General features: G+C 72.2%; 109 protein-coding genes (2 of these 109 cut by a window edge). 52 read left to right on the top strand and 57 right to left on the bottom strand.

From position 1 onward, the window contains the following. Positions 1-61: the start of an MFS transporter gene (locus QWU11_RS13595; RefSeq protein ID WP_290107032.1), read on the bottom strand. It extends 1,097 nt beyond the left edge of the window; 61 of the gene's 1,158 nt are visible here — the first part of the coding sequence; its start codon is at positions 59-61; its stop codon lies off the left edge, out of view. Positions 62-244: 183 nt separating this feature from the next. Between QWU11_RS13595 and QWU11_RS13600 the strand changes: the two genes are divergently transcribed. Continuing rightward, positions 245-955, top strand: a complete 711-nt coding sequence (locus QWU11_RS13600) for an AraC family transcriptional regulator (RefSeq protein ID WP_290107049.1) — start codon at positions 245-247, stop codon at positions 953-955. Here the strand turns inward: QWU11_RS13600 and QWU11_RS13605 are convergent. After that, positions 908-1,555, bottom strand: a complete 648-nt coding sequence (locus tag QWU11_RS13605; RefSeq protein ID WP_290107056.1) for a class I SAM-dependent methyltransferase — start codon at positions 1,553-1,555, stop codon at positions 908-910. The two genes, QWU11_RS13600 and QWU11_RS13605, sit on opposite strands and share 48 nt — an antisense overlap. Before the next feature lie 388 nt (positions 1,556-1,943). Here QWU11_RS13605 and QWU11_RS13610 point away from each other — a divergent pair, with 388 nt between their 5' ends. Further along, positions 1,944-2,279, top strand: a complete 336-nt coding sequence (locus QWU11_RS13610) for a hypothetical protein (protein WP_290107091.1) — start codon at positions 1,944-1,946, stop codon at positions 2,277-2,279. Positions 2,280-2,292: 13 nt separating this feature from the next. Further along, on the top strand, positions 2,293-3,216 hold the full coding sequence (locus tag QWU11_RS13615; protein ID WP_290107092.1) for a hypothetical protein: 924 nt from the start codon (positions 2,293-2,295) through the stop codon (positions 3,214-3,216). Between the two features lie 72 nt (positions 3,217-3,288). Here the strand turns inward: QWU11_RS13615 and QWU11_RS13620 are convergent, their stop codons facing one another. Both QWU11_RS13620 and QWU11_RS13625 read right to left on the bottom strand, forming a co-directional pair. Beyond that, positions 3,289-3,603: a hypothetical protein gene (locus tag QWU11_RS13620; protein WP_290107107.1), complete on the bottom strand. Its 315-nt coding sequence runs from the start codon at positions 3,601-3,603 to the stop codon at positions 3,289-3,291. 605 nt (positions 3,604-4,208) lie between these two features. Further along, a complete protein-coding gene (locus tag QWU11_RS13625; protein WP_290107114.1) occupies positions 4,209-4,700 on the bottom strand; it encodes a MarR family transcriptional regulator in 492 nt (163 codons plus the stop codon). A gap of 47 nt (positions 4,701-4,747) precedes the next feature. Here QWU11_RS13625 and QWU11_RS13630 point away from each other — a divergent pair, with 47 nt between their 5' ends. Further along, positions 4,748-5,506: an SDR family NAD(P)-dependent oxidoreductase gene (locus QWU11_RS13630; protein ID WP_290107121.1), complete on the top strand. Its 759-nt coding sequence runs from the start codon at positions 4,748-4,750 to the stop codon at positions 5,504-5,506. Next, a complete protein-coding gene (locus QWU11_RS13635; RefSeq protein WP_290107139.1) occupies positions 5,503-6,189 on the top strand; it encodes a hypothetical protein in 687 nt (228 codons plus the stop codon). The genes QWU11_RS13630 and QWU11_RS13635 overlap by 4 nt, the downstream gene beginning before the upstream one ends. Positions 6,190-6,199: 10 nt before the next feature. On the opposite strand, the gene QWU11_RS13640 is transcribed toward QWU11_RS13635, so the two are convergent. Then, on the bottom strand, positions 6,200-7,012 hold the full coding sequence (locus QWU11_RS13640; RefSeq protein ID WP_290107173.1) for an SAM-dependent methyltransferase: 813 nt from the start codon (positions 7,010-7,012) through the stop codon (positions 6,200-6,202). A gap of 299 nt (positions 7,013-7,311) precedes the next feature. Between QWU11_RS13640 and QWU11_RS13645 the strand changes: the two genes are divergently transcribed. Together QWU11_RS13645 and QWU11_RS13650 are read left to right on the top strand one after the other, a co-directional pair. After that, a complete protein-coding gene (locus tag QWU11_RS13645) occupies positions 7,312-8,253 on the top strand; it encodes a hypothetical protein (protein WP_290107182.1) in 942 nt (313 codons plus the stop codon). 113 nt (positions 8,254-8,366) lie between these two features. Continuing rightward, positions 8,367-8,903, top strand: a complete 537-nt coding sequence (locus tag QWU11_RS13650) for a DUF5134 domain-containing protein (RefSeq protein ID WP_290107195.1) — start codon at positions 8,367-8,369, stop codon at positions 8,901-8,903. 3 nt (positions 8,904-8,906) lie between these two features. On the opposite strand, the gene QWU11_RS13655 is transcribed toward QWU11_RS13650, so the two are convergent. The 3 genes from QWU11_RS13655 to QWU11_RS13665 are packed head-to-tail and all read right to left on the bottom strand — an operon-like array spanning position 8,907 to position 12,222. Further along, positions 8,907-10,202, bottom strand: coding sequence for a M20/M25/M40 family metallo-hydrolase (locus QWU11_RS13655; protein WP_290107199.1), 1,296 nt, complete (start codon positions 10,200-10,202; stop codon positions 8,907-8,909). Next, positions 10,199-11,053, bottom strand: coding sequence for a GNAT family N-acetyltransferase (locus QWU11_RS13660; RefSeq protein WP_290107205.1), 855 nt, complete (start codon positions 11,051-11,053; stop codon positions 10,199-10,201). Before QWU11_RS13660 ends, QWU11_RS13655 begins: the two co-directional genes overlap by 4 nt. Continuing rightward, on the bottom strand, positions 11,050-12,222 hold the full coding sequence (locus QWU11_RS13665; protein WP_290107213.1) for a M20/M25/M40 family metallo-hydrolase: 1,173 nt from the start codon (positions 12,220-12,222) through the stop codon (positions 11,050-11,052). The genes QWU11_RS13660 and QWU11_RS13665 overlap by 4 nt, the downstream gene beginning before the upstream one ends. 237 nt (positions 12,223-12,459) lie before the next feature. Here QWU11_RS13665 and QWU11_RS13670 point away from each other — a divergent pair, with 237 nt between their 5' ends. From QWU11_RS13670 to QWU11_RS13695, 6 genes are all read left to right on the top strand, one after another. Continuing rightward, complete coding sequence (locus QWU11_RS13670; protein ID WP_290107234.1) at positions 12,460-13,890, top strand: M17 family peptidase N-terminal domain-containing protein; 1,431 nt, start codon at positions 12,460-12,462, stop codon at positions 13,888-13,890. A 19-nt stretch (positions 13,891-13,909) separates the two neighbouring features. After that, positions 13,910-14,905, top strand: a complete 996-nt coding sequence (locus QWU11_RS13675) for an acyl dehydratase (protein WP_290107241.1) — start codon at positions 13,910-13,912, stop codon at positions 14,903-14,905. Positions 14,906-15,055: 150 nt separating this feature from the next. Continuing rightward, positions 15,056-16,657 carry an ABC transporter substrate-binding protein gene (locus QWU11_RS13680; RefSeq protein ID WP_290107251.1) on the top strand — a complete coding sequence of 534 codons (1,602 nt, stop codon included), beginning with the start codon at positions 15,056-15,058 and terminating at the stop codon, positions 16,655-16,657. Positions 16,658-16,663: 6 nt separating this feature from the next. Continuing rightward, entirely contained in the window at positions 16,664-17,677 is a 1,014-nt protein-coding gene (locus QWU11_RS13685; RefSeq protein WP_290107254.1) for an ABC transporter permease, read from the top strand. Continuing rightward, entirely contained in the window at positions 17,677-19,563 is a 1,887-nt protein-coding gene (locus tag QWU11_RS13690) for a dipeptide/oligopeptide/nickel ABC transporter permease/ATP-binding protein (protein WP_290107257.1), read from the top strand. The genes QWU11_RS13685 and QWU11_RS13690 overlap by 1 nt, the downstream gene beginning before the upstream one ends. Further along, positions 19,563-20,336 carry an ABC transporter ATP-binding protein gene (locus tag QWU11_RS13695; protein ID WP_290107268.1) on the top strand — a complete coding sequence of 258 codons (774 nt, stop codon included), beginning with the start codon at positions 19,563-19,565 and terminating at the stop codon, positions 20,334-20,336. Before QWU11_RS13690 ends, QWU11_RS13695 begins: the two co-directional genes overlap by 1 nt. A 211-nt stretch (positions 20,337-20,547) precedes the next feature. Here the strand turns inward: QWU11_RS13695 and QWU11_RS13700 are convergent, their stop codons facing one another. The 5 genes from QWU11_RS13700 to QWU11_RS13720 form a co-directional block, all read right to left on the bottom strand. Next, complete coding sequence (locus QWU11_RS13700) at positions 20,548-21,825, bottom strand: amidase (RefSeq protein WP_290107272.1); 1,278 nt, start codon at positions 21,823-21,825, stop codon at positions 20,548-20,550. Then, the gene (locus tag QWU11_RS13705) at positions 21,822-23,024 is read right to left on the bottom strand and encodes a CoA transferase (protein WP_290107278.1); all 1,203 of its coding nucleotides are present in this window, start codon (positions 23,022-23,024) and stop codon (positions 21,822-21,824) included. The genes QWU11_RS13700 and QWU11_RS13705 overlap by 4 nt, the downstream gene beginning before the upstream one ends. After that, positions 23,021-24,250: a methylaspartate ammonia-lyase gene (locus QWU11_RS13710; protein WP_290107288.1), complete on the bottom strand. Its 1,230-nt coding sequence runs from the start codon at positions 24,248-24,250 to the stop codon at positions 23,021-23,023. Before QWU11_RS13710 ends, QWU11_RS13705 begins: the two co-directional genes overlap by 4 nt. 1 nt (position 24,251) lies before the next feature. After that, positions 24,252-26,213, bottom strand: a complete 1,962-nt coding sequence (locus QWU11_RS13715) for a S9 family peptidase (protein ID WP_290107290.1) — start codon at positions 26,211-26,213, stop codon at positions 24,252-24,254. 135 nt (positions 26,214-26,348) lie between these two features. Then, positions 26,349-26,888 carry a TetR/AcrR family transcriptional regulator gene (locus QWU11_RS13720; protein ID WP_290107303.1) on the bottom strand — a complete coding sequence of 180 codons (540 nt, stop codon included), beginning with the start codon at positions 26,886-26,888 and terminating at the stop codon, positions 26,349-26,351. Positions 26,889-26,965: 77 nt separating this feature from the next. On the opposite strand from QWU11_RS13720, the gene QWU11_RS13725 reads away from it, so the two are divergent. Further along, a complete protein-coding gene (locus QWU11_RS13725) occupies positions 26,966-28,207 on the top strand; it encodes an FAD-dependent monooxygenase (protein ID WP_290107318.1) in 1,242 nt (413 codons plus the stop codon). Between the two features lie 12 nt (positions 28,208-28,219). Here the strand turns inward: QWU11_RS13725 and QWU11_RS13730 are convergent, their stop codons facing one another. Together QWU11_RS13730 and QWU11_RS13735 are read right to left on the bottom strand one after the other, a co-directional pair. Next, the gene (locus tag QWU11_RS13730) at positions 28,220-29,608 is read right to left on the bottom strand and encodes a metallopeptidase TldD-related protein (protein WP_290107329.1); all 1,389 of its coding nucleotides are present in this window, start codon (positions 29,606-29,608) and stop codon (positions 28,220-28,222) included. After that, positions 29,605-31,107, bottom strand: coding sequence for a TldD/PmbA family protein (locus tag QWU11_RS13735; protein WP_290107335.1), 1,503 nt, complete (start codon positions 31,105-31,107; stop codon positions 29,605-29,607). The genes QWU11_RS13730 and QWU11_RS13735 overlap by 4 nt, the downstream gene beginning before the upstream one ends. Positions 31,108-31,297: 190 nt before the next feature. Between QWU11_RS13735 and QWU11_RS13740 the strand changes: the two genes are divergently transcribed. The 3 genes from QWU11_RS13740 (at position 31,298) to QWU11_RS13750 (ending at position 35,883) form a co-directional block, all read left to right on the top strand. Further along, entirely contained in the window at positions 31,298-32,896 is a 1,599-nt protein-coding gene (locus QWU11_RS13740) for a serine hydrolase domain-containing protein (protein ID WP_290107339.1), read from the top strand. 5 nt (positions 32,897-32,901) lie between these two features. After that, positions 32,902-34,005 (top strand): o-succinylbenzoate synthase, encoded by a 1,104-nt coding sequence (gene menC, locus QWU11_RS13745; RefSeq protein ID WP_290108698.1) that lies wholly within the window; start codon positions 32,902-32,904, stop codon positions 34,003-34,005. 219 nt (positions 34,006-34,224) lie between these two features. Further along, complete coding sequence (locus QWU11_RS13750) at positions 34,225-35,883, top strand: helix-turn-helix domain-containing protein (RefSeq protein WP_290107345.1); 1,659 nt, start codon at positions 34,225-34,227, stop codon at positions 35,881-35,883. Positions 35,884-35,932: 49 nt separating this feature from the next. On the opposite strand, the gene QWU11_RS13755 is transcribed toward QWU11_RS13750, so the two are convergent. The 3 genes from QWU11_RS13755 to QWU11_RS13765 form a co-directional block, all read right to left on the bottom strand. Beyond that, the gene (locus QWU11_RS13755) at positions 35,933-37,060 is read right to left on the bottom strand and encodes a diaminopropionate ammonia-lyase (RefSeq protein ID WP_290107347.1); all 1,128 of its coding nucleotides are present in this window, start codon (positions 37,058-37,060) and stop codon (positions 35,933-35,935) included. A gap of 119 nt (positions 37,061-37,179) precedes the next feature. After that, complete coding sequence (locus QWU11_RS13760) at positions 37,180-38,559, bottom strand: GAF domain-containing protein (protein ID WP_290107352.1); 1,380 nt, start codon at positions 38,557-38,559, stop codon at positions 37,180-37,182. 154 nt (positions 38,560-38,713) lie between these two features. Then, entirely contained in the window at positions 38,714-39,727 is a 1,014-nt protein-coding gene (locus tag QWU11_RS13765) for a Gfo/Idh/MocA family oxidoreductase (protein WP_290107360.1), read from the bottom strand. A gap of 86 nt (positions 39,728-39,813) precedes the next feature. On the opposite strand from QWU11_RS13765, the gene QWU11_RS13770 reads away from it, so the two are divergent. From QWU11_RS13770 to QWU11_RS13780, 3 genes are read left to right on the top strand one after another with little or no spacing between them, the layout of a single operon-like run. Continuing rightward, on the top strand, positions 39,814-40,539 hold the full coding sequence (locus tag QWU11_RS13770) for an FCD domain-containing protein (RefSeq protein ID WP_290107364.1): 726 nt from the start codon (positions 39,814-39,816) through the stop codon (positions 40,537-40,539). Between the two features lies 1 nt (position 40,540). Continuing rightward, the gene (locus QWU11_RS13775; RefSeq protein ID WP_290107367.1) at positions 40,541-41,344 is read left to right on the top strand and encodes an SDR family oxidoreductase; all 804 of its coding nucleotides are present in this window, start codon (positions 40,541-40,543) and stop codon (positions 41,342-41,344) included. Further along, entirely contained in the window at positions 41,345-42,415 is a 1,071-nt protein-coding gene (locus QWU11_RS13780) for an alcohol dehydrogenase catalytic domain-containing protein (RefSeq protein ID WP_290107372.1), read from the top strand. It begins immediately after the preceding gene. On the opposite strand, the gene QWU11_RS13785 is transcribed toward QWU11_RS13780, so the two are convergent. Both QWU11_RS13785 and QWU11_RS13790 read right to left on the bottom strand, forming a co-directional pair. After that, complete coding sequence (locus QWU11_RS13785; protein WP_290107374.1) at positions 42,385-43,992, bottom strand: serine/threonine-protein kinase; 1,608 nt, start codon at positions 43,990-43,992, stop codon at positions 42,385-42,387. The two genes, QWU11_RS13780 and QWU11_RS13785, sit on opposite strands and share 31 nt — an antisense overlap. A gap of 83 nt (positions 43,993-44,075) precedes the next feature. Further along, entirely contained in the window at positions 44,076-44,675 is a 600-nt protein-coding gene (locus tag QWU11_RS13790; protein WP_290107376.1) for a TetR/AcrR family transcriptional regulator, read from the bottom strand. 74 nt (positions 44,676-44,749) lie between these two features. Between QWU11_RS13790 and QWU11_RS13795 the strand changes: the two genes are divergently transcribed. Both QWU11_RS13795 and QWU11_RS13800 read left to right on the top strand, forming a co-directional pair. Then, positions 44,750-45,601 (top strand): class I SAM-dependent methyltransferase, encoded by an 852-nt coding sequence (locus QWU11_RS13795; RefSeq protein WP_290107381.1) that lies wholly within the window; start codon positions 44,750-44,752, stop codon positions 45,599-45,601. Positions 45,602-45,913: 312 nt separating this feature from the next. After that, positions 45,914-47,020, top strand: coding sequence for an FAD-binding oxidoreductase (locus QWU11_RS13800; RefSeq protein WP_290107387.1), 1,107 nt, complete (start codon positions 45,914-45,916; stop codon positions 47,018-47,020). A gap of 244 nt (positions 47,021-47,264) precedes the next feature. Here the strand turns inward: QWU11_RS13800 and QWU11_RS13805 are convergent, their stop codons facing one another. From QWU11_RS13805 to QWU11_RS13825, 5 genes are all read right to left on the bottom strand, one after another. Continuing rightward, a complete protein-coding gene (locus QWU11_RS13805) occupies positions 47,265-48,500 on the bottom strand; it encodes a HAMP domain-containing sensor histidine kinase (protein ID WP_290107389.1) in 1,236 nt (411 codons plus the stop codon). Continuing rightward, on the bottom strand, positions 48,497-49,165 hold the full coding sequence (locus QWU11_RS13810; protein WP_290107393.1) for a response regulator transcription factor: 669 nt from the start codon (positions 49,163-49,165) through the stop codon (positions 48,497-48,499). Before QWU11_RS13810 ends, QWU11_RS13805 begins: the two co-directional genes overlap by 4 nt. Before the next feature lie 68 nt (positions 49,166-49,233). Next, positions 49,234-50,280, bottom strand: coding sequence for a DUF6282 family protein (locus QWU11_RS13815; RefSeq protein ID WP_290107395.1), 1,047 nt, complete (start codon positions 50,278-50,280; stop codon positions 49,234-49,236). Further along, entirely contained in the window at positions 50,273-51,616 is a 1,344-nt protein-coding gene (locus QWU11_RS13820; protein ID WP_290107399.1) for a cytochrome P450, read from the bottom strand. Before QWU11_RS13820 ends, QWU11_RS13815 begins: the two co-directional genes overlap by 8 nt. Positions 51,617-51,633: 17 nt before the next feature. Continuing rightward, on the bottom strand, positions 51,634-52,719 hold the full coding sequence (locus QWU11_RS13825; protein ID WP_290107403.1) for an alpha-hydroxy acid oxidase: 1,086 nt from the start codon (positions 52,717-52,719) through the stop codon (positions 51,634-51,636). Between the two features lie 380 nt (positions 52,720-53,099). Between QWU11_RS13825 and QWU11_RS13830 the strand changes: the two genes are divergently transcribed. The 4 genes from QWU11_RS13830 to QWU11_RS13845 all read left to right on the top strand — a co-directional run bounded on the left by QWU11_RS13830 (position 53,100) and on the right by QWU11_RS13845 (position 56,911). Then, positions 53,100-54,074, top strand: coding sequence for a glutamate ABC transporter substrate-binding protein (locus tag QWU11_RS13830; RefSeq protein ID WP_290107411.1), 975 nt, complete (start codon positions 53,100-53,102; stop codon positions 54,072-54,074). A gap of 8 nt (positions 54,075-54,082) precedes the next feature. Further along, positions 54,083-54,727, top strand: coding sequence for an amino acid ABC transporter permease (locus tag QWU11_RS13835; RefSeq protein ID WP_290107414.1), 645 nt, complete (start codon positions 54,083-54,085; stop codon positions 54,725-54,727). Then, complete coding sequence (locus tag QWU11_RS13840; RefSeq protein ID WP_290107423.1) at positions 54,724-55,602, top strand: amino acid ABC transporter permease; 879 nt, start codon at positions 54,724-54,726, stop codon at positions 55,600-55,602. Before QWU11_RS13835 ends, QWU11_RS13840 begins: the two co-directional genes overlap by 4 nt. A gap of 118 nt (positions 55,603-55,720) precedes the next feature. Beyond that, on the top strand, positions 55,721-56,911 hold the full coding sequence (locus tag QWU11_RS13845) for a hypothetical protein (protein WP_290107430.1): 1,191 nt from the start codon (positions 55,721-55,723) through the stop codon (positions 56,909-56,911). A gap of 425 nt (positions 56,912-57,336) precedes the next feature. Here the strand turns inward: QWU11_RS13845 and QWU11_RS13850 are convergent, their stop codons facing one another. Then, on the bottom strand, positions 57,337-58,233 hold the full coding sequence (locus QWU11_RS13850; protein WP_290107432.1) for a helix-turn-helix transcriptional regulator: 897 nt from the start codon (positions 58,231-58,233) through the stop codon (positions 57,337-57,339). A gap of 367 nt (positions 58,234-58,600) precedes the next feature. On the opposite strand from QWU11_RS13850, the gene QWU11_RS13855 reads away from it, so the two are divergent. Then, positions 58,601-59,335 (top strand): hypothetical protein, encoded by a 735-nt coding sequence (locus QWU11_RS13855; protein ID WP_290107434.1) that lies wholly within the window; start codon positions 58,601-58,603, stop codon positions 59,333-59,335. 275 nt (positions 59,336-59,610) lie between these two features. Then, positions 59,611-61,458: an arabinofuranosidase catalytic domain-containing protein gene (locus QWU11_RS13860; RefSeq protein WP_290107437.1), complete on the top strand. Its 1,848-nt coding sequence runs from the start codon at positions 59,611-59,613 to the stop codon at positions 61,456-61,458. 40 nt (positions 61,459-61,498) lie between these two features. Here the strand turns inward: QWU11_RS13860 and QWU11_RS13865 are convergent, their stop codons facing one another. The 7 genes from QWU11_RS13865 to QWU11_RS13895 all read right to left on the bottom strand — a co-directional run bounded on the left by QWU11_RS13865 (position 61,499) and on the right by QWU11_RS13895 (position 67,718). Further along, entirely contained in the window at positions 61,499-61,879 is a 381-nt protein-coding gene (locus QWU11_RS13865; protein ID WP_290107441.1) for a YciI family protein, read from the bottom strand. A gap of 13 nt (positions 61,880-61,892) precedes the next feature. After that, complete coding sequence (locus tag QWU11_RS13870; protein ID WP_290107444.1) at positions 61,893-62,273, bottom strand: VOC family protein; 381 nt, start codon at positions 62,271-62,273, stop codon at positions 61,893-61,895. A gap of 221 nt (positions 62,274-62,494) precedes the next feature. Beyond that, positions 62,495-63,769: a cytochrome P450 gene (locus tag QWU11_RS13875; RefSeq protein ID WP_290107451.1), complete on the bottom strand. Its 1,275-nt coding sequence runs from the start codon at positions 63,767-63,769 to the stop codon at positions 62,495-62,497. Position 63,770: 1 nt separating this feature from the next. Next, positions 63,771-63,971, bottom strand: coding sequence for a ferredoxin (locus tag QWU11_RS13880; RefSeq protein WP_290107457.1), 201 nt, complete (start codon positions 63,969-63,971; stop codon positions 63,771-63,773). Then, the gene (locus QWU11_RS13885) at positions 63,968-65,473 is read right to left on the bottom strand and encodes an NAD(P)/FAD-dependent oxidoreductase (protein WP_290107459.1); all 1,506 of its coding nucleotides are present in this window, start codon (positions 65,471-65,473) and stop codon (positions 63,968-63,970) included. The genes QWU11_RS13880 and QWU11_RS13885 overlap by 4 nt, the downstream gene beginning before the upstream one ends. Next, a complete protein-coding gene (locus QWU11_RS13890) occupies positions 65,470-66,396 on the bottom strand; it encodes an alpha/beta hydrolase (protein ID WP_290107469.1) in 927 nt (308 codons plus the stop codon). The genes QWU11_RS13885 and QWU11_RS13890 overlap by 4 nt, the downstream gene beginning before the upstream one ends. Further along, positions 66,393-67,718: a cytochrome P450 gene (locus QWU11_RS13895; RefSeq protein WP_290107471.1), complete on the bottom strand. Its 1,326-nt coding sequence runs from the start codon at positions 67,716-67,718 to the stop codon at positions 66,393-66,395. The genes QWU11_RS13890 and QWU11_RS13895 overlap by 4 nt, the downstream gene beginning before the upstream one ends. A gap of 99 nt (positions 67,719-67,817) precedes the next feature. On the opposite strand from QWU11_RS13895, the gene QWU11_RS13900 reads away from it, so the two are divergent. Next, the gene (locus QWU11_RS13900) at positions 67,818-68,432 is read left to right on the top strand and encodes a TetR/AcrR family transcriptional regulator (protein WP_290107478.1); all 615 of its coding nucleotides are present in this window, start codon (positions 67,818-67,820) and stop codon (positions 68,430-68,432) included. A gap of 481 nt (positions 68,433-68,913) precedes the next feature. On the opposite strand, the gene QWU11_RS13905 is transcribed toward QWU11_RS13900, so the two are convergent. The 6 genes from QWU11_RS13905 to QWU11_RS13930 form a co-directional block, all read right to left on the bottom strand. Next, a complete protein-coding gene (locus QWU11_RS13905; RefSeq protein WP_290107482.1) occupies positions 68,914-69,825 on the bottom strand; it encodes a toll/interleukin-1 receptor domain-containing protein in 912 nt (303 codons plus the stop codon). Positions 69,826-70,039: 214 nt separating this feature from the next. Then, a complete protein-coding gene (locus tag QWU11_RS13910) occupies positions 70,040-70,387 on the bottom strand; it encodes a hypothetical protein (RefSeq protein ID WP_290107489.1) in 348 nt (115 codons plus the stop codon). Beyond that, the gene (locus QWU11_RS13915; RefSeq protein ID WP_290107495.1) at positions 70,380-70,919 is read right to left on the bottom strand and encodes a SigE family RNA polymerase sigma factor; all 540 of its coding nucleotides are present in this window, start codon (positions 70,917-70,919) and stop codon (positions 70,380-70,382) included. The genes QWU11_RS13910 and QWU11_RS13915 overlap by 8 nt, the downstream gene beginning before the upstream one ends. A 429-nt stretch (positions 70,920-71,348) precedes the next feature. Further along, positions 71,349-71,711 carry a DUF1622 domain-containing protein gene (locus tag QWU11_RS13920; protein WP_290107497.1) on the bottom strand — a complete coding sequence of 121 codons (363 nt, stop codon included), beginning with the start codon at positions 71,709-71,711 and terminating at the stop codon, positions 71,349-71,351. Positions 71,712-71,775: 64 nt separating this feature from the next. Continuing rightward, entirely contained in the window at positions 71,776-72,876 is a 1,101-nt protein-coding gene (locus QWU11_RS13925; RefSeq protein ID WP_290107508.1) for a hypothetical protein, read from the bottom strand. A 2-nt stretch (positions 72,877-72,878) separates the two neighbouring features. Further along, the gene (locus tag QWU11_RS13930) at positions 72,879-74,015 is read right to left on the bottom strand and encodes a phosphotransferase family protein (RefSeq protein ID WP_290107515.1); all 1,137 of its coding nucleotides are present in this window, start codon (positions 74,013-74,015) and stop codon (positions 72,879-72,881) included. A 547-nt stretch (positions 74,016-74,562) separates the two neighbouring features. On the opposite strand from QWU11_RS13930, the gene QWU11_RS13935 reads away from it, so the two are divergent. From QWU11_RS13935 to QWU11_RS13945, 3 genes are all read left to right on the top strand, one after another. Continuing rightward, positions 74,563-75,051, top strand: a complete 489-nt coding sequence (locus tag QWU11_RS13935) for a hypothetical protein (RefSeq protein ID WP_290107519.1) — start codon at positions 74,563-74,565, stop codon at positions 75,049-75,051. Between the two features lie 765 nt (positions 75,052-75,816). Next, positions 75,817-77,256 carry a HEAT repeat domain-containing protein gene (locus QWU11_RS13940; RefSeq protein ID WP_290107523.1) on the top strand — a complete coding sequence of 480 codons (1,440 nt, stop codon included), beginning with the start codon at positions 75,817-75,819 and terminating at the stop codon, positions 77,254-77,256. Between the two features lie 61 nt (positions 77,257-77,317). Further along, complete coding sequence (locus tag QWU11_RS13945) at positions 77,318-78,145, top strand: DUF72 domain-containing protein (RefSeq protein ID WP_290107526.1); 828 nt, start codon at positions 77,318-77,320, stop codon at positions 78,143-78,145. A gap of 11 nt (positions 78,146-78,156) precedes the next feature. Here QWU11_RS13945 and QWU11_RS13950 read toward each other — a convergent pair whose 3' ends face one another. Then, complete coding sequence (locus QWU11_RS13950; RefSeq protein ID WP_290107533.1) at positions 78,157-78,879, bottom strand: type 1 glutamine amidotransferase; 723 nt, start codon at positions 78,877-78,879, stop codon at positions 78,157-78,159. Between the two features lie 496 nt (positions 78,880-79,375). Between QWU11_RS13950 and QWU11_RS13955 the strand changes: the two genes are divergently transcribed. Beyond that, a complete protein-coding gene (locus QWU11_RS13955) occupies positions 79,376-79,915 on the top strand; it encodes a hypothetical protein (protein WP_290107537.1) in 540 nt (179 codons plus the stop codon). Between the two features lie 89 nt (positions 79,916-80,004). On the opposite strand, the gene QWU11_RS13960 is transcribed toward QWU11_RS13955, so the two are convergent. Genes QWU11_RS13960 through QWU11_RS13970 form a run of 3 tightly spaced genes read right to left on the bottom strand, consistent with a single transcriptional unit; the run spans position 80,005 to position 83,008 of the window. Then, entirely contained in the window at positions 80,005-80,796 is a 792-nt protein-coding gene (locus QWU11_RS13960) for an SDR family oxidoreductase (protein WP_290107549.1), read from the bottom strand. Positions 80,797-80,819: 23 nt separating this feature from the next. After that, positions 80,820-82,211 (bottom strand): PLP-dependent aminotransferase family protein, encoded by a 1,392-nt coding sequence (locus tag QWU11_RS13965; RefSeq protein WP_290107557.1) that lies wholly within the window; start codon positions 82,209-82,211, stop codon positions 80,820-80,822. Between the two features lie 56 nt (positions 82,212-82,267). Then, on the bottom strand, positions 82,268-83,008 hold the full coding sequence (locus QWU11_RS13970; RefSeq protein WP_290107560.1) for a class I SAM-dependent methyltransferase: 741 nt from the start codon (positions 83,006-83,008) through the stop codon (positions 82,268-82,270). Between the two features lie 148 nt (positions 83,009-83,156). Between QWU11_RS13970 and QWU11_RS13975 the strand changes: the two genes are divergently transcribed. From QWU11_RS13975 to QWU11_RS13985, 3 genes are read left to right on the top strand one after another with little or no spacing between them, the layout of a single operon-like run. Continuing rightward, positions 83,157-84,398: a Tm-1-like ATP-binding domain-containing protein gene (locus QWU11_RS13975; RefSeq protein WP_290107563.1), complete on the top strand. Its 1,242-nt coding sequence runs from the start codon at positions 83,157-83,159 to the stop codon at positions 84,396-84,398. A 2-nt stretch (positions 84,399-84,400) separates the two neighbouring features. Further along, positions 84,401-85,222, top strand: coding sequence for a phosphoenolpyruvate hydrolase family protein (locus tag QWU11_RS13980; RefSeq protein ID WP_290107577.1), 822 nt, complete (start codon positions 84,401-84,403; stop codon positions 85,220-85,222). 27 nt (positions 85,223-85,249) lie between these two features. After that, positions 85,250-85,666: a cupin domain-containing protein gene (locus QWU11_RS13985; RefSeq protein ID WP_290107606.1), complete on the top strand. Its 417-nt coding sequence runs from the start codon at positions 85,250-85,252 to the stop codon at positions 85,664-85,666. 1 nt (position 85,667) lies between these two features. Here QWU11_RS13985 and QWU11_RS13990 read toward each other — a convergent pair whose 3' ends face one another. Continuing rightward, positions 85,668-86,390, bottom strand: a complete 723-nt coding sequence (locus tag QWU11_RS13990; protein ID WP_290107613.1) for a CHAP domain-containing protein — start codon at positions 86,388-86,390, stop codon at positions 85,668-85,670. Positions 86,391-86,480: 90 nt separating this feature from the next. Beyond that, positions 86,481-87,749, bottom strand: a complete 1,269-nt coding sequence (locus tag QWU11_RS13995) for an OFA family MFS transporter (RefSeq protein WP_290107619.1) — start codon at positions 87,747-87,749, stop codon at positions 86,481-86,483. Between the two features lie 367 nt (positions 87,750-88,116). Here QWU11_RS13995 and QWU11_RS14000 point away from each other — a divergent pair, with 367 nt between their 5' ends. Further along, positions 88,117-89,169, top strand: coding sequence for a hypothetical protein (locus QWU11_RS14000; RefSeq protein WP_290107623.1), 1,053 nt, complete (start codon positions 88,117-88,119; stop codon positions 89,167-89,169). 40 nt (positions 89,170-89,209) lie between these two features. Here the strand turns inward: QWU11_RS14000 and QWU11_RS14005 are convergent, their stop codons facing one another. Beyond that, positions 89,210-89,410 (bottom strand): hypothetical protein, encoded by a 201-nt coding sequence (locus QWU11_RS14005; protein WP_290107626.1) that lies wholly within the window; start codon positions 89,408-89,410, stop codon positions 89,210-89,212. A gap of 151 nt (positions 89,411-89,561) precedes the next feature. Here QWU11_RS14005 and QWU11_RS14010 point away from each other — a divergent pair, with 151 nt between their 5' ends. Then, positions 89,562-90,005, top strand: coding sequence for a nitroreductase family deazaflavin-dependent oxidoreductase (locus tag QWU11_RS14010; RefSeq protein WP_290107630.1), 444 nt, complete (start codon positions 89,562-89,564; stop codon positions 90,003-90,005). Positions 90,006-90,163: 158 nt separating this feature from the next. Then, positions 90,164-91,855 (top strand): DEAD/DEAH box helicase, encoded by a 1,692-nt coding sequence (locus tag QWU11_RS14015; protein WP_290107633.1) that lies wholly within the window; start codon positions 90,164-90,166, stop codon positions 91,853-91,855. Between the two features lie 161 nt (positions 91,856-92,016). On the opposite strand, the gene QWU11_RS14020 is transcribed toward QWU11_RS14015, so the two are convergent. Then, positions 92,017-93,645: an alpha-amylase family protein gene (locus tag QWU11_RS14020; RefSeq protein WP_290107635.1), complete on the bottom strand. Its 1,629-nt coding sequence runs from the start codon at positions 93,643-93,645 to the stop codon at positions 92,017-92,019. 25 nt (positions 93,646-93,670) lie between these two features. Then, positions 93,671-95,137, bottom strand: a complete 1,467-nt coding sequence (locus QWU11_RS14025; protein WP_290107656.1) for an MFS transporter — start codon at positions 95,135-95,137, stop codon at positions 93,671-93,673. Positions 95,138-95,312: 175 nt separating this feature from the next. Here QWU11_RS14025 and QWU11_RS14030 point away from each other — a divergent pair, with 175 nt between their 5' ends. The 3 genes from QWU11_RS14030 to QWU11_RS14040 all read left to right on the top strand — a co-directional run bounded on the left by QWU11_RS14030 (position 95,313) and on the right by QWU11_RS14040 (position 98,674). Further along, entirely contained in the window at positions 95,313-95,972 is a 660-nt protein-coding gene (locus tag QWU11_RS14030) for a TetR/AcrR family transcriptional regulator (RefSeq protein ID WP_290107660.1), read from the top strand. Positions 95,973-96,179: 207 nt separating this feature from the next. Then, on the top strand, positions 96,180-97,538 hold the full coding sequence (locus QWU11_RS14035; protein WP_290107665.1) for a hypothetical protein: 1,359 nt from the start codon (positions 96,180-96,182) through the stop codon (positions 97,536-97,538). Further along, the gene (locus tag QWU11_RS14040; protein WP_290107668.1) at positions 97,535-98,674 is read left to right on the top strand and encodes a hypothetical protein; all 1,140 of its coding nucleotides are present in this window, start codon (positions 97,535-97,537) and stop codon (positions 98,672-98,674) included. Before QWU11_RS14035 ends, QWU11_RS14040 begins: the two co-directional genes overlap by 4 nt. On the opposite strand, the gene QWU11_RS14045 is transcribed toward QWU11_RS14040, so the two are convergent. Continuing rightward, entirely contained in the window at positions 98,659-99,318 is a 660-nt protein-coding gene (locus QWU11_RS14045; protein ID WP_290107679.1) for a response regulator transcription factor, read from the bottom strand. The genes QWU11_RS14040 and QWU11_RS14045 overlap by 16 nt on opposite strands. Beyond that, positions 99,306-100,577, bottom strand: a complete 1,272-nt coding sequence (locus tag QWU11_RS14050; RefSeq protein WP_290107687.1) for a sensor histidine kinase — start codon at positions 100,575-100,577, stop codon at positions 99,306-99,308. Before QWU11_RS14050 ends, QWU11_RS14045 begins: the two co-directional genes overlap by 13 nt. Before the next feature lie 156 nt (positions 100,578-100,733). On the opposite strand from QWU11_RS14050, the gene QWU11_RS14055 reads away from it, so the two are divergent. The 3 genes from QWU11_RS14055 to QWU11_RS14065 are packed head-to-tail and all read left to right on the top strand — an operon-like array spanning position 100,734 to position 104,245. After that, a complete protein-coding gene (locus tag QWU11_RS14055; RefSeq protein ID WP_290107689.1) occupies positions 100,734-100,976 on the top strand; it encodes a hypothetical protein in 243 nt (80 codons plus the stop codon). Continuing rightward, a complete protein-coding gene (locus QWU11_RS14060) occupies positions 100,973-101,734 on the top strand; it encodes an ABC transporter ATP-binding protein (RefSeq protein WP_290107691.1) in 762 nt (253 codons plus the stop codon). The genes QWU11_RS14055 and QWU11_RS14060 overlap by 4 nt, the downstream gene beginning before the upstream one ends. Before the next feature lie 3 nt (positions 101,735-101,737). Further along, a complete protein-coding gene (locus QWU11_RS14065; protein WP_290107695.1) occupies positions 101,738-104,245 on the top strand; it encodes an ABC transporter permease in 2,508 nt (835 codons plus the stop codon). Here QWU11_RS14065 and QWU11_RS14070 read toward each other — a convergent pair. After that, positions 104,232-105,563: a PLP-dependent aminotransferase family protein gene (locus tag QWU11_RS14070; RefSeq protein ID WP_290107699.1), complete on the bottom strand. Its 1,332-nt coding sequence runs from the start codon at positions 105,561-105,563 to the stop codon at positions 104,232-104,234. The genes QWU11_RS14065 and QWU11_RS14070 overlap by 14 nt on opposite strands. Before the next feature lie 93 nt (positions 105,564-105,656). Here QWU11_RS14070 and QWU11_RS14075 point away from each other — a divergent pair, with 93 nt between their 5' ends. The 7 genes from QWU11_RS14075 to QWU11_RS14105 all read left to right on the top strand — a co-directional run bounded on the left by QWU11_RS14075 (position 105,657) and on the right by QWU11_RS14105 (position 110,546). Next, positions 105,657-106,451 (top strand): alpha/beta fold hydrolase, encoded by a 795-nt coding sequence (locus QWU11_RS14075; protein WP_290107702.1) that lies wholly within the window; start codon positions 105,657-105,659, stop codon positions 106,449-106,451. 21 nt (positions 106,452-106,472) lie between these two features. Then, positions 106,473-107,438: an XdhC family protein gene (locus QWU11_RS14080; RefSeq protein ID WP_290107707.1), complete on the top strand. Its 966-nt coding sequence runs from the start codon at positions 106,473-106,475 to the stop codon at positions 107,436-107,438. 103 nt (positions 107,439-107,541) lie between these two features. Continuing rightward, a complete protein-coding gene (locus QWU11_RS14085) occupies positions 107,542-107,808 on the top strand; it encodes a hypothetical protein (protein ID WP_290107710.1) in 267 nt (88 codons plus the stop codon). 1 nt (position 107,809) lies between these two features. Continuing rightward, complete coding sequence (locus QWU11_RS14090; RefSeq protein ID WP_290107712.1) at positions 107,810-108,685, top strand: MoxR family ATPase; 876 nt, start codon at positions 107,810-107,812, stop codon at positions 108,683-108,685. Continuing rightward, positions 108,678-109,811: a VWA domain-containing protein gene (locus QWU11_RS14095; RefSeq protein WP_290107714.1), complete on the top strand. Its 1,134-nt coding sequence runs from the start codon at positions 108,678-108,680 to the stop codon at positions 109,809-109,811. The genes QWU11_RS14090 and QWU11_RS14095 overlap by 8 nt, the downstream gene beginning before the upstream one ends. Before the next feature lie 10 nt (positions 109,812-109,821). Then, positions 109,822-110,109, top strand: coding sequence for a hypothetical protein (locus tag QWU11_RS14100; RefSeq protein WP_290107717.1), 288 nt, complete (start codon positions 109,822-109,824; stop codon positions 110,107-110,109). After that, positions 110,106-110,546 carry a hypothetical protein gene (locus QWU11_RS14105; protein WP_290107730.1) on the top strand — a complete coding sequence of 147 codons (441 nt, stop codon included), beginning with the start codon at positions 110,106-110,108 and terminating at the stop codon, positions 110,544-110,546. The genes QWU11_RS14100 and QWU11_RS14105 overlap by 4 nt, the downstream gene beginning before the upstream one ends. A gap of 4 nt (positions 110,547-110,550) precedes the next feature. Here QWU11_RS14105 and QWU11_RS14110 read toward each other — a convergent pair whose 3' ends face one another. The 6 genes in view from QWU11_RS14110 to QWU11_RS14135 are tightly spaced (at most 14 nt apart) and all read right to left on the bottom strand, a layout consistent with a single transcriptional unit that may run on beyond the window. Continuing rightward, complete coding sequence (locus QWU11_RS14110; RefSeq protein ID WP_290107733.1) at positions 110,551-110,910, bottom strand: hypothetical protein; 360 nt, start codon at positions 110,908-110,910, stop codon at positions 110,551-110,553. Further along, complete coding sequence (locus QWU11_RS14115; protein WP_290107739.1) at positions 110,907-111,203, bottom strand: hypothetical protein; 297 nt, start codon at positions 111,201-111,203, stop codon at positions 110,907-110,909. The genes QWU11_RS14110 and QWU11_RS14115 overlap by 4 nt, the downstream gene beginning before the upstream one ends. Positions 111,204-111,205: 2 nt before the next feature. Next, a complete protein-coding gene (locus tag QWU11_RS14120; protein WP_290107743.1) occupies positions 111,206-111,490 on the bottom strand; it encodes a hypothetical protein in 285 nt (94 codons plus the stop codon). A gap of 11 nt (positions 111,491-111,501) precedes the next feature. Continuing rightward, positions 111,502-111,729 (bottom strand): hypothetical protein, encoded by a 228-nt coding sequence (locus QWU11_RS14125; RefSeq protein WP_290107752.1) that lies wholly within the window; start codon positions 111,727-111,729, stop codon positions 111,502-111,504. A gap of 14 nt (positions 111,730-111,743) precedes the next feature. Beyond that, entirely contained in the window at positions 111,744-111,998 is a 255-nt protein-coding gene (locus tag QWU11_RS14130) for a hypothetical protein (RefSeq protein ID WP_290107754.1), read from the bottom strand. Between the two features lie 11 nt (positions 111,999-112,009). After that, positions 112,010-112,163: the end of an SRPBCC family protein gene (locus tag QWU11_RS14135; protein WP_290107755.1), read on the bottom strand. Its footprint extends 428 nt past the window's final position; only the last 154 of its 582 coding nucleotides appear in the window; the start codon falls outside the window, past its right edge; its stop codon occupies positions 112,010-112,012.

A 112,163-nucleotide genomic window follows, 5' to 3' on the forward strand; every position in this document is an offset into this window, starting at 1 on the left:
CGGCCTGCGCGCGTACACCCGGCACACCGAAGAGCGCCCGGTACGTCCCTTTCGGCGACACGGGTTGATCATCATCAGGCGGACCTGAGCCGTCAACGAAGAGTTCGCGGCCGCCGCGCAGGGTCAGGCGTTCACGCGCGGCAGGCGCAGGGCGGACCCGACCCGTATGAGAACGTCCTTACGACCGCGAGCCGCAACCCAATCGGCGAACCGCCGCGTAACGTGTCCCCCGTGGAAGGTGCCTGTGGAGTCGCGCTTCGTCATCGGTGAGGGCTACGCGCTCTACCAGGGGCCGTCGGGAGACGGTTCCTTCCACCGCCACGCCGCCTTTCAGGTCGCCATCGCGGTCCGCGGAGCGGTGACCGTCGTGGACGCGTCCGGTGTCTCGCATCGCGACGTGGCGCTGGTCGTGGCGCCGATGGCCCGGCACCGGCTGCTCGCGACGGACGCCCTGCGCACGTTCTTCGTCGATCCCCACTGCGCGTTCGCCGACCGGCTGCGCCGGTGCTGCGACGCCGGCGTCGTCGCCGCCCCCTCGCTGCGCGACCTCACCCAGGCCGACGTCCACCACGCCGCCGTACGGCCCTCGGACGCGCTCGACCTCCGGCTGATGGCGGCGATGGACGCCCTGGCCGACGGCCGCCCGGCCTCGATGCCGGAGATCGCCGCGAGCGTCGGCCTGTCGTCCCAGCGCCTGCGCGCGCTGGCACGGCACGGGCTCGGCATGCCGCTCCCCCGCTGGCGCATCTGGCACCGCCTCCGCCGCGCGGCGGAGGCGGTACAGGAGGGCCGGCCACTGGCCGAGGCGGCGATCGCGGGCGGCTTCGCCGACCAGGCCCACTTCACCCGCCAGATGCGCGAGATGGTGGGCCTGACCCCGGCGGCCGTACTCCCGATGCTGCGCCGGTCAGGCCCGGTGCCCGGTGTAGATCGAGATCGAACCGGTGACCGTTGACACGACGTCGGCCTCCCGTACGTCGTCGAACCCGGCCTCGGCGATCAGCTCGGGAAGGATGCCGTCGGCGTTGGGCTGGGTGTCCTCCTTGCCGTCCGCGACCTGCACGGTCCGGAAGGCCAGGCGCATCCGCCTCGTACGCTGCAGGCCGTAGTCGGCGACCGCCAGCCTCCCGCCGTCCCGCAGGACCGCGTACATCGAGGCGAGAATCGCCCGCTTCATGGCGACGGGACACTGGTGCAGCACGAGACTGGACACCGCGGTCGCCGCCGAGCCGACACCGACGATCTCCGGCAGCGCGTCCCCCATCCCGGCCCGCCAGTCCACCGCCGCGCCACCGTCCTTACGCCGCGCCCTGGCGAGCACGTCCGGATCGGGATCGACACCGATGACCCGTGCCCGCGACTCGACGCGGGCCAGCATCAGCGCCAGCGACCCGGTTCCACAGCCGACGTCGACGATCACGTCCCCGGCCCGGGGCGCGACGTACGCGACCAGCAGCGCACGCCAGAGCCGCTCCCGCGTGAGAGCGACGACGGGATCGTAGAGACGCGTGGGCGCGAAACGCCCTGCCGCGGGGGTGAAAGTTCGATCAGACATACCGGGCAGGCTCGAACGCGCCGCACAGTCCGGTCTTGAACGAATCGCTCACAGAACACTCCGCCCTCGCTCGGGGCGTGCGACGGCCGGCCTGGTACGCACTATCGAAGGTGCTACCTACGAGATATGGGAGCACGACCACGTTGCTGTTTCGGAATTTCCCTTGGACGACAACCTCTTTGAGCGTCGGTGCGTCATAGTAGACAGTACAGGTGACCTTGACCGGCTCCGCATTTCGGCCAGGGACGGGACTCCTTAACTGACGCCCGATACATGGGAGTGCTCGACATGATGGCAACGTATATCGCCCATCACGTGAAGGTGTTACGTATTGGCCATTCGCGGTCGATAAGCGCGAGCGCCCAGATATCAGTCGTACGGTCTACTCATGGACTTCTGGAAGGCGGCGCTCTGGGGGCTGGCTGGCGGCGTCTGCATGGAGGCACTCGACCTCTACCGTCAGATTCGCGACACTCCGGGATGGAACTGGCGAAAGCCGATACCGCAAGGCCTCCCCGCTTACGTAATATCGATACTGATTCGTGTCGCGATAGGGGGGATTCTTGCGGCCGCCGGCAGTGGACAGCTCACGGGCCCGCTGGCCGCCCTGGGGTTGGGGGTCAGCGCGCCAGCCGTACTCGAAAAGCTCGCCCGAAATGTCCCCCTAAAGGATTCCTCTCACCCATCATCCGACATCGAAGTCGGTTCCTCTTCCAGAGAATGACAGTCGAGGAGGCGTGCATGCCACGCTCGAGCTGGTGCACCCACCGATCCCAGAACGGAGATCGGTGATGCGTGCCGACAGCCGCACAGGACGTATCGTCGGAGCTTTAGGCCGCACCGACATCGCATCATCCCACCAGGCCACGCACGGATTGGCACGATACAGCACGGCCGGACGCATCATCGAGGCCATAGGCCGGGTCGACCTGGCATCCTCCAGGTCGGGCGAACGCGGAATAACGCACGATAGCCATCTTGGCCGCGTAGTCGAGGCATTAGGACGCCGCGACCGGTCGGATGCTTATCATCCAGGTACGGAGAGGCGCCCCGAGGACTCCCGGCACACGAGGACCTCTCAACTCGTGACGTTATACGCTCGAACCCAAACCAGTGCAATCACGAAGATAATCGCCAATACCGAAGACCTCAACCCGCTCGACTTTCCACGAGATCTCATCCGCTTTCGTGATCTCAAACATACTCGTGCGCTTGCGCTCGAGAACGACCTCGACCACGCGCTCACGCTCACTCACGAGCTCGGCAAGGCGCTTGAACGGGATATCGACCGATCGCTCGCACGTGCACGCGATCTCAATCGCCATCTTTCTCGCGCTCTGTCACAGGCGCGCACGATCGTACGCGCCCTCAAACGCAATCTGCGGCAGGCACGTGCGCTCGCGCGCGATCTGGAGACGGCGCGTGAACTTGCGGTAGATCTCAGCCGCATCCTGGCCGAGGTGACGGTTAACGTGTCCGGTGTCGACCTGACCGCCATGCGCTTGGACATCGGCGCGCTGGAAGGCGTGATCTGGAATCGAGAGACCCGCTGGCCCGCCGAAATCGAAGACCAGGTGGCAATGCAGTCTCGCGAGATCGCCGACGGGCTGTTTCAGGTGACCAGCGGTGATGCCAGGGTCGGCCAGCCGGCGGGCGTGTGAGCATGCACATCGGATCGGCGGGCCTCGGGAGTGGACTTGCGGACGGGGCCGCAGGTCCGGTTCTCGGGGCGGTCAGGCGCTGGGTGGGGTGACGCCGTTCTCGGCGGCCGGGACGCCTAGCTGCAGCAGGCCGCCGATCGTGGCCGGTTCGCTGGGCAGGCCGGCCAGCAGCGGGTTGATGGGGTTCAGCTTGAGCTGGATCGGGGTGATGGTCGTGGTCGTCGTCAGGTCGAACTTCTCCAGGTCGATCCATCGCACGATGTTCAGGACCGAGGCGGGGATGGCCTGGTTCTGCTTCTGGACCGGGACCCACAGTTGGCGGCTGTTCTGGAGGTTGACCTTGTGCGCCGGGACGCCGGAGAGCACCGGACCGAGCTGCGTCAGCACGAATGGGAAATTTACATTGATTCCCTGGATCTTGCAGCAGGCCAGGTCAACGTATTCGATGAAGTCGGCCAGCCTCCGCGAGGGGATCACTCCATTCTTCGCGACGGAAGTGCAGAGCTGCTGACGCGGGCCGAGGGTGACCCGTTCGTCCGGCAGGTTCGCGGGTACAGGGTTGAGGTGGCCGACGGAAAACGGCGCAGGTCATTTCCCGCTAATCGCAACTAGCGGGGAATTGTCCGTCCGATATGGATATTGGTCGTTTATCCCACGAGTTCGGGCAGCACGGCATGACCGAACAAGCGTGCCGGCCTAGGCGGGGTCAGGGAAAGATGACCTCGGTCGCGGAGACCACGCGAACCGACGTGACCGGGATTCCCTCGCGTCGGCAACGGTCCAGGACGTACGCCCGTAGCGAGGGGCTCAGGTCCTCAAGGTGGTTCCGGCTCTCGACGGGACCGTTCTTCGACGTACTCGTTCTTTTGGAAGTCAAGTCGATGATCGCCTTAATGGCAGAAGGGGCATCCGCACTGTCACCAGCAGAATCCGCGTGACCACGGTGTCCCATCCGAACCCGCGTCGTCCCACGTCAAACCCAAGAATACCCCCTAGTAGGAGCGCGGCCGCTCGGATCGGTGGCCCGGGTGCGCATCCGGCGTGAGCCCGTGGCTCTCCGCGACCTTGAGGAGGAGGTCGGCGAGCATACGCCGTTCGCTCGCGTTCAGCGCGTGCACCACGCCCTCCTCGTGGGCGGAGCCGATCTCGCGCATCCGTGTCATGACGTCGCGTCCGGCCCCGGTGAGCCGCAGTTCGTACGTGCGGCGGTCCTTCGTACTGCGCTCGCGTACGACGAGGCCCTTCTGCTCGAGTTCGTCGATCAGCGCGACCACCCGGCTGGGGCCGACGCCCAGCTTTCCCGCCAGGGTCTGCTGGCTCAGGCCTTCCTCGGCCGCGATCAGGCGCAGGATGCCGACGTCGCCGGGCTGGACGCCGAGACCGGTGAGCCGATCGGCGAACTGCGCCGCGGCAAGGGCTCCCACCTGGGACAACAGGAAACCGACGCGCCCCGAGGGCCCGCGATGCCCGGCGACATGATCCATCCAAGTATCCTAACAGCAGTGAATAATTCTGTGCTATGAATGATTTTATGGACAGAACGAAGTCACTCCAGGGCCGCGTCGCGCTCGTGACCGGGGCGTCCGGCTCGATCGGCGCGGAGGTGAGCCGCGCCCTCGCGGCGCGCGGGGCCGCCGTCGCGGTTCACGGCCGTACGGAGAGCGCCCTCGGCAAGGTCGTCGCCGACATCGGCGCGGCGGGTGGCACCGCGGTCGCCCACGTCGGTGACGTACGCGACGCCGGGCGGCTGGACGCGACGGTCGCCGAGATCGCGTCGACGCTGGGAACGATCGACGTGCTCGTCCCGCTCGCCGGCGGCGACGGCGTGCCCTCACCGACCGCCGAGCTCACCCCCGAACGCTGGCGGAGCGTGATCGAGACCGATCTGACCTCGGTCTTCCTGACCGTGCACGCGGTGCTGCCCGGGATGCTGGAGCGCGGCGGCGGCCGCATCGTGACCGTCGCCTCCAGCGCGGGCCGCCGGCCGTCGCAGGCGAACGCCGCGTACGCCGCCGCCAAGGCCGGTGTCGTCATGCTCACCGAGCACCTCGCGAAGGAGTACGCGACCTCCGGCATCAGGGTCAACTGCGTCGCGCCCGCCATCGTCGACACCGCCAAGCTCCGCGACCGGATGCCCGCCGCGCGGCTCGACGCCGTGGCGGCCCACGTGCCGCTCGGGCGCATCGGCCGGCCGGAGGACATCGCCGAGGCGGTCGCGTTCCTCGCCTCCGACGCCTCCTCCTGGATCACCGGCACCACACTCGACATCACCGGAGGCATGACGCTGTGACCACGACCGAAGGACCCCGGCTCCGGCAGGCCGGACCGCCACTGCCGCTCGTCGCGATCGCGACGGTGGCGCTCTTCCTCGCGTCCCTCGCCCTGCCGATCGCCATGGCCGGCGGGGACGTCTACCCCTCACCGTTCTCGAGCGCGGCGACGATCGTCGGCTACTTCCGCGGCAACCGGGTTCCCGTCCTGCTCGCCGCCCTGCTGCAGTTCGCCGCGTCGATACCACTCGCGATCTACGCGGCGACCGCGTCCGTACGGCTGAACCGGCTCGGCGTCCGCGCACCCGGCGCGGCCATCGGGCTGGTCGGCGGGGTGCTGGCCTCGGCGTCGATGGCGCTGTCCGCGCTGTTCAGCTGGACGCTCACCCGGCCGGAGATCCTCGGCCACACCGAGCTGATCCGGCTGGTGCACGACCTCGCCTTCATCGTCGGCGGCCCCGGTTTCGTCGTCCCGAGCGGGCTGCTCGTCGCCGGCATCGCCGTCCCGGGCCTCCTCGCGCGTCTGCTCCCGCGGTGGCTCGCCTGGGCCGGCCTCGTGATCGCGGCGATCGCCATGGTCGCCACGCTGGCGGTCGCGATCCCCGGCCTGGCGGTGCTGCTGCCGCTCGCGCGGTTCCCGTCGTTCGTGTGGATCATCGTCGCCGCGTACGTCCTGCCCGCCGGCGCGCGGGACGCGTCGTGAGCGGCCTGCCTCAGGGCTTGCGGCCGACGGCCGCGTACTGGTCGACCTCGGGGACGGCGCCGACGTCCACGTCGCCGGGACGCCAGTGGGTCGTCGTGACGACGCCCGGCTCCACCACGTCGAGCCCGTCGAAGAAGCTCTCGACCTCTTCGGGGCTGCGCGGGTTGAGCGTCGGCTTGCCGACCTGGTTCCACTGCCGCGCGCCCTCGTCCATGGTCGGGCTGTGCACCGCGTGGGCGACCGCGAGATGGCTGCCCGACGGGAGCGCGTCCATCAGCCGGCGTACGGTCTCCTGGGCCTCGCCCGTGTCTTCGACGTGGTGCAGGATCGCGATCAGCATGAGGGCGACCGGCCGGTCGAAGTCCAGCACCTCCGCCGCCTCCCGCAGGATCGTCTCCGGGTCCAGCAGGTCGGCCTCGAGGTAGTGGGTGATGCCGGGCGACGTGCTGGTGAGCAGGGCCTCGGCGTGGACGAGCACCAGCGGGTCGTTGTCGACGTAGACGATGCGCGACTCCGGCGCGATCCCCTGCGCGACCTCGTGGGTGTTGTTGAAGGTGGGCAGCCCCGTACCGATGTCGAGGAACTGCCGGACCTCGGCCTCGGCGGTCAGGTGGCGGACCGCGCGGACGAGGAACGCCCGTGACGCGCGGGCGAGTTCGAGTATCGGCGGATTGACCTTGGCGACACGCTCGGCGGCCTCGCGGTCGGAGGCGAAGTTGTCGGTGCCGCCGAGGAAGTAGTTCCAGACGCGGGCGGTGTGCGGCACGCCCGTGTCGAGTGCCCACTGCGGCTGTGGGTCATGAGCAGCTGGCTTTCCGGCCACGGGTGTCCTTCCGCTCGGCGACCGATCGAGATCTCCGAAGCGTAACCCCACCGCCTGCCGCGGCCGGTGGGACCAGCCCCCGGATGTCCTCTATCGGCCGCCGTACGGCACGGGAGTCCATCGACGCCCGAGCCGCAACCGCCGTACGGGCTGACCGGAACGCCGGTCCGGCCACGGCCGATTCGCCCGAACGCCGGGCGCGGCAGGGCCGGCGATGGGGATAATGACCCCCAGAGTGGGGAGCCGGAGTCCGGTCCTCGTTTCCGTGAGTTTCTCGAGTCGCTTCGGAGGCAGGGACGATGGTGGATCAGCGGGCGGACGGATACGCGGTCGACACCACCGCGGGGCTGCGCGCCTTCCGCGACGGGACCATGACGAACATGGCCGACGGGCTGCCGGACCTGGGACAGGTGATCGCGGCGGCCGGGCTGACGCCGGACGCCTTCCCCGCCGTGGTCGCCGGCGCCGGCCGCCGGCGTGGCCAGACCCTCGACTCGATGCTGCGGACCGTACGCGGCCTGACCGGCACCGCCGACGACCACATCGACGACCTGACCCGGACGGCCACCACCTATGACGGCGCGGAGAACGCCGCGCTGGCCACCGTCGCCGGCACGACCTCCTCGACGGGATCGGGCCGGCCGGCCGCCACTCGCAGCGCGCCGTCCACCGTCCAGGCCGGCGCGACGGCGCCGGGAGGCGCAGGCCCGGACGGCATCCTGGCCCTGTACCGGCGGCTGGAGACTCTGTGCGACGCCGTCGGGCTGGCGAGCTTCGTGCGGCCGGTCGGCGCCCTGCTCACCGCGAACGTCCGCGACCCCCGCACGTTCGGCGACGCGGCCGTCCGGCTCGACCAGGCCCACGCGTCGGCGGGCCGGCTCCACGCGGACGTCCCCGGAGGGCTCGACGTGCTCGCCGCCGACTGGACGGGACAGGCCCACGACGCGCACCAGGCGACGACGCTGAACACCTACCAGCCGCACCTGACCACGCTTCAGGACGACGCGCAGACCCTGGCCTACAAGGACTGGCAGAGCCAGGACGCGCAGCAGCGGTTCCACGACCGCGTGGTCGTCATCCTCGGCTGGGCGCTGCTGGCCCTCTCGGCACTGCTGATCGTGCTCGCGCTGGACGTCCTGTCCTCCGGAGGGGTCCGGTACGGCATCGTGATGCTGCTGGGCGCCGTCGTCGTGGCGGTCAAGGGCGCCGTCATGGCGTTGTACACCGACTGGCCGGAGTAGCGAGACGGGCACCGCGATTCGGACGGCACGGAAAGTGACCGCCCGGCGACCGATGGGTCCCGGGCGCGGCTGGGGTCTGTATATGTAAGACCACACGTCGACCGGAGTCCGCGGTGTCCCTTCCCTCTTACGCCTGCTGGTGCCTGACCGTGGCGTTCGCGTGCGCCGGCGGATGGTTCCTCTACCGGTGCGCGCGTTCCACGGCGGGTGCCGCCGAAAGGCTCTCGCTGTTCCTGCACGTCGTGATGGCCCTGGTGATGATCCCGATGGTCTGGGGCGCCCGCGTGCCCCACACGCCCCAGGTCGCGGTGCTGGCGGCGACCGTGGCCTGGTTCGCCGTCCTGGCCGTACGCGCGGGGCGGATGATGCCCGCGATCCAGCACGCGCACCACGCGCTGATGGCCGCCGTGATGATCTGGATGGTCGTCATGCCCGCACCCGCCGGCGGGCCGGTCTCCCACCACGCCGGGATGGCGCCGATGGGCGGCCCCGCACCGGCCGCCGTGACGCTCGCCGGCTACTTCTTCCTCGCCGCGGCGGTCTGGCTCGCCGAGGCCGGTACCGCGACCGGCCCCCGCCGCCTGCCCGCCGCGGCCGGCCACGCCGCGATGAGCCTCGGCACCGCCGTCCTCACCCTCGCCATGTCATAGACGTCAGACCGTCGTCAGGAAGTCCCGCAGAATGCGCAGTCCCGTCTCCAGCGCCGCGACGGGAACGCGTTCGTCGACGCCGTGCATGCCGGCGGGGAAGCGCCCGTCCGGGTCGTGGCCGAGCGGCGCGAAGCCGTAGCCCGCGATGCCCAGCCGGGCGAACGGTTTCGCGTCGGTGGCCCCGCTCATGCAGTACGGCACCACGACGGCGTCCGGGTCCGACCGCTCGATGGACCGCCGGATGGCCTCGTACCACGGGGAGTCGAGCGGGGCCGCGATGGCCGGGTTGTTGGACAGGAAGGTACGTTCCGCGCGGTCGCCGAGCAGTTCGTCGATGACCTTCAGCATCCGGTCCTCGGTTCCGGGGAGCGAGCGTACGTCGATCTCGGCGCGCGCGGTGCTGGGGACGACGTTGTACTTGTAGCCCGCGTCGAGCACGGTCGGGGTCGCGGAGCAGCGCAGGGTGCGGTCGGCGAAGATGCGGAGCGGGCCCAGCCGGTCGAGGACCTCCTCCATCCCGGTGCCGGAGATCCCCAGGGCGGTGGCGGTCCGGGAGATGAACGCCTGGACCACCGGAGTGGGTTCGACCGGCCAGCGGTACCTCGTGAGCCGGTCGAGCCCGCGTATGAGGTGAATCACCGGGTTGTCGTCGTTGGGCCGCGAGCCGTGCCCCGCCGTGCCCCGTACGGTGACCGACAGGTGCAGCGTCCCGCGCTCGGCGACCGCGACCGGATAGACCCGTACGTCCGAGCCGTCCGCCCGCCGGGCCGTCGTGGGGACGCCGCCCGCCTCCCCGATCGCGGCCTCGACGCCCGCGAACAGCGAGGGGTGCTCGGCGACCAGCCACTCCGCACCGTACTGGCCGTCCTCCTCCTCGTCGGCGACGAACGCGAAGACGATGTCGCGGCGCGGCCGGGTGCCCGACGCCGCCCAGCCGAGGAGCGTGGCGACCATCATGGCGACCATGTCCTTCATGTCGCTGGCCCCCCGGCCCCACACGTACCCGTCGGAGACCCGGCCCTCGAACGGCGGCACCGTCCAGTCGGCCGCGTCCGCGGGCACGACGTCCAGGTGCCCGTGAACGAGCAGGCCGGGCAGATCGGGGTCGGTGCCCGGCACCCGGACCACGACGTTGGCCCGGCCCGGCGCGGACTCCAGGACGACCGGGTCGTACGCGACCTCGCGCAGCAGGCCGGCGACGTACGCGGCCGCGGCGCGTTCGCCCTTGCCGCCCGCGCGCCCGTAGTTGCTGGTGTCGATGGCCACGAGCCGCGAGCAGATCTCCACGACGGGGATCATCGCCTGGCCGCTCCTCTCCCGGTGACGACGACATAACCCTGGTCACGCCGGAACTCCGCGATCCGCGCGCCGTCGGCCAGCGCCGATCCCAGGACGTCGCGGACGGCGAGCCGCCATTCGGCGGCCAGCCGCGGCCGTTCGGCGCGCAGCCGCTCGACGTCCGGCGGCACGGCCACGATCGCGGGAGCGCCGGCCGGCCAGCCATCGCGGCGCGGGCCGCCGTCGGGCCCGACGGCGAGCGCCGTGCCGGCCTCGCGCACCGGAGGGCCGGTGTTCCCGGCGAGCAGGTCCCAGGCGACGAGCAGGCGGTCGCTCGGGTCGCCCGCGTTGACCGCGTCGTGCATCTCGCCGTAGAAGTCCGGGAGGTACTCCATGACGCGCGCGCCGAGCTTGGCGATGTTGAAGTACGCGTTGCGGCGCACGAGGGGATCGAACGTCCAGGTGATCGTCGGAATGCCGCGGCGCAGCGCCCAGGCGCGCTGGTGCAGCTTGAGCGCGTGTCCGACGTTGCGCGCCTGGTGGCCGTCGACGACGCCGGCGATGTGGCTGTGCAGGCGCCTACGCTCGGGCGCCGCGAAGAACGCGACCGCCGCGCCCACGAGACGGCCCTCGTACGCGGCGGCGCTGACGTAGTTGCCGGTCTTGGCCAGCGCCTTCAGCATCTCGACGGTGAGCTGCGGCGTGGCCGCGTCACGGTGCCAGATGCCGGACAGCAGCCCGCTCACCGCCGTGAGCTCGCCGGTGGTCTCGATCTCACGTATCTCGACGCCGGACGACCGTGCCACCGCCAGCGCCTGGTCCTCGGCGTCGCGTACGGCCGTCGTGTCGTGTACCGCGGTCTGGGGCGTCATCGAGTGACCTCCGTGGGCGTACGGCGGAGGAGGCGGTCGAGCAGCACCGCGAGCAGGGCGAGGCGGCCGGGCAGTTCGTCGAGCAGGACGTGTTCGTGCGCGGCGTGCGCGCCGTCGCCGACGGCGCCGAGACCGTCCAGGGTCGGGACGCCGAGGGCCGCGGTGAGGTTGCCGTCGGAGCCTCCGCCGACCGCCGCTCCGCGCAGGGCGGGCAGGCCGAGCGTCCGCGCCGCGTCGGCCGCCAGCGCGAACAGGTCCGCCGAGGCGGATCGCTCCAGCGGCATCCGGTCGACGCCGCCCTCGGCCGTGACGCGCGCGCCGGGCAGGCGTGGCCGCAGGCCGTGGACCGCGCGGTCCACGCGTTCCAGCTCGGCGCGTGAGCGCGCGCGCACGTCCACGGTGAAGGAGGCCGCGTCCGGGACGGTGTTGATCGAGGTGCCGGCGGCCAGGAGGGACGCGGTCACGGTGGTGCCCTCGCCCTCGTCGGCGAGCGCGGTGCAGGCGAGGACCTGGTGGGCGAGTTCGACGCCGGCGTTGACGCCCTTCTCGGGTTCGAGTCCCGCGTGGGCGGCCCGGCCGGCGATCGTGATCGTGTGGCCCGCGCGGCCCTTGCGCTCGACCTTGAGCGCACCGCCGCCGGCCGCCGCCTCCAGGACCAGCACCGCGTCACAGCCGGCCGCCTCCTCCTCGATCAGCGCGCGCGAGGAGGGGGAGCCGAGCTCCTCGTCGCCCGTGACCAGCAGGCAGACGCCGGACGGGTCGGCGAGCGCCGCCAGCGCGTCGAAGGCCATGGCCAGGCCGGTCTTCATGTCGAGGCAGCCGGGTCCGCGCAGCGTCCCGTCCCCGGCCGAGAACGGGTGGACGGCCAGCGAGCCGACGGGCCAGACGGTGTCGTGGTGGCCGAGCACGAGCACGCGCGAGGGTCCCGGCCCGAACCTCCAGCGCAGGTGCGTACGGCCGTCGAGCATGAGGCGTTCGGGCGGGGCGCCCAGGTGCGCGGCGCCGACGGCCGCGACCGTGTCGGCCGACCGGGCCACCGCGGCCAGGTCGCTGGACGGCGACTCGACGGCGACCAGCCTCCCGACGTCGCCGATCAGCCGCGGCAGCCGGGCGGTGGCCGACTCCAGCAGCGCCGGGCCGTCCGCTCGCAGAAGAGTGTTCTCAGGCATCAGAGTCTCACGTCTCCACGGTGTGATCTCTCCCGAATTACGGGAGGAGGCGACCGCAGAGTCGCACGCGGCCGAACGCGGGTTCTTCGTCTGCCACGCCGAAATCGCGGTGGCGATGTGGGCCGCCCCGACAGACCCGCGGCCCGGCGCGGTTGCTAACGTGACGGCGTCCGCCAGGCCGCCTGAGCAGGGCGTGCGCACGGCCCGGTGCGGCGGTCACGCGAGGAGGCCACGAGGATGCGATGCACGACGACGACCCGGCCGCTGCTGGATCCGGCCTTCGACGCGGCCGTGGTCCCGGTCTTCGCCGGCGGCGAGCCGCCCGCCGCACTGCATTCTGAGCCCGGTCTGCCCGCGCCCGGCGTCGCGCGCCGGTTCGGTCTCACCGAGGCCGGCGACTCGTGCTGGGTGCCCGCCGCGGGCGAGGGACCCGACGTGCTGCTGGTGTGCGTCGGGAAGGACGCCGATGACGAAGGCGGCCTGCGCACGGCGGCGATGGTCGCGGGCCGTGCCGTACGCCGCCGCCGGGTCGCCTGCGCGCTCGCCTCGGCGCGCCCGTCGGACCCGCGGGCCGCGACCACGGTCGCCGAGAGCTGGCTGCTCGGGGCCTACACGTTCGACGCCTACCGCACGGCGGACGCGCCGCCCGCGTGCGAGGAGCTGTCGTTGTGGCACTGCGACGCGGCGGCGGTCGCGACCGGGGAGGTCATCGGGGCGGCCGCGAACCGGACGCGCGACCTCGTGAACACCCCGGCGGGCGACCTGGGGCCGCTCGACCTGGCCGCGCACTGCCAGGAGCTGGCCGCCGACCACGGCTTCACCGTACGGCTCGTCCAGGGCCAGGACCTGGTCGACGGCGGGTTCGGCGGGCTGCTCGGCGTCGGCGCGGGCAGCGCGCGTCCCCCGGTGCTCATCGAGATCGAGCGCGGCCGGCCGGACCTGCCGCACGTCGCCCTGGTCGGGAAGGGCATCACCTTCGACTCCGGCGGCCTGTCGATCAAGACGACGAGCCAGATGCGGACCATGAAGGCCGACATGTCGGGAGCGGCGAGCGTCATCGGCGCGCTCGTCGCGCTCGACCGGCTCGAGTCGCCCGTTCACGTACGCGCCTACCTCGCGTGCGCCGAGAACATGCCGGGCGGCGGCGCCACGCGGATCGGCGACGTCCTCCGGCACCGCGGCGGGATCACGACGGAGGTCATCGACACCGACTGCGAGGGCCGGCTCGTGCTGGGCGACGCGCTCGCGTACGCGGCCGAGGCCGGTCCCGCCGAGATCATCGACGTCGCCACGCTGTCGTCCAGCACCGGGCTCGGGCCGGACATGTGGGCGGTCCTCGGCAACGACCCGGACATCGTCGCGGGCCTGCTCCGCGCGGGCGCGGAGTCCGGCGAGCCGGGCTGGGAGCTCCCCCTCTGGGAGCCGTACGAGAGCCGCCTGAGCTCCGGCGTCGCCGACGTGCGCAACCACGAGCCCGGCATGGTCAGCCCGTTCGGCGCGATCTTCGCCGCGCTCTACCTGCGCCGGTTCACCCGGGGACTCCCCTGGGCGCACATCGACCTCGCCCTCACCGTGATGCGGGACGGCGACACCGCCGCCTGGAGCGCCGGGGCGAACGGCAACGGCACCCGTACGCTCGCCCGCTACCTCGCGGACCGGCCGGGGTAGGGGACCGTACGGAGGCAACGTGGAACACATCAGGGTCGAGGGCCCCTTCCTCGACGAGCTGGGCAAGGGGCAGGTCTTCGACGCGGCGCCGCCGGTGACGCTGACGTACGGCGGCGCGGCGGTGCACCAGTCGATCGTCGGGGACCGCCTCGCGCTCGCGCTGGACGAGCACCTGTCGCGCGGTGTCCTCGGCCTACCCGGGTTCGCGCACCCGGCGCTGGTCTGGGACGTCGCGATCGGCCAGTCGACGGTCGCGACCCGGCAGGTCATGGCCAACCTGTTCTACCGCGGGCTCGTGTTCCGGCGCGCCCCGGTCATCGGCGACACGCTGCGCACCGTCACGCGCGTCGAGGGACTGCGGCGCAACCGCCCGCGACCGGACCGCCCGGCCTCCGGCCTCGCCGCGCTGCGCGTCACGACCGTCGACCAGGAGGACCGGCCCGTCCTGGACTTCTGGCGGTGCGCGATGCTGCCCGTACGCGACGCGGACCGCGCCGGCGCGCCCGATGACGACATGGCCCTGATCGGCCGGTCCGAGATCGACGAGGCCGCCGCCGAGCTCGTCGCCGGATGGGACCTGGCGCCGCTGGCGGCCCGGCCCGGCTCACCCCGGCTGGCGGACCTCCCGCCCGGGACGGTCCTGGAGATCGCCGCGGGCGACATCGTGTCGAGCGCGCCCGAACTGGCCCGCTCGACGCTCAACATCGCCGCCGTCCACCATGACGCCGGCGCCGCGGGCGGCGAGCGTCTCGTCTACGGCGGCCACACGATCGGGCTGGCCCTCGCGCAGGCGGCCCGCGCCCTTCCGACGCTGGTCACGGTGGCCGGCTGGCGGTCCTGTGACCACACCGGCCCGGTGCGCGAGGGCGACACGCTGCGGAGTACGGTCGAGGTCGAGGACCTGGTCAGGCCGTTGCCGAACGGCCTGGGGCTGGTGCGGCTGCGGTCGACGGTGCACGTGGCGGACGGTCACCGGCAGGTCCTCGACTGGCGCCTCATCGCAATCGTCGCGTGACGCGAACTGGGCTGAACGCACCATCTCCCGGACGATAATTGGTCCGCGCGTACAAGCCCCCGTCCGATCGGCATGCGGTCTAATCATGTCTCCAATACCACGCTGACGTGGGCAGTCTCCCCTAAGACCCCTGCACAGGAAGACGCCGCCATGAAGATCAAACGCGCTGATCGCGCCATCACCGCATCCGCTACGGCCGCCGTCGTCCTCACCGCCGCGGCGTGTTCGGGTGGCGGCGGCGTCGCGGGTTCGTCCGGTCAGGACCTCGTGAGCGGCGGTTCGCTCACGGTCGGGCTCAACTCCGACCCGGGCAACCTCGACCCGCAGCGTTCGGTCAACGGCCCCAACCTCCTCATCGGGGTCTTCGCCTACGACACCCCCGTGACACTGCTCGACTCCGGGCAGCCGGCTCCGCAGGTGGTGACCGCCTGGAAGCCGGGCAAGCACTCCTACAGCCTGACCGTACGGAAGGGGGTCACCTGTTCCGACGGCACCCCGATGGACGCCAAGACGGTCGCGGACAACATCTCCTACGTCGGCGCGGCCAAGAACGGGTCCCCGATGACCGGCGTCGCCGTGCCGGCCGGCACCACCGCCAAGGCGGACCCGGCCACCGGCGTCGTCGACGTCTCGCTCACCACGGACGCGCCGTTCTTCATGCAGAACCTCGCCGAGCTGCCGCTGATCTGCGAGAAGGGCCTCGCGGACCGGAAGTCGCTGGCCAAGGCCAGCGCCGGGTCGGGGCCGTACGTGCTCTCGGAGGCCGTGCCCGGCGACCACTTCACGTACGTGCTGCGCAAGGGCTACACCTGGGGGCCGAACGGGGCGAGCACGAGCGCCACGGGCGTTCCGGCGAAGCTGACCTTCAAGGTGGTCACGAGCCCGACGACGACCGCGAACCTCCTGCTGAGCGGCCAGATCAACGTCGCACAGGTGTCCGGCGCGAACACCACGCGGCTGAGGGGCGCGCGCGTGTTCTCGGCGGGGTCGATGTTCATGGGGCAGGAGCTGGCCTTCAACGAGGCCGGCGGCGAGGCCGCCTCCGACGTCGCGGTACGCCGGGCGCTGATCTCCGCGCTCAACATGCCCGACCTCGCCAAGATCGACACCGGCGGCAACGGGAAGGCCGCGAACGGCCTGGTCGCCGACCCCAAGATCTGCTCCGGCGACACCATGGCCGGCAACGTCCCGGCCTTCGCCCCCGACCAGGCCAAGGCCGCGCTGGACCAGGCGGGCTGGGCGGCCGGCCCGGACGGGATCCGGCACAAGGGCGGCCGTGCGCTCTCGCTGTCGCTGATCTTCGCCAACGACGAGCCCACCACCGCGGCGACCGCCGAGTACATCTCCGCGCAGTGGAAGAAGCTCGGCGCCGACGTCAAGCTCAACGAGCAGTCGTTCGACCAGACCTCCGCGGTGGTGTTCGGCAAGGGCTCCTGGGGCGCGACGCTGATCGGCCTCGGCGTCAGCAACCCCGCGACCCTGGTGCCGTTCTTCTCCGGACCGGCGCCGACCGGCGGGAACAACTTCGGGCACGTCGACAACTCCGGCTACGACGACCTGGTCGCCAAGGCCTCCGCCCAGGACGGCACCGCCGGCTGCGCCAACTGGAACGCCGCCGAGTCGGCACTGTTCAAGAACTCCGACATCACCCCCATCTCCAACAAACCACTCCTCTACTGGGGCAAGGGCGCCAAGTTCCAGGTCCTCGCCCACGTCCTGATCCCCACCTCGCTCCGCGCCACCCGAGGGTGAACCCCAGTGACGTCTCTTCAGGTCGCCGAGCCACCGGACGAAGTGACGCCGCCGCGTGCCCGCCTCGCGGGGTCACGGCCCTGGATCGCCTTTCTCGCCCGTCGCCTCGTCCGCTTCCTCGTGTCGATGTTCCTGCTCGTGACCGCGTCGTTCGCGATGGTGCACGCCCTGCCGGGCGATCCCGTACGCGACGCGCTCGGTGTGAAGGCCGCCCCGGAGGTCGTCGCGTCGACGCGGCAGCGGCTGGGGCTGGACCACTCGCTGTGGCAGCAGTACGTGGACTACCTGCACGGCCTGTTCACCTTTGACCTCGGCACGTCGCTGAGCAGCGGCACGCCGGTGCGCGAGATCATGACCCAGCTCGTGCCGCCGACGCTCGCGCTCGGCGGCACGGCCTTCCTGGCGACGATCTGCGTGTCGATCCCGGTGGGCATGGCGGTGGGCGTCGCGTCACGGGACGGCAGGCGCCGGGGGCTGCACCTGTCGTTCGCCGGGGTGACCGGGCTGCTGCTGTCGATCCCCGACTACGTGCTCAGCGTCGGCCTCGTCTTCGTGCTGGCCGTGACGCTGCGGGCGTTCCCGGTGGCCGGGCAGGGCGGCCCGGCCTCCTACGTCCTGCCGGTGACCGCGCTGGCGGCCGGGCCGGTCGCCTACCTGGCCCGGATCGTACGGGCCGAGACCCAGCGCGTCCTCGCCGAGGAGTACATGCGCACCGCGCGGTCCAAGCGGCTGCCCGCGCGCCTGCTGTACGTCCGTCACGCCTTCCCGAACATCCTCACCGCGACGCTGACCGTCAGCGGGCTCGTGCTGAGCTCGCTGATCGCGGGGACCGTGCTCGTGGAGAGCGTGTTCGCCTGGCCCGGCATCGGCCACGAGCTGGTGCAGTCGGTCCTGGCGACCGACTTTCCCGTCGTCCAGGCGGTCGCGCTGTTCTTCGGGTCGGCGGTTCTGCTGATCAACCTCGCCGTCGACGTCGTCATCGCCATCGTCGACCCGCGCTCGACCATACGGGAGAGCTGATGCGCCTCCGGACCCCCCACATCCGCCGCCCGCGCGGCCCGCTCGCGGTGATCACCACGGTGCTGCTCGCCGTGCTGCTCCTCGTCGCGGTGGCCGGGCCCTCGCTGTTCGGCCACCGGGCGGGCTCGATCGACGTGAACGCCATCCAGCGCGGCATGTCGGGCCGGCACCTGTTCGGCACCGACGCGCTCGGCCGCGACATCCTGGCCCGTACGGTCGTCGCCACCCGCAAGTCGCTGTGGCTCGCGCTGCTGGCGACGCTGCTCGGCACGCTGTGCGGAGTGGTCGCCGGGTCGCTGCCGGTCGTGGTCGGCCGCCGGCTCGGGCGGCTGATCGTCGCGGCGTTCAACCTGCTCGTGGCCTTTCCCGGGCTGCTGCTCGCGCTGTTCCTCGCGCTGGTGTTCGGCGTGGGCGCGCGCGGGGCGGTCCTGTCGCTGGCGGTGGGGATGGCCCCGTCGTTCGCCCGGCTCACCCACACGACGGCGAGCAGTGTCGCCAGGGCCGACTACGTGTCGGCGGCGCGGTTGCTGAACGTGCCCCGGCACCGGCTGCTGACGCGGCACGTGCTGCCCAACATCGCCGAGCCGCTGCTGGTGAACGCGACCAGTCAGGTCGGCGCCTCGCTGCTCAGCCTCTCGGCCCTGTCCTACCTCGGCTTCGGCGTGCAGCCGCCGGCCTATGACTGGGGCCGGATGCTGTCCGACGGCCTGCCCAGCATCTACACGAACCCGAGTGCCGCGCTGGCGCCGTGCGTCGCGATCGTGCTCGCCGGCGTCACCTTCGTTCTCGCCGGTGAGCTGCTGACCCAGCTCGTCGCCGGGGCCGGCCACGCGCCGGTCCGCCGGGTCGAGGCGGCGACCGGGGCCGCCTCGGGCGAGGCCCCGGACACCGGCGAGCACGTGCTGCGCGTCGAGGACCTGACGGTCACCTTCCCCGGCACCGACGGGCCGGTCACCCCGGTGGACGGCGTCTCGCTCAGCGTACGGTCCGGGGAGATCGTCGGCCTCGTCGGCGAGTCCGGCTCGGGCAAGTCCCTGACGGCGCTGGCGATCGGCTCGCTCGTCTCCCACCCGGGCGTGGCCCGCGCCGGGACGCACACGCTCTCGGGCAACGACCTGGCCGGCATGCGGCCGGCGGCGCGGGAGCGGTTCCTCGGCAACGCGCTCGCGATGGTGTTCCAGGACCCGATGTCGGCGCTGAACCCGGCCATCCGGGTCGGGCGGCAGCTCGCCGAGGTGTCAGAGGTCCACCAGGGGCTGAGCCGGACGGCGGCGATGGGCCGCGCGGTGGACCGCCTGCGGTCCGTGCGCATCCCCGAGCCGGAGCGGCGCGCTCGCCAGTACCCGATGGAGTTCTCCGGCGGCATGCGGCAGCGCGCCGCGATCGGCATCGGGCTGATGACCGAGCCGGTCCTGATCGTCGCGGACGAGCCGACCACGGCCCTGGACGTGACCGTGCAGCGCGACGTCCTCACCCTCCTGCGCCAGGTCCGCGACGAGCGCGACGCCGCCGTGCTGCTGATCAGCCACGACATCGCCGTCATCGCGGAGATCGCCTCACGCGTGCTGGTCATGTACGGCGGCCGCGTCGTGGAGGACCTGCCGGTGGGCGCGCTGGCCGACGACGCCGCACACCCGTACACGCGCGCGCTCGTCGCGAGCGTCCCCGACATGACCACGGACCGGGAGCGGCCGCTCGCGACCATCCCCGGCCGGCCGCCGGACCCGGCCGCGCGGCCGGCGGGCTGCGCGTTCGCCCCGCGGTGCGCGTACGCCGACGAGACGTGCCGTACGACGGTGCCGCCCCTCGCCGGGACCGGCGACGGCAGGAAGGTCGCCTGCTGGCACCCCGTCCAGCGGGCCGAGCCCACCACGGAAGGCCACTGATGAGCGTCCTGGAGGCCCGCGACCTCGTCGTGCGGTTCGGCACCGGCGGCCACGCCGTCACGGCGGTCGACCACGTGAGCCTCGCGGTGGCCAAGTCGTCGGTGGTCGGGCTCGTCGGCGAGTCCGGCTCGGGCAAGTCCACCCTCGCCCGCGCGCTGGTCGGGCTGGCGCCGGTCAGCTCCGGTGAGGTCCGGTGGGACGGCGAACCGGTGCTCACCACCGGGCCGCGCGGGCGCCGTACGGCGCGCGACCGGCGGCGCCGGGTGCAGTTCGTGTTCCAGGACCCGTACGCCTCGCTGAACCCGCGCATGAGCGTCGGCTCCTCGATCGCCGAGGGCCTGTCCGGCGGCGGCCGCTCGGCCCGAGCCGCCGAGGTGCGGCGGTTGCTCGAACTCGTCCGCCTCGACCCGGACAGCGCGCGGCTGCGGCCCCGGCAGCTCTCGGGCGGGCAGCGGCAGCGCGTCGCGATCGCCCGCGCGCTGGCCGCCCGGCCCGAGATCCTCATCGCCGACGAGATCACCTCGGCGCTCGACGTCTCGGTGCAGGGCGCGGTGCTGAACCTCCTGCGAGAGATCCAGCGGGAGACCGGCGTGGGCGTGCTGTTCATCTCCCACAACCTCGCGGTGGTCCGCTACCTCGCCGACACGATCGCGGTCATGCACGACGGGCGGCTGGTCGAGTCGGCGCCGGCCGAGGAGCTGATCGAGCACCCGAGCGACCCGTACACGCGGCGGCTGCTGGCGGCGGTCCCCTCGATCCGCCCGGAGGCGTGAGGGCTCAGGCGGGCCCGGGGACGCGCTCGTGCCGGCCGAGGCGGCCTGGATCGCCTCGCCGATCCCGAGCAGCCGCCAGTCGCTCGGCGGCGCGCCGACGATCTGGGCGCCGACCGGAAGTCCGTCGCGGGCCGGTGTGACCGGCAGCCCGAGTACCGGAGCGCGGGTCAGCGCGCCGTGGTCCCCCCGATCCGCCCGGAAGCGTGAGATCTCAGGCCGGCGCGGGAACGCGCTCGTGCCAGCCGGACACGGACTGGATCGCCTCACCGATCCCGAGCAGCCGCCAGTCGCTCGCCGGCGCGCCGACGATCTGGGCGCCGACCGGCAGCCCGTCGCGGGCCGGTGTGACCGGCAACCCGAGCACCGGGGCGCGGGTCAGCGACCAGGCGCCGGTGCAGCGGTTGATCCGCCGGCTGAGGGTGACGAGGTCGCCGGCCGCGATCGGTGGTGCGGTGAACGGCGTCGCGGGCGTGACGACGACCATGACCCGCTCGAACGCTTCTCGTACGGTTCGCCGCCACTGCTCGGCGACACCTGCGGCGAGCTGTTCGCGCTCGCGGGTGACCGCCCGCCCGAGGCGCATGCGGTCGCGGATGCCGGGGCTGAGCCGCGGGTCGTCCCAATGGTCGCGCAGCGCACGGGCGGCCTCGGCGTTCTGCAGCTCCGCCATGGCGTCGACCGCGCCCGCGTCGAGCGGCAGGGACACCGACCGCAGGCACGCGCCGTGGTCGCGCAGGAGCGTGAGGAGGTCCTCGAAACCGCGGGCGACGTCCGGTTCGAGGTCGTCGAGGAAGTACGCGTCCGGGACGCCCACCGCCAGCCCGGCGAGCGGCTGCTCCGACGACGAGATGGGCAGGGCGGCGAGCGCGGCGAACAGCGGGCGCAGGTCGCGTACGCTGCGCGCCATCGGGCCGACGACGTCGAGGCTCGGGCTGAGCGGGGTCACGCCCGCGACCGGCACCGCGCCGTGCGTGGGCCGCAGCGTGCTGACCCCGCAGAACGAGGCGGGGTTGCGCAGGGAACCGCCGGTGTCGGTACCCAGCGCCGCGTGGGCCAGCCCGGCCGCGACCGCGACCGCCGAACCGCCGCTCGATCCGCCCGGGATCCGTGTCAGGTCCCAGGGGTTGCGGCACGGGCCCCAGGTCGGGTTCTGCGTCGTCGCGCCGAAGCTCAGCTCCTCCAGGTTGGCCTTGGCGATGACGACCGCGCCGGCCGCGCGCAGGCGGCGTACGGGCTCACTGTCCCGCTCGGCCGGCGGCCGGTACGGCGGGCCGAGCCCGTCGGAGCGGACCGTGCCCGCGACGTCCATGTTGTCCTTGACCGCGATCGTCCAGCCCGCGAGCGGCCCCGGGCGCGCCGCGCGGTCGATCCGCCCGGCCTCCTCGGTGGCCTCCTGGCGTACGAGGACGCACGCGCGCAGCCGGCCGTCCAGACGCTCGATCGCCGCCAGGCTCCGCGCCACGCGAACGCGCGCCGACGCGCCGGTCACGGGCTCGCCCCGAAAGCGCCGTCTCCGGACAGCGCGGCGATCGCCGCGTCGTCCATGCCGAGCAGGCCGCGTAGCAGGTCGTCGCGGTCCTCCCCCAGCTCCGGTGCGCGGCGCGGCTCCGGCGCGGGCCACCAGCCGCGGCCGGCCGTGCGCACGTGGCGTACGGTCCCCCACCGCGGGTGCGGGGTCTCGACCACCAGCTCGCGGTGGTGCGCCTGCGGGTCGTCGAGCGCCTCGGCGAGTGAGTTGACCGGCCCGCAGGGCACCCCGGCCGCGGTGAGCCGCGCGATCCACTCGTCGGTCGTCCGTACGCGAAGCGCCTCGTCGAGGATGGCGATCAGCTCGTCGGCGTTGCGCTGCCGCGCCTCCAGGGTGGCGAAGCGCGGGTCCTCGGCGAGGCCGGCGCGGCCGATCGCCGCGGCGAGGCGGCCGAAGAACTTCGGTTTCGCGCAGGCCAGCATCAGCCAGCCGTCGGCGCTCGGGAACGCCCCGAACGGGACGATGGACGGATGGGCCGACCGCGCCCGCCGCGTGGTCTCGTGCTTCTTGGTGAGGTACCAGGTCGCCGGGTAGGACAGCATCGCGACGGCCGTCTCGAACAGGCTCAGGTCGCAGTCGCCACCGACGCCCTCGCGGCGCGCGACGTGGATCCCGGCGACCAGCGACAGCGCCGCCGCCAGCCCTCCGCAGTAGTCCACGAGCGACAGGCCGCTCTTGGTCGGCGCCCCCTCCGGCTCGCCGGTGAGGTCCATCCAGCCGGCCAGCCCCTGGACGACGTAGTCGTAGGCGGGCTCGTCGCGGCGCGGGCCGGTCATCCCGAAACCGGACAGGGAGCAGACCACGACGCGCTCGTTGTACGGGGCGAGGTCGGCGTACCGCAGACCGAGCTTCTCGGGCACGTCGCCGCGCAGGTTGTGCAGGACGCCGTCGCTCTCGGCCACGAGCCGGTGGAGCACCGACCGGGCGGAGGGCACCGACAGGTCCAGGGCGATGCTCCGTTTGTTCCGGTTGAAGCTCTGGTAGAAGAGGCTGTCGTCCCCGTCCTGGAACGGCGGCACGTGGCGGCCGATGTCGCCGCCGGTCCGCGCGTCCTCGACCTTGATGACGTCCGCGCCCATCTCGGCGAGGTGGAGGCTGCCGAACGGGCCGGCGCCGTACTGCTCCACCGCCACGACCCGGATGTCACTAAGGCCCGTCATGACCGGCTCCGGGCGCCGACGATGGCGGCGGTGCGGCGCATCTCGTTGTCCACGACCATGATCGCTTCGTCCACTCCCATTCCCGGCCGGGCCAGCAGCAGGTCGGCCGCGACACCCATGGCGACGCCCGCCGCGATCTGCGCGGATCGTTCGGTCTCGGTGGAGGAGCCGCCGCAGTAGGCGGCCACACCCGCGGCCCTACAGGCCAGCAGGGCCTGGACCGCGAGGTCGAGCCCGCCCACGTCGGGCAGCTTGACCTGCAGCATGTCCGCCGCCTCCGCCGCGGCGAACTCCCGGACGTCCTCCAGCGTGTTGCACCACTCGTCGGCGACCAGCTCCACGGCGGAGCCGTGGCGGCGCAGCAGCCGGCGGAGCGTGGCGAGCGCCTGGATCTGCTCCTCGCGCGACGCCGCCTGCACGGGTTGTTCGATCCGCAGGCCGAACGGCGCGGCGGCCTCACCCAGCCCGGCGAGGAAGCGGGCGCACGCCTCCAGCGACCCGAACGTCTCGCCGATCGTGCCGTAGCAGTCGAAGTGCAGCGTCGGTGTGTAGCCGGCGTCGTCGCGGTGTTCGAGGATCCGGTCGCGCACCCAGCGGACGTAGCGCCGGAGCAGCTCCCCGTCGTCCCCGACGAGCGCGCGGGCGTTGTTGATCAAGCCGTGCGGGAGCTCGGCGACGCGGCGCAGGATCATCCGGTCAACGCCGTCGTGCCGGTTCTCGCCGCACTGCGCGAAGATCGGGACCGGCCTGAACGCGGTGCCGGTCCCGTACTCCGCCGCGACGGTCTCGGCGACCGTCAGCCGGCAGGCGTGCGCCGCCGCGGCGAGCGTCGCCTGGCTGACGCCGTAGTGGACCGGCGCGGGGAGCCCCAGCCGGGCGAGCCGCGCACTCGACTCGCGGAAGGAGCCGACCGCGGTGCCTGCGAGCGCGTCGTGGAGCACCGGCCCGAGCCGGGCGCACTCGGTGGCGGCGTCGAGCAGCGGCTCGCGTCCCGCCACTCCGGCGTACTGCACCGTCACGCCCGTGCCCACGACGACGGTGCCGTCGTCGAGCGTGAGCAGGACGCTGATCGACTCGCTCGGCTGCCGTACGCGCCGGTATCCCGGGGTGCGCGGCGGCGAGGTGTAGAAGTGCCCGTCGGAGACAGCGCCGTGCCGGATCGCCTCGCGGTCGTCGCTGGGGAACGCCCCGAGCCCGGCGACGCAGAGGACGTCGTGGATCCTCATGTCAGCCCGCGTACCTCTCGACCCAGTCCACGACGCGCCGGTTGTAGTCCAGGCGGTGGGACGGCCGGCCGTTGACGACGAAGATGTGCGGGCTGCCGGGGTAGATGACCAGCCGCGTCGGCACGCCGCGCTCGCGCAGCGCGGTGTGCCACTGCTGCGCCTGGGGGAACGGGCTGCGCACGTCGTCGCCGCCGTGCAGGACCAGCGTCGGCGTGCTCACCCGGTCGACATGGGTGATGGGCGCCTGGGCGGCGTAGCGCTCGCGCTCCTCCCACGGCCGCCCGCCGAACTCCGACTCGCTCAGCCCCCGCCGGTTGTCGGAGTAGCCGACCGTGCCGGCCGGGTCGCAGATCAGCCCGCCGGGGACCGCGGCGGCGAACCGGTCGTCGTGGGCGGTCAGGTAGCAGGCCATGTAGCCGCCGTAGCTGTACCCGGTCACCGCGAGCCGGGCCGGGTCGGCGATCCCCTCGGCGACGAGCGCGTCGATCGGCTCCAGCAGGTCCTTCGCGTCGGAGACGCCCCACTCGCCCCTCGTGGCGGTCAGGAACCGTTCGCCGTACCCGTCGCTGGCCCGCGGGTTGACCAGCAGGACGTTCCACCCGCGCGCGACGAGCTCGTGGTGGTAGAGGTGCACGTCGTCGAGGCCGGGGTGCCAGGAGTTGTGCGGCCCGCCGTGCACGTCGAGCAGCAGCGGCCGTGGCCCCTCGGCGTCCGGGTCGCGCATCAGCCAGGCCTGTACGCGCGTGCCGTCGCTGATCTCGTACTCGCGCTCCACGCGTTCGTACGGCGTGACGCCCTCCAGGGCGGCCCCGTGGGCGGTGTGGACCTCCCGGTTGCCGGAGGCCGGGTCCAGGGTGACGATCTCGCCGAACGACGCGGGCGTGCCGAGGGCGAAGGCCGCCCGGCCCGCGGCCACCGAGACGCCCGAGACGGTGGCTCCGGCATCGGTGAACACCGGCCGCGGCTCGCCGCCCGTCTCGCCGACCGTGTAGAGGTGGACGCAGCCTCGGTCGCTGACGCAGAACAGGACGGTGCGCCCGTCGTCGATCAGCTGCGGCGGGCCGCCCGGATAGCCGGGAAAGCCGACCGCGACGCTCCGGTCCAGCGACGCCGCGAGGTCGGTCGTCTCGCCGCCGTCGAGCGGGAGGCGTACCAGCCGCATGTTGCCGTCGCGGGCCTCGGGGGTCTCGCCGCCCACCAGCAGGGCCGTGCCGTCGCGGGTCCAGGAGACCGTGGCCGCCCAGCCGCCGTCGGCGTTCACCTGCCGGGGCGGCGCGCCGGTGTCCTTCACGTCGATCACGTGCACGCCGGTGCTGCGGGTCAGGTCGGCGTCCGGGCCGAGCGCCGCGGGGAAGGCCAGCCGGCCGCCCTCCGGCGACCAGGACGGCTGCCCGGCGTTCCACTCGCCGCCGGTGAGGCGCCGGCACTCCGCCGACGCCACGTCGAGAACGTGCAGGTGCCGCCGTACGCTCCGCACCAGGCCCTGCCCGTCCGCGAGGTAGTCGAGGCGGTCGCACACGATCGGCGCGTACGCCCGGCGTTCGCGGGCCGCGGCGTCCTCCCCCGGTTCGGCGAGCAGGTCCACCGGGGCCGTGAAGGCGATGCGCGTGCCGTCCGGGCTCCAGACCGGGGTGCCCGCGCCCAGCGGGAGCGTGGTGAGGGGCCGTGCCTCGCCGCCGCCCGCGGGCAGCAGCCAGATCTGCGGCGCGTCGCCGTCCTTGCGTAGGAACGCCACGTTCGTCCCGTCGGGCGACCACGTGGGCGACGTGTCGGCCGGCCCGCCGGTCAGCGGGGTCGGCGTCCCGCCGTCGAGGGCGACCCGCCACAGGCCGCGTACGTTCCGGTCGGTGTCCAGGTCGACGGTGCGCAGGACGTAGACGACCTGCGTGCCGTCGGGCGATATCGCCGGCTCCTCCGGAAGCGCGATCGCGGCCAGGTCGTCGATGGTGAGGCGTCGGGTCATTCGGGCTCCTCCAGTCCGTGACGACGTCCGTCACCGGCGTCACGGCACCGATGCTGGCACGTACGGCGACCTGGGGGTTCGTCCGCGAGCACGAGGCGGGTCAGCCCCGGCTGGTCACCGCCACCAAGTCCGTGATCACTCACTCATGCCCAGGGCCGCGCAGGCGCCGTCCACGGCCGCCCGGCGGAGCTCGTCCCTGGGCACGTCGGCGAACTGGATCGTGCAGTCCTGGATGCCGCCGAAGGCGATCACGGCCCGGGTGGCCTGCTCCAGCGTGGGGTCGGGGCCGTGCAGCAGCCTCCCAAGCCGCCCGCGCCATTCGAACACGCGGTCGATCAGGCCCAGGTCGGCGAACGTGGTCAGCTCGCTGAGCATGAGCACCATCTCCCGGCGATGGCGGTAGTGGAAGTCGAAGTAGCCCTCCAGCAGGGCGCGGGGCGCGACCTCGCCCAGCGCCTCCTGGCCCAGCAGGAACCTCTCCTCCTCGTCGAGGATCGGCTGCACGATGCTGCGGACCAGCTCCTCGCGTGAGGAGAAGTGGTAGTAGAGCGCCGGCTTGGTGATGCCCAGCCGGTCGGCGATGTCCTGCAGGCTGGTCCGCTGCACGCCCCGCTGCGCGAAGAGCTCGCGGGCGACCTCCTGGATCCGCTGCTTGGTGTCCGAGGGACGAGGCATGCCGCCAATCTATCTGACTTAACGATAGGTAAGTAACGATGCTACGCTTACTTATCGTTAAGTAAGGAGACATGCTCATGCGGATCCTCATCTCCGGCGCCAGCGTCGCCGGTCCGGTACTGGCGTACTGGCTCACCAGGCACGGCTTCTCCGTCACCGTCGTCGAGCGCGCGCCGGCTCTGCGCAAGACCGGCGGCCACGCGGTCGACCTCTTCCGGCCCGCGATGGACATCTCGGAGAAAATGGGCGTGCTCCCGCGCGTCGAGGAGCGGGCCACCGGCTCGAACCGGCTGACCCTCCGCCCGGAGGGCTCACGGCGCCCCGTACGGGTGGACCTGTCCAAGATCTTCGGTGCCACCTCCGACCGGCACGCCGAGATCATGCGCGACGACCTGAGCGAGATCTACTACGACGCCACGCGCGACGACGTCGAGTACGTCTTCGACGACTCGATCACCGCGATCTCGCCTGAGGGCGAGGTGCGGTTCGAGAACGCCGCGCCGCGCCGCTTCGACCTCGTCGTCGGCGCGGACGGGCTGCACTCCAACGTCCGCCGCCTCACCTTCGGCGACGAGTCCGGCTTCAGCTCCTTCATCGGGGCCTACCTCGCGGTGCTGACCCTGCCCAACGCCTCCGCCCTGGACGGCGAGCTCCTCATCCACGTCGGCGTCGGCCGTACCGCCGGCATGTACGGCGAGCGGCACCTCGGCGACGCGCGGGCGCTGTTCCTGTTCCGGAGCGAAGGCGAGCTCGACTACGGCCACCGCGACGTGCCCCGCCAGAAGGAGCTGCTGCGCGGCGCCTTCGCGGGCATGCACGCCGACGTGGACGGCTGGCTGGACGAGCTCGACCGCACCCCGGCGTTCTACTTCGACTCGATCACCCAGCTCCACATGGACACCTGGTCGCGGGGCCGGGTGACGCTCGTCGGCGACGCCGGCTACTGCCCCGGCCCGGCCGTCGGCGGCAGCACCAGCCTGGCCGTCGTCGGCGCGTACGTCCTCGCCGGGGAACTGGCGCGGGCGGGCGGCGACCACTCGCGCGCCTTCCCCGCCTACGAGCACGCGATGGCCGAATACGTACGCGGCAGCCGCGCGGTCGCGCTGAGCGCGGCGAAGACCCTGATCCCGACGTCCCGCCTCGGCGTACGGGGCCTGGTCCAGGGCGCCCGCCTGGTCTCCGCCCTGCCCGCGGCGCCCGGCCGCGCCCTCCTCCGCCTCACCTCCAGGACCGCGCGCCTCCACGACTCCATGACCGTCGAGGACTATCCGCCGTCGCCCGCCGGAGCCGCTCTCGGGAGCGGGCTGAAGGCGGAGTGAGAGCGGGCGCGTTCAGACGGCGTCGCTGACCGTCGACATGTTGAAGTCGGGCACCCGGACCGGCGGCATCGCCGTACGCCGGAAGTGGTCGCCGCGTTCGCGCGGCAGGGCGCGCTCGGTCCGGCCCGCCTCGGTGAGCCGGCCCAGGAGGCCGACCGGGGACTCGTTGAACCGGAAGTTGTTCACCGCGCCCCGTACCCGGCCGTCCTCCACGAGGTACACACCGTCGCGGGTCAGGCCGGTGCACAGCAGGGTCTGCGGGTCGACCTCGCGGACGTACCACAGGGCGGTCAGCAGCAGGCCGCGCCCGGTCGAGGCGATCATCTCCCCCAGCGACGCGTCGCCTCCGTCCAGGATGAGGTTCCCGGCCATCGGCCGCGGCCGTGCCCCCGTCCGCCGCGCCCACGACCGTGTACGCACGAGGTCCGCGAGCCGGCCGGTGTCGATCCACGGCCCGGCCGGCACCGGCTGGCCGTTGTCGAAGACCGACCGCATGCCGTTCGCCGCCGTGGTGACGATGTCGAACGGCGCGCACTGGAGGCCGGGGAAGGCCGGGTCCGAGCGCAGGGTCAGCGGCAGCGCCGCCAGCCGCTCGCCGACGCGGCCGCCGCCCGGCCCGGCGCCGAACACGTTGCGGCCCTCGTCGGCGTCCCGCGCGGACGCGTTGAGGTACGCGCAGAGCATCAGGTCGGCCACCGCGGCGGGCGGCAGGATCGTCTCGTACCGGCCCGGCGGCAGCTCGACGCACCGCGCCGCCCAGTCCAGGCGCTGCGCGAGCTCGGAGGACGCGGCGGCGACGTCGAGGTCGGCGAAGTCACGCGTGTGCGCGCCCCACCAGGACGAACGCGTGTTGTCGCCCGACCGCCCGGTCAGCTCCAGCCGGCCGTCGGGCTGGTCGAAGCGCCGCCGCAGGCCGGTCGAGGTGGCCAGGAAGAAGGAGTCAACCTGGTGCTCGGCATAGCCGTACAGCGACCGATCCGAGCGACGCCAGTCCCCGATCACCGCGGCGAGCGCGGGGACGAACCGGTCGAAGACCGTGGCGTCCGTCGCGGCGGCGTCCGCGTCCCAGTCGTCGTCGTGCGCGTACGGCTCGACGAGCGGGCTCGCGTCGGAGGCCGGCTCGGCGTGCCGGGCCGCCGCCTCGGACGCGCGGGCGAGGTCCGCGGCCTCCGCGGGCGTCGCGACCGTACGGGTGACCACGCCCGCCCGCGTCCCGGCGCCGCCCTCCAGCGTGGAGATGACCGTGAGCGCGCGGGTCCGCGTCTCGCCGCTGGTGGTGAGGGCGTTGCCCGCCCACCGCAGGTTCGTCTCGCTGTGCTCGGCCGCGACGACGACGCAGCCGTCCGAGGCGGACGCCGCGAGCGCGGCCCCGGCCAGATCCTGCGCGCGGTGCGTGCTCATCGGCCCCCCTCGTTCCTGGTGTTGAGGACGTTGACGCCGCGGAACACCGCGGCGGGCGCGCCGTGCGAGACCGCCGCGAGCTGTCCCGGCTGGCCCTTGCCGCAGCCGAAGGTCCCGCCGAGGACGTACGTCTCCGGGCCGCCGGCCGCCTCCAACGCGCCCCAGAAGTCCGTGGTCCTGGACTGGTACGCGACGTCGCGTACCTGCCCGGCGAGCCGGCCGTGCTCGATGCGGTGGAACCGCTGGCCGGTGAACTGGAAGTTGTACCGCTGCATGTCGATCGACCAGGACCTGTCGCCCTCGATGTAGATGCCCCGGTCCACCCCGGCGATCAGCTCCTCGGTGGAGGGGCCGTCCGGCGCCGGCGACAGGGACACGTTCGCCATGCGCTGCAGCGGGACGCGCCCGGCCGTGTCGGCGAACGCGCAGCCGTTCGACCGCTCGAACCCGACGGACCGCGCGAGCTGCCGGTTGACCTGGTACCCGACGAGCACCCCGGCCCGTACAAGGTCGAACCGCCGGGTCGCGACCCCCTCGTCGTCGTAGCCGATGGTCGACAGGCCGTGCTCCGCCGTACGGTCGCCCGTCACGTTCATCGCCGCGCTGCCGTAGCGCAGCGTGCCCAGCCCGTCCGGGGTGGCGAAGCTCGTCCCGGCGAACGCGGCCTCGTAGCCCAGCGCGCGGTCCAGCTCGGTGGCGTGCCCGATCGACTCGTGGATCGTCAGCCACAGGTTCGACGGGGCGATGACCAGGTCGTACGCGCCCGGCTCGACGCTCGGCGCCCGCGCGTGCTCCCGCAGCAGGCCGGGCAGCGCGGCGATCTCCGCGTCGAAGTCCCAGCCGGTCCCGGTGAGGTACTCCCAGCCGCGGCCGGCGGCCGGGGCGAGCGTGCGCATCGAGGCGAACGACCCGGCGGCGACGGTGAACGCGGTGAGCTGCGGGGCGATCCGCACTCGCTGCTGCGTGGTCACCGTGCCGGCCGTGTCGGCGTAGAACTTGTGCTCGACGGCCTGCACGACGGAGGCGTCCACGTGGTCGACGCCGTCCGCGGCCAGCGCCCGGCCGGACAGCTCGGCCAGCCGCGCGAACCGTTCGCCCTCCGGCACGTCGAACGGGTTCACCTCATACGCCGAGACCCAGGTGACGTCGCCGTGCGCGGGCTCGGGCGCCGGCTCGACCGGGTCGCCGCGCAGGGCCCGGCTCGTCCGCGCCGTCGCCACCGCGCGCTCGGCCAGCGCCGCCGCCGCGTCCGTGGTCAGCGCGGCGCCGGACGCGAACCCCCACGTGCCGTCGTGCACCACGCGGACCGCCAGCCCGGTGACCTCGTCGTCGGAGGAGGAGTCGAGGCGGCCGTCGCGGAGGCGGAGCCGCCCGAGGCGCACCCGTTCGAGACGGAAGTCGGCGTGGTGCGCGCCCAGGCTCCGCGCCCGTTCGAGGGCGGCGTCCGCGAGCGCGCGCAGGGGCAGCGCGAGGAAGGACGGGTCGATCTCACGCGCCATGCCGGATCTCCGCTCAGCCGGGTAGGACTCCGAGCGTCTCGCAGAGACGTGTCCCGGTGCTCGTGGCCGGGGCCAAGATCCGGGGGCGTCGTTCGTTCCGGCGTCCGAAGAAGGGACGACCGGCCAGTGGTTAGCCTGACCGGGCGGTACGGACCTGCCCGAATCGCCGACTCGTACGGGAGACGCGCACGTGACAATCGACGGCCTCATCGCCGACCTGGAGCGGACGGTCCCCCGCGCCCTGGAGGAGCACGGCGTGCCGGGGGCCGCGGTCGGGATCTGCGACGAGCGGGAGATCCTCTGGAGCGCCGGTTTCGGGAGCACGGCGCACGGAGGGGGAACGCCGGTGACGGCGGCGACGCGGTTCAGCGTGCAGTCGACGTCGAAGCTGTTCACCGCGACGTGCGTGCTGCTGGCCGTCCAGCGGTCGCTGGTCGACCTGGACGAGCCGATCACGACGTACCTGCCGGAGTTCACGGTGCACAGCCTCTTCGAGGACGAGCCGGCGGGCCGGATGACGCTGCGCCATCTGCTGAGCCACACGGCCGGGTTCACCCACGAGGCGCCGCTCGGCTCGAACCACTCCATCGGCGACGGCGACTTCGCGGACCACTGCGCGAGCATCGCCGACACCTGGCTGCGCTTCCCGGTCGGGCACCACCACGAGTACTCCAACCTGGGGATCGACCTGGCCGGGTACATCATCCAGCGCGTCAGCGGCGTCCCGTTCGAGGAGTGGGCGCGGCGGGAGCTGTTCGAGCCGCTGGGGCTGGCGCGGACGACGTTCGACGCCGGCGTCATCGCGGCCGACCCCGAACGGGCCGTCGGGCACTGGCGGCCGTTCACCGAGGCCGGCCGCCCGCTCCCCGTACGGGTTCCCATGGTCGCGGCCGGCGGGCTGTACACGAGCGTCGAGGACGCGCTCCGGTACGTGCGGTTCCACCTGCGGTCCGGCGGAAAAGTCCTGGCCGAGGCGCTGCTGCGGGAGCACTACCGGATCCCGTTTCCCGCGCCGGGCCAGTCGCTCGGCTACGGGCTCGGGCTGTACCTCGACGAGTGGGAGCCGGGCGTGCGCGTCCGCCACCACGGCGGTTCCGGTTTCGGCTTCCAGGCACAGCTGTGCTGGCTGCCGGAGGCGGGGTACGGCGTCGTGATGCTGACGAACCGCTTCGACCACTCGGTGCACGACGACACCGTCCGCGGTGCCGTCGCCCGCCTCGCCGGGACCCCGTCGCCACCGGCGGAGGAGCCGGCCGGTACGCCGCGCGGCGACGCTCACGGTCTGGACGTACTCGCCGGCGAGTACGTCGGCAGGCTGGAGGACCGGGTGCTGGTGCGGGTACGGGACGGGCGCCTGTTCGTCGACGACGAGGACGGAGGCCATGAGGCCGTGCCGACCGGCCCCGCCACGATGGCGGGCCGCGCGGGCCGGTGCTCCCGCTTCCTGCCCGGCCGGTACGGCCCCGCGGGCTACCTGCAGGACCTGCGGGACGGCACCGTCCGGTACCGGAACGACGCGCCGGAGTCGGCGCTCGATCCCACCTACGACGGCACGTACGTCCTGCGGGCGTGGGGCCTGCCGGTGGGCGAGATGCGGATCTTCCAGGACGGCCGCTCGCCGGCCATCCAGCGGCTGGGCGACGAGGAGAAGGAGGACGGCGCGGCGATCAGGCTCGCGCCGATCTCGCCGGGCCGCTACCTGTCCGCGACGGGCGAGATCCTCGACCTGACCGGGCCGGACCCGGTGTACGCGAACGTTCCGCTGGACCGTACGGGAGGCGAGAGGTGACCGGCATCAAGCTGGAGGGCATCGAACTGCGGCGGATCGCCATGCCGCTCGTGGCGCCGTTCCGTACCTCCTTCGGGACCCAGACCACCAAGGACGCCCTGTTGCTGCGGGCCGTGACGGCCGACGGCGAGGGCTGGGGCGAGTGCGTCTCCGCCGCCGAGCCGCTCTACTCCTCCGAGTACACCGACGCGTCCGCGGACGTGCTGCGGAGGTTCTTCGTCCCGGCGGTCCGCGAGGTCGGGGGGGCGAAGGAGGTCGGGCCGGCGCTGGCGCGGTTCCACGGCCACCGGATGGCCAAGGCCGCACTGGAGATGGCGGTGCTCGACGCCGAGCTGCGGGCGCGAGGCATGCCGCTGAGCCGCGAGCTCGGCGCGGTGCGCGACCGCGTCCCGTGCGGCGTCTCGGTCGGGATCATGGACTCGATCGGCGAGCTGCTCGACGTCGTCGGCGGCTACCTCGACGCCGGCTACGTCCGCATCAAGCTCAAGATCGAGCCGGGATGGGACGTCGAGCCGGTCCGTGCCGTACGCGAGCGGTTCGGGGACGAGGTGCTGCTCCAGGTCGACGCCAACGCCGCGTACTCCCTCGGCGACGCGCGCCGGCTCGCCCGCCTCGACGCGTTCGACCTGCTCCTGATCGAGCAGCCGCTGCCCGAGGAGGACATCCTCGGGCACGCGGACCTCGCCGGCCTGGTCGAGACCCCGATCTGCCTGGACGAGGCGATCACTTCGGCGAAGGCGGCGGCGGACGCCATCCGGCTCGGGGCGTGCCGGATCGTCAACATCAAGGCCGGGCGCGTCGGCGGCTACCTGGAGGCGCGCCGCATCCACGACGTGTGCCAGGCCCACGACGTGCCGGTCTGGTGCGGCGGGATGGTGGAGACCGGACTGGGGCGCGCGGCGAACGTCGCGCTCGCCGCGCTGCCGTGGTTCACGCTGCCCGGCGACACGTCCGGTTCGGACCGGTTCTACTCCACGGACATCACCGAGCCGTTCGTGCTCGCCGACGGCCATCTGCCGGTGCCGTCGGGCCCCGGCCTCGGCGTCGCGCCGATCCCGGAGACGCTGGAGGCGGTCACGACGTCGACGGAGTGGATCGGCCTGCGCTGAGGCGGACCTTCCTGAACCTCGGAAACATGGCGTAACCTGCGGGAACTTCCGGGAGTTCGTAGTAAGGACTGCTTAGGTGACATATCAGCATGCGCTCGGCCGCCGTACGAGCGAACCGCACGCCTCGCGCGCCGGGTCCGTACGATCGGACCGTCCGGCCGCCCGGTATTCGTCCGGCGGCACCAACGCGCCGCGGCCGCCGCTCGTTACCGTCGACCCGTGCTGGTTCCGGTGACCGAACACCCACGTGCGAGCCTCGGGCGGGTGCTCGAGGACCTCGGAAGTACGCTGCTGGAGCTGCTGTGCGGCGACGCCGACCGCAGTGACGGCATCGACGGCGTCATCATCCACGACCCGCTCGACGAGCCCGCCTGGTCCCGCCACGCCCTCGTGCTCGGCGTCGGCGTCAACGACCCCGAGGACGTCATCGACCTGCTCGGCGAGCTGGGGTCGCGGGGCGGCGTCGGCCTCGTGCTGCGCTCCCCGGTACGCGTCACGCCGGAGATCGCCGAGGCCGCGAAGCGCACCGGCGTCGCCGTACTCGGGCTCGCCCGCGGCGCGTCGTGGGTCCAGCTCGCGGCGATGCTGCGGTCGCTGCTCGCCCACGACGACGTCGCCGAGACCCGGGCCGAGATGCTCGGCGGCGTGCCGTCCGGCGACCTGTTCGCGCTGGCCAACGCGGTCGCCGCGCTGCTCGACGCGCCGATCACGATCGAGGACCGCGCCTCGCGCGTCCTTGCGTTCTCCGGCCGGCAGGACGAGGCCGACCCGTCGCGGATCGGCACCATCCTCAACCGCCGGGTGTCGGTGGCGCGCACCCGCGACCTGGAGGACCGTGGGGTGTTCCGCGAGCTGTACCGCACCGACCAGCCCCTCTTCGTGGAGCCGCCGGAGAGCGGCCTGGAGGGGTTCACGATGCCGCGGATGGCGCTCGCCGTACGGGCCGGCGACGAGATCCTGGGCTCGATCTGGGCGGCGGTCCGTGAGCCGTTCCCCGGCGACCGCGTGCAGGCCTTCAGTGACGTCGGCAAGCTCGTCGCGCTCCACCTGCTGAGCCACCGGGCCGGGGCCGACGTCGAACGACGGCTCCGCTCCGACCTGGTCGCCACCGCGCTGGAGGGCGGGCCGGAGGCGAGCCAGGCCGCCGGCCGCCTCGGCCTGTCGCACCAACCGGCCGTCGTGCTGGCTCTCGCCCTGCCCGAGGAGGCCGACGCGTCCTCGGCGCACCAGGCCGACCGGGTGGCCGAGCGCCAGCGGCTCGGCGACTCGCTCGCGATGCACCTCACCGCGGCGCACCCCGGCTCGGCGGCGGCCCTCGTGGGCAACGTGGCCTACGGCATCGTCCCGGTCGGCCGGTCCCGCGACGGCGCCGAACGCGGGACGGCGCGGCTGGCCGCGGAGTTCCTGGACCGTACGCGGTCGTGGGCCCCGTCGGCGGCCGCCGGCATCGGCACGGTCACGCCGGACGCGTCGGGCCTGTCCCGGTCCCGCGACGGCGCGGACCGGGCCCTGCGCGTCGCCCTGTCGAACCGTACGGGCCGGCGGGTGGCGTGCATCGGCGACGTGGGCTTCGACGCGCTGCTGATCGAGCTCGCCGACCTGATCGCCAAGCGCGGCGACCCGCTGGCCGGCCCGGTCGCCCGGCTGCTGGCCTACGACGAGAAGCACCGCTCCCGCCTGGTCGAGACGATGCGCGCGTGGCTGGACGCGTTCGGGGACGTCATCGCGGCCGCCCAGGCGGTGAACGTGCACCCGAACACGTTCCGCTACCGCCTCCGCAGGCTGGCCGAGGTCGGCGAGCTCGACCTCGGCGACCCCGACACCCGCCTCACGGTCATGCTCCAGCTCCGCCTGATGGCCGACCAACACCAGGTATGAAGCCGCCGGGCGCGCACCACGGCCCGGACGCCACCCACGCCGCCGAGGGTCAGCCGACCACGATCGAGCGGTACGCGCCGGGGTCCGTCACGCCTTCGGTGCCGAGGACCAGGACCGGGCCGCCGCCGGCCGGCAGGAACCCCTCCTGGGCGAGCACGGCCAGGCCCGCGATCCCGGCCGCGCCGCTCGCGCCCGACGCGACGCCCTCCGCCGCGAGACGTCTCATCGCGGTCCTCGCCTCGTCGTCGGAGACCGCGACGGCGGCGCGGACGCCCCGCCGCAGCACCGGCCACGCGACCCGCGACACCTCACCGCAGTTGAGCCCCGCCATGATCGACTCGTGCGGCCCCGGCACCGTGACCAGCCGTCCGGCGGCCAGCGACCGCCGTACGCAGTCCGCGCCGAGGGGTTCGGCGGTGACGACGTCGCAGCCGTGGCCGTCGGCCAGGTGCCGGACGGCCGCCGAGGCGACGGCCCCCACGCCCGCCGGCACGACCGCCAGCGCGAACCCGGCATCCTCGCAGGTCGCCTCCGCCAGCTGGGCGCGGGCCTCCCGGAAGATCGTCCCGTACCCCGCCACGACCGCCGACGGGATCGTCTCGTACCCGGGCCATGAGGTGTCGGAGACGAGCAGGTGCCTCGCGTCCTCCCGCGCGTCGGCGGCGGACCGCCGGACGGCGTCGTCGTACGGGCCCTCGACCGGCACGACGGAGGCGCCCTCGGCCTCGATCGCGGCGACCCGTCCCGGCGCCATGCCCTCCGGAACGTAGATCCGGCAGGCGAGGCCCAGCAGGCGCGCCAGGTGCGCGACGGCACGCCCGTGGTTCCCGTCGGTCGCGGTGGTGAGGGTCGTCCCGGCCGGCAGCGAGCGCGCGGCCTCCGCCGTCGCGGCGAACCTGGGCGGCACGGACGCGTCGAGGCGTTCGGCGATCGCGCGGTTCACCGCCCACGCGGCCCCGACGACCTTGAACGAGGGCAGCCCGAGGCGCTCCCGCTCGTGCTTGACGAAGAGCCGCCGAAGCCCCAGGCCGGCGGCCAGGCGGGGCAGCTCGACGAGCGGCGTCGGAGAGAAACCCGGCAGCGAGGCGTGGAACGCCGCGACCTCGCCGGTGTCCGGTTTCGGGGCCGCCAGGTCAGGGCCGGTCCACGCGGGGTTCATCGAGACTCGTTCGGACACCGGGACACCTCCATCGCCAACACTCGCGTATTCGCTGGCAGCGTGGCAGTCCGGCCGGGCCGATTTCTTGTCCCCGGCCCCCAACTCCGCGGGAGATGTTGGGCCGGACGGCGCGCCCGTCACTCCGGGTCGAGGTCCTCAGCCGGTTCCGTCGGGATCTCGACGAGCAGGGTGGTGCCGTCCCCCGGGAGGCTGCGGACCTCGATGCGGCCGTCGAGCGCCTCGACGCGGTCCTTCAGGCCGACGAGCCCGGTCCCGCGGGCGAGATCGGCTCCGCCGCACCCGTTGTCGCGGACCGCCAGGTGGACGCTCTGCCGCCGCCGCGTCAGCTCGACGCGTACCTCCGAGGCGCTCGCGTGCTTGACGACGTTCGTCAGCGCCTCGGAGACGGTGTAGAAGACGGCGACCTCGACGCGCTCGGGAAGGCGTCCGCCGATGTTGCCCACCAGGAGCCGTACGGGGACGGCCGAGCGACGCGCGAGAGAACGGAGGGCCGGCGGAAGGCCGGACCGGATCAGGATCGGCGGGACGATGCCGCGGGAGACGTCCTGCAGATCATCGAGGATGTCGGACAGGTCCCGTACGAGACCGCCCAGTTGCGCGCTGAGCCATCCGCGAGCGGGCCCGTCGGCGGTGGTCTGGATCGAGCGGAGTTTGAGGGCGAGGGTGACGAGCCGCTGCTGCGCCCCGTCGTGCAGGTCGCGTTCGATGCGCCGCCGGCTCTCGTCGGCCGCCGCGACGACGCGGGCGCGGGAGGCCAGCAGGTCACTGCGGCTCTGGGCGTTGGCGATCGCGGTGCCGATGAGCTCGACGAACTCCTGCATGCGTTCCTCGGTCACGCCGCGCGCCGGCTCCGCGTCGACGCAGTGGATGATCATCGCACCCCACACGCGTCCTTCGACCTTCACCGGGCAGCCGACGACGCACCGCAGGTCCATCTCGCGGGCCCAGCGGCCGATCGCGGTGGTGTTCCGCTCGTAGTCGTTCATCCGGGCCGGCCGTTCGGTGCTGCGTACGGTGGCCGTGACGGTGCCGTTCTCGATCGGCCAGCACCCGTCGAGCGGTGGCATCACCTGGGGCAGGTGAGGGTCGTTCCAGTACGCGACGACCGTGGCCGTGCCCTCGGTCTCGAAGCGCAGGACCACCGTGTGCGACGCATCGAGGACCCGGCCTCCTTCGGCGGCGACGGCGGCGAAGACCTCTGAGGCGGAGACGCCGCAGGCGACGAGTGTGGCGACGCGGCGGAGGGCGCCCTGCACGTCGGCGAACCTCCGGAGCCGGTCCTGGCTCGCAGCCAGTGACGCGACCATCATGTCGAACTCATGCTGGGGCACGGTCTTCACGCCCAGCGATGTGCCGGACCCGCCGTCGCCCTCGTCCCGATCGGCGGCCGGGACGGGGAAGCGACCGCCACGCCAGAGGATCGCCTTCGTCGCGTGGACGGCGAAGAGGACCACGACGATCAGTGCGACCGTGATCAGGACCGTTTCATGGGCCACGGAGTGGATCATGTGACGCCGTCCGTGAACTCCCGCAAGAGCCTCTCCCTCCTTGAGGATGGATCAGGTGCTCGCGGTCGCCCAAGCCCGCCCGAGCCATGCCGTAATGGTGGGGCATGGGGCGCCGGGCGGTATCGACCGATCGGGCAGGTGCTTACCTCGGAGATCCCCCGCCCGGCCTCTCGACCGGGACGAAGGCGCCGCGCTCGCCGAGTGAGGTGGTGGCCGCGGCCACCACGGCGAGGTCCTCCAGGCCCTCGCGGCCCGGTACGCGCGGCTCATTACCGCTGTTTATCGCGCCGATCCAGTCGTTCACTATCGCCGTATGGCTGTCGCCGTAGTACTCCGCGCCCCGGTGGTCCGCGCCGCCGGGGGTCCAGGTCGCGCAGCCGCCGGACGCGCCCTCGTAGTCCACGATCACGTCCAGGCGGCCCGCCGAGCCGATGACCGTCGCCTCCGGCCGGCCCGGCGGGCCGGGGCTGTGCCAGGTCAGGATCGACTGGGCGACGACGCCGCCGTCCAGCCGGAGGGTCAGCGTGACCGTGCCGGGCGACACCGCCGCCGCCGACACGGACGCCACCTCGCCGCCGAGCCGGCGGATCAGGCTCACCTGGTGTGTGCCCTGGTCCAGCAGGACCCCTCCGCCCGGCCCGTCGCCCTCCCGCCAGCCGTCACGCCTCCACAACCCGCCGAGCAGGTACGCCCGGGTGCTCCGTACGGCGAGGACGCGGCCGATCCGCCCTTCCGCGAGCACGCGGCGGGCGTCCTCCACGGCGCGCAGGTGCGGATAGTTCTCCGCCACGGCCAGCACGAGGCCCGCCGCCCCGGCCGCGTCGACGACCGCGCGCCCGTCGGCCACGGACGTGGCGATCGGCTTCTCGACCAGCACGTGCAGCCCGTGGCCGATGGCATCCAGTGCGACCTGGGCGTGCAGGTGGTGCGGCACGCGGACGTCGACGGCGTCGATCCGCTCGCCCGCGACGGCCTCGGCCAGCGTCCCGTACGGGCGGGCGCCGGTACGCCGCGCCGCCTCGGCGGCACGGCCCTCGTGCGGATCGACCACGGCGACCAGGGACCCGCCCGCGGTCAGCGAGGGGTACACCTCGCGCGCCGCGATCTCCCCCATCGCGCCGCACCCGGCCAACGCGACCCGTACGGCCTCGCTCATCGCCTGCCTCCCTTTAGTGTGAATAGTCATACTAATGACGCGGCGCTGGGCAGTAACGTCCCTCCTACATCGGAAAGGAGCCGTGGTTGACGAACCTCAGAGCACCGGCGACGCGGTCGACCGGGCTGCACGCGCGGCTCGTGGACGCGCTCGGCCGGCGCATCGCGCACGGCGACCTCCCGGTCGGCGGCCTCGTCTCCCCCGAGCGTGTCGGGTCCGAGTACGAGATCTCCCGGCCTGTCGTACGCGAGGCGCTGCGTACGCTCGAGGTGCTCGGCCTGGTCCGGCCGCGGCACAAGGTGGGCACCACGGTCCAGCCCCAGGCGGCGTGGGCGCTGCTCGATCCGCAGGTCATCGCCTGGCGGGCCGACGGCCCGGACTCCGACACCCAGCTCGGCGAGCTGCTGACCCTACGGGAGGCGGTCGAGCCCGCGGCGGCGAGGATCGCCGCCCTCCAGGCCGGGGACTCCCTCGCGCCCCTGCTCCAGGACCACCTGCGGAAGATGCGGGACGCCTACGAACGGCGGAGCCGCGCCGCGTTCGTGGAGGCGGACACCGCCTTCCACCGGACGATGCTCGAAGGCGCGGGCAACGCCGTCCTCAGCCAGCTCGTCCAGACCCTCATCGCCACCCTGCACGCCCGCTACTCCGACCGCCGCCGCCTCTTCACCGGCGACACCGCGGCCTCGCTGGAGCGGCACGAACGCGTCATCGCGGCCATCGCGGCCCTGGACCCCGTGGCCGCGGAGGCCGCCGCCCTGACGCTGGTCCGCGCGACCCGCGCCGAGGTACTCGACGGATCGGAGCGATGACGTGCCCCCAGCAGGCGTCCCGGCGTTCGACCTGACCGGCCGGCTGGCCCTGGTCACCGGTTCCGGCCGCGGCATCGGTCACGCCATCGCCCGCGGCTACGCGCTGGCCGGGGCGCGCGTCGTGCTGAACGGCCGCGACACCGCACGGCTGGAGGCGAGCGCCGCGGCCCTGCGCGAGGAGATCGTCTCCTCCGATCCCGCGCGTTCGCCGCAGGACGTCCAGGTCAGCGTGTTCGACGTCACCGAGGCCGATGCGGCCGAGCGGGCGGCCGAGGCGGTCATCGACGCCCACGGCTGCCCGGACATCCTCGTGAACAACGCCGGGATCCAGATCCGCGGCGCGCTGACCGAGATGCCGGTCGAGGACTGGAGACGCGTGGTCGACGTCAACCTCACCGGCGGTTTCGTCGTCGGCCGCGCCCTCGCGCGCCGCATGCTGCCGCGCGGCAGCGGGAAGATCATCAACGTCTGCTCGGTCCAGAGCCACCTCGTACGGGCGACGACCGGGCCGTACGCCGCCGCGAAGACCGGGCTGACCGGGCTCACCCGGGCCATGTGCGCCGAGTGGGCGCCGTCCGGCATCCAGGTCAACGGGCTCGCCCCGGGGTACATCGACACCGATCTCAACGCGCCCCTGGTCGCGGACCCGGAGTTCAGCGGCTGGATCACGCGCCGCACCCCGGCCGGGCGGTGGGGACGCGTGGAGGACGTGGTCGGCCCGGCCATCTGGCTGGCCTCGGCCGCGGCGGACTTCGTCAACGGCCAAGTGATCTATGTCGACGGCGGCATGACGGCGGTGATCTGAATGGACTCCAGGGCCCTCGTCGTCGCGGAGCCGGGACGACTCACGGTGGAGACCCGGCCGACCGCGGCGCCGCGCCCGTACGAGGCGCTCGTCGCCGTCGCGTACGGCGGGATCTGCGGCTCCGACCTGCACTACTGGAAGAACGGCCAGGTCGGGGAGTCCGTCCTCCGCTCCCCCATGGTCCTCGGGCACGAGATCGTCGGCGTCGTCGCCGCGCCCGCCGCCGACGGGTCGGGACCGGCGCTCGGCGACCGCGTCGCGGTGCACCCGGCGCAGGTGTGCGGCCGCTGCGGATACTGCCGGCGGGGCGAGGAGAACCTCTGCACGGCACTGCGCTACCTCGGCAGCGCGGCCCGGGTCCCGCACACGGACGGCGGCTTCGCCGAGCACCTGGTCGTGCCCGCGAGCCGCCTCGTGCCGATCCCCGGCGGGCTCGGCCTGAGGACGGCCGCCCTCGCCGAGCCCGCCTCGGTGGTGCTCCACGGACTGGGGCGCGTGCGCCGGCTGGGCCGCCGCGTCGAGGACGCCGACGTCCTCGTGACCGGCGCCGGTCCGATCGGCCTCCTCGCCGTCGCCCTGGCCGTCGCCTCCGGCGCGCGTACGGTCACCGCGACCGACGTCTTCGACCACCCGCTGCGGGTGGCGCTCCAGGTAGGGGCGGCGCAGGCCGTACACGCCGACGCGGAGACCGGGGTACCGGCCGCCGACATCGCGATCGAGTCGTCCGGCTCGCCACGGGCGTTCGCCGCCGCGCTCCGCGCGCTGCGCCCGGGCGGGGTCCTCGTCAACGTCGGGCACCTGCCCTCTGGCGGCGTCACCGCCCCGCTGCACCTGACGGTCACCCGCGAGCTGACCGTGACGGGGTCGAGCCGCTTCTACGGGGAGATGCCCGAGGCATTGTCGATCATGGACCGCGACGCCGGGCGCTTCGCCCCCATCGTGACGTCGGTCTTCGCGCTGGACGACGCGGTGGCCGCGTTCCAGGAGGCGGCCGACGCCGCGCGGTCGAGCAAGGTCCTGCTGTCGTTCACGGCGCCGGGTCAGCCCGTCGACGAGTCCGGGCGGCGGTAGTTCGTCAGGTCGATGCTCTTGGCGATCGCGTCGATCGTGTCCCGGTAGCGGTCGGGCAGCTCGATGGTCTCCATCAGGACTCCGGAGCTGGGAAGCCACCACAGGCGCGGCGTGGAGCTGAAGCCGTTCCGGCAGTCGAGACGGTACTCACGGTAGACCGCCGTACGGCCCGCGACCGGGCGCGTGCCGCGGACCGTGACGCCCTCCCTCGTGACGGCCTTGGCGAAGTCTCCGTCGGAGCCGGGCACGCAGCCCGGCACCTCGCCGACGTCGCCGTAGGTCGCCCAGCCGTGCGGGGCCTCGTACTCCGGCTGCTCCCCCTTGGCCCACACCTGGATGGACAGGCCGCCGTGCCCGCAGGAGGACTTCGCGAACTCCTGGGGCCGTACGCAGATGAGGGTGTCGTCACCCATGTTCGACGTGGACGACGTCCATCCGAGCGGCACGATGTAGGAGAGCCCGAGGTTCTCGACCCGGCTGCCCTGCAGCGCGGTCGAGGACGGGGTGGGCGTCGTCGCCGGCTCCGTCTTCGAGTCCCCGGACGCGGACGGTGAGCTCCCGGCGTGAGCGGAGCCGAAGTGGGACGGCACGAACACCAGTGCGGCGACGAGGGCCGCCGTGGCGAGCGCGCCGCCGCCGACCAGGTACGCCTTACGCCGCGACGGCCGGCGCGGGGCGGAGGTCCAGGCGGGGTCGTCGGGCGCGGACGGCATGGCCCACGTGTGGTCGAGGAACCGCGTGGCGTTCGTCACCGGGTCGCTGTGGCCGAGGGGCGTGGCGAGCGCGTCGAGCAGCTCCGGCGACGGCTGGCGGACGCGGGGGTCCTTGTCCACGGCCCGCCCGACCATCTCGCGGTAGCCGTCGGGCAGGCCCGCCGTGTCGAGCGTGGCGTTGAGCACCCGTGCGGCGACGACCTCCGGACGATCGCGGCCGTACGGCCGGACGCCCGTCGCGGCGTAGTAGACGATCAGTCCCCAGGCGTACACGTCGGCGGGCGGCCCGACCTCCTCGCCGCGGTAGTGCTCGGGACTGATCCAGCCCGACGAACCGAGCATGAGGCCGGTACGGGTCATCGAGGTCTCGTCGAGGGCGCGCGCGATCCCGAAGTCCACGACTCTCGGCCCGTCCGGGGCGAGGATGAGGTTCGACGGCTTCAGGTCACGGTGCACGATCCCGCGCGAGTGCAGGGTGAGGAGGGCCTCGGCCAGGCCGGTGGCCAGCCCGTGCAGCTCGTCGCCGGACATCGGCCCGGCCTGCTCGATCCGCTGGTCCAGCGTTGGCCCGGGGATGTACTCAGTGGCGAACCAGGGCACCTGGCCGTCCGGGTCGGCGTCCACGACGCGGGCCACGCACCGGCCGCCGACGCGATGGACGAGCGTGACCTCACGGGCGAAGCGCTGCCGGAAGTCCGGGTCGTGCGCGAGGTCGGGCCGGACGACCTTGACGGCGACGCGACGCCCCCCGGCGTCTAATCCCGCGTAGACGACCCCCATTCCGCCCGCGCCGAGCCGGCCGACGAGCCGGAAGCGCCCGATCTGGTGGGGGTCCTGCGGTGTCAGAGGCTCGATCGCCGCCATATCGCCATGACCTCCGGCCGAGTGCGTGGTTCACCGCTCGGCCGACGAACCACTGATCGAGGACATTCTCTACGCGGATGGCGTCAAGATCGCGGTTCTCTCACAAAGCCGGCGATGACGGTCGTCACAATCTTGTGGACGGCGTCCGCCTCCGGGGGGATCCCCTTGCGGTCGGCGAACAGCAGGTGACCGGACCCGACCAGGGTGGGAGCGAGCGTGCCGATGTCCGCACCGGGCGTGAGGCGGCCGAGTTCGCGCTCGGCGGTGAGGTAGGAGGCGATCATCTCCGTGGCCTCTGCCACGAGCGGGATGCCGGTCGGCCGGGTCTGGCGCAGCCGGGCGCGCAGGTCGTCGCGGAAGATGATGAGACTGACGATCGCCACCGCGACCGACCCGAACAGGTCGGTCAGCGCGCCGGTGAGGTTGCCGGCGACGGTGCCGGTCCCGGCGGAGTCGCGCAGGGCCGCGGCCTGGCCCTCCAGCCGGGCGATGCGGTCGAGCACGAGCTCGGCGAGGAAGGCGTCGAAGTCGGCGAAGTGCCGGTGCAGGACGCCCTTGGCGCAGCCCGCCTCCGTGGTGACCGCCCGGCTGGTCAGCGCGCTCGGCCCGTCGCGCACGAGGATGCGTTCGGCGGCGTCGAACAACTGCTCCCGCGCGTCGCGCAGGGCGACCCCCGTCGGCATCGTCCCATCCCCTCCTTCGCTGGACGGACCCTACCCCGGTTGACGAGTGGGCGGTCGCCCACTTAAATGGGCATATGCCCACTCTACCGGCGGAACAACCGCCCTCCCCTCGGCCCGCGCCGCACGAGCACCGGCGGATGGCCGAGTCCTTCGGCGTGGACGCCGAGCGTTATGACCGGACGCGCCCGCCGTATCCCGACGCCTTGGTGGAGCGGATCCTCACCCTCAGCCCCGGTGCTGAGTTCCTCGACGTGGGGTGCGGGACCGGGACGGTGGCCCGGCAGTTCCAGGCGGCGGGCCGTACGGTGCTGGGCGTCGAGCCCGACGCGCGCATGGCGGAGTTCGCGCGGCGTACGGGCGTCGAGGTCGAGGTGGCGCGGTTCGAGGACTGGGACCCGGCGGGGCGGTCCTTCGACGCCGTCGTCGCCGGCACGGCCTGGCACTGGGTGGACCCGGTCGCCGGCGCGGCCAAGGCGGCGCGGGTGCTGCGGCCCGGCGGGCGGCTGGCGGTGTTCGGGCACGCGTTCCAGCTTCCGGAGGAGGTCGCCGGGGCCCTGGCCGCGGTCTACCGGCGGGTGGCGCCCGACTCTCCGTTCGGCGCCGCTCCGGGGACGAACATCCTGGACGGCTACCAGGGGATGTACGCGGGGTTCGCGGCCACGATCGGCGGCGTGGACGGGTTCGGCGAGCCGGAGCAGTGGCGGTTCGACTGGGAGCGGTCCTACACCCGGGACGAGTGGCTGGACCAGATGCCGACGCAGGGCGGCCTCACGCGGCTTCCGCCGGACGGGCTGGCCGAGGTGCTGACGGCCGTCGGGACGGCGATCGACGCGATGGGCGGCGCCTTCACGATGCCGTACGCCACGGTGGCGGCCACCGCGGTGCGAACCGGCGGCGGGCCGGGAGAAGCCGCGATCCGGGGGTAGCGCGCCGGATAAGCCGGAGGATTCAGCCAGCAGTCCACGGCCCAGTACGGAGGGCGCCGGCCGCGGCGGCCCCTCCGTACGCCTTCGGGTGTTCGTCATCGAGGAGACCCCCTGGTGCCGATCGTGGGCCACCACAGTGACCGCGACGTGGCCGGCCGGCCACGGATCGGGGCGGACTCACCGGCCCGTACGGCGGAACCTCAGGTTTCATGATCACGGGGTGGCTCCCGTCCCGTTGATCGCGCCCGGCGCGCGTGCTTGAGTGGATGGCGGGGCTGTGCCGCGACACTCACGAGGAAGACGGCCGATCTCATGGGCGAACACGTAGTCGTCATCGGCGCCGGTGTCTACGGCGCGGCGGTGGCCGCCGCGCTGACGCGGCGGGGCGCACGGGTCACCGTGGTCGACGCGGGCGCGCCCGCCGGCGGCACCTCCGGCGCGACGTTCTCCTGGACCAACGCCAACGGCAAGGAGCCGCGTTCGTACCACGATCTCAGCGTCGCGGGCATGGCCGCCCACCGGCGGCTGGCGGCCGAGGCGGCCGGTGACTGGTACCACGAGCACGGCAACCTGGAGTGGGCCGAGGACGAGACCGGCGTCGCGGAACTGCGCGCGAAGGTCGCCGGGGTCCTGGCGTACGGGTACGAGGCGTGCTGGCTCCGCCGGGCGGAGGCGCTGAGCCTCGAACCCGGCATCGATCCCGCCCTGCTGCCGGCCGACGAGATCGCCTTCTTCCCGCGCGAGGGCTGGGTCGAGCCGGCCCGCCTGATCGGCCACCTGCTCGCGAGCGCGGCGTCCGGTGACGCCGAGGTGGTCCACGACGACGCCGTCACCGGGCTGGAGGTGACCGAGGGTACGGTCGGCGCGGTCCTGCTCGCCTCGGGCCGCCGGCTCGCCGCGGACGCGGTCGTCAACGCCGCGGGGCCGCAGGCCGCCAGGATCGCCGGATTCGCCGGGCTCACCCTGCCGATGCGCAACACCCGCGGCGTGCTCGTCTACACCTCACCGGTCGCGGTCTCGGTGTCCCGCGTGGTCCACGCCCCGCGCGTCCACGTACGCCCGGACGGCGCGGGCCGGCTGCTGCTGCACGACCCCGAGGTCGATGGCGCCGCGCGCGTCTCCGCCGATGGCGAGATCGACGTCGATCGCGCGGCCGTCGAGCACGTGCTGCGGGAGGGCCGCGCGCTCTATCCGGGCATTCGCGCCGCGACCGTCGAGAGCGTCCGTGTCGGCGAACGCCCCATCCCCGGCGACGGCCTGCCCGTACTCGGGCGCGCGCTCCGGCTGCCCAACTTCCATTTCGCCGTGTCCCACAGCGGCGCGACCCTGAGCGTCCACGCCGGCGACCTGGTCGCCGCGGAGGCCCTCGGCGAGAACCAGGACGACGCCCTGGCCGCCTTCCGCTTCGAACGCCTCTGAACCACGACCGGGGCACGGCGCCCGATGCGACCGGCGGCGGTCCGCCGAGACGGGTGGCCAGGTACGACGGGCAGCCGAGCCGTGACACCACCTTCGGCCGGCCCCGTCTCCGGGAGGCGGCACAGAATCCGTTGGCGACGGCGACCAACGATCACCGGGAGCCCCACCTGGGCACGCGACCCGCGCTGCCGCTCGACGGGCGGCGCCAGATGTGGTGAAGGGCGATCGGCAACCAGCGCCGCGGCTACCCCACCTGGGCGCGCGGCGTGCGATGCGGGCGCCGACCCGTAGGTACGGGCGCCTGCTCGGGTGCGGCGGGCAGCCGTACCGTGAAGGCCGCGCCCTCGCCCGGCCGGCCGGCCGCCTCCACCGTGCCGCCATGGCTCTCCACGACCTCGCGGACGAGTGCCAGCCCCAGCCCGAACCGGCGGCCCTCCCCCAGCATGCCGCGGGTGAAGCGCTGGAAGATGCGCTCGGTGTCGCGCGGGTCGAGGCCCACGCCGTCGTCGCGTACGACCAACTCCACCTGGCCCTCGCCGCGGCGCAACGCCACCTGGACGTGGCCGCCCGGCAGCGTGTGGCCGATGGCGTTGTCCAGCAGCGCGCCGACGACCCGGCTCAGCGCCGACTCGACGCCGGCCACGACGCAAGGAGCGTCCGCGCCGGTCAGCGTCAGCCGGGTCGCCCGGGACTCGGCGCGGGCGGCCTCGGCCGACACCAGCGACCGGACCACGGCCGCGAGGTCGACGGGGCGGCCCTCCGCGGCCCGCGGCGGGAGCTGGGCGGACAGCAGGAGGTCCTCGATCACCTCGCCGAACCGCCGGGTGTCGGCGACGATGGCGCGCAGTTCGTCGGAGTCGGTACGGCGGGCGAGAAGCTGGGCCCGTGTGTGCAGCCGCGTCAGTGGAGTACGCAGCTCGTGGCTGGCGTCGGCGACGAACCTCCGCTGCCGTTCCAGCGCCTCGGCCAGCGGTCTGATCGCGCGCCGTGCCAGGAGCTGCCCGGTGACGAGCGCGGCGGCCAGGCCCGCGAGCTCGGCGATGATCAGCGCGGTGTACAGCCGGCGTCGTTCCTGGATCTCGTACCGCCGGTCGAGGGCGGCCTGCACGACCGCCGAGCCGTGGTGCTCGGTCCGCATGAGGTAGTCGATCCCGTTGATCCGGTGCCGGCGTACGACGGTGCCCGTGGCCCGCAGGTCGGCGCGTACGGGCAGCGCGGCGGGCGCGTTCGGCGTGCGGTGGATCGCGCCGCCCTCGACGGCGAAGACGAACACGCACGGCGGCGCGTTCTCCACGGCGCCCGAGGCGATCACGCCGCGCAGCTCGCGCTCGGAGTCGCGGCGCTGCCCGGTGCTCACCGACAGGTAGACGATCGTCCCGACGAGCGCCACGACGACGGTCACGGCCGTCGCGAGCTGCACGGTGAGGGTCCGCCGGACCCGCGACAGCATCTGCCGGTCCGGTCCGGAACGCGCCCTCACAGCTCCCCCGCCCGGTATCCCGTGCCGCGAACGGTGCGCACGGCGCCCCGGCCGAGCTTCTGGCGGAGGTAGTGGATGTAGGTGTCGACGATGGAGTCGGACGTCGTGGTCTCAAAGACCCGGTTGCGCAGCTCGGTCCGGGTGAACACCGCGCGGGGCCGGCTGGCGAGCACGCGCAGCAGCTCGAACTCCCGTGGGGACAGCTCGACCTCGCCACCGTCCGCCAGGCGCGCCCTCCGCAGGGCCAGGTCGATCTCCCCGGAGCCCAGCAGGAGGGTCCGCGTACGGTCGCGGTGGCGGCGGCGCAGCGCGCGGACGCGCGCCAGCAGCTCCTCGATCTCGAACGGTTTGACGAGGTAGTCCTCGGCGCCGGCGTCCAGCCCGGCGACCCTGTCGGCCACCTCGCCGAGGGCGGTCAGCACGAGGACGGGGGTGGCGACGCCCTTCCCGCGTATTCGCCGCAGCAGGTCGAGACCGTCCAGGTCGGGCAGGATCCGGTCGACGATCAGCACGTCGTACGACCGGCTGAGCGTCAGGTGCAGGGCCCGCTGTCCGTCGTACGCCACCTCGACGAGGTACCCCTCGCCGTCGAACAGGTCCTTCAGCATCCCGGCGATCTCGGTGTCGTCCTCCACGAGAAGCAGCCGGGGCGGCTGTGTGGTCACGCAGTCAGGATTCCACGTAAACCACCGCACGCGAGACACAAGCCTCAGCCCCGACAGCATCGGGCGGATCAGACCGCGTTGAGCAGCCGGGACGGATTGACCGAGCTGGTCTCGTGCACCTGCTCGTCGCTCAGCCCGAAGGCGCGCATGTGCGCGCGGAGCAGCCGCGTCGCCTCGACGGTGTTGGGGAACAGCGGCTCGCCCGCGTCACTGGAAAGTGTCACGTGCTCCGTGCCGAGCGCCAGGATCGTCTCGCACATCCGCGCCGGGTCGACGCCGAGCAGCGGCGAGATCTCGTCGTAGGTGAAGTTCATCGTGACGCCCGCCGCGGTCAGCTCGCGCATCTGCTCCAGGCTCAGGTCGATGAACGGGCTGAACGGGTGGTCGATCACCGCCTTCGTGATGCCCAGCCGGCGTACCTCCTCCGCCATCGCGTAGATCTCCTCGTGCGTGGCGTGCGCGAACGAGATCATCACGTCGTGGTCGGCGGCGATCTCGAAGACCTCCCGGTACTCGGGCTTGAGCGCGCCGTGCTCGTCGATCGTGTACGCGCCGGCGCGCAGCGCCTCGTCCCACGGCAGCGGGTCACTCCACTCCCGCGAGTCGACGCCCCACCAGACCGGCAGGCCGCCGACCTTGTTCAGCGTGTTGGCGCTGCGGAAGACCGGCATCCACACGGCGGCGGCGCCGTCCTCGAGCGCCTTGCGCGCCGCCTCCGGCACCGTCATGCCGCGCGTGTCGGTCGCGATCCACCCCGACCACAGCCGTACGGGCTCGATCCCGGTCTCCTCGCACCACTCCGCGAGGTCCTCCTCGACCTGGCGTACGACGGCGGCGGCACCGAGCGCGTCGGGGCGGTTCATGCCGACGACGCTCTTGAACAGCAGGCCCTTCATCCCGCTCGCCGAGGCCAGTTTCGCGATCGCCAGCGCGTCCTGCTGGCCCTCGTGGGAGTGGCAGTGGATGTCGACCGCGCCCTCGACGCCGTACACGGCCGGCGGGACCAGGACCTCGCCGCGGTACCCCATCCGGGCCCGGTAGGAGGACAGGAACCGGTCATGCGGGGCGTTGTTCGCACGGCGCAGCCGTGCCTCGGCGAGGATCTCCTCATCCATCGGTCAGCTCTTCCTGTAGGCGTGTTTCACGGGTCTCGAAGTGGCGGCCGGCCAGCCGCAGCCGCCTCGCCTCCAGCACCATGTACGTGCCGCAGACGAGCTGGACCACGCTGCGCCAGACGTTCTCCCACCGGTCGCGCAGCCGCAGCAGCGTCAGCCGCACGCGGTGGCGGCGTGGGTCCGGGCGGGGGCCGAGCAGGCACGGGCCGCGGTTGGGGATCGAGCGGGTGTGCGCGGCGGAGGAGGCCAGCGTGAAGCGGCGCAGCGTCTCACGTACGACCGCGCGCATGGCGACCGGCGCGATGCCGCGCGCCGGGCAGGGGCGGTTGGCGGTGACGCCGAACGGGATGTGGTTCGCCTCCCGTACCGAGACGTGCTCCCACCGGCCGGGGTCGAAGCTCGCGGCGTTCTCGAAACCGGCGGAGTGGAAGTCGGCGTAGTTGAAGCAGAGCACGGAACCGGCCGGCAGCGTGGTCCGCTCGTCCACTACGATCTCCGCCGACGTGATCCGGTGCGCGATCCCGAACAGCGGGTAGCGGCGCATGCTCTCCTCGACCACCCGGTCGAGGTACGCCTCGTCGCCGGGGTCCGCGGCCAGTCTCCGCTGCAGCTCCGGGTGCTGCGCGATGGCCAGCAGCAGGTGCGTCATCGCCTCCGACATCTGCACCACGGCCGTGTTGAAGAAGGTCCCCTGCAGGTAGAAGACGCGCTCGGCGGGCGACAGCCCCTCCGGCAGCGGGTGGCATACGTCGCCGAGCCGCGCGCGCAGGTAGGCCGTCAGGCGCTCGCGCCGGTCCATGTGCCGCAGCCCGCAGCCCTTCAGCGCCGTGACGACGTCGTCCGCGTTGCCGACGATCAGGTCGCGGGCCTCCGCCGGGCACGGCTCGCCGAAGACGAGCTCGTAGGAGAACTCGGCCCAGACCGGCATCATCAGGTCACGCAGCCGGACGAACCCGTGGCCGTTTTCGTCCAGCACGTGCGACGCGCAGCGGGCGGCGAGGGACGCGACGTCGGCCTTCGGCCGGGCCAGAATCCTGCGGGTGACGCGCGCGACCTCGTCGTACCGCTCGCCGGGCTCCAGGTGTTCCTGGTGCACCTCGGGACCGGGCGCCAGCCAGTACCAGAACAGGTCGGACAGGCCCGCTCCCTCGCTGCGCCCGTCGGCGGCCGGGTGGGAGTAGACCTCCTTGAAGCGGTCGACGCCGACCAGCTCGCCGGGGATCGGGATGCCCTCCTCGCCGTTGATCCGCGCGAAGAGGCGTACGCGCAGCCCGACGACGAGCCGCGGCAGCCAGTACGGCAGGCAGACGAGCGCCGTGGCGGCACCCGTCGCCACGGCCGCTCCCGCCGCGATCAGCACCGCGCGGCCTGCACGAGGTCGCGGCCGAGCGAGCGCGGCGAGTCGGCGCCGCAGAGAGTGAGGGCGTTCTCCAGCTCTCGCCGCAGCAGCCGCAGGACCGCGGTCACGCCGTCCTCCCCCGCCGCGGCCAGGCCCCAGACCGCCGGGCGGCCGATCGCGACCGCGTTCGCGCCGAGCGCGAGGGCCTTCACGACGTCGGTGCCGCGCCGTACGCCGCTGTCGAGCAGGACCGGCACGCGGCGGTCGACGGCGTCGGCGATCAGGGGGAGCCGGTCGATCGTCGGGGGCGTGGTGTCGAGCTGCCTCCCGCCGTGGTTGGAGACGATGAGCGCGTCGACCCCGCGCTCGACCGCGAGCCGGGCGTCCTCGGGGTGCAGCACGCCCTTGAGCACGATCGGCAGGTCGGTGATCTCCCGCAGCCGGTCCAGATGGGTCCACGAGATCTCCGGCGACAGCACGACCTGCCGTACGCTGCCCGGCTCGTCCGCGCCGGTGAGACCCTGCAGGTTCTCGCACCGGATGCCCGGCGGCAGGTCGTGGAAGTCGTTGCGGTCCCCGCGCTCGTTGCGGCCGAGGGCCGGCGAGTCCACGGTGACCACGAGCGCGCCGCAGCCGGCCGACTCCGCCCGCCGTACGATCGCCTCGGTGATGGCCAGGTCCGGCTGCACGTAGAGCTGGAACCACAGGGAGGGGTCGGGCGCGACCTTGCGCGCCTCCGCCGCGACGTCCTCGATCGCGACGGTCGAGAGCATCGCCGCGATGAGGGTGACCCCCGCCTTGGCGGCGGCCCGCGCCGTCTCGCGCTCCCCGTCGGGGTGCGCCAGCCGGTGGAACGCCGTCGGCGCCAGCATGATCGGCATCGACGTCTCGTCGCCGAGCAGGGTGACGCCGAGCCGGGGCGGCGCCACGCCGCGCAGGATCCGCGGCACGAGGGTGAGCCGGGTGAAGGCGGCCTCGTTGGCGCGCACGGTGACCTCGTCCTGGGCGCCGGAGGCGAAGTAGTCATAGAAGACGGGGTCAAGGCGTTCGCGGGCGAGGGCCTCGAACTCACGGATGTTGACCGGTTCGTGGTCGGCCATGTCAGGCCGTGACCTGGTCGGTGCCGACGACCGGCTGAATGCGGGCTCCGTCCATCGCGCGATCTCCTTTACCGGCTCGCTGACCGTGACCCGCACGACGGTAGGCCGGGTTTCTCAGAGAGGCTCTAAGGAAGCCGGGGCGGCCGGACGCCGTTATGAAGTGCGGATTCACCGCGAATTCGCAGGTCAGAATCGCCGGTGCCATTCCGGCGCCGCGTGCGTCTTTTTGATTTCGAAGCGAGCATGACTCTTGGTGTTTCCTCCGCGCCGCTCCTACGCTCTCCGCCATGCGATCCGCACTGATCAGCCGCGCGCCGCCGCCGCCTGGATAAAGGTGATTGTTCAACCACTTTTCCGCTCACTGAGGTCAGGAGATATCGATGAGCCATTCACTCACCACGCGCCGCGGGCGGCCGGTCGTGCTCGGCGTCGCCGTCGCGGCGATGCTCGCGTTCACGGGCGCGTGCGCCAACTCCAAGGACAACGGGCTGCCCGGTGGCGGCTCGGGCGCCACCGGCGACGGCGCGAAGGCGTACGACTCGATCATCACGGGTTCCCCGGTCGCCGACGCGGGCGCCATCCCCGCGGGCTCGTGGGCGGACAAGATCAAGCAGCGCGGCTACCTGCGGGTCGGCGGTACCGACGCCGGTCCGCTGTTCTCCATCAAGGACCCGGTCACCGGGCGGCTCACCGGTTTCGACGCGGGCCTGTCGCAGATGCTGGCGCATTACATCACCGGCGGCAAGGACATTCCGAAGCTGACCAAACTGACGATCACAACGGTCGACACGCGCGAGAAGCTCATCCAGAACAACAGCGTCGACGCCGTCTTCGCGACGTACACGATCACGCCGGAGCGGGCCAAGAAGGTCGCCTTCGCGGGCCCGTACTACGAGTCCGGCGACGCGATCATGGTGAAGAAGGGCAACACCGCGATCAGCCAGGTCTCCGACCTCAACGGAAAGACCGTCGCGACGGAGAGCAACTCGACGGCGGCCCTGTCGCTGAAGAAGTTCGCGCCCAAGGCCAAGGTGCTGCTGTTCACCGAGGACGCGCAGTGCGTCGCCGCCGTCCAGCAGGGCCGCGCGGACGCGTACGTGCTCGACCAGGGCATCCTCATCAGCGACGCGAGCACCAACAAGGCGGTCAGCGTCGTCGGCCAGCCCTTCACCAAGGAGCCGTACGGCATCGGTGTGCCGCACGACGACGCGGCGGCGAAGAAGTTCGTCGACGACTGGCTGACCAAGATCTACGCCGACGGCTCGTGGGCCAAGCTCTGGAAGGCCACGATCGGCACCATCGTCAGCGGTGACGCGCCCAAGCCGCCGGCCATCGGTTCCGCCGAAGGCTCCTGAGGCCCGTCATGCACATCATCCTGTCCCACAGCGGCGATCTGCTGGCCGGGTTCGGAGTGACCATCGAGCTCACTCTGCTGGGCTTCGCCGGCGCGGTGATCCTTGGAACGTTCCTCGCGATCTTCAGGGTCGTACCGGTCGCGCCGCTGCGCGTGGCCGGCGCGATCTACGTGGAGTTCTTCCGTAACATCCCGCTGCTCGCGCTGCTCATCCTGGTGATCTTCGGCCTGCCCGACGTCGGCGTGACCTACTCGCTGTTCGTGTCCGCCACGATCTGCCTGGCGCTGTCCGGGGCCGCGTTCGTCTGCGAGGCGATGCGGGCCGGCATCAACACCGTGCCGGTGGGGCAGGCCGAGGCCGCCAGGGCGATCGGGCTGACCTTCGTGCAGTCGCTGCGTCACGTGATCCTTCCGCAGGCGTTCCGCACGATGGTCCAGCCGCTGGTGAACGTCTTCATCGGCGTCGCGCTCAGCTCGTCCCTGGCGGCCGCGGTGGGCGTCAGCGAGCTGACGAACCGCACCCAGCAGCTGAACCTGAGGTACGCCGAGGCCGTCGGGTCGTTCCTGGTGGCCGGGGTCCTCTACCTCCTGCTCGCCCTGACCGGCGGCGGCGTCGGCGGCTGGCTCGAACGACGGCTGGCGATCCGCCGATGACCGTCAACCGCGTCCTCTTCGACGCGCCGGGGCCGAAGGCGCGGCGGCGTACGCGCTACGCGACCGTCGTCGCGGTCATCGCCATCGCGGCGGTCATCGCGCTCGCGCTGAGACAGTTCGGCGACAACGGCCAGCTCGCGGGCGACCGCTGGCAGCCGTTCGCGCAGATCGGCTACATCAAGTTCCTGTGGACCGGCCTCCAGGGGACGCTGAAGGCCACCGCCATGTGCGCGGTCCTGGCGTTTCCTCTCGGCGCGCTCCTCGCGCTGCTGCGGCTGGCGCGCAACCGGGTCACGCGTTACCTCGCGACGGCCTACATCGAGCTGTTCCGCGCCGTGCCGCTGCTTCTGCTGATCTATGTGTTCCTCCTGGCGCTGCCGCCGGAGGGGATCAACCTGCCGATCTTCTGGAAGCTCGTCGTCCCGATCACGATGGTCGCCTCCGCGATCCTCGCCGAGGTGTTCCGCGCCGGGATCCTCGCCCTGGACCGCGGCCAGTCCGAGGCCGCCTCGGCGATCGGGCTGACCTACTGGCAGTCGATGCGGATCGTCGTGCTCCCGCAGGCCGTACGGCTCGTGGTCCCGACGCTGGTCGCGCAGCTCGTCAGCCTGCTGAAGGACAGCACGCTGGGCTACGTCGTCAGCTACCCGGAGCTGATGAAGCAGGGCAACAACCTGACCGTCTACACCCACCTGCTCGTGCAGACCTACATCGTGATCGCCGTGGTCTACGTACTGATCAACTTCGCGCTCTCGCAGCTGGCCTCCGCCCTCGAACGGCGGATGCGGCGGGCGCGCAAGTCCGTACGCGGCGTCGACGTCCTGGAGGAGGTGACCGGCGGAGAGGAACGTCCCTCGGCGACGCTCCTGCACTGAGCCCCCCGATCACCCTGCGCCGGCCGGACATGGAAACCCGCGATCATGGGCAGCTAGTCATGGTCATGTCCGGTGACCGGCCGGCGCGGTCCGGTCCATGACCTCGGGGGAGCTCCGGATGACGGCCCGAATCACGCGGCGAGGTCTGCTGCGTCGCCTTGGGGCGGCGACCGGCGGCGGCATGCTCGCACCGGCACGCTCGTTCGCGGACACGCGCGCCTCCTGCGCGGAGCTCCCGCCACCGCCCGTCGCGCCGGTCGACCCGAAGGCCGCCGCGCGCCACGGCATCGCCTACAAGGCGATGCCGCGCGAGGTCGTGGGCGTCGACGTCGAGTCCCTGATCACCGTCAACAGCGCCGCCGACGTGGCGTCGAAACGCGCCGGGCTCATCGCTTATGTGTGGAAGAGCCCACGCCTTCCCGACGGCTCTCCGCGCGTCGAACACGGCGTCTCGGCGCCGCCGCTGGCAGGGCTCTCTTCCGCGGCCCGGATCGACGCGCTGATCGTTCCTCTGAAATATGAAATGACGTCGCGGGTATTTCACGTACTGGCCCGGCGGCCGAACGGGCGGCTGGCGCTCTATCACAATGGGCACAACGAGCCGGCCGCCACGATGCTGCGTACGGTCGACGGTCTGCTCGGACGTGGCTACTCCGTACTGGTCTTCGCCATGCCCTTCATGCACTGGAACGCCCAGCCGATCGCCGACCCGGCCGTCCCGGGAAAATCGGTCACGATCACTTCGCACGACGCGCTCGTCCGCTGGGAGTCGCCGAGTTTCTCCGCCCTGACGTTCTTCCTCGAGCCCGTCGCGGTCGCGCTCAACTACGCCATCGCGACCTACCGCCCGTCCTCGGTGCAGATGATCGGCCTGTCCGGCGGAGGGTGGACGACGACCGTGTACGCCGCCATCGATCCCCGGATCACCCGGAGCTATCCGGCGGCCGGCAGTCTCCCCTTCCACCTGCGGCCCGCCTCGCTCAACGTGACCTCTTCGGTCGGCGACTGGGAGCAGCGCAGGGACACGCTGCCCGGCTTCTACGGCATCGCCGAGTACCTCGATCTGTACGTCATGGCCGCGGCGGAGCGCCGCCGGCGTCAGCTGCAGGTCCTCAACCGTTTCGACCCCTGCTGTTTCAGCGGCGTCGGCCATCGCGACTACGCCGCCGTGGTCAGCCACCGCACCGGCGTCATCGGCCAGGGCTCCTGGGACGTCCTGGAGGACGCCACCCACGACGAGCACACGATCTCGCCCTACGCGCTGTCCGTGATCCTGCACGACCTCGATGTTCACCGCGACGGCCTCTGAATCAGGCGGGCTTCGCCCCGCGGAACGAGTTGGACCGGAGCGGACGAGATCCACGTCGCGCACGGGCTGAGCGCCGGCGTTCCACGGCGTCGTCACCGCCCCGGCCGCCCGGCCGTGCCCGGGTTCCGCGCCTACATGACCGTCGAGCCGCGCGGGACCTTGTGCCAGGGAGGACGCGCCGCCGCCATAGGCGGTCGGGGTGCTCGGTCCAGACCTTCGTCCTCGACGTCGTGGTCCGCCTCTGACGGCGGCGCCGAGCGACGAGGCCATCGCCCGCCGGCTCTGCATGGCCCATCGCACGGCCCAGCGCCGCATCGCCGGGCTGATCGAGCGCCTCGACGTACGGACGAGGTTCCCTGCCGGTGTCCAGGCCGCCCTCCGCGAGACCACATCCGTCCCTGACCGGGCCGGCAATGGCGGGCCGGTCAGGGGCGGATGAGCATCTCCTCCGCGGCCGCCTTGATGAGTTTCCGCGACTCCTCCGCGTCGAGCGCCTCGGGTCCCTTGCTCTCGCCGCCTTCGAGGAGGGAGAAGAACGCGTCGGCGTAGTCGACGATCCGGTCACCGCCTTCGACGACTTGACCTCTTCCCGCGCTCTCGATGTAGAGGACGTCGTCGAGCGATCGGAAGCCCAGAATTGTGAAGGGGCCGTTGAGCCCGAAATGCGATCCCTTGCCGAACGGGATCACATGGACGTTGATGTTGTCGCGCCGGCCGAGCGCGATGAGGTGGTACAGCTGCTCGACCATCAGGCCCGGATCGACGGACACTCCTATTCGCCGCCGGATCACCGCCTCGTCGATGACGTAAGTCTCCTCGGGGAGCAGCGCCGGATCGCGTCTGTCCAGCTCCTTCCGGCGCTGAAGACGGAACCTGACCACGGTCTCCACCCTGTCGGCCGACATGCTCTCCCGCGTGACGACCTGCGCATAGGCGGGCGTCTGCAACAGCGGCGGAATGAACGCGTTGTGCGACTGCCGTATCGTTGAGGCGCCCGCTTCGTATCCGACGAACTTTATGATCTCGTCGCGGATTCCGGTGCCTCTATAGGCGTCCCACCAAGCCGTTCTCTTCGAGCCACGTGAAAGGTCGTGGAGCTCGCCCATCCGGTCCCGGCCGGTGATTCCATAGACCTTCAACAGAGCCTCGAGGTCGTTTTTGGTAAGGGCGGTCTTCCCTCCCTCGACGCGAATCACCTTCGCCTCCGACCATTCCATCGCGGCGGCCACTTTGGACTGCGTCATACCGGTCTCCGCGCGCAGCCGAACCAGCTCGTTCTTCAACAGCGCGCGCTGAACGACCGGACCATGATCCTCATGCACCGGCGGCTCTCACTCTCTGTGTTGATCGGGATCAGTCATCTCGCCACGAAACCATGTGCAAGGTGGCAGATCGAAGGGATTTTCCCTGCCATCTTGCAAGTCGGTTGCCAGCAGAATTGCGGTAGGCACTTCACGAATTCAAGGCTCTCACCTGCGTGGATGCAATGGGTTACAAGCTTATGGCCCCGCCGGATTGACCTGACGCGATGCAAGGTTACATTCTTAAGAATGACACGGCTATCAATTACACAGAGTCACCGACCATTCGCGGGAACGTACAGCGGCCTCCCTGCTGGCACAGGGAGGCCGCACATGACCCAACCGCCTCCGCGCCTGTCAACGGACACGAAAGGAGCCGAGCTCTGCCATGAGCCTAAACCCGAACCCCGACCCGGCCGACCCCTCTCCCACGCCTTATGAGGCCTATCCCCAAGCGGGACAGGTCACCGTTCCCCCGATCCCCCCGATCCCTCCGGGGTTCGCCTTCCCGCGCGACCAGCGTCCGAAGGCGTCCGCCACGCTCATCGCGGTCGACATCTGCGCCTTCGGGGACCTGCGGCGTGACGACCTCGTCCAGCTCCACCTGCGCGACCAGATGTACCGGATACTGAGCCAGGCGTGCACGATGACCGGCCTGTCCCTGCCGGACTGCTACAACGAGGACCGTGGCGACGGCGTGCTCATCGTCGCGCCGCCCGAGCCCCCCGCGGACGACCTTCTCGCCCCGTTCGCCTACCACCTCACGGCCGTTCTCCGCCGGTACAACCGGCTCGCCGGCCCGATCTCCCACATCCGGATGCGCGTCGCCTTACACACCGGCCTCGCCCACCGTGACAACCACGGTGTCGCCGGCCGTTCCCTGGTCCATCTGTTCCGGCTGCTGGAGGCCGGCTCATTCAAGGCCGCCTGCGCGGCGTCCGCCGCCGATATCGGTGTGATCGTTTCTGATCGGCTCTACGAAGACGCCCTGGCACACGGCGCACTCATCGACCCCTGCGACTTCCAGAAACTGCGTGTCACCTGCAAGGAGACGCGTACGTGGGCCTGGGTATGGTCCCCGCCGAACAGCGGAAACGGCTTCGCGAATACAATTTCCAACTGATCGGCGCACTGGGGTCTGAGGGGTTTCCGAGCAGCGGCGTGAACCGAGTGCCGACGAAGTCAACGTGATCGAACACGGCCGTCGATCATTTTCCACAAAAAGCGTGCAAACATTGACACAAATGAGCAGGCTTCGTACTGTCAACCCAGCATCGCGATGCTGTCCCGCCACCCTGTCTGCCGCGCCGGCCACCGCAGACGATTCGACTCCCTCCAGACCCCGGAGCCGTCGCCATGCGCAGATATCGCCCCGCCATCCGCGTGACTGCCGCCGCCATGTCATCGAGAGCCGACAGGCCGGTCCGCCGCCGGCTCACCTCCCTCGCCGCCGCCCTCCTTCTCGCCCTCGGCGCCCTCACCGGCCTGGCCGCCGGAACGGCGCAGGCCGCGTCCCTTCCCTGCGACATCTACGGCGGCGCCGGCACGGCGTGCGTCGCCGCCCACAGCACCGTGCGCGCCCTGTTCGCGGCGTACTCCGGCCCGCTCTACCAGCTGACCCGCGCCTCCGACCGCGCCACCCACGACGTCGGCGTGCTGGCCGCCGGCGGCTACGCCGACGCGGCCGACCACGACGCGTTCTGCAACGGCACGACGTGCGGCATCACGAAGATCTACGACCAGACGTCGCGCCACAACGACCTGACGCCGTCCCCGTCCGGCACGGCCGGAACCGGCGCCGACTCCCCCGCCGACGCCAGCGAGATCGCCGTCACCGCCGGCGGCCACAAGGTGTACGGCGTGTGGATCTCCCCGCAGCACGGCTACCGGCATGCCGTCGGGTCCGGTGTCGCGCAGAACGGTCAGCCCGAGGGCATGTACATGGTCGCGAGCGGCACGCACGTCGGGTCCGCCTGCTGCTTCGACTACGGCAACGCCGAGGCGGTGCCGGCCGATACCGGCAACGGCCACATGGACGCCGTCAGCATCGCGACCACCTGCTACTTCGCCCCGTGTACGGGCTCGGGGCCGTGGGTGGAGGCGGACCTGGAGAACGGGATGTTCCAGGGCGCCAACGGTTCTAACACCGCGAACCAGGGCAACAACAGCACCTACGTCACGGCGCTGCTGAAGAACAACGGCCAGACGACGTACGCGCTCAAGGGCGGCAACTCCCAGTCCGGCGGCCTGTCGACGTGGTGGAACGGCGCGCTGCCGAACCGCGGCGGCTACATCCCGATGCACCAGGAGGGCTCGATCATCCTGGGCACGGGCGGCGACAACAGCAACTGGAACATGGGCACGTTCTTCGAGGGCGTGATGACCTCCGGCTATCCGACCGACGCCGCCGACAACGCGGTGCAGGCCAACATCGTCTCGGTCGGCTACTCCGGGCAGACGAACGTGCCGAACGGCCCGCAGGGCACGATCACCGGGCCGGGCGGCAAGTGCGTCGACGTCGCCGCCGACGACACCGGGGTCAACGGCACCGCGGTGCAGCTCTGGGACTGCCAGAGCTACGCCGAGGACCAGCACTGGACCCACTTCGCCGACAACACGCTGCGTACGCTCGGCCGCTGTCTCGACGTCAACGGCAACGGCACCGCGAACGGCGCCCAGGTGGAGCTGTGGGACTGCAACGGCGTCGGCGGCCAGAAGTGGCTGCAGCAGGCCGACGGCTCGCTGCGCAATCCCCAGTCGGGCCGCTGCCTCGACTCGCCCAGCGGGGCGACCGGGAACGGCACGCGGCTGCAGATCTATGACTGCAACGGCTCCGCGGCGCAGAGGTTCGCGGTCAACGGCGGCGGCGCGATCGTCGGTCCGGGCGGCAAGTGCATCGACGTCCTCGGCGACGACAACGGCGTCAACACCACCGCGGTCAACATCTGGGACTGCCAGTCCTACTCCGTGGACGAGCACTGGGTCCACCTGTCCAGCGGCGCGCTGCGCACGCTCAGCCGGTGCCTGGACATCAACGGGAACGGCACCGCCAACGGCACCCAGGTGGAGCTGTACGACTGCAACGGCGTCGGTGGCCAGGTCTGGCAGCAGCAGGCCGACGGCTCGCTGCGCAACCCCCAATCCGGACGCTGCCTCGACTCACCGAACGGGGCGACCGCGAACGGCACCCGGCTGCAGATCTATGACTGCAACGGCTCCGCGGCGCAGAAGTTCGCCCTGATCTAGGAAGGTACGTGACGGGACCCGCCGGGATCGGCGGGCCCCGTCACCCGTCCACGACCGGATGCACCTCCACCGCGGCGAACCGCGCGTCCGGGATGCGCGCCGCGATCGCGTACGCCCGCTCCGGGCTCGCGCACTCGACCATGAAGTAACCCGCGAGCTGCTCCTTCGCCTCGGCGTACGGACCGTCGCTGATGACCGGGACACCGTCGCGCACCCGTATGCTCCTGGCGGTGGCCGGATCGGCCAGCGCGACGCCCGCGACGAGCTCTCCGGACTCGGTGATCTCCCGGTGGAGGGCCTCGGCCTGCCGGGTCAGCTCCTCGCGCTCCTCCGCCGGCATCGCCAGGAACCCCGGCTCGTACAGGAAGATCGGGTGTGCCCAGTTCCGCGGGTTGCCGTAGATCAGGAGCAGGTACTTCATCGCCGGGCCGCGATCAGGCGGACGGACCGGCGACGCCGACCACGTTGCCCTCGGGGTCGGCGAAGTGCCCGACCGTGAAGTCCCCGGACGCGGGCTCAGGGCCCATCAGGCGCTTGCCGCCGAGGCTCTCGGCCTCGCGGAGCGCGGCCCCGACGTCGGGCACGCCCACATAGAACAGGACCCGCGGCTCGTGGCCCGGACCACCGCCGACACCGCCGTTGATGCCCGCCCCGGTCGTGCTCCCGTCCACGAAGCCGTACGTGCCCGGCTGCGAGACCTTCTCGGTGGTCGCGTCACCCGTCTGGAACTCCCAGCCGAACAGCGCGCCGTAGTAGCCGCGCAGCTCCGCGGGGCCGGTTCCGATGATCTCGAAGTGCACCACGGGTCGTCCCATGATCGGTCCTTTCCTCTCCGGCGGGGCACCGCGTCGCGGCCCCTCACGACACAGTCGGAGCGGAGGGCTCCGTCTCGACATCGGTCCTCAGGCGCCGGATCCGGGCAGCATCCGCGGCAGCTCCGCCCGGCCCTCGGCCGTCACGGTCCGAATGGCCGCTCCGGCGGCCGCCGCGCCCGTGCCGGTGCTGGCGAGCTGGGCCGCCCGTACGCGCTGAACCGTCAGTTCCGGACGCGGAGCGGGAGGGTGCGCGGGCCGCGGACCTGGCCGGCGGCCCAGGTCACCGCAGACGGGTCGTCGAGGGTGAAGTCCGGGAAGCGCTGGAGCCAGACCTCCAGGGCGACCCTGAGCTCCATCCGCGCCAGGTGGGAGCCGATGCAGCGGTGGATGCCGAGACCGAAGGCGGCGTGCCGGTTGACCTCGCGGTCGATGACGACCTCATCGGCCCGGTCGAACTGGGCCGGGTCGCGGTTGGCGGCCGGGAACGACAGCAGGACCCAGTCCTCGGCCTTCATGTCGACGCCGTTCCAGTGCATGTCCTCCTTCACCAGCCGCGCCATCGTGACCGGGGCGTACGCGCGGAGCAGCTCCTCCATCGCGGTCGGCAGCAGATCCGGCTCGGCGACGAGGCGCTCGCGGTCACCGGGGTGGTTCGCGAGGTGCCACAGGGACGCTCCGATCGCGCTCCAGGACGTGTCGATGCCGGCGATGAGCAGCAGCGCCATCGTGCCGGCGACGTGGGCCGGCTCCAGCTTCCGGCCGCCGAGCTCGACGCCGATGAGGTAGTCGGTGAGGTCGTCGCGGGGGTTCGCCACGTGGTCGCGGATCTGGTCGAGCAGGTAGTCGAACAGCTTCCCCATCCGCGCGACACGCTCGTCCGGCGGCAGGTTGATGCCCTCGAGCGCGTTCTCGATGAACTCGCGGAACCGCGGCCCGTCCTCCTCGGGGAAGCCGAGCATGCCGGCGATGACGCGCATCGGGATGTGCTGGGCGTAGTCGCGGGCGGCGTCGACGACGTCCTGTCCCTCGAACCCGTCGATGAGGGAGTGGCAGTACGCCCGCGCCGCTTCCTCGTGCCGGGTGACCGCGGTCTTGGTGAACGCGGGGAGCAGCAGCTTGCGCGCGAGGCGGTGGAACGGCGGGTCGGAGGAGATCGGCGGCGTGCCGCCCACCGGCGCCAGCTCGGGCGGGGGCCGGAAGTTGCTCATGATGATCGACCGCGAGGAGAAGTGGTCGGTGTCGTAGGCGATCGCCGCGACGTCCTCATACCGCGTCGGCAGCCATCCGCCGCCGAACCGCTCGGTGCGGGCGATCGGGCAGCGTTGCCGCAGGTCGTCCTGGATCGGGTACGGGTCCTGCGCCCACTCCGGCTCCAGATGGGAGAAGTCGGTCTCCCAGTCCGCGACCGGGCCGGTGACGATCTCGCTGCGCGTGCCGACGGGAGTGTCGTCCCGCAGCTCGCTGAAGTTCTGGGCGAAACGGTCGTCCGCGCTCACGTCATTCCCCCTCGGACAGGTGGATCGCGCGTTCGGGGCAGTTGGAGGCAGCCAGCCGCGCGTCGTGTTCCTCGCCCGGCGGCACGACGCCGTCACCGAGGACCTTTCCGTAGCCCTCCTCGTCGTCGCCGAACACGCCGGGAGCGAGGTCGTAGCAGCGGCCGTGCCCGTGACAGTGCTCGGAGTCGATCCGTACTCTCACTGCGTCTCTCCCGTCTGAACCGTGCTTCGCCGCCCGGTGGCGCCCCCGGCCCTGCGGGAGAACCGCAGGGCATCGTCGTCGATGCGGCCGTACCGCAGCTTGAACAGGTCGTGGGCGTAGCTCGAGCCGAGCTGCCACGGAGGCCGCGAGCCGGCCTTGGGGAACTCCTCGATGGAGCGGAGGACGTACCCGGCCTGGAACTCCAGCAGCGGCCGCTCGGTCACGGTGGGGTCGTCGTTGGCCGGGACGCACCGGTCGTAGCCGTAGGCGTCCATGTGCCGCAGCAGCCGTACGACGTACTCGCTGACCAGGTCGGCCTTCAGCGTCCAGGAGGCGTTGGTGTAGCCGATCGTGAAGGCGAAGTTCGGCACGTCACTGAGCATCATGCCCTTGTAGGCCATCGTCTCCGGCAGCCGGACCTCGCGGCCCTCGACGCTGAGGCGCATGCCGCCGAGGACGAGCAGCCGCAGCCCGGTGGCGGTGACGACGACGTCGGCCTCGAGCTCGGCGCCGGACGTCAGCCGCAGCCCCGTCTCGGTGAACTCCTCCACGTGGTCGGTGACCACCGAGGCCCGCCCGTCGCGGATGGCGGCGAACAGATCGCCGTCGGGCACGAGGCACAGCCGCTGGTCCCACGGCTGGTAGCGCGGCTTGAAGTGCGTGTCGACGTCGTAGCCCTCCGGGAGCTGCCGGAGCGTCGCCTTCCTCAGGAGCGACCGGACCAGGCCCGGACGGCGGCGGCTGAGCTCGTAGAAGAGCGTGGTGGTCAGGACGTTCTTCCACCGCGTGACCGGGTACGCGAGACGGCCCCCGACCAGCCGCCGCAGGGCGTTGGCGATGGCGTCCTCGGCCGGGAGCGAGACGATGTACGTCGGCGAGCGCTGCAACATCGTCACCTGCGCGGCCCGCTCGGCCAGGGCCGGGACCAGCGTCACGGCCGTCGCGCCGCTGCCGATGACGACGACCTTCTTGCCGGTGTGGTCGAGGTCGTCCGGCCAGTGCTGCGGATGGACCACGGTGCCGCCGAACCGCTCGACGCCGGGAAAGTCCGGCGTGTAGCCGGCGTCGTAATGGAAGTAGCCGCTGCACGCGTAGAGGAAGCCGGCGGTCAGCCGTACGGTCTCCCCGTCGTGCACCGCCTCGATCGTCCAGCGCGCGTCCTCGCCGGACCAGTCCGCGCTGACGACCCGGTGGCCGAACCGGATGTGGCGGTCGATGCCCGCCTCGGTCGCGGTGTCGCGGACGTAGCTCAGGATCGAGGGCCCGTCCGCGATGGCCTTGGCCTGCGTCCACGGACGGAAGCGGTAGCCGAGGGTGTTCATGTCCGAGTCGGACCGTACGCCCGGATAGCGGAACAGGTCCCACGTGCCGCCGATGGTCTCGCGCGCCTCGAGGATCGCGTAGGAACGGCCGGGGAAGGCCGACTGGATGTGGTGGGCGGCACCGACGCCGGACAGGCCGGCGCCGATGATCAGCACGTCGACGTGTTCGGTCGAGGTCATCGGAGGCCTCCCTCTCCCGGGCGGACATTCTGGACTCTAGCGGTGCGCCTCGCCGTACGCGCATGGCCGTCGATGAGATCGAGAAGCGTCGGCCACAGGGCCAGGGGCAGGTCGTGGCCCAGGCCCTTGATCGTCTCGAGCCGCGCACCGCCGATCGCCCGTACCGTGGCGGCCCCTCCGCTCGGGGCGACCATGCGGTCGCGGTCGCCGTGGATCACCAGGGTCGGGGCGGTGACCGCCCGCAGCCGCGCCGTACGGTCGCCGGAGCGGAGGATCGCGCCGAGCTGGCGTCCGACTCCCCCGCGGGAGGGGTCGCGGTCCCACGCCAGCCCGGCCCGCTCGCGCACCCGGGCCTCGTCGGTGGGGAAGCCTTCCGAGCCGATGTGGCGGAACATCCGCACGGCCCGCTCGATCGCCGCCTCTCGCGTCGTCGCCGGGCGCGCGGCCATCAGCCGCAACGTGGACGGCGCCGTACGGCCGACGCGGCGGCCTCCGGTGGTCGACATGATCGAGGTCAGCGTCCGCACGCGTGCGGGGACGAGCGCCGCGACCGTCTGCGCGATCATCCCGCCCATCGAGATGCCGACGAGGTGCGCGTCCTCGATGCCGAGCGCGTCGAGGAGCCCGACCGTGTCGGTGGCGAGGTCGGTCAGGTCGTACTGCAGGGGATGCCAGCGCCGCGTCAGCAGCGTGACCGGGCCGGGCGGCGGGAAGCTCAGATGGGTCGAACGGCCGACGTCGCGGTTGTCGAAGCGCAGGATCCGGTATCCGCGTGCGGCGAGCCGCTCGCAGAACGCGTCCGGCCAGCTCTGGAGCTGTTGTCCCAGCCCCGCGACGAGGACGAGCGGCTCCGCGCCGGCCTCGCCGATCTCCTCGTACGCGAGCGTGATCCCGCGTCCGGCGTCGGCCGTGCGTTCGGTCATGTACGGGCTCCGGTGGTCGTGATCTGAAGTGTCTTCCGTGGTGCCCGGCGGCGCATGACCGCCCGGCCCCCTTTCGCCGGGGCGTTCGAGACGCCGCGGAGGTGCCATCGTTCGCCGCGCCCGGCGGTCGGCGCCAGGGCGACCTCGCGCAGGAGGGTGCGCAGGGTGACGTTCATCTCCATGGTCGCGAACGCCGCGCCGACGCAGCGCCGGGCACCGCCGCCGAACGGGATCCACTGGTGCAGGTCCGGCTTGGCGCCGACGAAGCGGTGCGGGTCGAAGGCCGCGGCGTCGGGGAACAGCGACTCTTCGCCGTGGAGCAGCGTGATGGCGACCAGGACCGTGGACCCCTTCGGCAGCGTCCACGGCCCGAGCGTCAGCTGGTCGGCCGTGACCCGCCGGCCGACGAGGTCGATGACCGGGCGGGTGCGCTGGACCTCGAGGATCGTGGCCGCGCGGAGCTCACCATCGTCCGTGCCGAGCGCTTCGAGGACGGCGGGGTGGCGGCGGATCCGCTCGATCGCCCAGGCGAGGGTGGTCGCCGTCGTCTCGTGTCCCGCGACGAGCAGGGTGAGCAGCTGGTCGGCGATCTCGCCGTGGCCCAGTCCCTCGCCGTCGTCGTAGCGGCTCTGCAGCAGCAGCGCGAGGACGTCGTCGCGCCGGTCGAGGTCGTCGCGGGCCGCTTTGGCGATCAGCCGCTCCACGATCGCGTCGTACCGGCGGCGCATGATCCAGAACCGCCCCCAGGGACTCCACCGGCCGAGGTCGGCCCTGGGGATCGGGAGGACGACCAGCCGGGAGCCGAGCGTGACGAACGGCGGCAGCAGGGCGCGCAGCTCGGCGAACTCCGCGCCTTCGGCGCCGAACACCGCGCGCAGGATGGCGTTGAGCGTGATCCGCATCATCGAGGGCAGCGTCGCGAACTCCCGGTCCTCGGGCCACGAGGCCAGCTCGCGCACCGTCTCTTCCTCGATGATCTTCTCGTACGCGGCGAGCCGACGGCCGTGGAACGGCGGGACGAGCAACTTGCGCCGCGCGCGGTGCTCCGCGCCGGTGAGCGCGAACAGCGAACCGGGGCCGAGCACCCGCCCGAGGTTCGGCTCGACGTTCTCCACGACGTCGGGGCCCGCCGTGAACAGCCGTTTGACCTGCGCGGGGTCGCTGATCACCACGGCGCGGCCGAAGACCGGGACGTTGACCGTGAAGGCGTCCCCGTACCGCTCGCGCAGCCGGAGCATGCCGCGCCGCGGAGCGGTCAGCGCCATGACGCCCTGCGCGAGACGCGGCGCCGACGGGCCGGGAGGAAGCGTCGCGGTCGTCATCTCTCACCCTCCTGGTACGCGGCCGTACCAGGCGAACGGTACGCCGTCGTACCATTCACCTCAAGGCCTCCTCAAGACGAGAGGTATAGCGTGACGCCGATGACGACTGTGCGGGTCGGACGCGACAGGACCACGCACGAGGACGCCGAGGGCTTCCGGCTGCGGCTGCTCGACGGCCTCGCCGCCTCCATCGCGGAGAAGGGCTACCCCGGCACCACGATCGCCGACATCGTGCGCGGCGCGCGGACGTCGCGGCGGACCTTCTATGAGTACTTCTCCGGCAAGGAGGCGTGTTTCATCGCCCTGCTGACCGCCGCCAACGCCGCGATGGTCCAGCAGATCTCCGCCTCGGTCGACCAGACCGCGCCCTGGGCGGCCCAGGTCCGCCAGGCGATCGAGGCCTGGATCGCCTGCGCGGAGTCCGAGCCCGCCATCATGCTGAGCTGGATCCGCGACGTACCCGCCCTCGGCTCCGCGTCCCGCCGCCTGCAGCGCGAGATGATGGAGACCTTCGTCGCCATGATCCAGACACTGTGCGACACGGCCGAGTGGCGCGCCGCCGGCATCGGCCCGGTTCCGCGGCAACTAGTGATCATGCTCCTCGGGGGCCTGCGCGAGCTCACGGCGAGCACCGTCGAGGACGGCGGCCGGATCGGCGACGTCACCGAGGTCGCCGCCCAGGCCTCAATCGCCCTCCTCGGGCCGCGTCTCTGACCTGTTCGGCTTCTTCCGTCGTTCGCATCGGCGCTCAGGACCGGATCGAGTCCCTTCTCCAACCGTCGGCAACGCGTCGGCCGTCCCCGGAGGCGGAGGTCGGGTCGCGATCGCCGCGACCAGGTGTCGGTCGTGCCGGACGATCAGCCGTAGGGCTCCGGTCAGCCGTTCCCGCCAGGCCGCGACATCCGCACCGGGCAACGTGTCAGCTGGGGGCCGCACAGGTCTAGGCAGGGATCGGTGTGGTCGAGCAGGACGTTCATCGTGTTATCTCGGTTAGCCGATCCGGAGCCGTACCGCTTCGCTCAGGCCACCGGAGCCGCGCGCTAGCAGCCTCGCCGGCTAGCCGGGGTCGGCCGGGCGGCCAGCGCCGCCACGCACTGGCAGGCCCACGCGCCGAAATGTGAAAGAGATAACACACTGCGCATGAGGGCCGAAAATGGCGTCCAGCAGCCAGTATCCGACAACCGGCACCAGAGACTCAGCCAGCGTGTTCGGGGCCCTCATCGGTCTCGATCTCTGCGGTAAAACGCCGGACAAGATCCTCTTCCAGCGGCCGCGAGTCGATATATTCGATGTAGTTCCAGCCTCGTACGTCCACGTGGGCCTTGCTGCCCGACTTCAGCAGCGTGACGACGGTCTTTCCCTTTCCGCGTGCGTATCCGAGCTCGAAATAGACGTTGGGTCGTTCGAGTGTCAGGTCGGCCACCACGAGACGAGCACTGTCGATCTTGTACAGAATGGTGTCGGTCACCATGAAGTCGGCATCGAGGTCCTTGATCCTCTCGGCTTCCATACCGACTCTTTCCGCCGCCGACCTGATCGCCTCGAACGTGGGCTCCATCTCGCCGTCGAAGCTGATGATCACGAAGATCATCTTGGCGCGCAGCTGCGGACGGCCGGCCCGGTGGTGCGTGTCGAAGCCGAATCGCTCGAAGACGCGGAGCGCCGCCTGCTCACTGAGCTCCTCGATGTCGACGAGCTCGGCGGGCTTCGGATCGGGTGAGGAGACGACTTCGCGTAGGAGTTCGGCAAGCCGGCCGATGCCGGTCGGATAACTTGCGGTGAGGTCGAGCGCTTCGATGTCTTGAAGCCGGGATGGAAGGTGCCAGAAGTTCGCGTCGTTGATGAGTACCGGGATGACGCGTTTACTGCTCAGCAGAGCCGTCGACCATTCCTCGGTTATCGGGTCGGAGGTGATACTCGCCGGGGAGACCAGCACGACGACCGCCTCGATCTGGCGTAGCTGGTCGCTGATGGTCTCCTTCAGGGAGCCGCCGGACCGCAGATCGGTCGCCGACCAGACGTCGATACCCAGGCCCCTCAGGTCGGATACGATCTTCTGGGCAGTTGACTGGTCTTGTGCGGCATAGGTGAGAAAAACCTTCGCCATTGCCTGCCTCCCGGACCCCGGGATCAGTCTATCTCCCGGGCCGGGTGATCTGCGTGATGTGACAGGACTCGCGAGGGATGAACGGGCTCGTGCCGTGCGAATGGTCATCGTTGGCATACGACGCCATTAAATGATCACTTCAATGAACCCATCCGCCCATCCGATATGTCTCGCGTGGCAGTCGGCCGTTGGTCAAGATGCCGCAAGTCTGGGGTCAGCGGGCCGTCGTCTCCAGGTGGCGTCGTGGGGACGTCCGGGTCGGGACCGGTACGGGAAGGATCCCCGTCCGGCTTGGCATGGGACTGACCGATGGTGAGGGCACGCGGGTGGCCGGTGCGGGTGGTGTCGCCGGAGTCTCGTGCCGGTGGGCGGGGCGCAGCAGTCCCCACGTCACGGCGGCGACCACGGCGATCGCGGCCGCGGCCGCGAGGACCCGGGGCCAGGTGCGTGCTCGCGAGGGCCGGGCCGCCCGGCCGCGTTCGACCAGGTCCGCGCCCGGCACGATGCGCTCGGCGGCGCGCCGGTAGTGCTCGCGGAGCAGGGCCTCGAGGTCCTCACTCATGGACCGCCTCCTCTTCGGTCAGTTGCCGCCGCAGCGCGGTCATGGCCCGCGCCGTATGGCTCTTCACCGTTCCGCGTGAGATGCCGAGCGCCTCCGCGATCTCCTGCTCGCTCAGGTCGCACCAGTAGCGCAGTACGACGACGGCCCGCTGTTTGACGGGCAGCGTGGCCAGCACGTCGTCGAGCGGGGTACCGCCCGCCTCGTACGCCTCGCGTACTCCGGCCAGCCGGTCCACGTCGACGACCCCGCCGACCGGTACGTCGCGCCGCCGCCCGCGGCGTTTGTGGTCATCGATTGCGAGGTTGACCAGCACCTTCCGCGCGTACGCCTCCGGCCGGTGGCCACCGCGCACGATCCGGGCCCATCGCCGGGCGACCCGCTCGTACGTCGTCTGCAGCAGGTCCTCGGCCAGGTGCCGGTCGTAGACGAGGAACACCGCGGTGCGCAGCAGGCGGCCCGCCGAGGTGGCCACGAACTCGTCGAACGTGAGCTCGTCGTCCACCTCGCGGGCTCCCCTGCGTCCGGCGCTCACGTCGAACAGGGTGTCACCTATCCCAGGCCCGAAACGGTCGGAACCGGGACCGGCCGCGCCGACCGGCAGCGGGGCGTCGGAGACGGTACCGGCCGCGGAGTGGCGGCCTTCTCCGGGCGTACGGTGCAGACGGGCGCCGTACGAGTGGGGCGGGGAACCGGCCTGGCCCGGGTGGGGCGCGGGACCGGCGCCGTCCGGCTTGGACTCGGGGCCGGGGCCGTCCGGCTCGGGACGGGGGCCGGCGTACGGCCGGCGTGGTCGGGGGCGCTCGCGAGAGCGGTGCCGCCGAGCCACACTCCCGCGGCCACGGCTGCCGCCGCGCCCGACAGGGCGAGCACGCGCGGCGTCCGGCGTTTCTGACGGTCGGTCATCAGGGGTTCCTTTCTGTCCGTACACCCCCTTCAACCCCTCGACCGGCCCGCCCGGTTGTCACTGACTTCGACCAATATCGCGCTGCTGCCACGGCCAGCGGCCTTCCAGCTCCACCTCGAGAGAGAAGCTGAGGAAGGTCCGTACGAGGACGATCACCGCCAGGACCCCCACGCTGGTGAAGGTCGGTGAGACGGCGACCGTACGGATGATGTCGCCGGCGACCAGGAACTCCAGCCCGAGCAGGATCGCCCGGCCGAGGCTCTGCCGGTAGAGGCGGTACGCGGCCGAGAAGTCGTCGCGGTGGCTCAGCAGCCGGCGGGCGAAGACGCCCGTGGCGACCAGCGCCCCGCCGACGATGATCGCCACGCCCGCGCCGTCCACGGCCGTGCCGGCGTGCTCCACCACGTGCGGGAAGTTCATGCACTCGCTCTCAGCTCGATCGGATCACAGGCACGATGCCCCGGCGACGCCGTCGTCACGCCCGTCAGGGGGCGACGGTGAACCAGTCGGTGAAGCCGCTCGGGTCGTGGCGGCCGAGCGCGCCGTGTTCGAACAGGCCGTGACCCGTCGCGCCGTCGCACGTGGCGCGGCCCACGTGGTCGACCATGCCGAACATCATCTTGCCGGCGACGTCCGGAGAGCTCAGGTCGTACGTGACGCGTTCGGTGAAGTCCGGGCCCTTCCACACGCCGTGGGACCAGTCGGCGTCGCCGCCGTAGCCGCCGCCGAGGTGCAGCGCGACCGGCAGCAGCGACTCGATCTCCAGCACGACGGGCTTGCCCTCCGCGCCGGTGCAGCGGATCACCGCTCCGGTGGGGATGCGGGTGCCCGAGGCGTAGGAGATGCTCACCTGCGGCCAGCCGAGCTGCTCGACGCGGCCGTCGCGCCACAGACGGGTGCAGTCGTTGAGGGTGCGGAAGCCGTTCGGGTCCTCCTGGATGATCAGCACGACGGCGTAGTCGTCGAACCGCATCGGGACGTACAGCCACCACATGCCCTCGAACGGTGGGTCCGACGGGCGGCCGGCCGGCTCGGGCTCGCCCACCGGGCGGATGCCCCACGAGCGGTCGCGGCTGCCGACCCAGCGGTCGGGCGTCACCGCGATCTCCTCGCCGTCGACGGCGATCGAGCCCTCCCAGGTGCCGACCTGGGCGAACCGCTGGGCGTCGAGGGTCACGCGGCTGCCGGAACGCAGGACGTGCGGCTGCTCCTGGACGACGTCGAACGAGCCCTCCCACGTCAGGTCGAGCGCGATGCCCTCGGTCTCCTCCAGTACGACGCGCAGCTTCCGGAGCGGCTCGACGACCTCGATCCGGTAGCCGCCCACGCGCTGGTTCAGCCGGTCGTCGTCGATCGCGTCGCCGAGGTGGACGGCCGTCTGCGTGTCCCCGCGCCGTACGAGGACGAAGGCGTCCTTGGTACCGAGGTTGGGGTACCACCCCATCCCGCTGATCAGGAAGATGTCGCCCGTACGGTCGTGCGCGTTGAAGTAGGAGCGGTCATAGAAGTTGCGGTCGCTGGTCGCCGCCCAGGTGACCGGCAGCGGGGCCTGATGGATCGGGTACTCGTCGAGCGGGCCGACCATGTCTACGCACCTACCTCGTCCAGGGTCTGTTCGAGCAGGGGCCGGTGGTGCATCACGCTCTCGATGTCGCCGGGACGCTCGATCTCGCCGAAGTGGATCTGCCGCGTTCCCGTGCGCATGAACACGATGGCCCAGCGCACGGCGTTGTAGACGTGGTACCACCGCAGGTCGCCCAGGGCGGTGCCACTGAGCTTCTCGTACGTCGCCCGCACGTCGTCTTCGCGGAGGAAGTCGGGCATGCCCGGCAGCTCCAGCATCCCGGTGATCGACTCGAAGACCCGGTGGGCGAAGACCAGCCACGACAGGTCGAGCTCGCGGGGGCCGATCGAGGCCATCTCCCAGTCGAGCACGCCGGCCGGCGCGAAGTCGTGGTAGAGGATATTGCCGATCCGGGCGTCGCCCCAGCACAGGACCGTCTCGGACGGCTCCGGGAGGTGCGCCTCCAGCCAGGTCAGGCCGCGCTCGACGAGCGGCGAACGGTCCAGCCCGGCCACGGCGAAGTCGTACCAGGCCCTCGTACGCGCCAGCTCGCGTACGAGCAGGGCGTCACCGTCCGCGCCCTCCTTCGGCGCGAGGAAGCCGAAGGTCTCGGCGGCGTCGGGGATGGCGTGCAGCTTGGCGATCGCCTCCACCGAGAGCTCCTGGAGGCGGTGCCGCTGGTCGGCGGTCGCGTCGAAGAGCCAGTTGTCGCCGAAGTTGTAGGGCAGCACGTCGCGCGGGACGAGGCCCTCGACGTGGTCCATCAGGAAGAACGGGCTGCCGATCACCGTGCCCTCGGGCTCGATCCACCGGACCTGCGGGACGGGCACGTCGGTCAGCTCGCCGACCAGCCGCATCGTCTCGTACTGGTCCCGCAGGGCGTACTCACGAAAGACCGGGACGTCGTCGTCGGCCGGTGCGACGCGCGCGACATAACGCCCGGTCCGCCGCTCGCCGCCCTCGGTCCAGACGATCTCGAGGACCAGCGTCTCGGACGACATCCCGTTGGTGTCGATGCCGTCCCGCAGCATCACCTCGGGGTCCGTACGCCCGGCCGGGAGCACGGTCATCAGCCATTCGGCGATGCGTGTGGCGAATAACCCCGTGTCACGGCCGGAACGCTGGAGCTTCATGTCGGCCGGTCGGCGTGCGCTGTCCATCGAGCTCCCTTTGAACCGGCGCGGATTACGCATTTTGCGCCTCGGAGGAAGCTCCACACATTACCTCGCGCACGCCCACGGGGAAATGACCGTTTCAGCCGCTGGTACGTGCTTCGGCGGGCGTCGCGGCTGGTACGGGCACGGCGGATCGCGGACGCCGCCGGGGAAGGAACGCGGCGAGTCCGAAGGCCACGATGCCGGCGCCGACCGCCATCACGACGCGGAGCCCGCCGGCACCGTTCCGGTTCGAACGCGACCGGGCCGCTCGCGGAAGAGTACGACGTGGCGCAACGCCGGATGCGCGGCAACCTCTCGCAGAGCCGTACCGCTCTACGCCTGTGAAGCGCATGAGACTTTCAAATAAGTTGAAGCTTTAGTTTTTCTCCTTTTGCAGGTAAACCATTATCGACTTCGCGCGTCGGTCCACTTCCAGTTATAGCAGGCAGACTTCCTTTACCTTTTTGTTATCGTCCCGGTCAAACAATCCGATCGACCGCCGCGTCGTATTAGATACATGTCCCCATCGGGGATCGATAAGAAAGTGAGAGTGGAGATGCGAGCTCGTCAACGGATTTCAGCGCTCATCGCTGTTTCCGCAGTCGCCGCCGGCGTGATGGCCACGGCGACCGTCGCAGAGGCCGCCGCCGCCCCGCGCAGCAGCGCCGCGTGCACCAACGCGGCCGGCAAGTACCATGGCACCGTGGTCGGCTCCTACGCGTTGATCGGGTACGACTCGCAGGGCCGGCCCATGGAAGAGGGCGGAACCCTGAAGGTCTGGCACTCGGCCGCCTGCGGGACACTGTGGGCGCGTTTGGTCAAGCGCGCCAAGTACACGGACGTGGCGAGGCAGACCGGCATTTCGATCGAGTTCTACAACACCGATCTTCAGCGCGACGACTACCTTTCCAGCGATGCCATGACGCAGGGCTCGGTGGAGACCCGAGCCGTCCCGGTCGGCGCTCACGGAAGCGCACAGGTGATCGGCGAGTTCGTCGGCGACTACAACTACACCGCTTATCAGACCGTCACGTTCTGATCAGCAATTCCGAAATCACACAATGATGGGCCCCGGACACGTCGTCACGCGTCCGGGCCCCCTCATGCCCGGCTCGGAAACTCAGATTTGGTGACAGATCGGAGGTCGGCCACGTTCCGGGTCGGCCGCGTTTCGATGTTCGGGGGCCGTTGGAGCCGCGATCGACGTGGCCTGTGCCCGTTGTAGTGGATCAGGTGCTCGCGGAGCACCAGGTTCAGGTGGCGTTCGCCGAGGATCGACGTCGGTGGATACGTCGCTGCCGAATTTGGCCCGGCCTGCGCACGGCGACCGGCGGGCCCGTTCGGAGGTGCTGCCGCCCGTCCACGACGGCGGCACGATGCGGGCGTTCCGCGCGTCCAAGGGCGCGGGACCCGACAGCGCCACGCCCAGCCGGCGCGGCGTCAAGTTCCCACCCCACCGGCACCGCACCCCGATCGGCACCGCGCCCGACCGACGGTCGGTTGGGTGCGGGGTTGATCGGGTGCTGCGCAGCATCCCACCGGCACCACACCAGGCCGACGCCGCGGCCCTGGTTCCCGCCAGCTCCCCATCACCGCGCTCAGCGGCCCGGGTCGGGAGCCTCCGCATCCAGCCGCCACCACCCCCTGGCCGACCCCGATTACCGCACGCCCAGATCCCCTCCCCAGCCCAGATCGTGCACCACCCCACTGACAGAACTCCCCTCCCGCCCATCGAAGCCGGCCCAAGGCGCGCACTTTCGGGGTGGTGTGGACGTCTTCTTCTTCAGAGAAGAAGGAGGACGCCATGGGTGCCGAACATCAACTCGCCTTCTTCATCCGGGAGCTGGCCGCGCCCGATGCCGCCCGGCGGGCGGCCGCCGCCAAAGGGCTGGGACGCGTCGGACGGGCCGAGCACGCGCAAACGCTCGTCCGGGCCGCCCGAGATCCCGAGCCGGTGGTGCGGGCGGCCGTGGCGCTCGGGCTCGGGCGGCTCGGCGTACGTGGCACGGGCGATGCGCTGACCGGCCTCATGGAGGACACCGACCCGGGCGTACGGCGCCGGGCCACGGTCGCTGTCGACCGGCTCGCGCTGGCCGGGCCGGACATCGTCTCCGCCTTAGGCCGCCGGCTGCACGACGCGGACCGGCACGTCCGGCTCAACGCGCTCGTCCGGCTGACCGCTCTCAGAACGCCCGGCGACATCGCGGCGCTCGTGCGGCTGCTGGCCGACCCCGACGCGACCGTTCGCGGGCACGCGCGGGGGCTGGTGTCGACGCTGACCGACGACGAGGCCGTACTGGCCGAGGTGCTCAAGACCGCCCGGCAGGGGTCCGGCGAGCTTCGCGTACGGGCGCTGGAGGTACTCCCCGCCCGTCATGCGGCTCGCCTGCGCGACGCGATGCTCGACGGCCTCCACGACCCCGACCCCGAAGTGCGAAAACTCGCGGCGGACATGCTGCTCCGGGAAAGGGGAACGGCCGACGCGTTGCTGACGGTGCTGGAGAAGGAACGGGATCCGCGCGTCGCTCGTACGCTGCTGAACATCCCGCGAAACGGCGGCCGCCGCCTCCAGGCGGTGGCGGTGCGCTGGCTCGGCGACCCTCACGCGGGCCCCTCCGCCGTACGGGCGCTGGCGGGCATCGGCACGCCGGCCGCCGTACGCCAGGTCAAGACGGCCCTCGGCCGCGGGCAGGCTCCCGGCGTACGGTCGGCCGCGGCCTCCGCGCTCGGGCGGATCGGCGATCGGCAGGCCGTCGACCTGCTGCTCCCGCTCCTCCGCGACCCGGACAGGTCGGTACGGACCGGAGCGCTCGACGGCCTGCGTCTGCTGAGCGACCACCGGCTGCCGTCTCGGCAGCGCCGACGAGTGGCGGAGGCGCTGACCGGCCGCCTGGCCGCGGATCCCGGCGAGGCCTGGTACGTCCGCAACGCGCTGAGCGGCTATCCCGAGGCCCTGCCGCGCGTACGGCGCCTGGCGGACAGCGGGTCGGGCGACGTCAGGGCGGCGGCCCTCTCGCTGCTGGACGAAACGGACGCGGCCCGCTTCCTGGCCTACCTGGACGACCCGGACGAACCGGTCCGCTACCACGCCGTACTCGGCCTCGGCCGGTACGTCCACGCCCACGGAACCCTCCCGGCAGGCCGGGACGGGACGGCCGACCTGCTCACCGCCCTCGCGGCCGGCGACTCCCCCCGCACCCGGCAGGCGGCGGCCGACGTCCTCGCCCGTACCGGACGGGCCTGACTCCAGACCGGCCGGAGCTTTCGGTAGCGTCGAAGGCGTGCGGCTTCATGTGGGATGTGCGATGTGGACTCACGCGGCGTGGCGGGGGCGGTTCCTTCCGCATTCGCTGCCGCCGCAGGAGCGGCTGCGGGCGTACGCGGGCTGGTGCAACGCCGTCGAGGGCAACACGACGTTCTACGCGACGCCGGCCCGTGACACCGTCTCGTCGTGGGCGGAGCAGACCGACCCCGGCTTCCGCATGGTGGTCAAGCTGCCCAAGACGATCACGCATGAGCGGCGCCTCGACGGCGTCGACGACGAACTCCGCGACTTCCTGGCGGCCATCGAACCGCTCGGGCCGCGTGCGCACGCGCTCTGGGTGCAGCTTCCGGCCTCGTTCGCGCCGGAGGATCTCGGGGTGCTCGCCGCCTTCCTGCGCCGGGTCCCCCGTACGTACCGGTACGCCGTCGAGGTAAGGCACCGGGCGTTCTTCGAGGACGCCCGGGCCCAGGGATGGCTGGAGGGCGTGCTCACCGGCGCGGGCGCCGAATGGGTCCCCTTCGACACCACCACGCTGTTCCAGAGCCGCCCGGCCAGCGACGCCGAACGCGACGCGTGGATGAAGAAGCCGCGCGTGCCGCGCCGGTCTGCGGCCCTCACCGACCGGCCGATCGTCCGCTACCTCGGCCGCGACTCCGCCGAGCTCACGGTGGCGGGCTGGCAGGAGTGGGCCGGCGTCGTCGCGACCTGGCTGCGCGAGGGACGCTCGCCGACCGTCTTCATCCACACGCCGGACAACGCGGACGCGCCGCAGCTCGCCCGCCGCTTCCACGAGGAGGTACGGGCGCAGGTGCCGGAGGTCGAGCCGCTGCCCGAGCCGGAGCCGGTCGAGCCCCTCACCCTGTTCTGAGGGACGGCCGCCTACGACCGGGCCTTGCGCACCAGGTCGGCGAAGTTCGCCGCCAGCCGCCGGGCGGTCCGGGCGGACTCCGGCTCGGCCGCCTCCGCCTCCGCGCGCAGCGCCCGAAGGTCCAGGCCCGCCTCGGCCAGCGCGGCCTCGTCCCAGCGGTCGAGGCGGTCCGCCCCCGCCTCCGGGTGGAACTGCACGCCCCAGGCCCACTCCCCTACGCGAAACGCCTGGATCGGGCAGTCCTCGCTCTCGGCGAGACGTACGGCCCCCGGGGGGACGGCGGTGATCTGGTCCCGGTGGTTCTGGATGGCGCGGAACTCATCCGGCACGCCCGCGAACAGCGGGTCCGTCTCGGCCCCGGCCAGCAGGGAGACGCGGCACGACCCGCGCTCCGGACGGCCATGAGAGCCGCGCACCACGCCGCCGCCCACCGCGGCCAGGACCTGGGCGCCGAGGCAGATGCCGAGCAGCGGCACCCCGCCGGCGACCGCGCGCCGGGTCAGTTCCCGCTCGGCCGGCAGCCAGGGGGCGTGTTCGTCGTCATCGGGAAGGAAGCCGCCGCCGAGCAGCGCCACCGCGTCGAAGCCGTCCGGCGCCGCGGGGACCGCGTCTCCGGTGACCTCCACGATCTCCAGCCCCGTCTCCTCCCACCACGGTAGGAACCGCCCGAGTCCGCTCCGCTCCGCGTTGCGGACGACCAGCACCCGAGGTGACCGGGAACGAAAGGGATCCACTGCCTACTCCAGACACATCGACCGTACGAAGACGGACAAGCATCACAGGTCCCGTACGGCCCAGGGTAACCGGCTCCCCCTCGCCGGCCAGGGCGGACGCCCGGAAATCCAAGGCGATCAGCCATTTCATCCGAGCAATTTTCACTCAGCGGAACATCAACCGGCAACGCGATTTTCCTTCACCAAATGAATGATCCAGAATAATTCTTGTCAGGCATCGCGTAAGGCTCATCAGCGACAACGACCACTGCGTCATCGAACGGCCACGGAGCGCACCCGAAAGGTCGACCGAAACGTCCATGCTGGGAATACTCCCTGCACGCAGCCGTCAAGATGGCACGATCCGGCCAGATTTCGTGTAAACCATCTGCCGTGACCAGTCATATAGCAATTAGCTCGGATCGGCCGATGTCAAATCCTGTGTAGCCCATACATCGACGGGTAGGTGGTCAATTCCTCGCGCTTCGGCGTGATGATCCCCTAGATAGGAGTGTTCGTGAAAAAGGTAATTCTGCCGCTGCTCGCGGCGGCGATCGCACTGGTGACGATGGTCGGGCTGACGGCCCTTCCGGCCTCCGCGGCCAAGGCCGCGACCGTGCCCGCACCGTTGAACAAGATCCCGATCGCCGGCACCACGTCCAACGGCGGGACCTTCACCGGTACGGTCACCCCGACCAGGTTCGTGGCGCAGAACCGCCAGGTCATCCTCAGGGGACTGGCTTCCGGCACCCTGAGGAACAGCAGCGGCGGCACGGTCCGCACCGTGTCCAACGCACCGGTGGCGCTGCCGGTGGCGCTGCCGAACGCGACCTGCCCGATCCTGCACCTGACTCTCGGCCCGCTGGACCTCAACCTCCTCGGCCTCAAGGTGCACCTGAACCAGGTCGTGCTCGACATCACGGCGATCTCGGGCCCCGGCAACCTGCTGGGTAACCTGCTCTGCGCCATCGCCGGGCTGCTCAACGGCACCGGCACCCTCGCGCAGCTCAACGCCCTGCTCGCCCAGCTGAACGCCCTGCTGGGACTGCTCGGATAGCAGCGCACGCGACGGCCGGTCTCGCCGAGATCTCTCGGTGGGGCCGGCCGCGTGACCGCGTACGGGCGGCGTCCCGCAGGCGGAGACGCTCAGACCGCCGTACGGGAACTCAGCCAGTCCTCGAACTCGACCGCGACGATGCGCTCGTCGTGAACGTCCGCCGCCCCCGCCGAGGCGAGCCAGACGATCGGCGCCTCCATCACCGCGGGGTCGATGAGGTCGTGGCCTCCGTCCGGCCCGTCGACCGGCACCATCCCGGTGGCCGTAGCGCCGCCCGGCAGCAGCATGTTGACCGTGACGCCCGAGCCGGCCAGGTCGGCGGCCATGATCCGGGACAGCGCCTCCGAGCCCGCGCGCGACGGCCCGTACGGCACGAAACCGAGGCGCTTCATGGTGGTGTGGTTCATCGAGACGTTGACGATCCGCCCGTGGCCGGCGGCGAGCATGCGCGGCGTCACCTCGCGCGCCACGAGGAAGTAGCCGGTCAGATTCGTCTCTACGACCGCGCGGAAACCGTCGGGCGGGACCGTCCAGAACCCCGCCGGGTCGGTGCGGAAGGCCGGGTTGACCGTGCGCATACCGATCCCGGCGTTGTTGACGAGCATGTCGATGCCGTCGAGCTCGGACCACGCCTCCGCGACGGCCCGCACGACCGACGCCTCGTCGCGTACGTCCAGCTCGATGCCGATCGCACCCGGCAGTCCGGCGGCCACCTCACGCGCGCGCTCCCCCGACCGGCCGGTCAGCGCCACGGCCGCCCCGGCCCGCGCCAGGCCCCTGGCCATCGCCAGTCCAAGGCCGCTGGTGCCGCCCGTGACCAGCACCTTCTTCGCGTCGAGCTCGCCGGTGGGCATGGACTCCTCCATCGTCTTTTCGGACATTCGGAAAAGCCTCTCACGGTGCCTCACCGATCGAGCCGGTCCAGCGCCTCCAGCAGGCGTTCGGCCGGATGCCAGAACGGCAGCCGCAGATGATGGCCGAACCCGTTGAAGGCGGAGAAGGCCGGACCCGCGGCGAGGAGCACGTCGTGCCGCCGCGCCCGTTCGGCCAGGGCGAGCGTGTCCTCGCCCGCGTCGATCCACAGCCCGGTGCCCCCGGCGGGCGTACGCCACGTCCACCCGGGCCGCCGGCCGCGCAGGATCTCCTCCGTACGGGCGAGGCGGTCCAGCAGGGTCGCGCGGCGCCGTTCGCGGGCTTCTGCGGTACGGGAGAGCAGGTCGGCGGCGAGGAGCTGGTCGATCACCGCGGCGCCCAGGTCGATGGCCTTCTTGGCCTCGGTGAGGCGCGCCACGAGCGCCGGGTCGCCGCGCAGCCAGCCGATGCGCAGCCCACCCCAGAGCAGCTTGGACGTCGTGCCGACGCTGAGGGTCCGGTCGGCGGGCAGCAGGTGCGCCAGCGCCGTGCGTCTGCCCCGTCCGTCGAGGACCAGGTCGGCGGATGAGGTGTCCTCGACGGTGAGGACGCCGTGCCGGTCCAGCACGTCCGCCAGCGCGCGCCGGGCGCCCGAGGACAGAGTGATCCCGGTCGGGTTGTGCGCGGCGGGCTGGCAGTAGACGAGCCGGGGCCGGTGGCGGGTGAGGTGCCGGTCGAGCAGGTGCGGGTCGAGGCCGTCGTCGCGTACCGGGACCGCGAGCAGGCTCGCGCCGCCGCTGCGGAACGCCTCCAGCGCGCCGCGGTAGGTGGGCTCCTCGACCACGACCTCGTCGCCCGGGTCGACGATCGTGTGCGCCAGCAGCCAGACGGCCTGCTGAGAGCCGTTGGTGACGAGGATCTGGCCGGCGTCGGTGGGCAGCCCGTCGGCGGTGTGCTGGGCGGCGATGGCCGCGCGCAGCCGCGGCAGCCCGGCCGGGTGGTAGCCGTCGGTGCCGAGTTCGGCGCCGAGGTCGAGGCGGGCGATGGCCTCGTGGACCATCGGCAGGCCCGGCAGCGCGCCGCTGGACAGGTCGACCGCCGACGAGCCGTGCCCGGTGAATGAGGCCAGGCGGCCGTCCGACGGCGAGGAGGTGCCGGTCAGCGGGCGCGGGCGGCGCAGCTGCGAGCCGGCGCCCCGCCGGGTGAGCAGCTGTTCGTTCGCGCGGAGGATGTCGTACGCCTCCGCGACGGTGCCGCGCGAGACGCCCAGCGCCGCGGCCAGCACGCGCTGGGACGGCAGGACGGCACGGTCGGCCAGGACGCCGACGGTGAGGAGCTCGCCGATCGAGCCGGCCAGGGCGTGGGGCAGGGCGGGCGCGGACCCGGTCCACTCGCCGAGCAGCCTGGCGAGCGTCGCCGCCTCCACCCGGAGTCCGTCCGCCACTCCCCCATTCTGGGGCTCCGGCGCCGGCCGGGCCACACCAGCCCGGCCGGTGGCCCCTATCCGAGCGGGAGGCGGTAGACGGAGACGTGGGAGGGAGAGCCTGCGGTGAACTCGGCTCCGGCCCAATCGGCGTGCCGGGTCTCCAGCTCGAACCCGGCCAGCCGGGCCATCAGGTCGAGTTCGGCCGGCCAGACGTAGCGGTGCGGGCTGCGGTACAGCCGGGCCTGTCCGCTCTCGTCGAACGTGAAGTGGTGCGACACGACGCGCTGGCGCAGGACGTCGTAGGTGTCCAGGCCGATGTAGCCGGGTTCGGTGCTCCAGACCGTGGCCTGCCGGCCGGGTGGGAAGCTGCGCAGCTCGGGCACCCACAGCTCGATCACGAACCGGCCGCCGGGCGTCAGGTGGCGGGCGGCGTTGTGGAAGCACGCGACCTGCTCGGCCTGCGTGAGCAGGTTGGAGATCGTGTTGTAGACGAGGTAGACGAGCGTGTGCTCGCCCGGCGCGACGGCGGTCGTCATGTCGCCGGCGATCACGGGGATCGTCGCCTCGTCCGCCTTCGTACGGAGCTGGTCGATCATCGCGGCCGACAGCTCGATGCCGGAGACGGGCACGCCGCGCTCGGCGAGCGGGACGGCGATCCGGCCGGTTCCGATCGCGAACTCCAGCGCCGCTCCGTCGCCCGCGAGCGCGGCGAGACGGTCTGCGGCAGGCCCGACGATCTCGGGCGCGAACATGCCCGTGCCCGGGGTGTCGTAGCGCCGGGCGGCCTCGACGCCCCAGATCTCCTGTTGTTCCATGGGGCGACGATCCGCGACGGACCGGCACGCGGTCCACCGGTTTTCCGGCCTCGTCTTGGGCCAATCGGGCCACAGTGGCCTGGCGCCCGTCACGTACGGATCGGCACGATGACGCTGACCACACGAGAGGTCTGAGGGAGCTGGGTCGATGGCGACGGTGGTTCTGGTGGGCACGCTCGACACCAAGGAAGAGGAGTACCGCTGGCTGCGGGAGGAGCTCGTCGCGGCCGGCTGCACGGTGACCGTGGTCGACGCCGGGACGTTCTCCGACGGCGCGGGGATCGCCGACGTCGGCGCGCCGGCCGTCGCGCAGGCGGCGGGCGCCGACATCGGCGCGCTGCGTGCGGCCCGCGACCGCGGCGCGGCGATGGAGACGATGGCCGACGGCGCCGCGCGGGTGGTGCGCGAGCTGCATGAGCGGGGGGCGCTCGACGCCGTGCTGGCCGTGGGCGGCTCCAGCGGCTCGGCGGTCGCGGCACGTGCGCTGCGCGCGCTGCCGATCGGCGTGCCCAAGCTCCTGGTCTCCACGATGGCCTCCGGCGACGTCGGGCCCTATGTGGGCGAGTCCGACGTCACGCTCATGTACTCCGTGGTCGACATCTCCGGGCTGAACTCCATCTCCCGCGCCGTCCTGGGCAACGCGGCCGCCGCCGCGGCCGGGATGGCGGCCCGGTACGAACGTCACCGCGGCGACGCCCCGGAGGAGAACCGGCTGATCGGCGCCACGATGTTCGGCGTCACCACCCCCGCGGTCGACGAGGCGCGCGAGCACCTGACCGGCCTGGGTTACGAGGTGATCGTCTTCCACGCCACCGGCTCGGGCGGGCGGGCCATGGAGGCCCTCGCCGACTCCGGGCTGCTGGCGGGCGTCCTGGACCTGACCACCACCGAGCTCGCCGACGACCTGGTGGGCGGGGTGCTGTCGGCCGGGCCGCACCGGCTGGAGGCGGCCGGCCGGCGGGGCATCCCGCAGGTCGTCAGCGTCGGCGCGCTCGACATGGTCAACTTCGGCCCGCGCGAGTCCGTGCCCGAACGGTTCGCCGACCGGCTCCTCTACGTCCACAACCCGACCGTGACGCTGATGCGCACCACCCGTACGGAGATGGCGACGCTCGGCGGGCGCGTCGCGGAGAAGCTGGCCGCGGCGACCGGGCCGGTCGAGGTGTTCCTGCCGCTGAAGGGCGTGTCCGCCATCGACGTCGCGGGCGGACCCTTCGAGGACGCCGAGGCCGACGCCGCCTGCTTCGACGCGCTCACCAAGGGGCTCAGCGGCAGCGACGTCACCGTGCACGAGGTCGAGGAGGCGATCAACGACCCCGGCTTCGGCCGCCGCGCCGCCCAGGCGCTGCACGAACTCATCACCGGCGTTCCGACGACCTCAGGGAGCTGACCTTGGACCGCACGACCGCCCTGGCCCGCCTCCGGGCCACCGCCGCGGCCGGCCGGCCGATCATCGGCGCCGGCGCGGGCACGGGACTGTCCGCCAAGGCCGCCGAGTCCGGCGGCGTGGACCTGCTGATCATCTACAACTCCGGCCGCTACCGGATGGCCGGGCGCGGCTCGCTCGCCGGGCTGCTGCCGTACGGGGACGCCAACGCGATCGTGGTCGACATGGCCGCCGAGGTGCTGCCCGTCGTACGGGACACGCCCGTCCTCGCCGGCGTCTGCGGCACCGACCCCTTCCGGCTCATGGGGCCCTTCCTCGACCAGCTCGGCGCGATGGGCTTCGCCGGGGTGCAGAACTTCCCGACGGTCGGCCTGTACGACGGGAGGTTCCGGCAGAACCTCGAAGAGACCGGCATGGGGTTCGACCTGGAGATCGAGATGATCCGTACGGCCCATGACAAGGGGCTGCTCACCGCGCCGTACGTCTTCGACGGCGACCAGGCCGCGGCGATGACCGCCGCCGGCGCCGACGTCCTGGTCCCCCATGTCGGCCTCACCACCAGCGGCTCGATCGGCGCCACCACCGCGCTCACGCTCGACGACGCCGTGGCCGCCGTACAGGAGATGCGCGACGCGGCCGTCGCGGTCGACCCCGACGTCCTCGTCCTCTGCCACGGCGGGCCGATCGCCGAGCCGGCCGACGCGCAGTACGTCCTGGACAACACCACCGGCATCGCCGGCTTCTTCGGCGCGTCGTCGATGGAGCGGCTGCCCGCGGAGAAGGCGATCGCCGCCCAGGCGGCGGAGTTCGCCGCGCTGCGGATCTGACCACCCCCGTCCCGAAGGAGCACCCCCATGCACCTGCGACCCGGCGACCTGCCCACGATGACCTTCGACTGGGGCGTCATCACGTGGCTCGTCTCACCGCGCCACGTCGACGGTGCGAAGAGCACCCTCGGCGAGGTCGTGATCAACCCCGGCCGGGGACACGAGCGGCACAGCCATCCCGCCTCCGACGAGGTGATCTACGTCGTCGACGGCGAGGGCAGCCAGATGGTGGACGACGGGGAGCCGTTCACGATCGCGGCCGGCGACGCCGTCCACATCCCCGCCGGGGCGCCGCACTCGACGATGAACACCGGGTGGCGCGCCCTCCGTCTGATCGTCACCTACACGCCCGGCGGCGAGGAGGCCGCGCTCGAACAGGCGCCCGGCTACGAACTCCTGCCGCCCGGCACCGTCCAGACCTGGGTACGGGAGTCCCCCGCCTGACTCAGAAGTGAAGGAAGTTCCCCACGCTGCTCGCGCTGACCGTACGGGTGTCGTAGTTGTGCGCGCTGAGGTAGTTGTACTCCTCCAGCAGGATGGTGCCGTCGCCGTTGACCCGGGCGACATAGGCGACGTGACCGTACGTCCCGGTGTTCCACTGGGCGACGGCGCCGACCTTCGCCGTGTGGTCGACCCTGACCCCGGCGGCGAGCGCGGCGTTGTCCCAGTTGATGGCGTTACCCCAGTGGACTCCCCGGTAGGCGTTGGTGAGGTCGACGCCGAGCCGCTGGCGTACGCGCCAGGCCGCGAAGGAGACGCACTCCCGCTTGTAGAAGTTCCACGGGTCCGCCTGGCTGGAGGAGTCGGCCTTGTAGGGGTAGTCGTCGGTGAGCGTCTGGACGCACGGCGGCGCGACGGTGCCGTCCGAGCCCGTGTAGACGTAGGCGTCCGAGACGTAGCCGACCGGACTCGTGATCTTGTCCCAGACACCGCTGGTGCCGTACGTCCCGGTGACCGTCGTGCCGCGCGTCTGGCACGAGATCGTGACGCCGGCGCCGTCCGCGACGCTCCCGACCGTGCCGTAGCCGGTGCCCGCGCCGGAGCGTACGGACAGCGCGGTCCCGCTGGTGTTGACCGTGCCGGTCGCCGCGTCGGCGGCCGACGCGCCGAGCGTGAGCGCGCCCGCGGTCACCACGGCCAGTAGCCCGCTTCGTCTGATCCAGGTCAACGTCGGACCCCCTCCTGGCGGATGCTTCGCTGACCGTAAGTCACTGATTAACGGATGAAAAGACTTGACTGTGACTAGATCACCAGAACCTCATTCGGCGGCCGCCGGGGCCGGGACGGCCTCGGCCGCGTGCGGAGCCCGGGTGACCAGCGGCAGTGCCATCGCGGCGAGCGCGATCACGCCGATGGCGGTGAACGCGGTCGTGTAGGAGTCGCCGTCGGCGAGCCGGGCGACGAGCTGCGGGCCGACGACTCCGCCGATGCTCCACGCGACGATCATGAGGCCGTAGATCGCACCGGCGTTGCGCAGGCCGAAGAAGTCGCCCGCGGTGGCCGGCATCGTGCCGAAGCCGCCGCCGTAGCAGAGGTAGATGACCGCGGCGAGCACGGCGAAGACCGCCGCGCCGGCGTGCGGGAGGATCAGCAGGCAGACGCCCTGCAGCCCCAGCATGAGCAGGAACGCCGCCATCCGCCCGGTCAGGCCGGACACCCAGCCCCAGAAGATCCGGCCGCCCCCGTTGAACAGCCCCATCACGCCGGTCAGGGTGGCCGCCGCGCCGGTGCCGTACCCGGCCGTCTTGGACGCCGACGCGATCACCGAGATCAGCCCGATGCCCGCGGTCACGTTGAGGCAGAGGATCGCCGTCAGGAGGTACCACTGCGGGGTGCGCAGCGCCTCGGTCTGCGCGTAGTCGCGCCGCGTCTCCACGACGCGCCCGGTCGCCTTCGGCTCCCAGCCCGGCACGGCGTACCCCGCGGGCGGGTCGCGGAACTGCGAGGCGCCGATCATGGCCATGGCCAGATACGCGAGGCCGAGCCAGATGAAGGAGCGGGTCGGCACCCGCGAGTAGTGGTCCACGAGCCGCTGCGCGACCGGCGAGGTCAGCACCGCGCCGAACCCGAAGCCGCCCACGGCGATGCCGGTGATCAGGCCGCGCCGGTCGGGGAACCACTTCTGCAGCATCGCGATCGGGACGATGTAGGCCAGGCCGAGCCCGAACCCGGCGACGACGCCGTACCCGAGGATCAGCAGCCACAGCTGGGAGTCGTCGGAGGCGGCACCGGCGAGCAGGATGCCGAGCGCGTAGACGACGCCGCCGGTGAGGGCCACGACACGCGGGCCGCGGCGGTCCTGGATCCGGCCGCCGAGGTAGGTGCCGAGGAAGATCATGCCGATGGTGAACGAGAACGGCAGCGCCGCCGTGGACTTGGAGAGGTCGAACGCGCTGTCGTCGGCCTGCAGCGCCTTGGAGAACACACTCCAGGAGTAGACGGCGCCGAGGGCGAGCTGCAGCAGCACGGCCGCGCCCGCCAGAGGCCAGCGTCCACGCGTGGGGTCGTCGGTCCGGACAGTGGCCATGGTCACGGCTCCTATCGCTGTGGAACGCCCCCCGAGAACGTCGTCCGCACGACACGCGGAACCTCAATCTGCCACGTGACCGCCTGCCACGGAAGCGTTACCAGGTGTCGAATTTTGACAATAGGTCTTTCTCCAGGTCAGAGAGCCGGTCGCATCTCTCGCCACATCAGGAACATCGACGGAACAGATTTCCGCGCCATTCAGAATTCGTTCAGCACATCAGCCGACGCGGGGCATGAGTAGGCCCTACTCATGTCGGCCTGACCAGATCCGGACATTTACTCTTATTGACCCTAAAGCCGGTTTCTGACTGAGTTATCACTTAGTCGATTCCCCGGTAAAGGGAGCCGGGGAAACGGGGGTTTTCATGGCAAGGATCACAAAAGTGCTGGCGATCGCGGGGGCGGCGGTTTCGCTGGCCTTCGCCGGCCTGCAGGCCACGACGGCGCAGGCGGCCGACAAGTCCGCGCCGCAGGCCGCGACCGGCATCGTCAACTCCAGCGCCGGCGCGCGGTCGACCTCGACCTACTGGACGAAGGCGCGGATGGCCGCCGCGACGCCGGAGCCGGTTCCGCAGATGAGCGCCAAGGCCGCGGCGGCACCGACGGTGCCCGACCGGCTGCCCGCCACCGCGGCGGCCCCGGCCAGGCCGCTTACGCCGGCGAAGGGCGCCACCGCGACCGGCGGGGTCCGGCCGCTGGTCGGGTCGGGCGCGGCCCTGTGGACGCCCCACGGTTCGATGCCCGCGACGACGGTCGGGAAGATCTACTTCACCCGTACGGACGGCAGCGGGGGCTACTGCACGGGCAGCGTCATCACGGCGTCGAACCTCAACACCGTCTGGACGGCGGGGCACTGCGTCAACGCGGGCAGCGGCGGCGGTTGGTTCTCCAATTTCTCCTTCGTTCCGGACACCGACAATGGAAGCGCCCCCTGGGGCAGTTGGTCGTGGAAGTACGCCAACACCACGGTCGGCTGGCAGAACAGCGGCGACCTGCACTATGACGTGGCCGCGATCGCCTTCTACCCGGCGAACGGAAATCTGCAGAGCACGCTCGGCGCGCAGGGATATCGGTTCAACTACGGCCAGGCGTTCGCGGTGACCGACTTCGGCTATCCGCAGGACGGTTATCTGCGCACTGATTTCCCGGCCAATGGCAGCAAACTGTATTACTGCAGCGGGACGACCTACCGCAAGAGCAGCTCGAACGACCTGATGGGCCTGAGCTGCGACATGCACCACGGGGCCAGCGGCGGCCCGTGGCTGACGGAACTGGCGTCATGGGGCGGCGGCTACATCGTCGGCGCGTACAGCCACCGGGACGTCAATTCCAGTGGCGCTCCCAGCAATATCGAAGCGCGTTCCGCCAACCACGGTGACGGTGCGATCAACGTCTACAACGACGTCTCCGTTCACTGATCGACCATGGGCTGGGCCCGGCGTGGTCGCCGCGCCGGGCTCAGCCGCCGGTGGCGTTACGCCTGCGTTCCCCGGTCCAGTAGCTGGCGACGTCGCCGGGGCTCCGCGTCGAGTGGACCCCGCCGCCGGAGTCCTCGGGCGACCTGCCGCCGGCGTTCGCCCCGAACGCGACGGCGAGCCCGGCCGCCAGCGCGGCCACGACCGCTCCCGCCGCGACGACGACGAGCGTTCTGCGCTTCATGTGAGCTGCCCTCCCAGCGGACCGGCCGACCGTGGATGGCCTCGGTCTCCATCATGAACCCCTGCCGCCCGGTGTGCGCGGCGTCCGTGAATACGGAAGAGTCGGCGCCTGCGGGCGCGGGAATGCCCACTGGACACCTGAGGAGCGGACCTTGGCCAAGACCTACCACGTCGGAACGGGCACCCGGCTGGTCAACCTCGTCTTCCGCGCGATGACGCGCCGGGGACTGGGCAAGGACTACCGGCACGTGCTGACCGTACGGGGCAGGAAGACCGGTCTGCCGCGCTCGGTCCCGGTCGACGTCATGCGCCAGGGCGACCGGCGCTGGCTCGTGGCCGCCTACGGCGTCACCGGCTGGGTGCACAACGCCCGCGCCGCCGGTGAGGTCCGGATCTCCCGCGGGCGCTATTCTGAGGCGTTGCGCGTCACCGAGCTGACGCCCGAGGACAGCGTCCCGGTTCTGCGGCAGTACCTCCGGGAGGTCCCGATCACCCGGGCGTACTTCGACGTCGCCGCCGACTCCTCCGACGAGCGGTTCGCCGCCGAGGCGGTTCGCCACCCCGTGTTCGTGCTGAGCCCGGTGCCGGTTTCTTGATCAAGAGCCGGATTACCGGGCCCTTCGCACTGTTGGATGAGGGGCCGGAGCGGTGCGCCGCGCCGCGTACGGTCGATAACCGGGCCGGGGTTTCCCGGGCGGATGGACAAAACGGAGGTGTAGGTCTAGAGGTGAAGGCCTGGGAGAATGAGTCCACGATGATCCCTGATGAGTCCGACGGAGCGACGAGCTTCGCCGACCTGGGGCTGCGAAGCGGGCTCCTGGAGGCGCTGTCCGGTCTCGGCTACGAAGAGCCCACGCCCATCCAGCGCGAGGCGATACCGCCTCTCGTGGAGCGGAAGGACCTGGTCGGCCAGGCCGCGACCGGGACGGGCAAGACCGCGGCGTTCGCGCTGCCTGTGCTGCAGCGCCTGCCCGAGGAGGGGCGCGGCCCCGGGCCGACGACGCTCGTCCTCGTGCCGACGCGGGAGCTGGCCGTACAGGTCTCGCAGGCGTTCCACCGCTACGGCCGGGGCCTCGGCGTCCGGGTGCTGCCCATCTACGGAGGGCAGCCGATCGGCTGGCAGGTGAAGGCGCTCGGACGCGGGGTCGACGTGGTGATCGCCACGCCCGGGCGTGCGCTGGACCACATCGGGCGCGAGACGCTGCGCCTGCACGACGTCCAGACGGTCGTGCTGGACGAGGCGGACGAGATGCTCGACATGGGCTTCGCCGACGACATCGAGGAGATCCTCCAGGAGACCCCGGAGGACCGCCAGACGGTGCTGTTCTCCGCGACGCTGCCGCCCCGCATCGAGGGACTCGCCGGCCGCTACCTCAAGGACCCGGTCCGGATCCAGATGGGCCGCGAGACCGGGCAGCCGCCCGGCATGCCGCCGCTGATCCGGCAGAGCGCGTACATGGTCGCCCGCGCGCACAAGCCCGCCGCGCTCGGGCGCGTGCTCGACGTCGAGGCGCCCACGGCCGCGATCGTCTTCTGCCGTACGCGCGAAGAGGTCGACCAGCTCACCGAGACCCTCAACGGGCGCGGCTACCGCGCCGAGGCGCTGCACGGCGGCATGAGCCAGGAACAGCGCGACCGCGTCATGGGACGGCTGCGCAGCGGGGCCGCCGAGCTCCTCATCGCCACCGACGTCGCCGCCCGCGGACTCGACGTCGAGCACCTCACCCACGTCGTCAACTACAACGTCCCGTCGGCGTCGGACTCCTACGTCCACCGCATCGGCCGGATCGGCCGGGCGGGCCGCGAGGGCGTGGCCATCACCCTGGCCGAGCCGCGCGAACACCGCATGCTCAAGGCGATCGAGCGGGCGACCCGGCAGCGCATCAGCGTCGAGAAGATCCCCACCGTCGCCGACCTGCGCGCGCGGCGGCTGGAGATGACCCGTGCCACGCTGAACGAGGTCCTCCTCGAGGACGACCTGGAGCACTACCGCGCCGTGGTCGAGTCGCTCACCGAGGAGTACGACATCATGGAGGTCGCGCTCGCCGCGGTGAAGCTGGCCTACGACTCCAGCGGCGCCGCCACCGACGAGGAGGAGATCCCGCAGATCGCCGAGCGGGCCGCGCGGGACGGCAAGGACCGCCGCGACACCGGCGGCCGGCGCGAGCGCCGCGGCAACCGCTCCCCGGCACCGGGCATGACACGCCTGTTCTTCGGCGTCGGCCGCGGCTCGGGCATCCGGCCGCAGGACCTCGTCGGAGCGATCGCCGGAGAGTCCCGCCTGTCGGGGCGCGACATCGGGGCGATCGAGATCGCCGACCGGTTCTCACTGGTCGAGGTACCGGAGGCCGCGGCGGACGACGTGATCAACGCCCTGCGCCGCAGCACCATCAAGGGCCGAAAGGCAACGGTCCGCCGCGAACGCGACGCCGCGAACAAGCGGTAGGCCGCCGGCGGGCCCGGCGCGAACGCGGCACCACACGCCGATGGCGTGACCGGAAGCCGCTACGCGCCCGGCCGGCCCGCCGGGAGATCACCGCGGAGGACGCCGCGCGGACCGGCCGGCTCCGCGTGGGTGCCGGCCGGTCGTCGTGAGGTGCGGATGCGTCAGATGATGGCCGTGGTGGCGTGGTCGTCGAGGAGACGCAGCCAGCGGTAGCCGTAGCCGGCGAGCCCGATGTCCGCGCCGTCCTCGGCCGGGCCGTCACCGAACATCTGGCGGATCTCGTCGACGCCGTCGAGGTCCAGGTCGGCGGGCAGCCGGACCCGTACGTCGTCGGCGGACAGGTTGTGCAGTGTGACGACCCGGCCCTCTCGCCACCGGTAGGCCAGCCCCAGCACGCGTGAGTCGCCGAGGTCGAGGATCTCCCAGTCGCCCCAGCCAAGTTCGGGGCACTCCCGCCGTATCTGGATCGCCCGGGTCATCCAGGAGGACAGGGAGTCCCGGTCGTGCCGCTGGTCGACGACGTTGACGGCGCGGTAGCCGTACTCGCCGTCGGCGTGCACCGGGCGGTAGACCTCCTCGGCGCGTGAGAAACCGCCGTTCGGGCGCGCGGACCACTGCATCGGCGAGCGCACGGCCAGCCGCCCGTACAGGGACAGGTCGTCGCCCATGCCGATCTCGTCGCCGTACAGCAGGACGGGCGTGCCAGGAAGCGCGAGCGTGAGGGCCAGGACGAGCCGGATACGGCGCGGGTCGTTGCCGAGCATCGGGGCGAGCCGCCGGCGGATGCCGCGCCCGTACACCCGGTGGGTCTCCTCCGGCGCGAAGGCGGCGAAGACCTCGTCGCGCTCGTCGTCGCCGAGCAGGCCGAGGTTGAGCTCGTCGTGGTGCCGGCAGAAGTTGGCGAACTGGCCGTGCTGCGGGTGCTCGGGCCGGGCGCGCAGCGCCTCGGTGAGCGGCCCGGCGTCGCCGCGCGCGTGCGACAGCCACTGCGCCGCGCAGCCGCGGAAGTCGAAGAGCATCTGCACGCCCTCGCCGCCGTCCAGGCCGAGGTAGCGCCCCTGCTCCTCGGGCGAGACGTTCGCCTCACCGAGGAAGATCGCGTCACCGCGCCGCCGCCCCATGAAGGCCAGCAGCGAGCGCAGGTACGTCTCCGGGTTGTCGCGGGCGCCGGTGCCCACCGTCTCGAGCATGAGGGGGAGGGAGTCGACCCGGAAGCCGGAGATCCCCAGCTCCAGCCAGAAGCCGAGGATCTTGTTCATCTCGTCGCGGACGTCGGGATGGGTGATGTTGAGGTCCGGCATGAAGTCGTAGTAGCGGTGCATGTACCACTGACCGGCCTCCTCGTTGTACGTCCAGGTGGAGTCCTGCTCCCCCGGGAACGCCACGTCGGCCGGTTCCTTCTCCTTGTGGTCGCTCCAGACGTAGTAGTCGCGCCGCTTGGGGAACCACGGGTGCTCGTCGCTCGTGTGGTTGAGCACGAGGTCGACGAGCACCCGGATGCCCAGGTTGTTCGCCGTACGGACCATCTCCACGAAGTCACCGAGCGTGCCGAACCGCTCGTCGACGGCGTAGTAGTCGGTGATGTCGTATCCGTCGTCGCGCAGCGGAGAGGGGTAGAAGGGCATCAGCCACAGGCAGTTCACGCCAAGACCGCTGAGATAGTCGAGCCGGCGGGTCAGCCCGGCCAGGTCGCCGATCCCGTCGCCGTCCGAGTCGAGCCAGGTGGCCACGTCCACGCAGTACACGACCGCGTCTTTCCACCACAGATCACTGGTTGCCTTGTCCGTCATCCAGGCCAGTTACCCGGATTCACGGTTAATGCACTGATTGCCCGACTTCGTCGGCGAGCCCGGCCGGAGGGTCCGCGAGGCGTGCCCGGCCGCGGCCGGGGATGAGCCCGGCGACCAGCACGGCCACGAGCGCCGCGACGCCGCCGATCGCCATCGCGGTGCGGAAGCCGGCCTCGGACGGGAGCGCGAGCGTGCCGAACCGCGTGGTCATGTGCGCGAGGACGACGCCGACGACCGCGCTGGAGATCGAGATGCCGACCGAGCGCATGAGGCTGTTGAGCCCGTTGGCCGAGGCGGTCTCCGACAGCGGCACCGCGCCCATGATGAGTGCCGGCATGGCGCCGTACGCGAGGCCGACGCCGGCGCCGATCACGGCCCCGACGACGATGAGCTGCCAGACCGCGTCCATGAACAGGACGCCCACGCCGTACCCGAGGGCGATCACGGCGGCGCCGGCCATCAGCGAGACCTTGGGCCCCCAGAGCCGGCTGATCCGCGCGGACAGCGGCGACACGGCCATCATCACGAGCCCAGAGGGGACGAAGCACAGGCCGGCGGCCAGCATCGTCTGCCCCAGGCCGTACCCCGTGGCCTTGGGCATCTGGAGCAGCTGGGTCAGTACGAGGGACATCGCGAACATCGCGAAGCCGGCCACGACCGACGCGACGTTGGTCAGCAGCACCTGACGGTGCGCGGTGGTGCGCAGGTCGACCAGCGGCCGCGTGACGCGCAGCTCCCACCATCCCCACAGCGCCAGGATGACGACCGCGGCGGCGAACAGCCCGATGGTCAGGCCGCCGGACCAGCCCCAGTCGGCGCCCTTGGAGATCGCCAGCAGGAGGCACAGCAGCCCGGCCGACAGGGCGACCGCGCCCATCACGTCGAACCGGCCTCCGCTGCGGACCTGCGACTCGGGTACGAGCGTCAGCACCCCGACGACCACGAGGGCGCCCAGGCCCGCCGACGTCCAGAACAGCACGTGCCAGTTGGCGTGCTGGGCGATGACCGCGGCGCCGGGCAGGCCGAGCGCGCCGCCGACGCCCAGCGAGGAGCTCATGAGGGCCATGGCCGAGCCGAGCCGTTCCTGCGGGAGCTCGTCGCGCATGATGCTGATGCCGAGCGGGATCACGCCGACGGACAGGCCCTGCAGGGCCCGGCCGACGATCATGGGCGCCAGCGAGCTGCTGAGGCCGCAGATGACCGAGCCGGCGACCAGCACGGTCAGGCTGACCAGGAGCATCCGCCGCTTGCCGACCATGTCCCCGAGCCGCCCGAGGACCGGGGTGGCGACGGCGCCGGCGAGCAGCGTCGCCGTGATCACCCAGGAGGCGTCGGAGGCCGAGGTGTGCAGCAGGGACGGCAGCTTCGGGATCAGCGGCACGACCAGGCTCTGCATCACCGACACGACGATCCCGGCGAAGGCCAGCACGCCGATGACCGCACCGGATCGCGGCGGGTGTGCTCCGCCGGGAGAGGAGGGAAGGCTGGACACGAGGACGCCTCCGTCTTCGCGCTGCCCGGTACGCCCCCTGTGCCGGCCCCCGGATCCGCGCTTCGATGATCGCGGTCAAATTTTCGTACACCATACACTAAATGGGTGCGGCGTCCTCGGGTACGAACGCGCGCCGCGTACGCTGGCAGCCTGTCGGTGGACGGAGCGAGAGACGATGGCAGCAGGCGAGACGATGACGGCCCGTGGACGCGGCCGCCCTCCGCGGCTGTCCTGCGACCAGATCGTCGGAGCCGCCGTCGCCCTCCTCGAACGCGAACCGGACGTCACCTTGACCATCAAGCGCGTCGCCGAGGCGGCCGGCTCCGCGCCGATGGCCCTCTACCGCTACTTCCCCGACCGCGACGCCCTCCTGCAGGCCATGGCCGACCGGGTGATGACCGACCTGCAGCCGAGCCGGCCGGCCGGCGACACGTGGCAGGAACAGGTCGGCGCGTGGATGCGCACCGCGCGGGAGCGGCTGCGGCCCTACTCCCAGCTGTTGCCGTACATGGCCGCCACCCGCCAGCCGGTGGGCCTGCCCGCGCTGGCCCGGCTCGCGACGATCCTGCGGCCGCTCGGGCTGGACGAGGACGACCTCGCCCTGGCCGTCATCCTGATCGGCTCGACGACCTTGAGCCACGCGCTGTACGAGACACGCCGGCGCCCGGCCGAGGAGACGGTGGCCGGACTGACGGAGGCCCTGGCCCTCCGCCCGCAGACCGAACGCGAGGCCGTCGGCCCCCTGCTGCCGGGCTTCCCGTCGGCCTACGCACGCCTCTACGACACCGTCATCGAACATGCGATCGCCGCCATCGAGTCCCTCGCCGCCGGATAAATGGGGCGGAGCCGGACGGTGGCCGGTGTTACCGTTCCGGGGCCGGCCGCGGGACTCCGGTGCGACTTCCGGAACCCGCCTGTGAAGCGATGATTCGCAGTTCGTGCCCTCATTCCCCGGCCGGCCCCGTACCCCCCGGAGGCTCCGATCGACACGCGCGCCGAATCCAGTGCGGACCTCATCGCCGCCGATGACGTCCTGCTGTTCGTGAACGCGGCGATCACGAGCACCGGCCAGCGTGAGTTCTACTCCGGCGCCGAGGAGCAGACCCTCTCGCTGGACTTCCTGCACCGCTACCTGCTCGGCAACTACCGCGACCTGTACGCGGCCACGCTCGCCCTGGACATCAACGACCACAACGCCGTGCTCATCGTCCGTCATCTGCTTGCCACCGCGACGGAGGCGACCCCCGGGCAGCGCCGCGCCGAAGGGCGGCTGATCGCCCGCCGGCTCCGCCTGCTGCCGCCCCAGCGCGTCTACCGGCTGTTCAGGGAACTGCGCCGGGCCAAGATCAACAACCGGCGTACCAGGGCGATCGTGCGGGAGTGGCTCGCCGGCCGGCCCGATCCGGCGTTCGACGCGGTGAAGTACCGAAGTGCGGTCAAGGTCGCCGTCCGCCACGCGCACCTGCGGCCCGACGGGGAGCTGGGGGCGTTCCTGTTCACCCCGCTCAAGCCCGCCGCCTACGCCACGCCGATCCTGGAGACCTGGCGGCGGGCGCACTACGAGCAGGCCGCGCTGTACGACCTGCCGTACACCGTGGCGGAGGGCTTCGCGGCCAAGCACGGGATCGCGCGCGGAAGGTTCCTGGAGCGCATCGCGCCCCGGCTCACCCGGCTGGAGCGCCTGCGCCTGCAGGAGTCGGGCCGGGAGACCGGCGCGGTCAAGGCCGACCTCACCACGATGCCGCTCACCCGCCTGGCGACGTACGTCCTCGCCCTCTCGGGCAAGGACCGGGTCCGCCGCCGCGAAGAGCTGACGGACGCGCTGCGCGCCGCCGCCCGCCGCACGGCGGGTGACCAGGCCGGGACCTGGGGCGCGGTGGCCGCCGTCCTCGACGACAGCTTCTCCGCGTACGGCTCGGGGCAGAAGCGCCGCCGCCCACTCGCGGTCGCGCTCGCCTGCCACTTTCTCCTGGAGGCGCTGGCCGCCGACTACACGGCGCTGTGGCTGTCGGGCCGCTCCGACGCACTGCTCGTCCATCCGTACGGGCCGACGCCGCTCGGCGAGCGCATCCTCGACGGTCTCGAACGAGGCCCCGACCGCCTGGTCATCGTCTCCGACGGATGGGACAACGCGCCGCCGGGCCTGGCGGGCGAGGTGCTGCGGATCTGGCGCACCCGGCTCGATCCGGACCACACCTGCGCGATCGTGCACCTCAACCCGGTCTACGACGCCGCCGACTTCGACGTACGGCGGCTGGCGCCCACCGTCCCGACCGCCGGCATCCGCGACGCCGAGGACCTGGTCGCGCTGGCGGGCGTGGCCCGGTTCGCGGAGGGACGCAGCGGCTTCGCCGAACTCCACGCCTACCTGGTGCGCCGCGTCGAGGACTTCCTCCGATGACCGGCCTCGCGCTCACCGGGCTCTCCACCCGCCCGGCCCAGGCCTGGGGCGGCGTACGCCTCGTCCCGCTCGTACGCGAGCGGCCGATCGAGGACCTGCGGCTCGACGCCCGGCTCTACGGCGCGGACCTCGGCGTCGTCGAGGTCACTCCGCGGTCCGCGTACTTCTCCTACGTCCCGCACGGTTTCGTGGCGAACTGGGCGCCCGACGAGAACCCCGCCGCCGCGTACGGCACCCAGCTCCGGGATGCGGAAGAGCGCACGCCCGACCGAATGCCGCTGCGCTTCCACCGCCGCATGGCGCGCCGGGTCGGCAAGAGCCGCCTGCGCTTCCTGCCCCTGCACCTGGCGCTCGAGGGCTACCTCGCGCTGCACTTCGGCGGGCCCGAGATCGCCTGGGAGGAATGGTCGCACCGCGCGATCGCCCACGGGCTCTCGCCGCGGGTGGAGGAGTCGTACACCGGGTCAGTGGTCCGGGGCCTGGACGACGCCCTGCGCGTCTTCGAGATCCACCCCGGCCAGTGCGGCGTCCTCCTGTACGTCGCGGACGCGCTCGCCGCCGCGTTCGTGGTGCCGCATCCCGGCGACTACCGCGCCCTGCACGCCACCCTCCTCCACGACCTGTACGGCGAGCTGATCTACCACTACGCGATGCTCGGCATGCCGGTGCCGGACTTCCGCGCGCGCATCGAGGACACGGCGGTACGGTCGCTCGCCGACCTGCGCGCCCAGGCTCGCCGGCAGCGGGAGGAGTGGGCGGTCTTCAACGACGAGGTCATGGCCGGCGCGCTGCTGGGCGCGGACTACGCCTACGAGCACGTCTACACGATGGGCCGCTACCACCTGTCCCGCTTCCTGCCGCCCTTCGAGCGGCAGCGAGAGAACCACATCGGCGAGCTCATCACCGACGAGACCGGCCGGCTCGCCTACCTCAAGACGTTCCGGCTCTCGGAGAACCAGATCCGCCGTGGCCACCTGCTGACCAGGCTCGCCGCGAACGACTGGAACCTGGCCGGCACCGCCGCCGCGCTCGGCGTCACCGAGGCCCGGCTCGGCCTGCGCATCGAGGCGGCGGGCTTCGGCCACCTCCTGCGCCAGGACGTCCGCGACCGCTACCGCGCTCAGGCCCGGCGCTGAGTGCTCTCCAGGTAGCGCAGGACCGCGGTGACCCGCCGGTCCGCCCGGTCGCTGGGGGCCAGGTCGAGCTTGGCGAAGATGTTGCGGATGTGCTTGTGCACCGCGCCCTCGGTGACGAACAGGCGCTCGGCGATGGCGGTGTTGCCCAGCCCCTCGGCCATGAGGGCGAGGACGTCGCGCTCGCGGGCGGTGAGCCGCTCCAGCGCGGTGTCGGGGCGGGAGCGCGTGAGCAGCTGCGCGACGACCTCCGGGTCGATCGCGGTGCCGCCCTCCGCGACCCGGTGCAGCGCGTCGAGGAACTGCTCGACGCGGCCGACCCGCTCCTTGAGCAGGTACCCCAGCCGTACGGCGCCGCCGGAGAGCAGTTCGGTGGCGAACGCCTGCTCGACGTACGCGGACAGCACGAGGACGGCCAGTTCGGGCTGCCGGTGGCGCGCCTCGACGGCGGCGACGATGCCCTCGTCGGTGTGGGTCGGCGGCATCCGTACGTCGACGATGGCGACGTCGGGCCGGTGTTCGTCGACCGCCGCCAGGAAGGTCTCCGGCGAGTCGGTGGTGGCGACCACGTCCAGGGACTCCGCGCGCAGCAGCAGCGCGACGCCCTCGCGCAGCAGCGGGTCGTCTTCGGCGATCACAATCCGCATGGCAGCTCCACCTGGAGAGTCGTCGGCCCACCGGGTGGGCTGGTCAGGGCGAGGTGGCCGTCGTGCGCCTCGATCCGGCGGCGGATGCCGGTGAGGCCGGAGCCCTCACGCTCCTCCGCGCCGCCGACGCCGTCGTCCTCGATCCGCAGCGAGAGGGTCCCGCCCTGGAGGCGTACGGTCACGAGGGCCTGCCCGGCCCGGCTGTGCTTGGCGATGTTGGTGAGCGCCTCGGCGACCACGAAGTAGGTGGTCGCCTCGGCGGAGGCGGCGCACCGGCCGGGCACCTCGACATCGACCGTGCAGGCGACCCCGCAGTCCGCCGCGAGCCCGGCCAGCGCGCCCGCGAGCCCGCGGTCGGCCAGGACGGGCGGCAGGATGCCGCGCACGACCGTACGGAGCTCGGCCAGGGCCTGCTCGGCGGCGTCCTGGGCGCGTTCGAGCATGGCGTCGGCCGCCGACGGGTCGCGGGCCAGCGCGCGCCGGGACGCGCCGAGCAGCACGGTGACGGCGACGAGGCGGTTCTGGGTGCCGTCGTGCAGCGAGCGCTCGATGCGGCGCAGCTCGGTGGCGTGGGCGTCCAGCGCCGCGGCGCGGGTGGCGGACAACTGGGCGACGCGCAGGGACAGGTCGGTGTCGGCGGTCGGCGGCAGCAGCCGCCGCCCCGGCCACGCCTGCAGCCGCGCCATCCCCGGTGAAAGGAGGAGGAGCCCCGCCACGAACGCCACGCCCAGGAACGCGACCGCCAGCGCGTCGGAGGAGTCGCGCACCTCCCAGAACACCAGGCTCGGCGTGGCATCGGCCGGAGGGAGGAACCTCCACCAGAGCGGGTACGTGAGGTCCTGCACGCCGTTGACCGGCAGCGTCATACCTGCCAGGCCCAGGAACAGGCCGAACGTGCCGTGGGCGGACACCCAGCGGAGCTCCCGCCGCATGCCCGGATCCGCCAGGGCCGCGCGTACGCCGGCCGGCGCGGGCCCCGGTCCGATGATCTCGGGCCCCCACCGGGAGAGCCGCGCGCGCTCCCGGTCGGCGACGGCGCGCACCACCCGCGGCACGGTCGGCGCGAAGATCAGGCCCACGCCGACGACGGACGTGAGCGCCACCACGACGATCCACGTCAGGGCGGCGGACGCCAGCACGGCGGTGCCGAGGCCGCCGACGAGATGCTCGACCGCGTCCAGGACGACGCGGGCGCGTACGACGAGACCATGCCGTCGCCGCTCCTCCGCGGTCGCCGGTTCGTGCTGTTTCGCCCGCATCCACGTGACTCTAGGGGTGCCGGTGATCGCTGTCAGGCGGCCGGTGAAGGAGTACAGCCTGCTGTACCAAGACGGACGCGCCAGCGGGATCGTCCCAGGCGACGGCCGTTCCTAACGTTGTGCACCGTCAGCCGAACCCCGATGAAGGAGCACACCATGACCGCCGATCCGTACCGGATCACCGAGGCGTCCCGGCCGCCGGAGCCGGCGCCCGGCCGGACCACACCGAACGGCTTCCTACGGCCGGTGCTGTGGCTGCTGCTGGTGATCAGCGCGGCCGGAAACATCGCCACCTCGAGCACCGGCGTCAGCGTCTTCGTCAGCGGCGCGTTCGGGCTGGCGACGCTGGGCCTGGGCATCGCCCTGGCCGCCCAGCACTACCGGGGCCGCCGCAAATGAAGACGGCACCCGAGCGCGACCGCCCGCACACCGGCCGGCCGGCGCCGGCCGTGACGCTGGAGCAGGTCACCAAGGTCTACCCGGGCGGCGTCCGCGCGCTCGACGGGGTCTCCCTCACCGTGGAGCGCGGGACGTTCCTCGCGCTCATGGGCCCGTCGGGGTCGGGCAAGAGCACGCTGATGCACTGTGCCGCCGGGCTGGACTCGCCGACCAGCGGAAACATCCTCATCGACGGCACCGCGATCCACGGGATGAACGAGACCCGCCGCACCGAGCTGCGCCGCGAACGCGTCGGTTTCGTGTTCCAGTCCTACAACCTCGTCCCCTCGCTCAGCGTCGCGGACAACATCACCCTGCCGCTGCGCCTGGCGGGCCGGGCGCCGGACCGCGAATGGGTGCGGACGCTCGTCGAGCGGGTCGGGCTGAGCGACCGGCTCGAACGCCGCCCGGCCGAGCTCTCCGGCGGCCAGCAGCAGCGCGCGGCGATCGCCCGCGCGCTGGTCACGAGGCCGGCGGTCGTGTTCGGCGACGAGCCGACCGGCGCGCTGGACCTGCGCACCGCCCGCGAGGTGCTCGACCTGCTGCGCGACCTGGTCGCCGGCCTCGGCCAGACCGTGGTCATGGTGACCCACGACCCGGCCGCCGCCGCACGGGCGGACCGGGCGCTGGTCATGGCCGACGGCCGCGTCGTCGACACGATCACGTCGCCCACCGCGGCCGACCTCGCCCACCGCATCACGACGCTGGAAACGGAGTAGGCGATGCTGCATCTCGCGCTGCGCCTGGCCCGTCACCGCATCGCCGCGCTCCTGGCCGTCGCGTGTGCCACTCTCGGCGGCGCCAGTTTCGTGACCGGCATCGGCGTGCTCGCCGAGTCGGGGCTGCGGTCCCACGCGCCCGTCCACCGGCTCGCCCACGCCGACGTCGTCGTCTCGGCCGCCCAGACGTACCACGCGCCCGGAGACCTTCCCATCGCGCTGCCGGAGCGCGCCCGCGTACCGGGCGACCTGGTCGCGCGGCTGGAACGGCTTCCCGGCGTCACCGCCGCCATCGGCGACGTGAGCCTTCCCGCCGCCGTCGTCGACCGGCACGGGAGCGTCGTGCCCGCCGGAGACCCGGGCGCGGCCGGGCACGGCTGGTCCTCGACCGGGCTGCTCGACCGTCCGCGGGTGTCCGGCACGGCGCCGGCCGGTCCGTCCGACGTCGCCGTGGACGCGCGCACCGCGGCCGCCGCGGGCGTGCGGGCGGGCGACCGGCTGACCGTGATCGCCGCCGGCCACCGCGGGACGTACCGCGTCTCCGCCGTGGTCACCACCGCCGAGAGCGGCATCTTCTTCACCGACGCGACGGCGGCGCGGCTGGCCGGGCACGGCGTCGACCTGGTCGCGCTGCGGACCGGCGCCGTCTCCACGGTCGCCGCGCGGGCCCGCGAGCTGGCCCGGCCCGCTGGGCTGACGGTGTCCACCGGACCGGCGCGGGGCGACGCCGAGTCCCCGGACGCGATCGCCGGCCGGCAGATCCTGCCGCTGCTCGCCGGCTCGCTCGCCGGGATCACCCTGCTCGTCATCGGGTTCATCGTGGGCGGCGCGCTGGCCGTCTCGATCGGCGCCCAGCGGCGGGACCTCGCGCTCATGCGCGCCGTCGGGGCCACCCCGCGGCAGGTACGCCGGCTCGCCGCCACGCAGGCGATCCTCGTCACGGTCGCGAGCCTGGTGCCCGGCATCCCGCTGGGCTATCTCCTGGCGGAGCGGTTCCGGCTGCTGCTGGTGTCGGGCGGGATGCTCCCCTCCTCGCTGCGGCTGACCTTCAGCCCGCTCCCCGCGGTCGCGGCCGCGCTCCTGCTCGTCCTCGTGGTCCAGGTGTCGGCCTGGTGCGCGGCGTTCCGCGCCTCCCGGATGCCGGCCACCGAGGCGGTCGCCGAATCACGCAGCGAGCCGCGTACGCCGTCCAGGCGCCGGGGGTTCGCCGGAGCGCTGCTGATCGTCGGGGCGAACGCCGTCTCGGTGGCGCCCCTGCTCGCGCGCTCGGAGGTCGTCGCGGCGGTCACCGCCTTCGCCGGCATCCTCGCGACGATCGGCCTCGCCCTGGCCGGTCCCGTGCTCATCCGCGGGCTCAGCCGTACGCTGGCGCGGAAGCTGCCCGCACGCGCGTCGGCGCCGACCTGGCTGGCGGTGGCCAACAGCCACGGGTACGCGCTGCGCGTCGCGGGCGCCATCACCACGCTCGCCATGGCCGTGGTGTTCACGCTGACCTACGCGCTGACCCAGACCACGGTGCTGCGTGCCACCTCGGACGACATCGACGCCGGGACGACGGCGCAGCTCAGTGTGACCGCGCCCGGGCTCGGCGGCCTGCCCGGGGACGTGCCCGCCGCCGTACGCGCGACACCCGGGGTACGGGCCGCCGCGCCGGTCACCTCCACGACCGTCGTGTGGTCCTACAAGATGACGGGCGACGACGAGTCCGACAGCAGCACGGCACTGATCCTGAACCCGGCCGCGCAGGGCGTCCTGGACCTCGGCGTACGGTCCGGGCGGCTGGCCGACCTCACCGGCGCCACCGTCGCGGTCGACGCCGACGCCGCCCGGCTGCGGAACACCTCGCTGGGCGGCACGGTGAGCCTGGTCCTCGGTGACGGTGCCCACGTCACCGCCCGGGTCGTCGCGATCTACACCCGTGGCCTCGGTTTCGGCCCGGTCGTGGTCTCCCACGACCTCGCGGCCGGGCACACCACGACGGGGCTCGACCAGAGCCTCTTCGTCCGTACGGACGGCACGGACACGGCGCGCCGCGGCCTGACCGCGCTCGCCGCGTCCCACCCGGGCCTGACCGTCGACCCCACCGGCCCCGCGCCGGACGGCCTCGGCAGGGTGCCGCCGGAGCTGTGGATCAATATCGCGGTGCTCGCGGTGCTGCTGGGGTACCTCCTGCTCGGCATCGCGAACAAGCTCATCGCGAGCACGGTCCAGCGCCGCCACGAGATCGCGGCGCTGCAGCTGATCGGCGCCACACCGGGCCAGGTCCGCGCGATGATGCGCCGCGAGGCGGGACTGATCTGCACCGTCGCGCTCGGCACCGGTCTCCTGCTGTCGGTACTCCCGCTGGTGTTCCTGTCGATCGGCTTCCTGCACCGGCCCTGGCCGGCCGGACCGGTCTGGCTGCCACCGGCCATCGTGGCCGTGGTGGCCGGGATCGCCTTCCTGACGATGGAGATCCCCACCCGCCGCGCGCTGCGCGTGCCGCCCGCGCACGCGCTCACCCGAGGGTGAGGGTGTCCTCGGGGTTCTGGCGGGCGATGGCCGCGAGCGCGCCGAGTGCGGCCGTCAGCGGGTCGAGGGGCGGAGCGGCGAGCGCGAGGCGTACGGCGTCCGGGGCGTGGCCGGCACCCACCGTGAAGGCGGCGGCGGGGGTGACGGCGACGCCCCGGCGGGCCGCCGCCGCGACGAACGTCTCGGCGCGCCACGGCTCGGGAAGCCGCCACCAGCAGCAGTAGCCGCGCGGGTCTGCGGCCACGTCGAAACCGGCCAGGCGCTCGCGCATGACGTCCTGCCGGGCGACGGCGTCCGCGCGCTTGGCGCGCTGGAGGACCTCGGCGGTGCCGTCGGTGAGCATGCGGGTCACCGCGTCGAGGGCGAAGCGCGTGGCCGACCACCCGCCGGACCGCAGCGCCGAGGCGACCCGGCCGGCGGCCGGCGGCGGGGCGACGGCGAAACCGGCCGTCAGCCCCGGCGCGAGTCGCTTGGACATGCCGTCCACGACCACGACCCGCTCGGGTGCCCGCGCCGCCAGCGGAGGGACGTCCTCGCGGAGGAAGGAGTAGACGCGGTCCTCGATGGCGTACAGGTCGCGTTCGCGCAGCAGCGCGGCGATCTCGGCACGGCGCCCGGCGGGCATGGTCGTGCCGAGTGGGTTGTGGAGTGTGGGCTGGAGGTACACGGCGCGCAGCGCGCCGGCGGCGCGGATCGCCGCCGGCCGTACCCCGTCCTCGTCCATCGCCAGCGGGACGAGCGTGACGCCGAGACGCGCCGCGATGCCCTTGACGATCGGGTAGGTCAGCGCCTCGACGCCGAGCCGTTCGCCGGGCGGGACCAGGGCCGCCACCGACGCGGCCACGGCCTGCCGCCCGTTTCCGGCGAACAGCACCCGGTCCGGCTCGGGCGCCCAGCCGCCGCCGGAGAGCAGGCGCGCGGCGGCCTCGCGGGCCTGCGGTGTTCCCGCCGCGCCGACCGGCCGCAGCGCCGCGTCAAGGACGTCGTGCCGCAGCATCCCGCCGAGGCTCGCGGCGACGAGCGCGGGCTGGTCCGGCAGGACGGAGAAGGCGAGTTCGAGGTCGACCAGGGCGTCGCCCGGCTCGGCGAGGGCGGGCTCGGCCGGCGGCCGTGCGGCACGGACGAACGTGCCGCGGCCGACCTCGCCGACGGCCAGGCCGCGCCGGATCAGCTCGGCGTAGACGCGGGCGGCGGTCGACCCGGCGATGCCGTGCTGCCGGGCGAGCCGCCGCTGCGGCGGCAGCCGGTCACCGGGCCGCAGCCGCCCGTCGGCGATCCGCGCCGCCAGCTCGTCCGCGATCCTGCGGTATTGGTCCACGATTGCCGATCATTGCACCGAGAACAATCCGGTGTATTGCTCTGAGTCGTCGCCCTCCCTAGCGTTGAGATGACAACGATCCGGAGGAGCGCGATGACCCTGGCCTATGACGCGGTGGGCGAGACCGGCGCGCCGGTCGTCGTGCTGGTGCACGGCCACCCGTTCGACCGCTCGATGTGGCGGCCGCAGGTACGACGGCTCGCCGAGGCCGGTTACCGGGCGATCGCCCCGGACCTGCGCGGCTACGGCGAGAGCACGGTCGTACCGGGGAAGACGCCGCTGGCGGCGTTCGCCCGCGACGTCGTGGAGCTGGCCGGTCGCCTGGGCGCCGGCGACTTCGTGCTCGGCGGGCTGTCCATGGGCGGGCAGATCGCCATGGAGATCCACCGGCGGGTACCCGAGCGGATCCGCGGCCTGGTGCTCGCCGACACCGCGCCGTGGGCGGAGACCCCGGAGGGCCGCCGTACGCGCAACGAGGCCGCCGACCGGCTGCTCCGCGAGGGCATGCGCCCGTACGCCGAGGAGGTCCTGCCGAAGATGGTGGCGCCGGCGACGGTGGAACACCGTCCGGCGGTGGCCGAGCACGTGCTCGGCATGATGCTCGCCGCACCGCCGGAGGGCGCCGCCGCGGCGCTGCGCGGCCGCGCCGAACGCCCGGACTACGCCGCGTCGCTGGAGGGGGCCACGGCACCCGTCCTGATCGTCGTCGGCGAGGAGGATGAGTACACCCCGGTCGCGGACGCCAGGCGGATGCACGCGCTGATCCCCGGCTCGGCGCTCACGGTGATCGAGGACGCCGGGCACCTGCCGAACCTGGAGCGCCCGGAGGCGTTCGACCGGGCGCTTCTCGCCTTCCTCGGCGCCCTGCCGGCAGGGACAATCCGCTGAGACAGGCCGTAGGCTCGGAGCATGTACGACATCGCCATCAGCGTCGCCGCCTGTCTTCGTGCCGGTACCCAGGTGGACGTGGCGTGGGCCGTCGAGACGCGCGGCTTCAGCGCCCGTGACCACACCGAGGCACTCATGATCACGCCCGGCGGCGGCCGGGTGGGGTCGGTCATGTCGGGCTCGCTCAACGAGCGGCTCGCCGAGCTGGCCGGTGCGGAGAGCCGCGGCCGGCTCGTCGACCTGCGCGTCGGCGAGGTCGACGCGCTCGTGGCCGGCCTGGCATGCGGCGGGGACGCCCGCTGCCTGATCCTTCCGGCGACCGAGCTGCCCGTCGCGCTGTGGGAACGCCTCGACAGGCGCGAGCCGGTCTGCCTGGTCACGCGGCTCGACGGCACCGACGTCGTGGAGACCTCCGTGTACGGGCCGGAAACCATCGACGAGGCGGGCGAGGACGCGCGAACGCTGTTCCGCCAGGCGACCAGCGGCACGGCCGTCGCCGGCGACGCGGTCATCACCGTCTGGCGGCCGATCCCCAAGCTCGTGATCATCGGTCGCGGCGCGATCGCCGAGGCGCTGGTCGCGGCGGCCGGTCTGCTCGGCTGGAACACCCAGACGATGACGGACGCCGACGAGGCCGCCACGGTGCTCGCCGAGCTGTCCGCGCTGGACAACGCCGTGGTGATCAGCCACGACGCCGAGATCGCCGGCCGGGCGCTCATGGCGGTGCTGTCCGGCGGCGCCGGGTACGTCGGGGCGCTCGGCTCACGCCGTACGCAGGAGGCCCGTGCCCGCTGGCTCGCCGAGCACGGGGTCACCGAGCTGGACCGGATCCACGGGCCGGCCGGCCTGGACATCGGCGCGAGCACCCCGGGCGAGATCGCGGTCTCCATCCTCGCCGAGGCGCTCGCCGTCAGGTCCGGCACCGAGGCCGTACCCCTGGGTTCGCGTCCCGGGCCGATCCACGCGTCCGCGCTCGAGGCCAAGTGATTCGCCAGGTGACGCGGCCCGGTAAAGCGAAAGGTTAATCCGCCGTCGCCGGACCTGAGCGGGGCGACCTACAGTGGGCCGGTCGGCCGAAAGGAGTCCGAGCATGGGTCAACGACCAGATGACGCGGTCGAGGTGCTGCGCGCGGTGTGGGCCGTGGACGGCCAGGACCGTACCGACCTCGACGAGGCCTGCGGCACGCAGAAGCCGTGCAAGAACATGAAGCACGTCAGCTTCGACGGTTTCGCCGAGCCCGGCAGTGACCTGCGTACGGCGTGGCGCGACCGGCTCGAACGCGAGGGCAAGCTCGACCACTCGGGCGGCACGATCCGCGACCTTGTCCTGGGCACGCCGCCGTCCGACCGCTCCTGACATGGATCGTCCGGAGACCGTCGGCGAACTCACCGAGGTCCTGCGCGGCGGCGGCTACCTCTCCGACCGCGGGCTCTCCACGTCGGTTTTCGTGGCGCTGTCGCTGGACCGGCCCCTGCTGCTCGAAGGCGAGGTCGGCGTCGGCAAGACCGAGATCGCCAAGGTCCTCGCCGAGGTGCTCGGCCGCAGGCTGATCCGGCTGCAGTGCTACGAGGGCATCGACACCAACCAGGCCCTGTACGAATGGGACTACGCCCGTCAGATGCTGCAGATCCGGGCGCTGTCCGAGCGCGGCCTGGACGACGACCAGGCCGTCGACCGGCTGTACGGCCCGAAGTTCCTGCTCGAACGGCCGCTGCTGGAGGCCGTACGCGCCGGCGACCGGGCCGTGCTGCTCGTCGACGAGGTCGACCGGGCGGATGACGAGTTCGAGGCCTTCCTGCTCGAACTCCTGTCCGACTTCCAGATCACCGTCCCCGAGATCGGCACCATCGCGGCCGAGCGGCCGCCGCTGGTGATCCTCACCTCCAACCGCACGCGCGAGCTGCACGACGCGCTGAAGCGCCGCTGCCTGTACCACTGGGTGGGCTACCCGAGCGCCGAGCGCGAGCTCGAGATCGTGCTCGTACGCGCCCCGGGCATCTCCGCGACGCTCGCGCGCAAGGTCGTCGCCGCGGTCAACCGGCTGCGCGGCATGGACCTCGCCAAGCCGCCGGGCGTCGCCGAGACGATCGACTGGGTGCGGACGCTCGACGTGCTCGGCGAGTCCGAGCTGACCACCGGCGCCGTCGAGGACACGATCGGCGCGGTCGTCAAGGAGCGCGACGACCTCGACGCGGTCCGCGACGACCTCGAACGGGTCACCTTCGGTGCCTGACGACCCGGCGTACGTCCGGTCGCTGGTCGGCTTCGCGCGGGAGCTGCGTCACTCGGGTCTGCCGGTGGGGCCGGGCGACGTGCTCACCTACTGCGAGGCGATGTCCCCGCTGAACCCGGCCGACCTGCTCGACCTGTACTGGGCCGGGCGGACCACGCTCGTCACCCGGCGTGAGCAGATCCCGGTCTATGACCGGGTGTTCCGGCGCTACTTCCTCGACGACGGCGAGGACGAGCCGGCACCGGACCGGCCGTACACCGTGAAGTCGCGGGCCGAGGCCCAGGCGACGCTGGAGGTCCCGCAGAACGAACCGGGCGAGCGCGAACGCGAGGAGCAGGAGACGCGGCTCGGCCTGGTCGCCTCCGACGCCGCGACGCTGCGGACCAAGGCGTTCGCGGCCTGCACGCCCGAAGAGCTCGCGGCGGTACGCCGGATCATCAAGACGATCGCGCTGACCCCGCCCCGCCGCCGTACCCGCCGCAGCGTCGCCGCGCCCGCCGGCCGGGCACCGGACCTGCGCCGTACGGTCCGCGCGACGCTGCGCGCGCACGGCGAGCCGTCCGAGCTGTTCTGGCGCCGCCGCCGGCTGCGGCTGCGCCCGCTGACCCTGATCCTCGACATCTCCGGCTCGATGGCGGACTACTCGCGCAACCTGCTGCAGTTCGCCTACTCGACGACGCGTACGGCCGCGCGGGTCGAGGTGTTCTGCTTCGGCACCCGGCTCACCCGCATCACGCGAGAGCTGCGCCGCCGCCGGCCCGACGACGCGCTGGAGCGTACCGCCGCGGCCGTCGTCGACTGGGAGGGCGGCACGCGCATCGGCGCGTCGCTGGACGCGTTCGTCCGCGGCTGGGGGCGGCGCGGCGCGTGCCGGGGCGGCATCGTGGTGATCTGCTCCGACGGCCTCGACCGCGGCGACCCGGACGTCCTGGCCACCGCGATGGACCGGCTGTCCCGGCTGTGCCACCGCGTGGTGTGGCTGAATCCGCACAAGGGCAACAGCGTGGACTACCGGCCGAACACCCTCGGGATGATGGTCGCGGCGCCCCACATCGACCTGTTGCTGTCCGGGCACGATCTGCGCAGCCTCGAGGAGTTCGCGGCGCTGCTGCCCTCGTTGAGTTAGGAGCCGGTACGTGAGGTGGAGCGTGACGTTGGCGGCCGAAGGCGACCGGGTGATGACCCGGGAGGAGATCGTCGAGCTCGCCGACGCGGTGGCCGTGCACAGCGGCATCGCGTCCGGCATCGGCACGACGCGCTACGGTGCGCAGCTGTCCGTCGAGGCCGACAGCCGCGAGGGCGCGGTCCAGAAGGCCTCCGCGGAGTTCGCACGCGCGGCGGAGCGCGCCGGCCTGCCGTCGTGGCCGATCGCCGACGTCGGGGTGATCGGTGAGGACGACGACGACCTCGGCTTCCTCGCGTGATCAGGCTCGGCTCGCTGGCCGGCTACCCCTTCGAGGGCCCGCGCGTCCTCGCCGGCTGGACCCCTCCGGACGCGCCCGCCGTGTACGCCGTCATGTACCGCCCCGAGCCGGAGACCCGGCCCGACCGCTACGCGGTGATCTACGTGGGCCACTACGAGGACCCGGCACGGGAGCGCTTCCCGTTCGGCCACCCGCGCTCGGCGTGCTGGGTGAAGCGCGCGGGCAGCCGGTTCAAGCTCTACGTCTGCACGTACGAGGTGCCGGGCGGGCTGACCGCCCACCGCGAGCAGATCGTGCAGGAGCTGAGCTCGGTCTACCGCCCCGGGTGCAACGAGCAGGCGTACGAGCCGTCGTGGAAGGCCGAGTGGATCGGCGAGTACTCCGCCCCCACCACCGGCCCCCTGACGACGGGCCGCGACCCGGGCGACCCCTCCTGAACCGCTACCGAGGTGAGTAGCCGACGCCGTCGTGGAGGCGGGAGCGGCGGCGGCCGGACGCCGGGCGGGCCGGGACGGGTTCGGCCGGCTCCTCCGGCCGGGGTGTCACGCCGGTGACGATGCCCTCGGCCATCCCGTACAGCAGGGGCAGGGCGCCCGCCACGACGCCGCCCGTGCGGTTGATGTGGTCGACGCCCGGGATGATCGGCTTGGCGTTGTCGCCGATCTCCCGTACGAGGTCGCGGCACTCCTCCAGGTTCGTCGCGATCCGGCCGAGCTGTGAGCCGACCACGAAGAGGTAGAACGCGAGCCCGGCGATCAGCAGGGCGATGTCGATGACCGACAGCACCACCATGGTCGTCACATCCTCACCTTGTCCAGCACCCGGCCCAGGAACAGGTGGTGCTTGAGTCCTTCGGCCAGTACGGCGTCGACGCCCTCGCCGGTCTCGGCGATCAGCGTGGTGTCGGCGGTGTTGGCCGCCGCGGCCTTGAGCGTGTCGCGCACCATGGCGACGCGCCGGTCGATCGTGCGTACGAGCACGACGAGAAGGGTGAGCAGGGCCGCCACCGCCAGCACGACGACGAACCCGCCGATGATCGCTCCCCACCACAGCCCGCGCTGTGTGGACGTGAGCGCCAGGTCTCCGGTGCCCATGGTCAGCCTCCCAGTCTCGTGCGTCCGCGTTCGAGCCCGGCGACGATGACCTGCGCGTGCTCGATCGTCGTTCTCAGCTCCTTCAGGGCGGCGGTGTTGTGGACCGACTCGGTCAGCGAGTCGTCGATCGTCTTCGCCTGGCCGCCGATCGAGCGGGCCAGCAGCAGGATCGGCACGACCAGCGCGACGACCACGAGGACGACGACGATCGCGACCGTGTAGCCGATCGCCCAGCCCGTGGTCGAGCCGCTCGAAGCGGCGGCCACGTGGACGGCGGAACCGGACATCGTCCCCCCTTTCATACGGTTTCGCAGAAGTCGCGGACCGGCTTGAGCTCGGCGTTCACCGACGGCAGGACCTCGGGGACCGTACGGGTCCGGTCCGCGACGACGGCGACGCCTCCGATGACGTCCCCGAGCGTCTGACGCACCGCCCTGAGATGGAAGATCACGCGTAGCAGTCCGAGCGCGGCGGCGGCGACGATCAGCGTGGTGATGACCAGGGTCACCCAGGCGACGGCGGGCATGGCGCGCCCTCCTTTCAGCTCAGCAGCTTGCCGACCGACCCGGCGTACCGGGTCGCGCCGACGGCCACGTCATGGATGGTCTGGTCGGTCTTGGCCAGCGCCTCGGGCACGCCGTCCAGCTCGCCGGCCAGCGCGACGCCGCCGGCGAGGATGTCATCGGCGGCGCCGCGGATGCGTTCGAGCGCCGCCAGCACCCGGTTGAGGAGCGCGACGAGTACGGGGACGACCACCAGCAACAGCACCGCGTTGCCGATCCACCACAAGACCATGAGCGGCCTCCTCACGTCCGGTCGGGTTGGTAGGGCAGGAAGAAGCGGCGCGCCACGCGGCCGAGCGCCATCCGCATGGCGCGCAGGGCGATCGTGAGGCCGCCGGCCGAGCCGGTCTTGATCTGGTCCGGCGACAGGCCCTTCTCGATCGCGTCGATGCGGGTC

Origin of the sequence: Actinomadura sp. DC4 (assembly GCF_030406325.1) — a bacterium.
Lineage (GTDB): Bacteria > Actinomycetota > Actinomycetes > Streptosporangiales > Streptosporangiaceae > Actinoallomurus.

Excerpts from the sequence above, each read along its gene's own strand:
- QWU11_RS14040 (WP_290107668.1), top strand. The coding sequence starts at position 97,535 with ATGACCGGCCTCGCGCTCACCGGGCTCTCCACCCGCCCGGCCCAGGCC.
- QWU11_RS13910 (WP_290107489.1), bottom strand. The coding sequence starts at position 70,387 with ATGAGTGAGGACCTCGAGGCCCTGCTCCGCGAGCACTACCGGCGCGCC.
- QWU11_RS13795 (WP_290107381.1), top strand. The coding sequence starts at position 44,750 with ATGCCCACTCTACCGGCGGAACAACCGCCCTCCCCTCGGCCCGCGCCG.
- QWU11_RS13890 (WP_290107469.1), bottom strand. The coding sequence starts at position 66,396 with ATGACCGAACGCACGGCCGACGCCGGACGCGGGATCACGCTCGCGTAC.
- QWU11_RS13895 (WP_290107471.1), bottom strand. The coding sequence starts at position 67,718 with ATGACGACCGCGACGCTTCCTCCCGGCCCGTCGGCGCCGCGTCTCGCG.
- QWU11_RS13925 (WP_290107508.1), bottom strand. The coding sequence starts at position 72,876 with ATGGTCGGCCCGCTCGACGAGTACCCGATCCATCAGGCCCCGCTGCCG.
- QWU11_RS13610 (WP_290107091.1), top strand. The coding sequence starts at position 1,944 with ATGGACTTCTGGAAGGCGGCGCTCTGGGGGCTGGCTGGCGGCGTCTGC.
- QWU11_RS13665 (WP_290107213.1), bottom strand. The coding sequence starts at position 12,222 with ATGCCTGAGAACACTCTTCTGCGAGCGGACGGCCCGGCGCTGCTGGAG.
- QWU11_RS13840 (WP_290107423.1), top strand. The coding sequence starts at position 54,724 with ATGACCGTCAACCGCGTCCTCTTCGACGCGCCGGGGCCGAAGGCGCGG.
- QWU11_RS13995 (WP_290107619.1), bottom strand. The coding sequence starts at position 87,749 with ATGGCCACTGTCCGGACCGACGACCCCACGCGTGGACGCTGGCCTCTG.
- QWU11_RS13645 (WP_290107182.1), top strand. The coding sequence starts at position 7,312 with ATGGTGGATCAGCGGGCGGACGGATACGCGGTCGACACCACCGCGGGG.
- QWU11_RS13625 (WP_290107114.1), bottom strand. The coding sequence starts at position 4,700 with ATGGATCATGTCGCCGGGCATCGCGGGCCCTCGGGGCGCGTCGGTTTC.
- QWU11_RS13765 (WP_290107360.1), bottom strand. The coding sequence starts at position 39,727 with ATGAGCGAGGCCGTACGGGTCGCGTTGGCCGGGTGCGGCGCGATGGGG.
- QWU11_RS14030 (WP_290107660.1), top strand. The coding sequence starts at position 95,313 with ATGGCAGCAGGCGAGACGATGACGGCCCGTGGACGCGGCCGCCCTCCG.
- QWU11_RS14045 (WP_290107679.1), bottom strand. The coding sequence starts at position 99,318 with ATGCGGATTGTGATCGCCGAAGACGACCCGCTGCTGCGCGAGGGCGTC.
- QWU11_RS13830 (WP_290107411.1), top strand. The coding sequence starts at position 53,100 with ATGAGCCATTCACTCACCACGCGCCGCGGGCGGCCGGTCGTGCTCGGC.
- QWU11_RS13790 (WP_290107376.1), bottom strand. The coding sequence starts at position 44,675 with ATGCCGACGGGGGTCGCCCTGCGCGACGCGCGGGAGCAGTTGTTCGAC.
- QWU11_RS13870 (WP_290107444.1), bottom strand. The coding sequence starts at position 62,273 with ATGGGACGACCCGTGGTGCACTTCGAGATCATCGGAACCGGCCCCGCG.
- QWU11_RS13855 (WP_290107434.1), top strand. The coding sequence starts at position 58,601 with ATGAGCCTAAACCCGAACCCCGACCCGGCCGACCCCTCTCCCACGCCT.
- QWU11_RS13975 (WP_290107563.1), top strand. The coding sequence starts at position 83,157 with ATGGCGACGGTGGTTCTGGTGGGCACGCTCGACACCAAGGAAGAGGAG.
- QWU11_RS13940 (WP_290107523.1), top strand. The coding sequence starts at position 75,817 with ATGGGTGCCGAACATCAACTCGCCTTCTTCATCCGGGAGCTGGCCGCG.
- QWU11_RS13900 (WP_290107478.1), top strand. The coding sequence starts at position 67,818 with ATGACGACTGTGCGGGTCGGACGCGACAGGACCACGCACGAGGACGCC.
- QWU11_RS13800 (WP_290107387.1), top strand. The coding sequence starts at position 45,914 with ATGGGCGAACACGTAGTCGTCATCGGCGCCGGTGTCTACGGCGCGGCG.
- QWU11_RS14080 (WP_290107707.1), top strand. The coding sequence starts at position 106,473 with ATGTACGACATCGCCATCAGCGTCGCCGCCTGTCTTCGTGCCGGTACC.
- QWU11_RS14115 (WP_290107739.1), bottom strand. The coding sequence starts at position 111,203 with ATGGGCACCGGAGACCTGGCGCTCACGTCCACACAGCGCGGGCTGTGG.
- QWU11_RS13865 (WP_290107441.1), bottom strand. The coding sequence starts at position 61,879 with ATGAAGTACCTGCTCCTGATCTACGGCAACCCGCGGAACTGGGCACAC.
- QWU11_RS13660 (WP_290107205.1), bottom strand. The coding sequence starts at position 11,053 with ATGACGCCCCAGACCGCGGTACACGACACGACGGCCGTACGCGACGCC.
- QWU11_RS14005 (WP_290107626.1), bottom strand. The coding sequence starts at position 89,410 with ATGAAGCGCAGAACGCTCGTCGTCGTCGCGGCGGGAGCGGTCGTGGCC.
- QWU11_RS13985 (WP_290107606.1), top strand. The coding sequence starts at position 85,250 with ATGCACCTGCGACCCGGCGACCTGCCCACGATGACCTTCGACTGGGGC.
- QWU11_RS13720 (WP_290107303.1), bottom strand. The coding sequence starts at position 26,888 with ATGCCTCGTCCCTCGGACACCAAGCAGCGGATCCAGGAGGTCGCCCGC.
- QWU11_RS13860 (WP_290107437.1), top strand. The coding sequence starts at position 59,611 with ATGTCATCGAGAGCCGACAGGCCGGTCCGCCGCCGGCTCACCTCCCTC.
- QWU11_RS13715 (WP_290107290.1), bottom strand. The coding sequence starts at position 26,213 with ATGACCCGACGCCTCACCATCGACGACCTGGCCGCGATCGCGCTTCCG.
- QWU11_RS14090 (WP_290107712.1), top strand. The coding sequence starts at position 107,810 with ATGGATCGTCCGGAGACCGTCGGCGAACTCACCGAGGTCCTGCGCGGC.
- QWU11_RS13905 (WP_290107482.1), bottom strand. The coding sequence starts at position 69,825 with ATGGCGAAGGTTTTTCTCACCTATGCCGCACAAGACCAGTCAACTGCC.
- QWU11_RS13630 (WP_290107121.1), top strand. The coding sequence starts at position 4,748 with ATGGACAGAACGAAGTCACTCCAGGGCCGCGTCGCGCTCGTGACCGGG.
- QWU11_RS14050 (WP_290107687.1), bottom strand. The coding sequence starts at position 100,577 with ATGCGGGCGAAACAGCACGAACCGGCGACCGCGGAGGAGCGGCGACGG.
- QWU11_RS13945 (WP_290107526.1), top strand. The coding sequence starts at position 77,318 with ATGTGGACTCACGCGGCGTGGCGGGGGCGGTTCCTTCCGCATTCGCTG.
- QWU11_RS13725 (WP_290107318.1), top strand. The coding sequence starts at position 26,966 with ATGCGGATCCTCATCTCCGGCGCCAGCGTCGCCGGTCCGGTACTGGCG.
- QWU11_RS14065 (WP_290107695.1), top strand. The coding sequence starts at position 101,738 with ATGCTGCATCTCGCGCTGCGCCTGGCCCGTCACCGCATCGCCGCGCTC.
- QWU11_RS13730 (WP_290107329.1), bottom strand. The coding sequence starts at position 29,608 with ATGAGCACGCACCGCGCGCAGGATCTGGCCGGGGCCGCGCTCGCGGCG.
- QWU11_RS13825 (WP_290107403.1), bottom strand. The coding sequence starts at position 52,719 with ATGGCCGACCACGAACCGGTCAACATCCGTGAGTTCGAGGCCCTCGCC.
- QWU11_RS13735 (WP_290107335.1), bottom strand. The coding sequence starts at position 31,107 with ATGGCGCGTGAGATCGACCCGTCCTTCCTCGCGCTGCCCCTGCGCGCG.
- QWU11_RS13785 (WP_290107374.1), bottom strand. The coding sequence starts at position 43,992 with ATGGCGGCGATCGAGCCTCTGACACCGCAGGACCCCCACCAGATCGGG.
- QWU11_RS13695 (WP_290107268.1), top strand. The coding sequence starts at position 19,563 with ATGAGCGTCCTGGAGGCCCGCGACCTCGTCGTGCGGTTCGGCACCGGC.
- QWU11_RS13680 (WP_290107251.1), top strand. The coding sequence starts at position 15,056 with ATGAAGATCAAACGCGCTGATCGCGCCATCACCGCATCCGCTACGGCC.
- QWU11_RS14015 (WP_290107633.1), top strand. The coding sequence starts at position 90,164 with ATGATCCCTGATGAGTCCGACGGAGCGACGAGCTTCGCCGACCTGGGG.
- QWU11_RS14020 (WP_290107635.1), bottom strand. The coding sequence starts at position 93,645 with ATGACGGACAAGGCAACCAGTGATCTGTGGTGGAAAGACGCGGTCGTG.
- QWU11_RS13845 (WP_290107430.1), top strand. The coding sequence starts at position 55,721 with ATGACGGCCCGAATCACGCGGCGAGGTCTGCTGCGTCGCCTTGGGGCG.
- QWU11_RS13930 (WP_290107515.1), bottom strand. The coding sequence starts at position 74,015 with ATGGACAGCGCACGCCGACCGGCCGACATGAAGCTCCAGCGTTCCGGC.
- QWU11_RS14120 (WP_290107743.1), bottom strand. The coding sequence starts at position 111,490 with ATGTCCGGTTCCGCCGTCCACGTGGCCGCCGCTTCGAGCGGCTCGACC.
- QWU11_RS13970 (WP_290107560.1), bottom strand. The coding sequence starts at position 83,008 with ATGGAACAACAGGAGATCTGGGGCGTCGAGGCCGCCCGGCGCTACGAC.
- QWU11_RS13960 (WP_290107549.1), bottom strand. The coding sequence starts at position 80,796 with ATGTCCGAAAAGACGATGGAGGAGTCCATGCCCACCGGCGAGCTCGAC.
- QWU11_RS14000 (WP_290107623.1), top strand. The coding sequence starts at position 88,117 with ATGGCAAGGATCACAAAAGTGCTGGCGATCGCGGGGGCGGCGGTTTCG.
- QWU11_RS13920 (WP_290107497.1), bottom strand. The coding sequence starts at position 71,711 with ATGAACTTCCCGCACGTGGTGGAGCACGCCGGCACGGCCGTGGACGGC.
- QWU11_RS14060 (WP_290107691.1), top strand. The coding sequence starts at position 100,973 with ATGAAGACGGCACCCGAGCGCGACCGCCCGCACACCGGCCGGCCGGCG.
- QWU11_RS13655 (WP_290107199.1), bottom strand. The coding sequence starts at position 10,202 with ATGATCCCCGTCGTGGAGATCTGCTCGCGGCTCGTGGCCATCGACACC.
- QWU11_RS13815 (WP_290107395.1), bottom strand. The coding sequence starts at position 50,280 with ATGGATGAGGAGATCCTCGCCGAGGCACGGCTGCGCCGTGCGAACAAC.
- QWU11_RS14075 (WP_290107702.1), top strand. The coding sequence starts at position 105,657 with ATGACCCTGGCCTATGACGCGGTGGGCGAGACCGGCGCGCCGGTCGTC.
- QWU11_RS13670 (WP_290107234.1), top strand. The coding sequence starts at position 12,460 with ATGCGATGCACGACGACGACCCGGCCGCTGCTGGATCCGGCCTTCGAC.
- QWU11_RS14055 (WP_290107689.1), top strand. The coding sequence starts at position 100,734 with ATGACCGCCGATCCGTACCGGATCACCGAGGCGTCCCGGCCGCCGGAG.
- QWU11_RS13885 (WP_290107459.1), bottom strand. The coding sequence starts at position 65,473 with ATGACCTCGACCGAACACGTCGACGTGCTGATCATCGGCGCCGGCCTG.
- QWU11_RS14085 (WP_290107710.1), top strand. The coding sequence starts at position 107,542 with ATGGGTCAACGACCAGATGACGCGGTCGAGGTGCTGCGCGCGGTGTGG.
- QWU11_RS13780 (WP_290107372.1), top strand. The coding sequence starts at position 41,345 with ATGGACTCCAGGGCCCTCGTCGTCGCGGAGCCGGGACGACTCACGGTG.
- QWU11_RS13690 (WP_290107257.1), top strand. The coding sequence starts at position 17,677 with ATGCGCCTCCGGACCCCCCACATCCGCCGCCCGCGCGGCCCGCTCGCG.
- QWU11_RS13835 (WP_290107414.1), top strand. The coding sequence starts at position 54,083 with ATGCACATCATCCTGTCCCACAGCGGCGATCTGCTGGCCGGGTTCGGA.
- QWU11_RS14125 (WP_290107752.1), bottom strand. The coding sequence starts at position 111,729 with ATGCCCGCCGTCGCCTGGGTGACCCTGGTCATCACCACGCTGATCGTC.
- QWU11_RS13605 (WP_290107056.1), bottom strand. The coding sequence starts at position 1,555 with ATGTCTGATCGAACTTTCACCCCCGCGGCAGGGCGTTTCGCGCCCACG.
- QWU11_RS14130 (WP_290107754.1), bottom strand. The coding sequence starts at position 111,998 with ATGGTCTTGTGGTGGATCGGCAACGCGGTGCTGTTGCTGGTGGTCGTC.
- QWU11_RS13710 (WP_290107288.1), bottom strand. The coding sequence starts at position 24,250 with ATGAGGATCCACGACGTCCTCTGCGTCGCCGGGCTCGGGGCGTTCCCC.
- QWU11_RS13705 (WP_290107278.1), bottom strand. The coding sequence starts at position 23,024 with ATGACGGGCCTTAGTGACATCCGGGTCGTGGCGGTGGAGCAGTACGGC.